The 115,343-nt window shown below is 58.9% G+C and carries 105 protein-coding genes and 1 riboswitch (2 of these 106 cut by a window edge); of the genes, 37 read left to right on the forward strand and 68 right to left on the reverse strand.

Annotated elements, in window-relative coordinates:
* From C3Z11_RS03015 to C3Z11_RS03035, 5 genes are all read right to left on the reverse strand, one after another.
* Positions 1-472, reverse strand: partial view of a formate dehydrogenase accessory sulfurtransferase FdhD gene (locus C3Z11_RS03015; protein ID WP_106476930.1) — the 5' portion only. The gene continues 314 nt to the left of window position 1, outside the view; the window shows 472 of its 786 coding nt (coding positions 1-472); it begins with the start codon at positions 470-472; its stop codon lies beyond the left edge, outside the window.
* Between the two features lie 107 nt (positions 473-579).
* Positions 580-2,862, reverse strand: coding sequence for an FdhF/YdeP family oxidoreductase (locus tag C3Z11_RS03020; RefSeq protein WP_106476152.1), 2,283 nt, complete (start codon positions 2,860-2,862; stop codon positions 580-582).
* A 349-nt stretch (positions 2,863-3,211) separates the two neighbouring features.
* Positions 3,212-4,084 (reverse strand): LysR family transcriptional regulator, encoded by an 873-nt coding sequence (locus C3Z11_RS03025; RefSeq protein ID WP_106476154.1) that lies wholly within the window; start codon positions 4,082-4,084, stop codon positions 3,212-3,214.
* A gap of 20 nt (positions 4,085-4,104) precedes the next feature.
* Complete coding sequence (locus C3Z11_RS03030) at positions 4,105-4,779, reverse strand: HAD family hydrolase (RefSeq protein ID WP_106476156.1); 675 nt, start codon at positions 4,777-4,779, stop codon at positions 4,105-4,107.
* Between the two features lie 74 nt (positions 4,780-4,853).
* Positions 4,854-6,074: an MFS transporter gene (locus C3Z11_RS03035; protein WP_106476158.1), complete on the reverse strand. Its 1,221-nt coding sequence runs from the start codon at positions 6,072-6,074 to the stop codon at positions 4,854-4,856.
* 249 nt (positions 6,075-6,323) lie between these two features.
* Between C3Z11_RS03035 and dhbC the strand changes: the two genes are divergently transcribed.
* From dhbC to C3Z11_RS03060, 5 genes are all read left to right on the forward strand, one after another.
* The gene (gene dhbC, locus C3Z11_RS03040; protein ID WP_106476160.1) at positions 6,324-7,604 is read left to right on the forward strand and encodes an isochorismate synthase DhbC; all 1,281 of its coding nucleotides are present in this window, start codon (positions 6,324-6,326) and stop codon (positions 7,602-7,604) included.
* Positions 7,601-9,307 (forward strand): (2,3-dihydroxybenzoyl)adenylate synthase, encoded by a 1,707-nt coding sequence (locus tag C3Z11_RS03045; RefSeq protein ID WP_106476162.1) that lies wholly within the window; start codon positions 7,601-7,603, stop codon positions 9,305-9,307. Before dhbC ends, C3Z11_RS03045 begins: the two co-directional genes overlap by 4 nt.
* Before the next feature lie 31 nt (positions 9,308-9,338).
* Positions 9,339-10,265 carry an isochorismatase family protein gene (locus C3Z11_RS03050; protein ID WP_106476164.1) on the forward strand — a complete coding sequence of 309 codons (927 nt, stop codon included), beginning with the start codon at positions 9,339-9,341 and terminating at the stop codon, positions 10,263-10,265.
* 129 nt (positions 10,266-10,394) lie between these two features.
* On the forward strand, positions 10,395-11,246 hold the full coding sequence (locus C3Z11_RS03055; protein WP_106476166.1) for a siderophore-interacting protein: 852 nt from the start codon (positions 10,395-10,397) through the stop codon (positions 11,244-11,246).
* A gap of 2 nt (positions 11,247-11,248) precedes the next feature.
* Positions 11,249-12,079 (forward strand): 2,3-dihydro-2,3-dihydroxybenzoate dehydrogenase, encoded by an 831-nt coding sequence (locus C3Z11_RS03060; RefSeq protein WP_262927200.1) that lies wholly within the window; start codon positions 11,249-11,251, stop codon positions 12,077-12,079.
* Between the two features lie 104 nt (positions 12,080-12,183).
* Here C3Z11_RS03060 and C3Z11_RS03065 read toward each other — a convergent pair whose 3' ends face one another.
* From C3Z11_RS03065 to C3Z11_RS03090, 5 genes are all read right to left on the reverse strand, one after another.
* Positions 12,184-12,777, reverse strand: coding sequence for a YqaA family protein (locus C3Z11_RS03065; RefSeq protein WP_106476168.1), 594 nt, complete (start codon positions 12,775-12,777; stop codon positions 12,184-12,186).
* Between the two features lie 27 nt (positions 12,778-12,804).
* Positions 12,805-13,416 carry a YqaA family protein gene (locus C3Z11_RS03070; protein ID WP_158700908.1) on the reverse strand — a complete coding sequence of 204 codons (612 nt, stop codon included), beginning with the start codon at positions 13,414-13,416 and terminating at the stop codon, positions 12,805-12,807.
* A 55-nt stretch (positions 13,417-13,471) separates the two neighbouring features.
* Positions 13,472-14,077, reverse strand: a complete 606-nt coding sequence (locus C3Z11_RS03075) for a YqaA family protein (RefSeq protein ID WP_262927201.1) — start codon at positions 14,075-14,077, stop codon at positions 13,472-13,474.
* 140 nt (positions 14,078-14,217) lie between these two features.
* A complete protein-coding gene (locus tag C3Z11_RS03080) occupies positions 14,218-16,386 on the reverse strand; it encodes a TonB-dependent siderophore receptor (RefSeq protein ID WP_262927202.1) in 2,169 nt (722 codons plus the stop codon).
* Between the two features lie 282 nt (positions 16,387-16,668).
* Positions 16,669-16,800, reverse strand: coding sequence for an entericidin A/B family lipoprotein (locus C3Z11_RS03090; protein WP_106476176.1), 132 nt, complete (start codon positions 16,798-16,800; stop codon positions 16,669-16,671).
* A gap of 179 nt (positions 16,801-16,979) precedes the next feature.
* On the opposite strand from C3Z11_RS03090, the gene C3Z11_RS03095 reads away from it, so the two are divergent.
* Positions 16,980-17,399 carry an HIT domain-containing protein gene (locus C3Z11_RS03095; RefSeq protein WP_106476178.1) on the forward strand — a complete coding sequence of 140 codons (420 nt, stop codon included), beginning with the start codon at positions 16,980-16,982 and terminating at the stop codon, positions 17,397-17,399.
* Positions 17,400-17,410: 11 nt separating this feature from the next.
* On the opposite strand, the gene C3Z11_RS03100 is transcribed toward C3Z11_RS03095, so the two are convergent.
* Genes C3Z11_RS03100 through C3Z11_RS03115 form a run of 4 tightly spaced genes read right to left on the reverse strand, consistent with a single transcriptional unit; the run spans position 17,411 to position 20,154 of the window.
* Positions 17,411-18,451, reverse strand: a complete 1,041-nt coding sequence (locus C3Z11_RS03100; RefSeq protein WP_106476180.1) for a nickel/cobalt transporter — start codon at positions 18,449-18,451, stop codon at positions 17,411-17,413.
* Entirely contained in the window at positions 18,436-19,113 is a 678-nt protein-coding gene (locus C3Z11_RS03105; RefSeq protein WP_106476182.1) for a DUF1007 family protein, read from the reverse strand. The genes C3Z11_RS03100 and C3Z11_RS03105 overlap by 16 nt, the downstream gene beginning before the upstream one ends.
* Before the next feature lie 49 nt (positions 19,114-19,162).
* Complete coding sequence (locus C3Z11_RS03110) at positions 19,163-19,582, reverse strand: hypothetical protein (protein WP_106476184.1); 420 nt, start codon at positions 19,580-19,582, stop codon at positions 19,163-19,165.
* On the reverse strand, positions 19,582-20,154 hold the full coding sequence (locus C3Z11_RS03115) for a hypothetical protein (RefSeq protein WP_158700909.1): 573 nt from the start codon (positions 20,152-20,154) through the stop codon (positions 19,582-19,584). Before C3Z11_RS03115 ends, C3Z11_RS03110 begins: the two co-directional genes overlap by 1 nt.
* A gap of 271 nt (positions 20,155-20,425) precedes the next feature.
* Here C3Z11_RS03115 and C3Z11_RS03120 point away from each other — a divergent pair, with 271 nt between their 5' ends.
* The 3 genes from C3Z11_RS03120 (at position 20,426) to C3Z11_RS03130 (ending at position 23,131) form a co-directional block, all read left to right on the forward strand.
* Positions 20,426-21,565 (forward strand): glycerate kinase, encoded by a 1,140-nt coding sequence (locus tag C3Z11_RS03120; protein ID WP_106476187.1) that lies wholly within the window; start codon positions 20,426-20,428, stop codon positions 21,563-21,565.
* A gap of 133 nt (positions 21,566-21,698) precedes the next feature.
* Positions 21,699-22,175, forward strand: a complete 477-nt coding sequence (locus tag C3Z11_RS03125; RefSeq protein WP_106476189.1) for a Dps family protein — start codon at positions 21,699-21,701, stop codon at positions 22,173-22,175.
* Positions 22,176-22,327: 152 nt separating this feature from the next.
* On the forward strand, positions 22,328-23,131 hold the full coding sequence (locus C3Z11_RS03130; RefSeq protein ID WP_262927203.1) for a DUF1206 domain-containing protein: 804 nt from the start codon (positions 22,328-22,330) through the stop codon (positions 23,129-23,131).
* Positions 23,132-23,163: 32 nt separating this feature from the next.
* Here the strand turns inward: C3Z11_RS03130 and rmuC are convergent, their stop codons facing one another.
* Positions 23,164-24,561 (reverse strand): DNA recombination protein RmuC, encoded by a 1,398-nt coding sequence (rmuC, locus tag C3Z11_RS03135; protein ID WP_106476191.1) that lies wholly within the window; start codon positions 24,559-24,561, stop codon positions 23,164-23,166.
* A gap of 232 nt (positions 24,562-24,793) precedes the next feature.
* Between rmuC and C3Z11_RS03140 the strand changes: the two genes are divergently transcribed.
* From C3Z11_RS03140 to C3Z11_RS03165, 6 genes are all read left to right on the forward strand, one after another.
* On the forward strand, positions 24,794-25,789 hold the full coding sequence (locus C3Z11_RS03140) for an aldo/keto reductase (protein WP_106476193.1): 996 nt from the start codon (positions 24,794-24,796) through the stop codon (positions 25,787-25,789).
* Between the two features lie 297 nt (positions 25,790-26,086).
* Positions 26,087-26,650, forward strand: coding sequence for a type 1 glutamine amidotransferase domain-containing protein (locus tag C3Z11_RS03145; protein ID WP_106476195.1), 564 nt, complete (start codon positions 26,087-26,089; stop codon positions 26,648-26,650).
* 109 nt (positions 26,651-26,759) lie between these two features.
* Entirely contained in the window at positions 26,760-27,764 is a 1,005-nt protein-coding gene (locus C3Z11_RS03150; RefSeq protein ID WP_106476197.1) for an aldo/keto reductase, read from the forward strand.
* 126 nt (positions 27,765-27,890) lie between these two features.
* Entirely contained in the window at positions 27,891-28,448 is a 558-nt protein-coding gene (locus C3Z11_RS03155; protein WP_262927204.1) for a type 1 glutamine amidotransferase domain-containing protein, read from the forward strand.
* A gap of 346 nt (positions 28,449-28,794) precedes the next feature.
* Positions 28,795-30,471: a catalase gene (locus C3Z11_RS03160; protein ID WP_106476201.1), complete on the forward strand. Its 1,677-nt coding sequence runs from the start codon at positions 28,795-28,797 to the stop codon at positions 30,469-30,471.
* Positions 30,472-30,841: 370 nt separating this feature from the next.
* Positions 30,842-31,162, forward strand: a complete 321-nt coding sequence (locus C3Z11_RS03165) for a DUF1090 family protein (protein ID WP_106476203.1) — start codon at positions 30,842-30,844, stop codon at positions 31,160-31,162.
* A 19-nt stretch (positions 31,163-31,181) separates the two neighbouring features.
* Here C3Z11_RS03165 and C3Z11_RS03170 read toward each other — a convergent pair whose 3' ends face one another.
* The 8 genes from C3Z11_RS03170 to C3Z11_RS03205 form a co-directional block, all read right to left on the reverse strand.
* Positions 31,182-31,661 carry a DUF4186 domain-containing protein gene (locus tag C3Z11_RS03170; protein WP_262927205.1) on the reverse strand — a complete coding sequence of 160 codons (480 nt, stop codon included), beginning with the start codon at positions 31,659-31,661 and terminating at the stop codon, positions 31,182-31,184.
* 14 nt (positions 31,662-31,675) lie between these two features.
* Positions 31,676-33,136, reverse strand: a complete 1,461-nt coding sequence (locus tag C3Z11_RS03175; RefSeq protein WP_106476205.1) for a sodium:solute symporter family protein — start codon at positions 33,134-33,136, stop codon at positions 31,676-31,678.
* Positions 33,129-33,368, reverse strand: coding sequence for a hypothetical protein (locus tag C3Z11_RS03180; protein ID WP_106476207.1), 240 nt, complete (start codon positions 33,366-33,368; stop codon positions 33,129-33,131). The genes C3Z11_RS03175 and C3Z11_RS03180 overlap by 8 nt, the downstream gene beginning before the upstream one ends.
* A 438-nt stretch (positions 33,369-33,806) precedes the next feature.
* On the reverse strand, positions 33,807-35,504 hold the full coding sequence (locus C3Z11_RS03185; protein ID WP_106476209.1) for a bifunctional metallophosphatase/5'-nucleotidase: 1,698 nt from the start codon (positions 35,502-35,504) through the stop codon (positions 33,807-33,809).
* 14 nt (positions 35,505-35,518) lie between these two features.
* Complete coding sequence (locus tag C3Z11_RS03190) at positions 35,519-36,160, reverse strand: MotA/TolQ/ExbB proton channel family protein (protein ID WP_106476211.1); 642 nt, start codon at positions 36,158-36,160, stop codon at positions 35,519-35,521.
* Between the two features lie 66 nt (positions 36,161-36,226).
* The gene (locus tag C3Z11_RS03195; protein ID WP_262927206.1) at positions 36,227-38,521 is read right to left on the reverse strand and encodes a TonB-dependent receptor; all 2,295 of its coding nucleotides are present in this window, start codon (positions 38,519-38,521) and stop codon (positions 36,227-36,229) included.
* Between the two features lie 36 nt (positions 38,522-38,557).
* On the reverse strand, positions 38,558-39,391 hold the full coding sequence (locus C3Z11_RS03200) for an energy transducer TonB family protein (protein WP_106476213.1): 834 nt from the start codon (positions 39,389-39,391) through the stop codon (positions 38,558-38,560).
* A 5-nt stretch (positions 39,392-39,396) separates the two neighbouring features.
* Entirely contained in the window at positions 39,397-39,804 is a 408-nt protein-coding gene (locus tag C3Z11_RS03205; protein ID WP_106476215.1) for an ExbD/TolR family protein, read from the reverse strand.
* 146 nt (positions 39,805-39,950) lie between these two features.
* Here C3Z11_RS03205 and C3Z11_RS03210 point away from each other — a divergent pair, with 146 nt between their 5' ends.
* Positions 39,951-40,451: a YchJ family protein gene (locus tag C3Z11_RS03210; RefSeq protein WP_106476217.1), complete on the forward strand. Its 501-nt coding sequence runs from the start codon at positions 39,951-39,953 to the stop codon at positions 40,449-40,451.
* Between the two features lie 195 nt (positions 40,452-40,646).
* Here the strand turns inward: C3Z11_RS03210 and C3Z11_RS03215 are convergent, their stop codons facing one another.
* From C3Z11_RS03215 to C3Z11_RS03225, 3 genes are all read right to left on the reverse strand, one after another.
* The gene (locus tag C3Z11_RS03215) at positions 40,647-41,543 is read right to left on the reverse strand and encodes an amidohydrolase family protein (RefSeq protein WP_106476219.1); all 897 of its coding nucleotides are present in this window, start codon (positions 41,541-41,543) and stop codon (positions 40,647-40,649) included.
* Between the two features lie 141 nt (positions 41,544-41,684).
* The gene (gene ribB, locus C3Z11_RS03220) at positions 41,685-42,350 is read right to left on the reverse strand and encodes a 3,4-dihydroxy-2-butanone-4-phosphate synthase (protein ID WP_106476221.1); all 666 of its coding nucleotides are present in this window, start codon (positions 42,348-42,350) and stop codon (positions 41,685-41,687) included.
* 116 nt (positions 42,351-42,466) lie between these two features.
* A riboswitch (FMN riboswitch) is annotated at positions 42,467-42,612 on the reverse strand.
* 164 nt (positions 42,613-42,776) lie between these two features.
* Positions 42,777-44,210, reverse strand: a complete 1,434-nt coding sequence (locus C3Z11_RS03225; RefSeq protein ID WP_106476223.1) for an NAD-dependent succinate-semialdehyde dehydrogenase — start codon at positions 44,208-44,210, stop codon at positions 42,777-42,779.
* A 301-nt stretch (positions 44,211-44,511) separates the two neighbouring features.
* Here C3Z11_RS03225 and C3Z11_RS03230 point away from each other — a divergent pair, with 301 nt between their 5' ends.
* From C3Z11_RS03230 to C3Z11_RS03240, 3 genes are all read left to right on the forward strand, one after another.
* Positions 44,512-45,270: an amino acid ABC transporter substrate-binding protein gene (locus C3Z11_RS03230; protein ID WP_394810188.1), complete on the forward strand. Its 759-nt coding sequence runs from the start codon at positions 44,512-44,514 to the stop codon at positions 45,268-45,270.
* Between the two features lie 64 nt (positions 45,271-45,334).
* Positions 45,335-45,985 carry an amino acid ABC transporter permease gene (locus C3Z11_RS03235; protein WP_394810195.1) on the forward strand — a complete coding sequence of 217 codons (651 nt, stop codon included), beginning with the start codon at positions 45,335-45,337 and terminating at the stop codon, positions 45,983-45,985.
* On the forward strand, positions 45,982-46,737 hold the full coding sequence (locus C3Z11_RS03240; RefSeq protein ID WP_106476228.1) for an amino acid ABC transporter ATP-binding protein: 756 nt from the start codon (positions 45,982-45,984) through the stop codon (positions 46,735-46,737). Before C3Z11_RS03235 ends, C3Z11_RS03240 begins: the two co-directional genes overlap by 4 nt.
* Positions 46,738-46,835: 98 nt before the next feature.
* On the opposite strand, the gene C3Z11_RS03245 is transcribed toward C3Z11_RS03240, so the two are convergent.
* The 14 genes from C3Z11_RS03245 to urtA all read right to left on the reverse strand — a co-directional run bounded on the left by C3Z11_RS03245 (position 46,836) and on the right by urtA (position 59,629).
* A complete protein-coding gene (locus tag C3Z11_RS03245) occupies positions 46,836-47,663 on the reverse strand; it encodes an HDOD domain-containing protein (RefSeq protein ID WP_106476229.1) in 828 nt (275 codons plus the stop codon).
* Between the two features lie 51 nt (positions 47,664-47,714).
* Positions 47,715-48,464, reverse strand: a complete 750-nt coding sequence (locus tag C3Z11_RS03250) for a Mut7-C RNAse domain-containing protein (RefSeq protein WP_106476231.1) — start codon at positions 48,462-48,464, stop codon at positions 47,715-47,717.
* A gap of 78 nt (positions 48,465-48,542) precedes the next feature.
* Complete coding sequence (gene ureG / locus C3Z11_RS03255) at positions 48,543-49,199, reverse strand: urease accessory protein UreG (RefSeq protein ID WP_106476233.1); 657 nt, start codon at positions 49,197-49,199, stop codon at positions 48,543-48,545.
* Positions 49,200-49,234: 35 nt separating this feature from the next.
* Positions 49,235-49,903, reverse strand: coding sequence for an urease accessory protein UreF (locus tag C3Z11_RS03260; RefSeq protein ID WP_262927207.1), 669 nt, complete (start codon positions 49,901-49,903; stop codon positions 49,235-49,237).
* Entirely contained in the window at positions 49,893-50,408 is a 516-nt protein-coding gene (gene ureE / locus C3Z11_RS03265) for an urease accessory protein UreE (protein ID WP_106476237.1), read from the reverse strand. The genes C3Z11_RS03260 and ureE overlap by 11 nt, the downstream gene beginning before the upstream one ends.
* 19 nt (positions 50,409-50,427) lie before the next feature.
* Complete coding sequence (gene ureC / locus C3Z11_RS03270) at positions 50,428-52,134, reverse strand: urease subunit alpha (protein WP_106476239.1); 1,707 nt, start codon at positions 52,132-52,134, stop codon at positions 50,428-50,430.
* A gap of 2 nt (positions 52,135-52,136) precedes the next feature.
* Positions 52,137-52,457, reverse strand: a complete 321-nt coding sequence (locus C3Z11_RS03275; protein ID WP_106476241.1) for an urease subunit beta — start codon at positions 52,455-52,457, stop codon at positions 52,137-52,139.
* 189 nt (positions 52,458-52,646) lie between these two features.
* Positions 52,647-52,949 (reverse strand): urease subunit gamma, encoded by a 303-nt coding sequence (gene ureA / locus C3Z11_RS03280; RefSeq protein ID WP_106476243.1) that lies wholly within the window; start codon positions 52,947-52,949, stop codon positions 52,647-52,649.
* A gap of 24 nt (positions 52,950-52,973) precedes the next feature.
* Positions 52,974-53,852 (reverse strand): urease accessory protein UreD, encoded by an 879-nt coding sequence (locus C3Z11_RS03285; RefSeq protein ID WP_106476245.1) that lies wholly within the window; start codon positions 53,850-53,852, stop codon positions 52,974-52,976.
* A 22-nt stretch (positions 53,853-53,874) separates the two neighbouring features.
* Positions 53,875-54,570, reverse strand: a complete 696-nt coding sequence (gene urtE / locus C3Z11_RS03290) for an urea ABC transporter ATP-binding subunit UrtE (RefSeq protein ID WP_106476247.1) — start codon at positions 54,568-54,570, stop codon at positions 53,875-53,877.
* Positions 54,570-55,427 carry an urea ABC transporter ATP-binding protein UrtD gene (gene urtD / locus C3Z11_RS03295; RefSeq protein WP_394810189.1) on the reverse strand — a complete coding sequence of 286 codons (858 nt, stop codon included), beginning with the start codon at positions 55,425-55,427 and terminating at the stop codon, positions 54,570-54,572. Before urtD ends, urtE begins: the two co-directional genes overlap by 1 nt.
* Positions 55,424-56,551 carry an urea ABC transporter permease subunit UrtC gene (urtC, locus tag C3Z11_RS03300; RefSeq protein WP_106476249.1) on the reverse strand — a complete coding sequence of 376 codons (1,128 nt, stop codon included), beginning with the start codon at positions 56,549-56,551 and terminating at the stop codon, positions 55,424-55,426. The genes urtD and urtC overlap by 4 nt, the downstream gene beginning before the upstream one ends.
* Positions 56,548-58,158, reverse strand: coding sequence for an urea ABC transporter permease subunit UrtB (urtB, locus tag C3Z11_RS03305; RefSeq protein WP_106476251.1), 1,611 nt, complete (start codon positions 58,156-58,158; stop codon positions 56,548-56,550). Before urtB ends, urtC begins: the two co-directional genes overlap by 4 nt.
* A 205-nt stretch (positions 58,159-58,363) precedes the next feature.
* On the reverse strand, positions 58,364-59,629 hold the full coding sequence (urtA, locus tag C3Z11_RS03310; protein WP_262927258.1) for an urea ABC transporter substrate-binding protein: 1,266 nt from the start codon (positions 59,627-59,629) through the stop codon (positions 58,364-58,366).
* Positions 59,630-59,978: 349 nt separating this feature from the next.
* Here urtA and C3Z11_RS03315 point away from each other — a divergent pair, with 349 nt between their 5' ends.
* The 3 genes from C3Z11_RS03315 (at position 59,979) to C3Z11_RS03325 (ending at position 61,724) form a co-directional block, all read left to right on the forward strand.
* A complete protein-coding gene (locus tag C3Z11_RS03315; RefSeq protein WP_106476255.1) occupies positions 59,979-60,653 on the forward strand; it encodes a phosphoribosyltransferase in 675 nt (224 codons plus the stop codon).
* Positions 60,646-61,269 carry a DNA-3-methyladenine glycosylase gene (locus C3Z11_RS03320; protein ID WP_106476257.1) on the forward strand — a complete coding sequence of 208 codons (624 nt, stop codon included), beginning with the start codon at positions 60,646-60,648 and terminating at the stop codon, positions 61,267-61,269. The genes C3Z11_RS03315 and C3Z11_RS03320 overlap by 8 nt, the downstream gene beginning before the upstream one ends.
* Positions 61,270-61,403: 134 nt before the next feature.
* Positions 61,404-61,724, forward strand: a complete 321-nt coding sequence (locus C3Z11_RS03325; protein WP_106476259.1) for a hypothetical protein — start codon at positions 61,404-61,406, stop codon at positions 61,722-61,724.
* Between the two features lie 89 nt (positions 61,725-61,813).
* Here the strand turns inward: C3Z11_RS03325 and pepD are convergent, their stop codons facing one another.
* The 5 genes from pepD to C3Z11_RS03350 form a co-directional block, all read right to left on the reverse strand.
* Positions 61,814-63,271, reverse strand: a complete 1,458-nt coding sequence (gene pepD, locus C3Z11_RS03330; RefSeq protein ID WP_106476261.1) for a beta-Ala-His dipeptidase — start codon at positions 63,269-63,271, stop codon at positions 61,814-61,816.
* Positions 63,272-63,369: 98 nt separating this feature from the next.
* Positions 63,370-65,466: a tRNA(Met) cytidine acetyltransferase TmcA gene (locus C3Z11_RS03335; protein ID WP_158700910.1), complete on the reverse strand. Its 2,097-nt coding sequence runs from the start codon at positions 65,464-65,466 to the stop codon at positions 63,370-63,372.
* A gap of 217 nt (positions 65,467-65,683) precedes the next feature.
* Complete coding sequence (locus C3Z11_RS03340; protein WP_106476265.1) at positions 65,684-67,453, reverse strand: methyl-accepting chemotaxis protein; 1,770 nt, start codon at positions 67,451-67,453, stop codon at positions 65,684-65,686.
* A gap of 272 nt (positions 67,454-67,725) precedes the next feature.
* Positions 67,726-69,522 carry a methyl-accepting chemotaxis protein gene (locus tag C3Z11_RS03345; protein ID WP_262927208.1) on the reverse strand — a complete coding sequence of 599 codons (1,797 nt, stop codon included), beginning with the start codon at positions 69,520-69,522 and terminating at the stop codon, positions 67,726-67,728.
* Between the two features lie 333 nt (positions 69,523-69,855).
* Positions 69,856-70,446, reverse strand: a complete 591-nt coding sequence (locus tag C3Z11_RS03350; protein ID WP_106476267.1) for an SIS domain-containing protein — start codon at positions 70,444-70,446, stop codon at positions 69,856-69,858.
* Positions 70,447-70,654: 208 nt separating this feature from the next.
* Between C3Z11_RS03350 and C3Z11_RS03355 the strand changes: the two genes are divergently transcribed.
* Complete coding sequence (locus tag C3Z11_RS03355) at positions 70,655-71,158, forward strand: hypothetical protein (protein ID WP_106476269.1); 504 nt, start codon at positions 70,655-70,657, stop codon at positions 71,156-71,158.
* Between the two features lie 226 nt (positions 71,159-71,384).
* The gene (locus tag C3Z11_RS03360; RefSeq protein ID WP_106476271.1) at positions 71,385-72,662 is read left to right on the forward strand and encodes an L-dopachrome tautomerase-related protein; all 1,278 of its coding nucleotides are present in this window, start codon (positions 71,385-71,387) and stop codon (positions 72,660-72,662) included.
* Between the two features lie 40 nt (positions 72,663-72,702).
* Here the strand turns inward: C3Z11_RS03360 and C3Z11_RS03365 are convergent, their stop codons facing one another.
* From C3Z11_RS03365 to C3Z11_RS03410, 10 genes are all read right to left on the reverse strand, one after another.
* Positions 72,703-73,629, reverse strand: a complete 927-nt coding sequence (locus C3Z11_RS03365; protein ID WP_106476273.1) for a DUF389 domain-containing protein — start codon at positions 73,627-73,629, stop codon at positions 72,703-72,705.
* A gap of 133 nt (positions 73,630-73,762) precedes the next feature.
* Positions 73,763-74,635 carry an MBL fold metallo-hydrolase gene (locus C3Z11_RS03370; RefSeq protein ID WP_106476938.1) on the reverse strand — a complete coding sequence of 291 codons (873 nt, stop codon included), beginning with the start codon at positions 74,633-74,635 and terminating at the stop codon, positions 73,763-73,765.
* Positions 74,636-74,714: 79 nt separating this feature from the next.
* Entirely contained in the window at positions 74,715-76,949 is a 2,235-nt protein-coding gene (locus C3Z11_RS03375) for a xanthine dehydrogenase family protein molybdopterin-binding subunit (RefSeq protein WP_106476275.1), read from the reverse strand.
* Between the two features lie 25 nt (positions 76,950-76,974).
* Positions 76,975-77,958 carry an FAD binding domain-containing protein gene (locus tag C3Z11_RS03380; RefSeq protein ID WP_106476276.1) on the reverse strand — a complete coding sequence of 328 codons (984 nt, stop codon included), beginning with the start codon at positions 77,956-77,958 and terminating at the stop codon, positions 76,975-76,977.
* Between the two features lie 11 nt (positions 77,959-77,969).
* A complete protein-coding gene (locus C3Z11_RS03385; protein ID WP_106476278.1) occupies positions 77,970-78,671 on the reverse strand; it encodes a (2Fe-2S)-binding protein in 702 nt (233 codons plus the stop codon).
* 218 nt (positions 78,672-78,889) lie between these two features.
* Positions 78,890-81,124 (reverse strand): xanthine dehydrogenase family protein molybdopterin-binding subunit, encoded by a 2,235-nt coding sequence (locus C3Z11_RS03390; protein WP_106476280.1) that lies wholly within the window; start codon positions 81,122-81,124, stop codon positions 78,890-78,892.
* A gap of 143 nt (positions 81,125-81,267) precedes the next feature.
* Positions 81,268-82,248: an FAD binding domain-containing protein gene (locus C3Z11_RS03395; protein WP_106476282.1), complete on the reverse strand. Its 981-nt coding sequence runs from the start codon at positions 82,246-82,248 to the stop codon at positions 81,268-81,270.
* Positions 82,249-82,261: 13 nt separating this feature from the next.
* The gene (locus C3Z11_RS03400) at positions 82,262-82,834 is read right to left on the reverse strand and encodes a (2Fe-2S)-binding protein (protein ID WP_106476284.1); all 573 of its coding nucleotides are present in this window, start codon (positions 82,832-82,834) and stop codon (positions 82,262-82,264) included.
* Between the two features lie 286 nt (positions 82,835-83,120).
* A complete protein-coding gene (locus C3Z11_RS03405) occupies positions 83,121-84,647 on the reverse strand; it encodes a DHA2 family efflux MFS transporter permease subunit (protein WP_262927209.1) in 1,527 nt (508 codons plus the stop codon).
* A gap of 10 nt (positions 84,648-84,657) precedes the next feature.
* Positions 84,658-85,785, reverse strand: a complete 1,128-nt coding sequence (locus tag C3Z11_RS03410) for an HlyD family secretion protein (RefSeq protein WP_106476286.1) — start codon at positions 85,783-85,785, stop codon at positions 84,658-84,660.
* A gap of 429 nt (positions 85,786-86,214) precedes the next feature.
* Between C3Z11_RS03410 and C3Z11_RS03415 the strand changes: the two genes are divergently transcribed.
* The 3 genes from C3Z11_RS03415 to C3Z11_RS03425 all read left to right on the forward strand — a co-directional run bounded on the left by C3Z11_RS03415 (position 86,215) and on the right by C3Z11_RS03425 (position 88,542).
* Entirely contained in the window at positions 86,215-86,712 is a 498-nt protein-coding gene (locus C3Z11_RS03415; protein ID WP_106476288.1) for an ATP synthase subunit B family protein, read from the forward strand.
* Between the two features lie 109 nt (positions 86,713-86,821).
* A complete protein-coding gene (locus C3Z11_RS03420; protein WP_262927210.1) occupies positions 86,822-87,313 on the forward strand; it encodes a phage holin family protein in 492 nt (163 codons plus the stop codon).
* Positions 87,310-88,542, forward strand: coding sequence for a DUF3618 domain-containing protein (locus tag C3Z11_RS03425; RefSeq protein WP_106476290.1), 1,233 nt, complete (start codon positions 87,310-87,312; stop codon positions 88,540-88,542). Before C3Z11_RS03420 ends, C3Z11_RS03425 begins: the two co-directional genes overlap by 4 nt.
* A gap of 117 nt (positions 88,543-88,659) precedes the next feature.
* On the opposite strand, the gene C3Z11_RS03430 is transcribed toward C3Z11_RS03425, so the two are convergent.
* On the reverse strand, positions 88,660-89,646 hold the full coding sequence (locus C3Z11_RS03430; protein ID WP_106476292.1) for an aldo/keto reductase: 987 nt from the start codon (positions 89,644-89,646) through the stop codon (positions 88,660-88,662).
* A 196-nt stretch (positions 89,647-89,842) separates the two neighbouring features.
* On the opposite strand from C3Z11_RS03430, the gene C3Z11_RS03435 reads away from it, so the two are divergent.
* The gene (locus tag C3Z11_RS03435; protein WP_106476294.1) at positions 89,843-90,721 is read left to right on the forward strand and encodes a formate/nitrite transporter family protein; all 879 of its coding nucleotides are present in this window, start codon (positions 89,843-89,845) and stop codon (positions 90,719-90,721) included.
* Between the two features lie 83 nt (positions 90,722-90,804).
* On the opposite strand, the gene C3Z11_RS03440 is transcribed toward C3Z11_RS03435, so the two are convergent.
* The 7 genes from C3Z11_RS03440 to C3Z11_RS03470 all read right to left on the reverse strand — a co-directional run bounded on the left by C3Z11_RS03440 (position 90,805) and on the right by C3Z11_RS03470 (position 98,308).
* Complete coding sequence (locus C3Z11_RS03440) at positions 90,805-91,629, reverse strand: HpcH/HpaI aldolase/citrate lyase family protein (protein WP_106476297.1); 825 nt, start codon at positions 91,627-91,629, stop codon at positions 90,805-90,807.
* 98 nt (positions 91,630-91,727) lie between these two features.
* Complete coding sequence (locus C3Z11_RS03445; protein WP_106476299.1) at positions 91,728-92,849, reverse strand: hypothetical protein; 1,122 nt, start codon at positions 92,847-92,849, stop codon at positions 91,728-91,730.
* A 162-nt stretch (positions 92,850-93,011) separates the two neighbouring features.
* Positions 93,012-94,016 carry a TRAP transporter substrate-binding protein gene (locus tag C3Z11_RS03450; protein WP_106476301.1) on the reverse strand — a complete coding sequence of 335 codons (1,005 nt, stop codon included), beginning with the start codon at positions 94,014-94,016 and terminating at the stop codon, positions 93,012-93,014.
* A gap of 148 nt (positions 94,017-94,164) precedes the next feature.
* Positions 94,165-94,986, reverse strand: a complete 822-nt coding sequence (locus C3Z11_RS03455; protein WP_106476303.1) for an HpcH/HpaI aldolase/citrate lyase family protein — start codon at positions 94,984-94,986, stop codon at positions 94,165-94,167.
* A 22-nt stretch (positions 94,987-95,008) separates the two neighbouring features.
* Positions 95,009-96,217 (reverse strand): CaiB/BaiF CoA transferase family protein, encoded by a 1,209-nt coding sequence (locus tag C3Z11_RS03460; RefSeq protein WP_262927211.1) that lies wholly within the window; start codon positions 96,215-96,217, stop codon positions 95,009-95,011.
* Complete coding sequence (locus C3Z11_RS03465) at positions 96,214-97,371, reverse strand: acyl-CoA dehydrogenase family protein (RefSeq protein ID WP_106476307.1); 1,158 nt, start codon at positions 97,369-97,371, stop codon at positions 96,214-96,216. Before C3Z11_RS03465 ends, C3Z11_RS03460 begins: the two co-directional genes overlap by 4 nt.
* A gap of 37 nt (positions 97,372-97,408) precedes the next feature.
* Positions 97,409-98,308, reverse strand: coding sequence for an itaconyl-CoA hydratase (locus C3Z11_RS03470; RefSeq protein ID WP_262927212.1), 900 nt, complete (start codon positions 98,306-98,308; stop codon positions 97,409-97,411).
* Between the two features lie 171 nt (positions 98,309-98,479).
* Here C3Z11_RS03470 and C3Z11_RS03475 point away from each other — a divergent pair, with 171 nt between their 5' ends.
* Together C3Z11_RS03475 and C3Z11_RS03480 are read left to right on the forward strand one after the other, a co-directional pair.
* Complete coding sequence (locus tag C3Z11_RS03475; protein ID WP_262927213.1) at positions 98,480-99,478, forward strand: LysR family transcriptional regulator; 999 nt, start codon at positions 98,480-98,482, stop codon at positions 99,476-99,478.
* Positions 99,479-99,684: 206 nt separating this feature from the next.
* A complete protein-coding gene (locus C3Z11_RS03480; protein WP_106476312.1) occupies positions 99,685-101,034 on the forward strand; it encodes an MFS transporter in 1,350 nt (449 codons plus the stop codon).
* Between the two features lie 81 nt (positions 101,035-101,115).
* On the opposite strand, the gene oxlT is transcribed toward C3Z11_RS03480, so the two are convergent.
* The 5 genes from oxlT to polA form a co-directional block, all read right to left on the reverse strand.
* Complete coding sequence (gene oxlT / locus C3Z11_RS03485) at positions 101,116-102,435, reverse strand: oxalate/formate MFS antiporter (protein WP_106476314.1); 1,320 nt, start codon at positions 102,433-102,435, stop codon at positions 101,116-101,118.
* 147 nt (positions 102,436-102,582) lie between these two features.
* On the reverse strand, positions 102,583-103,023 hold the full coding sequence (gene cynS, locus C3Z11_RS03490; protein WP_106476316.1) for a cyanase: 441 nt from the start codon (positions 103,021-103,023) through the stop codon (positions 102,583-102,585).
* A gap of 43 nt (positions 103,024-103,066) precedes the next feature.
* The gene (locus tag C3Z11_RS03495) at positions 103,067-103,879 is read right to left on the reverse strand and encodes a formate/nitrite transporter family protein (protein ID WP_106476318.1); all 813 of its coding nucleotides are present in this window, start codon (positions 103,877-103,879) and stop codon (positions 103,067-103,069) included.
* A gap of 559 nt (positions 103,880-104,438) precedes the next feature.
* A complete protein-coding gene (gndA, locus tag C3Z11_RS03500) occupies positions 104,439-105,851 on the reverse strand; it encodes an NADP-dependent phosphogluconate dehydrogenase (RefSeq protein ID WP_106476320.1) in 1,413 nt (470 codons plus the stop codon).
* A 131-nt stretch (positions 105,852-105,982) separates the two neighbouring features.
* Positions 105,983-108,796: a DNA polymerase I gene (polA, locus tag C3Z11_RS03505; protein WP_106476322.1), complete on the reverse strand. Its 2,814-nt coding sequence runs from the start codon at positions 108,794-108,796 to the stop codon at positions 105,983-105,985.
* A gap of 392 nt (positions 108,797-109,188) precedes the next feature.
* Between polA and C3Z11_RS03510 the strand changes: the two genes are divergently transcribed.
* The 7 genes from C3Z11_RS03510 to C3Z11_RS03540 all read left to right on the forward strand — a co-directional run.
* Entirely contained in the window at positions 109,189-109,482 is a 294-nt protein-coding gene (locus C3Z11_RS03510; RefSeq protein WP_106476324.1) for a DUF2782 domain-containing protein, read from the forward strand.
* Positions 109,483-109,617: 135 nt separating this feature from the next.
* On the forward strand, positions 109,618-110,568 hold the full coding sequence (locus C3Z11_RS03515) for a homoserine kinase (protein WP_106476326.1): 951 nt from the start codon (positions 109,618-109,620) through the stop codon (positions 110,566-110,568).
* 189 nt (positions 110,569-110,757) lie between these two features.
* The gene (locus C3Z11_RS03520) at positions 110,758-111,555 is read left to right on the forward strand and encodes a glycosyltransferase family 2 protein (RefSeq protein WP_106476327.1); all 798 of its coding nucleotides are present in this window, start codon (positions 110,758-110,760) and stop codon (positions 111,553-111,555) included.
* Positions 111,552-111,824 (forward strand): lipid-A-disaccharide synthase N-terminal domain-containing protein, encoded by a 273-nt coding sequence (locus C3Z11_RS03525; RefSeq protein ID WP_106476329.1) that lies wholly within the window; start codon positions 111,552-111,554, stop codon positions 111,822-111,824. The genes C3Z11_RS03520 and C3Z11_RS03525 overlap by 4 nt, the downstream gene beginning before the upstream one ends.
* A 46-nt stretch (positions 111,825-111,870) precedes the next feature.
* A complete protein-coding gene (locus C3Z11_RS03530; protein ID WP_106476331.1) occupies positions 111,871-113,628 on the forward strand; it encodes an ArnT family glycosyltransferase in 1,758 nt (585 codons plus the stop codon).
* Positions 113,625-114,626: an SDR family NAD(P)-dependent oxidoreductase gene (locus C3Z11_RS03535; protein WP_106476333.1), complete on the forward strand. Its 1,002-nt coding sequence runs from the start codon at positions 113,625-113,627 to the stop codon at positions 114,624-114,626. Before C3Z11_RS03530 ends, C3Z11_RS03535 begins: the two co-directional genes overlap by 4 nt.
* A gap of 143 nt (positions 114,627-114,769) precedes the next feature.
* Positions 114,770-115,343: the 5' portion of a hypothetical protein gene (locus C3Z11_RS03540; RefSeq protein ID WP_106476335.1), read on the forward strand. 44 nt of this gene lie beyond the right edge of the window; only the first 574 of its 618 coding nucleotides appear in the window; the start codon lies at positions 114,770-114,772; its stop codon lies off the right edge, out of view.

Consider the following 115,343-nt stretch of genomic DNA (forward strand, 5'->3'; position numbering starts at 1 on the left):
GCAGCCCGGCACGGCCTTCCTCTTCAAGCCAGGCCAGTGCTTCCCGGACATGCTGAGCCGTCGGTGGCGTACGTTTGGGCAAACGCTTCAGGCCTTCGAGCATCTGAGCTTCTTCAGCGCTGCCGCAGCGCCCACAGCTACTTGATGCTGAGGTTACCCGACGATTTTCTTCAGCCAGCCGTTCGACATGCGCCGGTACGGCAAGACGTACACGCACGCCGTGACGCAAGCGATGGATAGTGATTTCCCCCACCTGCGCTGCGCGAGTGATCATGCCTTCGCTATAGGCGAATCCTACCGCCCAGGCCTCAAGATCATCAGGCGTGGCCAACACCGAAGCATAAGCAGTGTCATTGAACGACAGCGTCACCGGCAGTTCGGTCGGCCCCTTGAGCTGCTCGCTTGGCGTATCGACCGCGAATTCGTAGTCGTCGAGCTCTGGCCTGAAATCGTTGTGCTGAGACGTCCGCATAGGGTCACCTGTGCTGCTTGTCGGAATACAGGAATAATCGGGGCGCATGATGATCACTTTCCATCATGCGCCCCTTTCCTGCCTGTGGCTAACGGCCGTCTGCCCGCTTAGGCAATCCGCGTACTCGGTACGATACGAATCGCCACCGACTTGGAGTTCGGCGTATTGCTCTTGAAGCCGACGCTGTCGAGCGGAATCAGCGGATTGGTCTCAGGATAGTAGGCCGCCGCGCAGCCTTCCGGCGTATCGTATTCGACCACGCGGAACGACTCGGCGCGGCGCTGCACGCCATCGTCCTCGATACCGATCAAATCGACCCACTGGCCTTTGGTCACGCCGAGGCGTGCCATGTCGGCCTTGTTGAGGAAAACCACTCTCCGCTGGCCTTCAACGCCGCGGTAACGGTCGTTATAGCCGTAGATCGTCGTATTGTACTGATCGTGGCTGCGCATCGTCTGCAGTGTCACCCAGCCCTGCTTTTTGGCGAGCTTCTGATGCAACACGGCGACCGGGAGCTGTGCGGCGAGGAAATTGGCCTTGCCGGTCGCGGTCGGAAATTCGCGACGTGCCCCAGGATTACCGAGCCAGAAGCCTCGATGCTCTCGCACTCGTGCATTGAAGTCATGAAAGCCGGGAATGATCTGGGCGATGTGATCACGGATGCGGTCGTAGTCCTCAGCCAGCCATGTCCATTTGACCACGTCGCTGCCCAGCGTTTGCTCGGCGATGCCGGCAATGATCGAAGCTTCGGACAAGAGCTCCTTGGAAGCCGGTTTATGGATACCGGCGGAGCCGTGGACCATGCTCATCGAATCTTCGACGGTAATCAGCTGTGGCGAGCCGTCGGGCTTGGCGTCGATCTCGACGCGGCCGATACACGGCAGAATCAGCGCATCCTTACCTGTCACCAGATGGCTACGGTTGAGCTTGGTGCTGATATGTACAGTCAGGTTGCAGCTTTCCAGCGCCTGCTCACAGACGTTGGAATCGGACGTCGCGCGAGCGAAATTGCCTGCCAAGCCGATAAACACCTTGCACTTGCCGTCACGCATCGCGCCGATTGCTGACACGGTGTCATGGCCGTGGTCACGCTTGAGCGTGACGCCGTAGAATTTTTCCAGCGCGGCCATGAACCACTCCGGCGCCTTCTCGTTGACGCCCACGGTGCGGTCGCCCTGCACGTTGGAGTGCCCACGCACCGGGCAGGTGCCGGCGCCGGGCTTGCCAATGTTACCGCGCAGCAGCAGGAAGTTGACGATCTCACGCACCGTCGCCACCGAATGCTCGTGCTGAGTAATGCCCATCGCCCAGCAGATGATGGTCGCCTTGGAGCGAATGTAGATCTCGGCGGCCTGGGTGATCTCATCACGTGTCAATCCAGATTGTGATTCGATCACCTCCCAGCCAGTCGCTTCGACCAGGGCACGATACTCGTCAAACTGAGTGGTGTACTTAGCCAGAAACTCACGGTCAAGCACATCACCATCACGTGCGTCACGCTCGAACACGACCTTGGCCATGCCGCGAATTGCCGCCATGTCGCCGCCCAGCTTGGGGCACAGATACATCGAACTGATGCGGTGACTGCCACGGCGTGCCATTTCGAACTTCTTCTGCGGGTCGGCAAAGCGTTCGAGACCGCGCTCCTTGAGCGTGTTGAACGCGACGATTTCACAGCCGCGTTCAGCCGCTTCACGCAGCGTCCCCATCATGCGTGGGTGGTTAGTACCAGGGTTCTGGCCAAAGGTGAAGATCGCCTCGGCTTTTTCAAAGTCATCAAGCAGCACGCTACCTTTGCCGATGCCCAGCGCTTCGATCAGGCCGGTGCCGCTGGCCTCGTGACACATGTTGGAGCAGTCAGGCAGGTTGTTGGTGCCGTACAGCCGGGCGAACAGCTGGAAAAGATAGGCCGACTCATTGCCTGCCTTGCCCGAGGTATAAAACAGCGCCTGGTCAGGATCGTCGAGCGCCTTGAGATGCTGGCCAACCAGCGCGAAGGCGTCGCTCCAGCTCACCGGTTCGTAGTGGTCGGTAGCCCGGTTGTAACGCATCGGCGAGGTCAGACGGCCCTGGTCTTCAAGTCGGTAATCATCCCACTGTTTCATCTCGGTGACCGAATAACTCTTGAAGAACTTGGGCGTGACACGCTTGGCGGTAGTCTCCCAAGTGACTGCCTTGACGCCGTTTTCACAGAATTCAAATGACGAGCCGTGCTCAGGGTCGCCCCAGGCGCAGCCCGGGCAGTCGAAGCCGTCGGGCTGGTTCATTTTCAACAGCGAACGCACGTTGGAAAGCGGCGCGCCGCTGTGCTTGAGATGAATACCGACCGCTTTCAGCGCGCCCCAGCCAGCAGCGGGATGATGATAGTCATAGATACGTTCTTTCGACATGGGAACTCCAGAATAAGACGTGCATGCGACACGCCTCGATACCGCGTAGCGGCTGTCTGAGCGCAATGCGCATGACGATACTCAGACGGAACCCTGGCGCGATAAATGCACTGACACGCGCGGTGTTGATTGAAGCATGTGATATCGGCAGCGACAGCGAACGACACACCTACCGACAGAAATCCAGCGCGTGATCAATACGTCGCGCAGCGCGATAAACACAGGCAATCGGATTGGGGATCATGATAGTGCGACGTAAGGTCGCATGGATAATGAAGGGTACCGATAACGTCATAGAACGCGTCTATAAAAACGCAGGCTAATACTCGGGTATAATTTAAGAATCATTTCAGCGATGCTCGTCGAGCCAGTCAAGCGTGGCGCGCAACCGGCGTGAAACCGGTCCGCCTGCACGCCACAAAAGGCCTACCGGAGCGCCTGCATCGTGCGCAGGAAGGCAGCGCACCATCAGATCATCGAGCAACATCGTCTGTTCAAACGTGGAAGGGACTATGCCTACGCCACATCCTTGCGCAATCAAGGCTGCCAATACCGCCATCGAATCTGCCTCGATCACGGCATCAGCACTCACCCCCGCACGTTCGAGCAATACATCGATGCGATGACGCTGCTGCATTTCAGGTGTCAGCAAACATAGCGGATAGCCCTTGAGCATGGCCCAGTCGAGGCCAGCAGGCAGTTCAAAATGCAGGGCTGAGCTCAGGGCTGAATAGCGCTCGCGATAGAGCGGGCGCGCTGCGAATGGCTCGGCGGCGGGCACATCGAGATAGCCCACGGCAAGATCGAGTTCACCGTCCATCAGCGCCTGCATCAAGGCAAGTGTCGAGTACTCGCGCAGTTGAATGTGCAGTGATGGAAAGCGCTCACGCAAGCGTGGCACCCAGCCGGTAACCTCGCCCAGTGCCGCAGGGATAATGCCAATACGCAGCCATCCGCTGGGGCCGAGTGCTGGGTCGAGTTCACTTTTCAGCTCGTCGAACTCCGCCAGGATGCGCCTGGCATGGGTGAGCACCCGCTCACCCTCCGGCGTGAAGCCCTCAAAACGCCGCCCGCGGACAATCAACGACGTGCCGAGCTCTTCCTCAAGCTGCTTGAGACGCGCCGATAGCGTGGGCTGGGTCACGTGACACGCCTTGGCGGCATGGCCGAAATGACGCTCACGGGCAAGCGCGGTCAAAAAGCGCAGCTGACGATGATCCATGCGCGCTCAATATGTCCTAATCATTGCGACGAGTCATTGAGACGGTGACGCTCGATCCACTCGATCGCCTGCTTGAGATCGGTGGCCGTGTACACGGTGTCGCTGAAATCATGCTCGACAGAGTATTCATTGGGTACTGCAATAACCTCGATGCCCGCATTGCGACCGGCCTTGACGCCATGTTCGGTATCCTCCATGACCAGACACTCCTCGGCACTCAGGCCAAGCTGCTCCATCATCTTGAGATAGCACTCCGGGTCGGGTTTGCTGTTCTCGACATCATTACGGGTAATGATGAACTCGAAATACTTCTCCAACTCATGATGCTTGACCGTCGGCATCAGTTCGTCACGTCCACTGCCGGTCACTAGCGCCGTACGCAACCCACGGTCCTTGGCCCACTCAAGTATCTCACGCGCATGGGCCATCAGCTCGACCGGTTGTTCACTGAAGTGTTTGACCGTGCGCTCGACCTTACGCTTGACCAGTTCATCACTCTCAATCGGCAAGTCATAATCCTCGACCATGCGCTTGGCCCCGGCGGGCGCCGGAATGCCGGAATAATTGCTTTTATAGGTCTCTTTATCGAGCTCGACGGAAAACTCAGCGAGGATATCGTTCCAGACATCACGGTGACCGTTTTCGGAATCGGCCAGCGTGCCATCAAAATCAAACAAAATGCCTTTGAGGCTCATAACAACATCCTTGTCAGTAAAATAAATGGCGTGTTCCTACTATACATGACCTATCAACAGGCCATGCTCCATCATCAGGCAACATTAGCTTTTTCAGCGTGACGCTTGCCGCTGGCCCAGACGAGCAATGCACAGAGGACAAACCCGGCGCCTAAGGCACAGGTCGCACGCCAACCCGCCAGCTGATAAAGCCACGCCGAACTGGCCGAGCCGAGTGCCCCGCCGAGGAAATAGCAGCTCATGTAAGCGGTAGTGATGCGGCTACGGGCATCGGGGCGCAACATGTAGATGCGGCTTTGATTGAGAATCTGAGTACCTTGTACGCCGACATCGAGAATGATGATGCCCACACAGATCGCCAACAGTATTGCCGGCCACGCGCCCATCAGCACAAAGGCGACAACGACACAGGCCATGCTGATACCCGTGGCCAGGTGCGAATGGCCGCGATCATGCAATTTGCCCACTTGGGAAGCACACAATGCCCCCGCCGCGCCCAGCAGCCCGAAGGCACCGATGAGGCTCTCACTGTAGTGATAGGGCTCGGTCGTGAGCAGAAACGGCAGCGTCGTCCACAGCACCCCAAAAGCGGCAAAGATCATCGCCCCAAAGAAGCTGCGCCGGCGTAATATCGGCTCATCGACGAGTAACCTGAGACTTGAGATCACCAGATTGGGATACCCCATACGCATCTGCCCAGGAAGATGCGGCAGGCGTTTACCTAGTAGCAACGCCTGCAGGACCATCAATCCTGCCGAGCACCAGAACACTGACCGCCAACCGGCGATATCGCTCAATACACCGGAGAGCGTACGCGCCAGCAAAATCCCCAGCAGCAACCCTGTCATCACTTGGCCCACCACACGGCCGCGACTCTCCGGTGCGGCCAGATGCGCCGCAAATGCCACCAGAATTTGCGCCACTACCGCACAAACGCCCAGTGCCAGCGACGCCAGCATGAACACGGTGAAGTTCGGTGCCAGCGCAGCCGCTCCTGAAGAAAGCGCTGCAGCGGCACTGATCAGTGTGACCAGTGGCCGGCGGTCAAACAGATCACCCAGTGGCACCAGCAGTAAAATCCCCAGCGCATAGCCAAGCTGGGTCATGGTAATGATCAGCCCGGCGCTGCCATGATCGACACCAAACGCCGAGGCCAGCCCATCAAGCAGCGGCTGCGCGTAATAGATATTGGCCACCGAAAGCCCGCAGGCCATGGCCATCAACCAGACTAACCCATCGTTGGGCGCGAGCACGACGTCAGTACTCGATGCAGCGGCATGAGCCTGTCGAGACATAGGATTTCCTGAATGTGATTAATCGAAAAAATGCGGTACCCATATGAAAGGTTGCAGGTACGCCGCGCCTCATCATAGCTGTGTCATGAAAAAGCGGCCATGACCACGCCTGTGCCGGGTACCGGAATGCACCCGACAAAATAAAACTAAATGTTTTTGATAATGTTTCTCAATATCGTTAAGATTATCTCGCTTCCGCTAGCGTTTCAGCGTGCGGTGCCGCGTCATCCCGACATAAGGAAAGGTCTGATGAACCCCATCCTGCCGCCCATGCCTGGGGCGTCCACCGATGCAGCTGCCCTGCATCTGGTAGATATCTATGCCCATAGCGACATTCTCTTTGCGTCGCCTCATATTACCCTGCTCGGACGTGGCGTATTCAAGGCCATCACACCGACGGCGAATACGCTGAGCCGTGACGTCAATGCGCTACTGATATCTGCACGCCAGGCGGGCCATGAATATCCTATCGTTGCTGGCGCAATTCCCTTCGATAGTACTCAGCCGGCATGCTTGATAGCTCCGGCACAACTCGATGTCGCCCCCGCCCTAGGGGCCCAGGCTGGCACGCTAAGCGAGCGCGCACTGGGCATGGGTGAATGCATGCCAAAGCCCGTTCCCGTGCCGCAGCGCTACTGTCAGGGTGTGGACGACGCCCTGGCACGCTTTGCCCGCAAGGAGCTCGATAAGGTCGTGCTTTCCCGTGCACTCGATATTGAGGCTAATGCCGATATCGATATGAGCGCACTGCTCAACAACCTGCTGCGCCAGAATCCGCACGGCTATACCTTTGCCATCCCGCTTGGCAATAAAACGGACTATCCGCATGTGTTTACAGGCGCCAGCCCCGAACTTCTGGTACGGCGCGAAGGTAACCGAGTCATTGCCAATCCACTGGCGGGTTCGGCGGCACGCAGCACTGACATTGCCGAAGATGAACGGCGCGCGGCGGCACTATTGAGTTCCACCAAGGATCATCATGAGCACGCTATCGTCATTGATGCGGTAAGTGCGGCGCTGCGTCCGTTCTGCACTACGCTTAACGTGCCGGAAGGCCCCGAACTGACCAGTACCGAAACGCTCTGGCACCTGTCGACCACGCTGGTAGGCGAGCTCAAGGACCCTGAAACCACCTCGCTCGACCTGGCATTGGCCATGCACCCTACTCCGGCAGTGTGTGGTCACCCCACCCGGCAGGCCTTCGATGCGATCGGTGAAATCGAACCCTTTGAGCGAGGCTTCTTCACCGGCATGGTGGGCTGGTGTGATAGCGAGGGTAACGGCGAATGGGCAGTTGCCATCCGCTGCGCCGAGATCAAGCAACGTCGGATGCGCCTATACGCTGGTGCAGGCGTCGTTTCCGGCTCGACGCCCGAGAAGGAGCTCGCCGAAACCGGTACCAAGCTGCGCACCATGCTCAATGCCATGGGTATCAAGGATGCTGACGTCAATAGCGCTATCGAGGTGTCTCAGCACACTAACGCCTACAAGGATGACGCTCGTAAGGACAATGCACCGGAGAAAGCATGACCGATCACACCATCACGGCCACTGAAGACCTTAGCCGCTACTGCCCCGATTGGCCTGCGGCATTCGAACAACGTTACCGTGCCGCCGGCTACTGGCGGGGCGAAACCTTCGGCGCCATGCTCCGTGAGCGTGCCGAGCGCCTCGGTGAGCATATCGCCATCGTCGATGGTGACACGCGCCTGAGCTATGCCGATCTCGACCACCGCGCTGACCGTCTCGCCGCTGGCCTGCATCGCCTGGGTATCAGCAAGGGCGAGCGTGTCGTAGTGCAGCTACCCAACCGCCATGAGTTCATTGTCACCTGTTTTGCGCTGTTCAGACTCGGCGCACTGCCGATCTTCGCCCTGCCCGCCCACCGCCAGTTCGAGATCGGCCACTTCTGTAACTTCGCCGGGGCCAAGGCACTGATCACTGCCGACCGCGTCGACGGCTTCGATTATCGCGCCCTGGCGCGCAGCGTCCTGGCTGAAGCAACGACACTTGAGCATGTGATTGTGCTGGGTGATGCCGAGGAATTTGTCTCGTTTGCCTCGCTTGATCAGGAACCGCTCGACACGCTGCCGGAGATCAATTCCCGCGAACTGGCCTTTTTCCAGCTTTCCGGCGGCACCACCGGTGTGCCCAAGCTGATCCCGCGTCGCCACGATGATTACATCTACAGCCTGCGGGGCAGCGTCGAAATCTGCCGGAACGACACGGATACCGTCTATCTCGGCGTGCTGCCGCTGGCGCACAACTTTCCGATGAGCTCACCGGGCTTTCTCGGCGTGCTCTATGCCGGCGGGCGCATCGTTATCGCGCCGCGGCCGAGCCCCGATGTCTGCTTTGAGCTGATCGAGCGCGAGCACGTCACCATGGCCGCCCTGGTGCCGCCGCTGGCGCTGGTATGGCTCGACGCCGCACAAACCACGACGCGTGATCTATCGAGCCTTGAAGTACTGCAGGTCGGCGGTGCCAAGTTATCGGCAGAAGCAGCACGTCGCGTACGTCCGATTCTCGGCTGCACGCTGCAGCAGGTGTTCGGCATGGCCGAGGGACTGGTCAACTACACCCGTCTCGACGACCCCGAAGACGTCATCGTCCGCACCCAGGGCCGGCCGATCTCGCCGGATGATGAAGTGCGTGTGGTCGATGATGATGACAATGATCTGCCGCCCGGCCAGCCCGGCCATCTGCTGACGCGCGGCCCCTATACCATTCGCGGATATTTCAATGCCACCGAGCACAACGCCAAAAACTTTACCGAGGACGGTTTCTACCGCACTGGCGATGTGGTGATGCTGACCGAGAACGGTGACCTGATCGTCGAGGGGCGCGACAAGGACCAGATCAACCGTGGCGGTGAAAAGATCGCCGCCGAAGAGGTCGAGAACGCCCTGCTTGCGCATGAAAGCGTTCACGATGTCGCTGTAGTGGCCATGCCCGACAAGTATCTGGGTGAACGTAGCTGCGCGTTTGTCATCGCTCGCGGTACGCCGCCCAAGCCGCATGAGCTCGCCCAGTTCGTGCGTGCCCGGCTGGCCAGTTACAAAGTGCCCGACCGTATCGAGTTCATAGACGCCTTCCCGCAGACCGGCGTCGGCAAGGTTAGCAAGAAGGTGCTTCGCGAGGTGATTCGCGACACCTATTTTGGTGCGGGCAAGAAGCAGAGCACCACCGCAAAAGAAACCGATACGCCGTCGAACCCTGAAGCTGCCTCCTGACACGCCGCACTGAACACGCAAGGATTTTGTAATGGCTATACCCGCAATCACCTCCTATCCAATGCCGAGCGCCGAGGCACAGCCCGAGAATCGCGTTGATTGGGCCCCTGAGCCCCATCGGGCCGTGCTGCTGATTCACGACATGCAGCAGTATTTCCTTAACAAGTACGATACCGGGCAGGCACCGATCCCTGAGCTGGTTGAGCACATCGTGCGCCTGCGTGAGGCAGCTAATGCTACGGGTGTGCCGGTCATTTATACCGCGCAGCCCACCGATCAGCCTGATGAAGATCGCGCCCTGCTCAACGACTTCTGGGGGCCGGGCCTACCCGGCGCACCTGAGCAGTATCCGATTATCGATGCGCTCGCCCCAGAAGACGGTGATACCGTGCTGACCAAATGGCGCTACAGCGCGTTTCAGCGCTCACCGCTGCGCGACATGATGCGTGATCAGGGCCGTGACCAGTTAATCATCTGCGGCGTCTACGCTCACATCGGTTGTATGGCGACCGCGCTGGAAGCCTTCATGCAAGATGTTCAAGCGTTCTTCGTGTTCGATGCAGTGGCCGATTTTTCGTCCGAGGAACACCTGATGGCCGGCAACTATGTTGCGCAGCGCTGCGGTGTGACCACCACGACGGCGCAGGTTTGTGATGCTCTAGCCACCGGATCATCTTTCACCACATCGGCTGATAGCGCTTTCGGAGCGGCTAACGCCGGTGCAGCCGGCTTCGGTATCAACGAGTTGCACGATGAGATCGCAGAGTTGATGGACATGCCCATCGCTGACGTACCCCGTGATGAGAATCTGCTGTTCTTCGGCCTCGACTCGATTCGCCTGATGAGTCTGGTCGAAAAAATGCGCCGTAGCGGCATCGATGTCACCTTCGTCGATCTGGTCGAAGCACCGACGCTTGCCCAGTGGGAAGCGTTCATCAATGAGCATACGTCGATGTAACAGGCACTCAAGGTAGACGAAAAACGTCAGCAAAAAAGAAAATGTACAAGAAAGCCATTTGACAATACGTCTCATTAGCCAAATTGTTGTATGGTGGATGTACGTTAAATCAATGCTTGGATGGTTACCATGAATGCGCCTGCTGCGATGATTGCCGCTCCCAAGAAAACCAAGAAGCAGACCCCTCGGATGCTTGAGGTGGTACGTTCCGAACGCATCACGCCGCATATGCAGCGCATCACGCTCAGCGGCGAGCAGCTCGTCAATTTCCCCGACGACGCTCACGGTGCGCATATCAAGGTATTTCTGCCACGTGCGCATCAGCGCGAACCGCAGCTGCCCACGGTTGGCCCTGATGGTCCCATCTGGCCCGATGCCAATGACAAGCCGATCACGCGCACCTACACCGTTCGTCGCTTCGATCCGGTCAGCCGCGAGCTGGAAGTCGACTTCGTTGTTCACGGTGATGAAGGCCCTGCCTCGCGTTGGGCCACCCACGCGGCTCCCGGTGACAAGATCGGTCTCGCCGGCCCCGGTGGCCCCAAGCCTATGCTTGGCGAGGCACAGTGGTATCTGCTGGCCGGTGACATGACCGCTCTGCCTGCCATCAGTGCGCTACTTGAAAAGATGCCGGCCGACGCGCATGGCCAGGTATTCATCGAAGTTTCCGATGAACAGGAATGCCAGCCGCTTGCCCACCCTTCAGGTATCACAGTGACTTGGCTTTATCGCCGGGTCACCGCGCCGTGCGAGTCGACCCTGCTATTGGATGCGGTATCACACCTTAGCTGGCCTGCCGACCTTGCCACCTTTGCCTGGATTGGCGGCGAAAATAGTGCGGTATTGGCATTGCGCGACTATGTCAGGCGCGCCCATGGCCTCAGCAAGGCCAACCTCTACGCGGTGCCCTACTGGAAGGACACCTATAATGAAGAGCGCTACCACCAAGAGCGCCATCGCATCATGGACGAATTGGAATAAAGATGACGGAACCACGCCAGGATCAGCGCGCAAATGTCGAGCAGACGCCAGTGATGAGTGAGTTCGAGGATCGCGTCGTTGTGGTTACCGGCGCTGCCCAAGGTATCGGCGAAGCGCTGACGCGCAAGCTGCTCGCGGCCGGTGCGCGCGTGGCGGCGCTGGATGCGCAGCGCGACAAACTCGCCCTGCTCAATAAAACCCATAATGCGGGTGAGCGTCTGAGCGTGCACGGTGTCGATGTCAGCGACGCCGAGGCGGTCAATAACGCCATTGCCGCCGCAGAAGAGATGCATGGCCCGATCGATTACCTCGCCTCGGTGGCAGGTATCTTGCAGATGGGCCGGGTTACCGAACTCAGCGATGAGCAATGGGCACGCGCCATGGCGGTTAACGCTACCGGGCCTTTCAATGTCGCCCGTGCGGTAGGCAAACGAATGATCGAACGCCGCCGTGGTGCGATTGTCGTGGTCAGCTCCAACGCTGCCAGCACGCCGCGCATGGCAATGGGCGCTTACGCGGCCTCCAAGGCTGCTGTCTCGCAGATGACCCGTTGCCTCGGGCTGGAACTGGCGGAATACGGCATCCGCTGTAATATCGTGTCGCCGGGTTCAACCGATACCGACATGCAGCGCGGCATGTGGAGTGACGCCTCATCAAAGGATCGGGTCATTGCCGGCTCGCTTGAGACGTACAAGGCCGGTATCCCGCTCGGCAAGATCGCTACGGCCGATGAGGTCAGCGAAGCGATCCTGTTTTTGCTATCCGAGCGCGCCAGCCATATCACCATGCATGACCTACGCATCGACGGCGGCGCCACACTCGGTACCGGCTAAGCGCCTGAAGTCGCCGCACGGGCACTTACTTAGCCTTCCTGTATGGCACAGCGGCGACGCTTACCTTCGCTGTGCCGTTTCAGTATCGGCTTCGAAGCGTACCGCTATTGCCCTACCTGCCAACCGACCCAAGCAATAACCATCACTACCGCTACCGCCCCAAGCACGTGCTCATTACCGCGCCATAATCGCTTGGCCCGCTCACCGAAAGAATGTACCAGCAGGGCTAGCCCAAAATAGCGCGCCCCACGGGCCAACAGCGCTGCCAGCATGAACATCAAAAACGAGTAGCCGGTACTGCCAGCGACCAGCATGGCAATCTGAAAGGGAATCGGCACGATGCCAATGGAGACGATGGCCCAGAAGCCGTGCTCAGCAAAGCGCTGGTCAAAAGCCTGATACGCCTGCTGCCCACCGAATAGACCAATGAGTTGATCGCTGAAATGGCCCATCGCCCACGCACCGAGGCCATAACCGATAGCAGCAGCCAACAGGTTGCCCGTCAGCGCGATTGCCGCCAAGCGCCATAACCGGGCGGGGCGAGCCAACATCCACGGGATCAGAATCGTTTCGATAGGGATCGGCAAAATCAGCGTTTCAAGCATCGACGCGATGAACAGCAACCAGGGCGCACGCCGGGAATCCATGAGTTGCTTTAGATGCTCAATAATATGGGCTTTTGTCTGGTTGATACTCATCCTGGTCCCTTGTGTGGAGTGATGTTCTTAATGGCTCAGCCACGACCACAGTAGCCAGCCCCCTAGAGCCACAAGCGCCAGTGCAACGATGATTCTAGCGTGACGATGCCAGACGTTGAGCGCTTTCTCGCCACCCCACCAGATCAACAGCGCCAGACCGAAATAACGCAACCCTCGCCCGACAAAGCACGCCAGGAGATAGAGCACAAATGAGTAGCCGGTCGCGCCCGCGCCGATCATGGCGAACTGAAACGGTATAGGTGAGAAGCCGACGATAGCGATAGCGAGAAAACCATGCTGCTCGAAACGCTGCTGAAAATCAGCGTATCCCTGCTGTGCACCGCTTATGGTACTGAACAACCAGGGCCTGATGTCATCAACAGCCCAGACGCTCAAAAGGTAACCGATACTGGCACCGACCAGGTTACCCGCAACAGTCACCGCCGCCAGCTTGAGCCCCGTCTTAGGCCTCGCCAGCATCCATGGAATTAAAATCGCCTCCAGCGGCACGGGCAAAATCAATGATTCAAGAATCGAGATAACAAAAAGCAGCCAATAGGCATGGGGCCAATCAAGCAGGTGCTGGAAACGCTCGATAAGCGTCATGCGGGCCTGGTGAAGGGGAACTTTCGGGTTCAAGACGCTCTTCCAAATTCAATAAATGAACGATGACCAGCCAAACAATGCAGCGTGTTCATGAAAGCCAATACCAGCCGGCCCATATCCCCAACGCCACACACATCAGTATCAGTATGGGCCGGGTATGACGTCGCCAAAGCGCCAGCGCGGCGTCTCCCCCTAACAGAATCAAGAGAGCTACGGAATAATAGCGCAGGCCGCGGCCAAGCAGAGTAGCCAGCAGGAAAAGCAAAAAGGAATAGCCCGTTGCCCCGGCCCCCAACATGGCCAGTTGGATCGGCAGCGGTGTGATCGCAAACACCAAGATGGCAACGAAGCCGTTTTCATTGAAATACTGCTCGAATTCAGCGTAGCCGTGTTCGCTGCCGAAAACGGTAATCAACAAGGTGCCCAGATGCTCCATCGCCAGCGCACCCACCAGATAGCCCAGCGCCGCGGCGACAACGTTGCCAGCGACAACAACCGAGGCGAGACGAAAGCTGCGCTTGGGCTCAGCCAGCATCCACGGCAGCAACACCATGCTAACCGGCAGTGGCACGACCAGCACATCCAATGCAGCAAAAATGAACAGTGCAGTCAGCGCCCCGGGGCGCTCGGAGAGCCGGCTCAGCCAGACGGCGAGACGCTGCCAGCGTTGCTGTACCGATGCGGTGAAACTCACGTTGCGATTATCCTTCGACCAAATGAACAAAGCGCCGCAGCAGCGACGCCCTTCCAGCATAGCGATACTTTGTCATCATGAAAAAACACCCCCGGTTTGAGCCGGGGGTGCTTGATCGGATGATGCGCTCTACGAACAGATTAGAAGTCGTAGCGCAATGAAGCCACCACGTTGGACGGCGCGCCGTACATGTTGAAGGTACTGACAGAACCGACACGCTCAAAGTAGGTCTTGTCGAAGATATTATTGAAGTTGAGCTGGCCCTTGAGGCTATCGGTGAAGTCGTAGCCGACCATGGCATCGACCACGGCATAGCCCGGGGCATTGACACGAGGGGAGCTTGAAGTATGGAAATCACTTAGCGCGGTTACACCACCGCCGATATGGAAGCCATCGAGCATGCCACCCTCGAAGCCGTACTGGGTCCAGAGGTTGAACTGATTCTTCGGCATCAGCACGAACGCTGTATCGTCCGTTCCCTCACTTCTGATGTCGATATCAAGATAAGTGTAACCAACGATAACGTCCCAGTTTGGCAAGAAAGTGCCTGTCAGCTCGAACTCAGCGCCCTGCATACGTGTTTTACCTACAGAGGCGTAAACACCGCTCACCGCTGTACCGTTTTCTACTACTTGAGCGGCCCGGTTTTCATCATACAAGCGGAAGGCGGATATACGCGCGTTCAGATCGCCATTGAAGTAGCTGCCTTTTACACCGACTTCATACTGCGTGCCTTCACGCGGCTTGAGCAGCCCACCGTTGGCGTCAGTATAAGTCTGTGGATCAAATACCTCGGAGTAACTGGCATACAGAGAATGGTGATCATCAAGATCTAGCACCGCACCGGCATAGGGCGTAAAGCGGGAATCGTCGCTACGTGAGCCCGACGTATCGTTGAGGTAGTTGGTAGTACGTACATCATACGAACTAACGCGGCCGCCAGCGATCAGTGCCAAAGGCTGAAACGGGCGGAAAGTCAGTTTGGAATACAGTCCATACTCTTCCAAGGTATTGCGGTTATTAGTTCTTGTATAGGCAATATCAGGCTCGTCAAACTGGTCTGAACTGTAGGTGTTGACATTGATAGTTCCCAGCCTGGACACCCCCTGACGTGTCTCAGTTTCATAGCGCTTGTAGTCGCTTCCTACCACAAACTCACTGACATTACCGAAGGTTTGGAACGGCTGACTATAGCTGGCATCGACAGAAGTCGACTCCTGATCAACCTTACCTCCCAGAGCAACCATGCTGGCTTCGTTATTGGCGTCCACCCCGCTGAAGGTATAGGCATACTTGTAGTCTGCATTGCGCTTGGAGTAACGCGTAGCGATACGTCCATAACCACCGTTGTCGAACTGGTGGGTCAGTTCAGCAATCCAGTCGTTGCTCTGGCTCTCGAAATTGTTCCAGTCGGCGCCAAAGTACTTGGAGCGGCGGAAGTCGAGTAGATTGCCGTCCGTATCGGTCGGCACGCCGTTACTCGGAGTGATGTCCCGATGCTGGCGCAGATAGGCGAGCGACAGCATGGTGTTTTCGTCGAGGTCGATGTCGAGCGCACCGTAGAAGGTCTGATTGGTGTTCTCGTTATGGTCGACGTAGCCGTTGGTGTCGTCGTCGCTGATCACCATACGTCCACGGATGCGGCCAGCGGCATCGATCGGCCCGGAGATATCGGTTTCGAGGTAGTTCTGATCCCAACTGCCGTAGCGGCCGGTGACGTGGCCCTGGAAGTCGTAGGTCGGGCGCTTGCGCACCAGGTTGATGATACCGCCCATTTCGCTGGTGCTGTTGAACAAGCCCGACGGCCCGCGCATGATTTCGACGCGGTCGAATGCGGCCAGGTTGGGCACCGAACCATTGATACTGGTCATGGGTGCCGGCAGGCCGTCGATGTTGTACTCGTCGTATTCATAGCCGCGCGAGTAGATCGAGGAACGGCCGCTATCGTTGGGCAGCACGCGCATACCAGGAGTGCGCTTGGCCATCTCGTCGAGGGTATCGAGATTCTGATCTTCAATGGTGTCACGGGTCACTACGCTGATCGACTGCGGAATGTCACGCAGCGCTGCTGGCGTCTTGGTGCCGACGGTGGCGGCGTCGACGGTATAGCCGCCGCTCTGCTCGGAAGCCACCATCTCATATAGACGGTTGCCTTCAATGGTCAGGGTATCAAGACGCGCATTCGAGTCCTCCGACGCAGAGGAAGCAGTAACGTTAGTGGCATCTGACGTGCTCTGCGCCAGTACATAGGGTGAAGCGTGCAGCAGCGCCGCGCCGATCATCAGCGATGACAGCGGTTTCAAACTCATAGTTGCTGACCGCTTCGAAGCCATTTTTCGCATCAACGTTATCCTTCGGTGACCCTGATATATTCTTTATTTCTTAGCGCTCGAGCGAAACTGCACGCAGTCCACGCCGGCAAGCCAAACGCAGACAAGATAAAAAGAATGATAAACATTATCAAGTAAAACCGGAACTCATTACGCGTTGCGCAATCAAAGTCGACGTTTTTACTAGGGCTCTCATCGGCGGGGCATAAAAAAGCCGGGCTTTCGCCCGGCTTCACACTGACATGCATAATGGCATTAAGATCAGCTGGCAGCGTCCTGTACGGCCTCACCGCCCTTCTCGATATCTTCACCAGCACCGCCGATGGTATTGCAGGCGCTCAGCGCCGACATGGAAAACAGAGCCAGAAATGTAACGGCGAAAAATCTTTTCATGAATAGCCTCCTTGGCATTTATCATCGTGTCAGATGCGTAGCATTCTGAACGTTATCGCATCGTAACCACTTTCAGCGTAGCAACGTTGCAACAAAACGACACCCTCAATTGGCAATCTCATCCTTTCGTCTGGCATCGTGGGCTATCATCACCCCTCGTTTTCGCTCTGGAGATGGATATGGCCCCTTTCGAACTTCACTCCCGCCTTGCCGCTGATACCGCCCCGATCGCTTCGTTGCCACTGTGCCACGTGCTGTTGATGAATGATGCCCGCTACCCGTGGGTGATTCTGGTACCGGCTGTCGCTAACATTCGCGAAATCTATGACCTGACACACAGCGATCAGACAAAACTGTGGCAGGAAATTACCGCCGTCGGCGAAACCCTGATGACGCACTTCAACGGTGACAAACTGAACATCGGCGCACTCGGTAATCAAGTGCCTCAATTACACGTTCACGTCATTGTGCGTTTTGGCGATGACGCCGCATGGCCCGGACCGGTCTGGGGCCAGGGACAGGCAGTTCCGTATGATGAGCCACTGCTTTCGCAGCGTGTCAGCGAATTACGCCAGCGTTTCGAAGCGTTAACGCTTTAATACGTGCACAGCTAGCCGAGAAAGCTCGGCGGTGGCGCTGAGCCACCGGCAAAGAGCAGACCAATGCCAAGAGCAACGATGACCAGACCGCCGATCAGTGCTATCGCTTGCGTGGCATATCCCATCCAGCGCCGCTCATGCGACGCCAGCCGACGCATCCAGCCACGCGCCACGACGGACAGCGTCGCCAGTGTAGCAATGGTGATCGCCGTACCGGCGGACATCGCCATTACCGCCAGTACTCCCGCGCCCCAATGGCCAAGTAGCGAGGCGGCGCCCAGCATGAGAATAGCGCCGCTGCAAGGCCGCAGCCCGATCGCCAGCACAGCGACCGCCGCGTCGCGCCAGCTATGGCCGACGCTGGCCGGATCGATATGATGGGCATGACCGCAGCCGCACATGGCATCATGAGTATGATCGTTAGTGACACCAAAGGCAGGACGTGGCGAGGTAGCCACCGAGAAAGTCAGCGCCTCGCTGCCGGACGCCGGCAATACCTGAGCGGCCGGCGAGTCACCTCGGCTATGGCTGTCGCGACGCTGAAGCTGCCATAACTGGCGAAGCGCACGTACGCAGAGCCACACGCCAAGCACCACGACCATGACGAAGCTCGCCTGCTCCACCGGGCGCACACTACCCATTGCCTGGCGTGTCAGCCAGCCCAGCCCGAAGACCAGCACGCTCATGATGATCACCGCCATGAAGCCCTGCAGCAGTGCGGCAGCAATCGACATGGCGATACCGCGCCGTAGCGCCGCCCGCTGGGTAAGCATGTACGTGGTCATTACCGCCTTGCCATGACCCGGCCCGAGGGCGTGAAAGATACCGTAGCCGAAGCTGAGTCCGATCAGGCTCAACCAAGTAGAGGAGGTGGCCCGCTCGGACAATGCCATCATCGCCATGGTCAAGCCACGCTGGAAATGGCGCTGCCATTCCAAGAGTTGACCAATCAGCGCGCTCCACAGCGCATGGACTGATGCCGTTTCAAGCGTGACAAGTATCAGGCTTCCCAACAACAGCGCCGCGCCCAGCGAAATCAGGTAGCGGGACATGTGACGACTCCGGTATCGGCGAAGTAACTGCCCAGACCGTCCGGTGCCTGAGCGTCAATATCGATGGCCGAGGCCTTGGCGACCAGCGCGGGATCAGGGTCGGCCTTGTTGATATGCCCCTCACAGCCTTCAGGCGCATTGATCAGCCGCAGCGGCGTCTTGGCCTGATCATCATGGAGAAATTCAATGAAGTAGGTCGCATCATAGATGCGATAGCGCAACGGTTTGCCATCGAGCGCCAGCGGCTCGGCCAGTGGCAATACATAGTCGAATTCAATGCGCTTGCCGTTTTGCATCACGTTGTACTCATCTACTTGGCCAAACGCGAGATCGTGACCGTCGTGCTTAACGTGCGAGAGGTAATGTTCCTGCTTGAGGTTGGCGAGAATTTCCGCACCGAGCGCATCAAGGCGCTGGTTCATGTTGGTGCCATCCTTGACCTGCGACAGCTCTTCAATCAGCGTCAGGCTATAAAAAGGGTCCATCATCCACGCCTGTTCCAGCGCGATGACCCGGCCCTGGTCGTCAAAGCGCACGCCAACGCGCAGGTCAACCCAGCCGTGAGGATGAGCATTAACCGGTGAGGCCGTGAATAACCCCACCAGCAGTGCAATCCCCAGCCATTGACTCCTACGTCCAGTCGCCGCTCTATCGTCTCGCATATCCGCATCCTTTTTTGCTACCGATGCGCATACGCAGGTCATCGGCGCATCAGGGTATCGCGGGCGACGCTAACCGATTTTGCAAGCTCATCACAAGTGAATCGAAATCACCCGGCGCCAATACGCTGCTGCCGCGCCGTCCATTCAGCACAAGCTGCGTGCCGGCGGGCACAGCGCTGGCCTGAGCGCTGATGCGCCACGGTGGTCTGGCTGCATATTCAGCATCGAGCCGGCCCAAGGCCTGATCACCATGAACGATCACGAACCCCTGTTCGGCAAGTGTGACCATCATAACCTGCAGAACGCGATCAGGTGATGCCGAGAAGGTTTCGGTGCGTGGCTTAGAGGCGACCGGCGCTCCCGCGCATCCTGCCAGCAGCACAACTAGAAGTACCGTGACGCCTTTTTGCATGATGCCTTTGGCATGGCGGGTCACATCAAGAAACGAAGTAGTGGTGAAAATACGCATCAGGGTCTCTCCCGGCGGGAAACCGATGAATCCAGACGCGAGCGCAGTGCAGTAAATACCGCCTGGCAGAAAGGCACGGTTGCCGCAGCGCGGGCCTGAATATCAAAACCATCACTCTCGGTCACTGTCTCGCCTCGCGTGACAATGAGCCGATGACCATCAGCCACAATCGATACACGCTCAGTGCGCACCGGATCGCTGCGAAAGACCCACCATGGATCGGCCAGCCCCTCGGCAAAATGGCGCCGATTGTAATTCCCGTACCAGCTGCCTCGCCACGCACTGTTGATGGCTCCCAAGCCCGGCATCGAGCTGACGCGCTCAGCACTTATCAGTCCCAAGCGCGTTTCAGTATCTCTAAGGGTAAAGCCCTGCTGCTCAAACGTGGCCGCAGCCGCACGCATCCAGACGACTCTATCGACATTACCGATCGACTGCACGCAGACCTCGGGCAGCGTGGAGACTTCCGGCTGCTGCAACGGGTTCGTCGCCTGAAGGACGCTACAGCCAGAGAGAAACGCAGCAATAGTCACTACTATTGCAGAAGAATACCCGTGTCGTTGTCGATTCATTATTACCTACCCTCCTGCAGGTGACTGGCCTGCTTACTTACAGCATAGGCGGTCACCTTGATTGCGTAGCGATCCAAACGTAGGGCACCGTAAGCGACTCATAATGTCAGCTTGGCGACACACTATCTCATCGCTCAACGTTAGTCCTGTTTCCGATACGGCGGGCTACGTTACATTGATAAGAGCTTATCGGTACACCTCGCTGGACCACGTACCGAAGGCCACCATTAACAATCACAACGCGCTATCACCGCTTCGAGGACGCTTAGACATGCATATCCTGATTGCTCCGGACAGCTTCAAGGATTCACTTTCCGCGCGCGATGCCGCAAGCGCCATCGCGCGCGGTGTACGCCGTGCCCTACCGGATGCCGAGATTACCGAGCGTCCCCTTGGCGATGGTGGCGAAGGTACGCTTGATGCCGTGCTTGCCGCCACGGGCGCTGAAGCGCGGCAGGCAATGGTCCAGGACCCGCTCGGCCGTGAGGTAAGCGCCACTTGGGGATGGATTGCCCCGCGACGTACCGCCATTGTAGAACTCGCCGAAGCGAGCGGGTTGCAGCGTTTGAACCGCGCAGAGCGCAACGCCTGCACCACCACCACTTATGGTGTTGGCCAATTGATCAAGCAAGCGCTCGACGCCGGTGCCGAACACCTGATTCTGACCCTGGGCGGCAGTGCCATCAACGATGGCGGTAGCGGCATGATGATGGCGCTGGGGGCGCGCTTTCTCGATGCGGATGATGTACCGCTTCCTCCCGGTGGTGCCGCGCTGGCTCAGCTTGCGCGCATCGATACCTCCGGCCTTGATGGGCGCCTTGCGCAGCTCACTGTTGAAGCTGCCGTCGACGTCGACAATCCGCTGTGTGGACCGCGCGGCGCGAGCGCAGTATTCGGTCCGCAGAAGGGAGCAACGCCGGATCAGGTGGCACAACTTGACCAGGCGCTATCGCGTCTGGCCGATGTTGCGGTCAAGACCTTTGGTAGCGACCATCGTGACATCCCCGGCGCCGGTGCTGCCGGTGGCATGGGCTATGCGGCGCTGGCATTTTTTGATGCCACGCTACGCCCCGGCATTGCGCTGGTCATGGAACAGGTCGGCTGCCTTGAGGTAATGAGCCGTGCAGATTTGGTGATCACCGGGGAAGGCCAGCTCGACGGACAAAGCCTGTCCGGCAAGACACCGGTCGGCGTGGCACGTGCCGCACGCGAGCATGGCGTTCCCGTCGTCGCCTTGGTAGGACGACTAGGTGAGGGCTGGCAAGCGGTGTTCAATGAAGGCATCAACGCTGCCTTTGCCCTTGCCGATGGTCCGATGACGCTTGACGAAGCACTGCCGCGTACGGCTGAGCTGCTGGCCGATCGCACCGAGTCGGTTATTCGCCTGTGGCAGGCCGGGCATGCCAAGTGACAACACCAGGCCACAAGGGGCATCTCTTGAACCTGTACGTCTCATCCCCATATATAGTTAAGCAGCGCCTGTATATTTCGCCTACGCTAACAATCACGTTTAACGTACGTATATGCTCTCAAGGAGGAAGATCATGTCCGAGATGAATGCCATCGGAATGCAGACATCCAGCGCTAGCACACTGGCTGACAAACTCAACGAACTGCTGGCCAACTACCAAATCTTTTATATGAATGCGCGTGGCTTTCACTGGAACGTTCGGGGGCCGCAATTCTTTGAACTGCACAATCAGTTCGAGGAGATTTATACCTCCTTGCTGACCAAGATCGATGAAGTCGCCGAACGTATCCTGACGCTGGGCTTCACTCCGCTACATGCCTACAGTGATTACGCCAAGACCAGCACCGTCAAGGAAATCACCAACGTTCATAACGGTGATGAATGTGTACGCGGCATGATTGAGGGTTACTCCACGCTTATCAAGATCCAGCGTGAAGTGCTGGTCGCCGCCAACGAGGCCAATGACGAAGGTACTTCCTCGCAGATCAGTGACTATGTTGGCGAGCAGGAAAAGACCGTGTGGATGCTGTCGGCCTATCTGGGTAAATAGTACGGCCTCAGTCAGAGACGTTATGAAAAGCCGCTGCCTTGTGCAGCGGCTTTTTTTCATTCGAATCAGGCATCACGGCATCATATGCGGCATGTTCCTGAAATTTTTCCTAGGCTTGAACATAACGAAACGCCGTAAATCAAGGAGCACCATTGGATCATCCCAGCGGTAATGCCCAGCGCCTGGTAACGTTGGCAGCACGGCTCGGCTATGTTGCCAAGGGTATCGTTTACGTCATGGTGGGATGGCTTGCGGTGATGGCGGCAGCCGGCCTCGGCGGGCAGCGCGGCGGCACGTCTGCCGCCATCAATGAGCTTGCCGGGCAGCCCTTCGGCAGCGTCATGATCGGTCTGCTCGCCGCTGGCCTGTTTTCCTACATGGCTTGGCGCATTATTCAGGCTGTCTTCGATGCCGAGCATAAGGGCCGAGGTCTGCGCGGCATTGTTGTACGGCTCGGCTTTCTGATCAGTGGCTTGATCTACGGTGCGCTGGCACTGCATTGTATCCAACTTCTGATGGCCGATGCGTCAGGAAACAGCTCCACCCGTGGGCGCACCGCAGAGCTCATGAGCCACCCTGGCGGCATCGCTGCAGTATTAATCATTGGTGTAGTGTTCGGCTTCGTCGGTATCCGCCAGATATGGAGGGTCTGGCATTGTAGCTGGCGTGCCAATTGGCATACCCATGAGATGCCCGCTCATCACCTGCGTATTGCCGATGCCATTTCACGCTGTGGGCTAACGGCACGGGGAATTGTCTTTCTGATTATTGCCGGCTTTCTCTGTCTCGCTGCTATCAATACCGACCCGAACCAGGCCAAAGGTTTGGGAGGAGCACTTGTCACCCTCGCAGCTCAACCGTTCGGCCCGTGGCTGCTCGGCGCAGTAGCGTTAGGGCTTATCGCCTATGGCGGCTACTGTTTTGTCAACGCTCGCTACCGTAACGTCGATGCTTGATGACACCGGCTTCGGCGCATCCGGTCACCAGCTCAATGGTTTGAATAGGGGTCAACGTCACCGACTTCCGGTAGCTGTTTCTTCATTCTTATTCCCAGTTCATTGAGCGTCCTCGCCTGGCTCACCAGACTCCCCTGCCCCGTGCATAACCGGTTCATCGCCTGACGATGGCTGCCGGTGGCACGTTCTAAGTGCGTACCTACTTCTTCCATACTGGTGACGAAGCCGTGAAACTTGTCGAGCAGCTTTTCGGCACGCTCGGTGATCGCCCGCGCGTTGTCATTCTGCTGCTCAATCCGCCACAGGCTGGCGACGGTACGCAGGCTGGCAAGCAGCGTAGTGGGCGTAACGATCACGATGTGGCGGGCAAACGCATGGTGAAACAGGTGATCGTCATGCTCGAAGGCCACGGCGAAGGCCGGCTCGATCGGCATGAACATGAAGACCAGATCGGGCGCGGAAAGGCCATTGAGGCGCGGATAGTCCTTGGCTGATAGTGTGTCGACATGGTTGCGCACCGAGCGCAAGTGCGCCTTTAGCGCCCGCTCGCGCACATCGTCCTCGCTGGCATTGACGAATTCGCTGTAGGCCACCAGCGACACCTTGGCATCGACGATCAAATGGCGTCCTTCGGGCAAATAGATAATCGCATCCGGACGGCCACGGCCCTGCTCGCCCTCAAGCGCCACCTCACGCCGGTATTCGATGTTCTTGCGCAGCCCCGAGCGTTCAAGCACCTTCTCGAGGATCAGCTCGCCCCAGTTGCCCTGCATCTTGGTGTCGCCTTTCAGCGCGCGGGTCAGATTGGCAGCGTCCTCGCTCATCTGGCGGTTGAGCCCGGCAAGCTGCTCCAGCTGGGCGGAAAGTCGTGTACGTTCACGCATCTCCTCGCCATGCAGCGCTTCGACACGCTCACGAAACTGCCCAACCTGTTCACGAAACGGCTGCAACAGCGCTTCAAGATTATGCTGACTCTGCTGCGTGAAGGTGCGATTGCGCTCGTCAAAGATACGCCCGGCAAGATGCTCAAACTCGGTCTTGAGCTGTCCGCGTGCTGCTTCGAGCAGCGCCAGCCGCTCGGCGTGATGCGCGCTGTCCTTGTCACGGATCGTCTCAAGCTCAACACAACGTGCCTGCCAGTGCTGCAACTCATCGCTCAGACGTTGAAATTGACGATCGCGCTCACTGAGCTGACGCGCCTGTTCACCGCTGTGCTGGCGTTCGCGCTCCAGCAGGACATCACGCTCGGCCAGCATGCGCTCAACCTCCACCCGTGCGCTCTGCTGCTGCTCATAGCGTTGTTCGAGCTGCTGGCAGTCATGCTGGTAGGCGTCACGCAGGCGCGCCAGCCGCATGCGCATGATTAACGCAGCGCCAAGCGCTCCAAACAGAAAGGCAATCAGCACCGCAGCAATGAGCGATGACTCCATGGGGCGCTCCGTTAAGCGTTGACAAGAAATTGATGTCGCTAGCTTATCCGATCAACGCGCCGTTTGATGCTTCAAAAAGACGGCTTGATTGCACCAAAGATTGGCCGAAGCGCCTTTAAAAACACCCATCATTGGCTAGTCTGGAGACACGAGACATCACTAGACGGCTAATTATTTGCTCAATTGCGTGATGCAAAGCCGAAACGTTCAGACCAACAGGGACGACAACCGTATGGAAACCATTGCACTACCTAATAGTGATTTGAACCCCAGCCGTATCGCCTTGGGCACCTGGGCGATAGGCGGCTGGATGTGGGGGGGCACCGATGAACAGCAGTCGATCCGCACTGTACAAAGCGCCGTCGAGCGCGGCATTACATGCATCGATACGGCGGCCGTTTACGGCTTTGGCCGGTCGGAGGAACTGGTTGGACGCGCGCTCAAAGAAGGTGGGCTGCGCAATCAAGCGGTGGTGGCCACAAAATGCGCCTTGAACTGGAACGATAACGGCCCCTATCGCGACGCCAGCCGCGCGCGGATCGAACAGGAGATCGACGACAGCCTGCGTCGGCTGCAGACCGACTACATCGATCTCTACCAGATTCACTGGCCCGACCCGACCCGCGAGATCAGCGAAGCCGCCGAAACGATGCGCGAGCTCAAGCAGAAGGGCAAGATTCGCGCCGTGGGCGTCAGCAACTTCTCGGTCGAGCAGATCCGTGAATTCGAGAAGGTCTGCCCGCTCTCCGCCGTACAGCCGCCCTACAACCTGTTTGAGCGTGGCATTGAGGACGAACTGCTGCCAGCGCTGCGCGAGGACGGTATCGGCACGCTGACCTACGGCGCGCTGTGTCGTGGTCTGCTGTCCGGCAAGATGAAGCGCGATACCCAGTTCGAAGGCGACGACCTGCGCCAGAGCGACCCCAAGTTCCAATCGCCGCGCTATGAACAGTATCTCGACGCTGTCGAGCAGCTCGACCGCTATGCGCAGGAACATTACGGCAAACGTATCTTGCACCTGGCACTACGCTGGCTGCTCGATCAGCCCGGCGTATCCGTGGCGCTATGGGGCGCACGTCGCCCTGATCAACTCGACCCCGCTAATGAAGTAATGGGCTGGTCACTCGATGAGAAAGCCAAGCAGGACATCGACCGCATCCTCAAGGACACTGTCAAGGACCCGGTTGGGCCCGAGTTCATGGCTCCGCCGACGCGTAGCGAAGTGTAAGGAGCCATGAAGGTGTTATGGAAAGCCATGGCTCCGCCGACGCGCAGCGAGGTGTAAAGAGCCACAAAGGTGTTGCGAAAAGCCATGGTGCTATCAGCACGTAATGATGTGTAAGGAGCTGTGCGACACCACAAAAGAGTGTCTACGCTTTTAGAACGTTTCGATAAACATGGTCTGGATTAGGCCATCAAGGATCGTGGCAGCAGTGATTTCTGCGGGATGGCCTTATCGGCCGCCGCGATCCTTTACGAAGCAGTCAATTTTGCACGTACTCGATAAGACAAGGAGTCCATCGATATGAGCCAGCAACTTAACGGAACTCGCGTCGCTATTCTCGCCACTGATGGTTTTGAAGAAGCCGAACTCGCCTCGCCGCGCAAGGCGCTTCAGGATGCCGGTGCACAGATAGATATTGTAGCGCCCAAGAGTGGCACCATTCGTGCCTGGGCCAAGACCGAGTGGGGCGGTGATTATCCGGTTGACCGTACCCTCGACGAGGTCAAGTCAAGCGATTATCACGCGCTGATGCTGCCAGGCGGGGTGCTCAACCCGGATCAGCTGCGTCAGAACGATCAGGCACTCAGTTTTACACGTCAGTTCTTCAAGGATCACAAGCCGGTAGGCGCCATCTGTCACGGCCCGTGGATTCTGATCAATGCTGACGTCGTTGAAGGTCGCACCATGACCTCCTATCCGTCCATCGCTCAGGATCTGAAAAATGCTGGCGCCAACTGGGTCGATGAGGAAGTAGTCGTCGACAGCGGCTTTGTCACCAGCCGCAAGCCGGACGATCTCGATGCCTTCAATGCCAAGCTGATTGAAGAGATCGACGAAGGTAAGCACAGCAAGCAACACGCTTAAATCTGTCTTCGCGCAGGGCATCTTGCTTGGCAGGCCCATTTAGCAAGATGCCTTGCTTGAAGCGATACACCTGTTGCCTTTTATGACATGCGACCACGGGAGAAACATCATGGATTCGATCGATCTTCCCGGTACAGACATGCGTTCTAGTCGCTTTGCGCTAGGCACTTGGCCGATTGGCGGTGCCATGTGGGGGGGTAGTGACGAAAAGGAATCGATTTGCACTATCCACAAGGCGCTTGAATGCGGCTTTACCTGTATTGATACCGCTGACGACTACGGCTTTGGCAAGGCCGAGGAGACCGTCGGCAAGGCCGTCAAACAGGCCGGTCTCCGCGACAAGATTTTGCTTTCCGACAAATGCGCCCTCAACTGGACCAGCGACCAGCAACTTTATCGTGACGGTAGTCGCAAGCGCATTCTTGAAGAAGCTGAAAACGCATTACGCCATCTGCAGACCGATTACATCGATCTTTACCATGTGCATTGGCCCGACCCGAGTACACCGATGCAGGAAACGGCCCAGGCGATGCAAGAGCTACGTGACAGTGGCAAAATCCGTGCAGTAGGTGTCAGCAATTTCACGCCGGATCAGATCAATGAATTCGAGCAGATCTGCCGAGCTGATGTCATCCAGCCGCCTTACAACCTGTTCGAGCGCGGTATTGAAGAGGAATTGATTCCCTTTCTGGAAGATCGGGATGTCACGGTCATGACGTTCAGCGCGTTGTGTCGCGGCATGTTGTCCACGTCATCTCTGGATGACAAGCAGCAAGACATCTTTGTGCGCTCCGCCGATCCTAAATGGCAGGAGCCGCGCCTTACCCAGTACCGCAGCGCCCTGCATATGCTTGAGGATTTTGCCCGCGACAATTATGGCAAGCACGTTGTCCATCTTGCGCTGCGCTGGTTGATCGACCGCGAAGAAACTCACCTGCCCATCTGGGCTGCGCGTCATCCCGAGCAGCTGGATGTGGTTACCGAGCTGTGGAATTTCTCGCTTGATGACGCCGCCATGAAAGAGATCGATCGTATCCTGCTTGACACCATTAAAGATCCGATCGGCCCTGAAAGCTTCATGGCGCCGCCTTTACGCAATGAATTAGAGCAGTAAGTTGGCAGAGTTACCGTAAGAATTTAAGGCTATCAGAAAGGCCAATAGCAGAACTCAGGGCCGAGTTAATGGTCCAGTAATAGGTAGAGTGTTTAAGTTTAAATCGACGACATGGAGGACGTTGAAATGAGTTTACAAGGTACACGCGTTGCAATCGTGGCAACACATGGCTTTGAAGAAGCCGAGCTGAGTTCACCGCGCGAAGCGATGCAGGCGCAAGGGATTGAAGTGGATATCGTTGCGCCAGAAGGCGGCGAGATTCGTGCTTGGGCGGAAACCGACTGGGGCGATAATTACACTGTCGACAAGACTATTGACGAAGTCAGCGAAGCCGATTACGACGCACTGATGCTGCCAGGCGGTCATTTCAATCCGGATGTACTGCGTACCAACGAGAAAGTTTTAACTTTCGTTCGCAGCTTCTTCGCAGCGCATAAGCCTGTCGGTGCTATCTGTCACGCACCCTGGATTTTAATCAATGCTGGCGTAGTTGAAGGACGTAACATGACGTCCGTGCCATCCATCTCGCAGGATCTCAAGAATGCCGGCGCCAAGTGGGAAGACAAGGAAGTAATCGTCGATAGCGGCTTTGTTACCAGCCGTACCCCGAAGGATCTTGAGGCATTCAATGCCAAGTTGGTCGAGGAGATCAGCGAAGGCAAACATCGCAAACAGCATGCCTGAACTGTCTTCTAACGTTGCCGCAACGCCAGTTCAAGCGTAATCGGCAGTAATCGATCACTTGCTATATAGCACATTATAAAGCTCGGCTACCTGACCGGTAGCCGAGCTTTATGCGTTGCCAACACTACCCTCTATGCGGCCACCAATATCTGCCTTTCAGTTTGCCAAGCAAAATTCAGAAGATGTAAAGACAAAGAGCGATTGAATATAGTAATAATAGTCATAAAAAAAGTAAGGCAAAAACTGTCATGTGCCCATGCTACGCTCTAGTAGCCAGAATTGTTTTGTGACTAGTCATGGATGCCCAGCCCAGCATGTTCGCTGAGCGTCCGCACAGGAGTGAGATATGGATAATAAAGATCGGGTCCTGACTAACCGTCAAGGTCACCCTGTCAGTAACAATCAGTCCCAGCGTACGGTCGGCAGCCGTGGCCCAGCAACGTTGGAAAACTATCAATTCCTCGAAAAGATCAGTCATTTCGACCGCGAGCGTATTCCTGAGCGTATCGTTCACGCGCGCGGCTTCGTCGCCTACGGCGAATTCGAAGCGACCGGCATGATTGGTGACGAGCCGGCGTCTAAGTACACCCGCGCCAAGCTGTTCCAGGAAGCAGGCAAGAAGACCGATCTGGCGATTCGTTTCTCAACCGTTATCGGTGGCCGTGATTCTTCCGAAGCCGCCCGTGACCCACGCGGTTTCGCGGTCAAGTTTTACACGGAAGAAGGCAACTGGGATCTGGTCGGTAACAACCTGGCAGTCTTCTTCATCCGTGATGCCATCAAGTTCCCTGATGTCATCCACTCCCTGAAGCCCGATCCGGTCACCTTCCGCCAGGAACCGAACCGCATACTGGACTTCATGAGCCAGACGCCGGAATCGATGCACATGCTGACGCACCTGTTCAGCCCGCGCGGCATTCCGGCGTCCTATCGCCATCAGGAAGGTTTCGGCGTCAACACCTACAAGATGGTCAATGAGCACGGCGAGACGGTCTTGGTGAAATACCACTTCCACCCGCGCTGTGGCGTTGCCAGCCTGACAGAGGCTGAAGCCGCTAAGGTGCAGGGGCAGGATCTCGGCTCCGCTTCCAAGGATATGTATGACGCGATCGAACGCGGTGACTATCCGCAGTGGGACGTGTTCGTACAGATCATGGAAGACCATGATCACCCCGAACTCGATTGGGATCCGCTCGACGACACCAAGATCTGGCCGGAGAATGATTTCCCGCTGCGCAAGATTGGCGTGATGACGCTGAACCGTAACGTTCAGGATCATTTCAACGAGAACGAGCAGATCGCCATGGGTACGGGTGTACTCGTCGACGGTCTCGACTTCTCCGATGACAAGATGCTGGTTGGCCGGACCTTCTCCTACTCCGACACCCAGCGCTATCGCATCGGTGCTAACTACCTGCAGCTGCCGGTCAACCAGGCGAAGAATGCCCGGGTGGCGACCAACCAGCGCGGTGGGTCGATGGAGTACTACGTCGACAAGGCGCCGGGCCAGAATCCGCACATCAACTTCGAGCCGTCCATTCATAATGGCCTGCAGGAAGCCGAGCGTCGTCCTGAGAACCCGCCCGAGATCAGAGGCCAGCTGACACGCAGCGTGATCGAACGCCGCAATGATTACGTTCAGCCGCGCGCCCGTTACAACACTATGATGGACTGGGAGCGCGACGAGCTTATCAACGTGCTGGGCGGAATGCTGCAGCAGTGTGAGCGCGATGTGCAGGAACGCATGCTGTGGCACCTGTTCCTGATTCACGATGACTACGGCAACCGTATCGGCCAGATGATCGGCATGAGCGCCGACGACGTGCGTCATCTCGAGCCGTTGCACAGTCAGGTACTGACGGAAGAAGACAAGCAGCGCCTCGCCAAGCTCGGCAACAACGGCGACAAGATCGATCCAACCGTCTGGGGCAAGTGGACCAGCTCGGTCGAGAACCGCCCGGCGACTGCCGAAGAAGTTCTGAGCGGGATGATGGAATCGAAGCAGACCTATCCCGGTCAGTAAAAAAGCACGCCACCGGTGAAGTAATGCCGACGTAGAGAGTGGCTTGTTGCTACATCGACAATGTCACTCACTACGAGGGGTCCGGATGCCATCAGGCATCCGGATTTTTATTGCTGCACCTTTTCTATCGCCGATGCCACGCTTGGACGTTTCATCACTTCATCGACCTGTTCAAAACTGCGCTAACCGGTGGCGGTACATCCGGCATCCACCATTAACCTTTCCTCATAAGATAAAACAACGTGCCCCGTACCCTGGGGACGCTTTCATCAACCTCATCACACCGAACAGCACCCCGAGCGCAAGTCATCAGGCAACGATGGCACTTAGCGGCTAGACTGATCACTACGCAGCATGCCAGGAGGTATTCATGACCCCATACATTCGAACAGTGGCTCTCGGTGCAGTATTTGCCGTGTGGCACATCACCCCTGCCCTTGCCGATGACTGTAGCGCTCAGCGTCAGACAATGACCAACAGCGCTGCGCAGGCCCGCGCCCAAGGCGATGATAGCCATGCCGCACAGCTACGCAGCAGAGCAGAGAGCGCTCGTACACGCTGCCTGGGCAACAAACAGCAGGAACAACGTACCGAGACAATTCGCGAACGTGCCGATCAAGTAAGAGAACGCCAGCAAGAACGCGAAGAGGAACGACGCCTGCGGACGCAGCGTCAACAGAACGATCAATAACCACCTTTTGAGAAACGGACTAGAAGTGAAACGGGGTCTGCTCGGGAGATGGGGCTGAGCCATTTCCATGCTGGTTGTCATCAGCCGCACGCAGCCCCAGCCAGCGCGCAATCACGGCGACGACATACGCCTGCTCAGCCGCGCTCAATGCGCGCCCCTTGTCGAGGCCATGCCATTTAGCCAGGCAACTGCGACAGCACGTACCGGTGGCGTGCTGGGCAATGAACACTGGATGGCCCCGCCACGGCGTCTGCTTACCATCATTGGGTGGCATCGCCGGCGCCAAACGCCGGGCGATAAAGTCATAGGCATGCGCAGCAATCAGCGCATCGCCCTTGGCGTCGAGATAGACCCGCTCCTTCGCGCCAAGGCGGAACTTGCGCCGAAATGCAGAATCCTGCAGTCGGGTGAGCACCTCATCGATACGATCCATACGCTCGGTCATGCCTTCAGTATAGAAAAGACGCTGACCACGCTCCAAATGGTCAGTGCCTTTCATTTATCAATATCGTCTCAGAAGCGCCGCGCGATGGCAAAAAAGCGTGCGGTGACATCAGCCGAAGCCGGACGCGTCTTAAGCGACACCGCTACGAATACCGGCAGGTTAAGCATCAGTCCCCAGAAGCCGGCGTGGATACCGAGCGGGTTCTTGAACACTACGGTGAATAATACCGTCAGCGCGAAGCCCGCCACGATACCTGCCGTAACGCCCACCTTTGAAGCGCGCGGCCAGAAGAACATGCCAATAAATGCCGGCAGCACCTGAGCGGCAAAACCGAGCCCGATCAGCAAAATCATAATCAGATTGGCCGGCTCGGTGATCGCCACCGGTGCGACGATCAGCGCCATGATCGGAATCAGCAACATGCGAGCCAGCCGGCCAGTAGCGGCATTGGAGAGCTTGAATGCCGGCTGGAGGATATCCTTGGCATAGGTCAACGCCGCTGAATGGATGAACGGCTCGCACGATGACATCGCCGCCGCCAGCGTGCCGGCGCCGAGAAGCCCCGTCAGCACCACCGGCATCGAGGCCAGCGCCATCTCCAACGCGACAGTATCGGCACGGGCCAGATTAGGCAGGCTGAACACGCCAATGAAGCCGACCACCACCATCGGCAGAATCACCACGTAGTAGGTCGGCAGCCAGGTCGCACTGGTGCGAATGGTCTGCTTGGAACGCGCGCTCATCCACTGGGTCCATACCGGAGGCATGAACGATAGCATCGAGACGATGATCGAAGTGGTCCAGAATGCGAAGCTCATGTCGCCGCCAGCGCCGGGCAGCGTTAAGAACTCGGGCCGCTCAGCCTTGAACCGTGTGAAGATGTCGCCGAACCACCACTGCCCTGTAAACGCATGGGTTGCCCACAGCCCGATCGCCCAGGCCACCATCAGCATCAGCGCGCCCTGAAACGCGTTGGTCAGGCCGATGGCGCGCTGACCGCTGACGTAGAGATAGATCGCCATCACGCCAAGCACCAGCGTAACGCCGGCCCACACCGGAATCTTGCCCCCACTCATCACGTTGAGGATGTAGGCCGAGCCAATCGTCTGCAGTACCGCGTAGGCAAGCGTGCCGATCGACATCACGAAGGCAGCGAGTGCGCCGAGCGCGGCGCTTTCGTAGCGGTCAGCGATGGCACTGGCTTGGGTGACATGGCCGAAGCGTGCGCCGAACTCCCATACCTTGGGACCGAAGTACCACGCAACGATGGCGAGATAAGAAAGATAGATCACCACGTAGAACACCGGCACGCCCTTGCTGTAGGCCCACCCCGGCGCGCCCATGAAGGTATAGGCACTGATGCTGCCAGCGCCGATCAGCAGGTAAAGCACCACCGCGTTCATGCTGCGCCCGGCCACGCCCCATTCTTCCAGCGCCTGCATCGAGCGCCCGCCGCGCGCCCTGAGGCCAATCACCAATGCGATGACGACATAAGCCAGCGTGATCGCCAGCGGTATGGCGCTAGTCATGACTGTCCTCCCGCTCACCTGCGCCCAGCAGACGGTTGGCGATCACCATCAACACCACGCTGGCCAACACGATCGCGTAGGCCCACACGGTGATCAGTGGCAAGCCGAACACCACGCGGGCATGGTTGACCAGCGCAATCAGCGGCCAGCAGCCGGCGGCGATCAAGGCGATGAACAGCACAAACAATACCCAGCCACGCCGGGTGGTCGGCAGCACGATGCCCTGCTTCATGACAGTTCCCTATCCAAGATAAACGATAAACGGAGGCAATCATGGTCAGTTAATTGACCGAGAAGCGATTGTACATGGCAGGGCAGCGGAAACGGCAGGTTACGCCTCTGCGTTTTTGTCTTTCTCCTTCAGCGGCCGGCGCGTCGAATCGCGCACCATCAACTCGACCGGAAATACCTGCTGCTCGCACGGCCGCTCGGGGTGCTCCAGAAGATAATATGTACCTCGATATGGTCAAAGTACACCGGTGGTGAAATGCGTAACGGTGATAGAGATCAAGAAGTGCCGTGGCGGAGGGGTCTGCAACGTCGGCCTTAATGCCTGGTTGTTATTTGTGCTGCTACACGTCGGCTTATTTAGTTGTGGCAGCGACCCGATTCGTCGGATATCGATACCGGAGCCCCGGAATAACCGCTTGGGTTACTCCGGGGCTCGGTTTCACAGGGCTTTGTCGACTCTGACGATACGCTCGGACTGGGCCATGCCCGCTGGCGTCCCGGCTTCATCCAGAGCGGTGAGATGAGCAATCAACGCTTCGAGATCGGAAATACCCGTATCGCGATGCGTCTTGGCGTCCTTCAAGACAGAAAAGCCGTCGCCGCCTTCGGCTAGAAAATCGTTGACTACCACACCATAGAGCTGCTCCGCATCGACCGGCTTACCCTCGATGCGCATACTTCCGGGCACCACACGGTCATCTGTCGGTCGACCAGCATCCCAACGATAGCTGAAGCTACTCGACACCTGCAAAGGACTGAAGCCTCCATCCTTACGCCACTGCTGATTCAACAACTCTTGCAGCTGAGCACCCGTCAAGGTGAGTAGGATCAAGCTGTTATTGAAGGGTTGAATACTGGCCACCTGCGAATACGTCAGGTACGTCTGTCCAGGTTCGAGCATGAAATCACCACGAATTCCGCCGGGATTCATAAATGCCACTTGCGCCCCCATGGGTTTGACCGCAGCCAATTGAGCGTCGGCAATCAGGTCTCCCGCCTGTGCTTCACCCGCCTGATTCGTCTCGTGACCAATCCGTTTACCCTGGATACGGGCAATGGGCTTTTGCAGTATTTTTCGACTTTGCGACTCGATTTCGGCCTGCAATGCGGCAAGCTTGGGATCTGCCACGTAGCGCTTGGGATCTGCGATCAGGTTCTCGGCTTTGACAACCGTCACCTGATGCTCACCCGGCATTACGCTCAGAGTAAGGTGCGTTAATACATGCCCGTAAGAATCCCCTTGCGTTACCGTCAGGCGTCCGACACGGCAAAGATACCCTTGGTGCGTATGCGCGGAGACAAGCACGTCGACCTTTGGCGACAAACGCTGAGCGATGTCTACGATATCGCCTTGCAGATGCTGACAGTCGGGCTTGTCGAACGGCTCTGGCGTGCTGCCTCCTTGATGGATGACGGCAACAATGGCGTTGACGCCCTGCTTATCAAGTTCCGGGATCAACTTGTTGATCGCTTCGGCCTCATCAGTGACTTTTAATCCTTCCATGCCGCTGGGTCTGACGACTGACGCCACATCACGCAGTACCGCGCCCACAAAGGCCACCTTGACGCCGTGCACTTCCTCGATGCGATAAGCTGGCAGCAGGCTGTTGCCTGTCTGCGTATCAATGACGTTCGCGGCTAAATAGGGAAAACCGGCACCGCTGAAATTGGCCTTGAACGTACAAGCCTTGTCCTTGCGAACAGACTCGCAACCTCCTCTAATCTGGCGGAGCAGCTCCTCCTTCCCGGCATCCAGCTCATGGTTACCTAGCGCCGATAACTTCAGCCCCATCATGGTGAAGGCTTCAATTGTCGGCTCATCGGCCCACATCGCAGAGATCGGTGGACTCCCCCCGACCAGATCGCCTGCGCTGATAAACAGGAGTTGTGGATCCTGCTCACGAAAAGTGTCCAGCATGCCGCCGAGAGTAGCGATGCCGCCAGCATTGACCGTACGGACACCGTCCGGTGCCGTCGGATCAGGGTAACGAAAAGGATTCGCCTCGATGTAACCGTGAAAGTCATTGATGGCCAGGATGTTGACGTCGACGGGCGTACGCTGCGGGCTTGCACACCCGGGCAGTACCAGCAGCATGCAAACCGCCAGCCAGCGTCGCGATGACCTATTTTGAAACATGGGTAAGCTCATCATCACGTTAACCGGACTGAATGAGCGGGCGTTGCCTCCCTCTCTTGCTGAAAAGGCGTGTCCATGCCAGCACGCAGCAGCAGAATCTTCAGATGATCCGTAAGCTTCTCGATACGGTCCTGAAAATGGTTATGGAACACCATGCCCATCAAGGCGACGGCAATGCCCAGTGCCGTGGCATATAGCGCCGTGCCGATCCCTCTTGAGACTTCACCGGGATCGGACACACCCGCCTCCGCAAGCACCTTGAACGTGTCGATGATGCCAAGAATCGTACCCAGCAGTCCCAGCAGCGGAGCAGCAGTGACCACCGTCTCGAGGATCCAGAGCCCCGACGTCAATCTGCTGCGCGTCGCGATATAGATTGATTCACTCAAATCTTCCAGATCCTTGTGCGTCGTCAGGCCCCGCTTCTGCTCAAATAATTGGCGTAGCAATTCCAGCGGCAGGCTTTTACGGCGCACCAGCTGCTCAGGCAATTCCTCGATGCTCTGCGTCTGAGGATTTAACGCCGTTTCGAGCTTGACGGCCTGACGCAGATTAAAGCTGAAGAAAACGCCTCGCTCGACGATGACGAACGCCGCCAGGGCTGCCGCACCGTAAAGAATGTAGAAGGTTAAATCGTGGAGCAGGTCCATGTTCATGGTGAAACCTCAATAGCCGTACAAGGGCATCGGCTTCGGCAAGAATACCGAAGCCGACAGATTCATTTAGAAGGTTGCTTCGAGGGAGACCACCGCGGTGCGCTCTTCCCCCACGTTGTAATAGGATGTGTTGGAGCTCAGCCCGTTGTATGGCTCGGCATTGAAGCCGATACTACTTGCGGAACTGAGATACTCCTTGTCGAAGAGGTTGTTGATGGAGAAGCGTATGGCTGCGCTCTTGAGCATCGTATTGTCGACAGGTAACCTGACTCCGGTATTCAGATCGAAGACTGTCCTTCCAGAGATCTTTTCATCATTGGTAAGGTCGCCGTAGTAGGAGCCGACATACTTCCCGACGATATTGCCGTAGTAGCGACCATCGTCGTAACCAACACTCAGGTTGAACATGTTCTTGGGAACGTTAGCGACCTGCTTGCCCTCCGTCGGCAGCTCAACGCCACGGGTAGTGATGTTGTCCTGCTGCTCCGACTCCGTGTAGGTGTAGGAAGCGTAATAATTGAAGTTATGCGGCAGCAGTCCGCTCCACTCGAGCTCCAGACCCTTGTTCACCACCTCCCCCACGTTAATCATCACGTATTCGCCATCAGTATCGCGACTAGAGAGCTGGCGGTCCTTGAAGGTCAGATAGAATGCCGTGGCGCTGAGCGCCATGTCGTCCCGGCTGAAGCGCCAGCCAAGCTCATGGTTCCAGCTGAGCTCGGGGTCGAGGTTGATTGAGTCCCCGGTGTTATACAGCACGTAATTCTGCGGGGTACGCATGTTGCGCGTGACGTTGTAAAACGCCTGGTTGTCCGCGTTGATCTGGTATTTCGTACTGAAGTTCGGCAAGAACTCGTGGTAGGTCGCCTCGCGCTTCTCCGGCTCGTCATAAAGGCTTTCGCGCTTACTGCCCTTGCGCTCAACGTACTCATAGGAAAGCCCAGTAGTGAACGTCAGATCCGGCGAGAAGTACCAGGTATCCTGGGCCCAAAGCTTCTGGGCAGGCGTAACCGTGTAATAGTTCCGGCCCTGTACGGTTTGACCATTCGCATCGACGACCTGATTGGATGACTCGTAATCGGCCCAGATGTCCTCGGGCGTGCCGTCCTCATTAATTGCGATATACGGTTGGCTCTGGCGTTGGCGCGCGCGTTCATACCAATAGCCAAAATCCAGGCTATGCGCCTCGTTGAGGTCCCACCTCATCTTGGTCGTGATACCCGAACGCCAGGTTTCGGTCCAGGACGGCCGGTAGTAGGTATTTGAGGACAAATTGCTCAGATCGTAATTGCCAGCCTGATCCGAGCTGCTGGATAACGTGGAAGCCGAACCAGAACTGAAACTACCGCCATTGGCCCAGTAGTAATAAGGCTGCAGGGTCAGAGTAAGGTCATCACGCAGTTGGAGACGCTGGGTCAATGACGCCGTTAGATTCTCGAACGGGTTGCGATTCAGCTTGTAATAGTTGGTGATCTGCCCGCTGCTGTTGCGCTGTGGCGTTTCCGCATAGTCGTAATCACGCCCATAAGTCTCGAACTGCTCCTTGCTAATCGTCATGTAATTATAATTTTCCTGACGATGGTACTTCACGATTGCATTGGTGGAGTTGCCGTTGCCGTCTTCGAACAGCGCATTCCACTCGACCTTGTCGGCCTTGAGGCTACCTTCCCCTTTCCATTTGTCTGCCTCTTCATGGGAGGCAGAAAGGTAGCTGCGAAACCCGTTGTATTCACCCGTATTAAGGCGGGCGAATGTTTTCTTCAGGTTATTCGAACCCACCGTCTGTTTGACAAAGACATTGAAGTCATCTGTAGGCCGCATGGTCACCAGACCGATGTTACCGCCGCTGGAACCGATATGCGGGGCGTCGGCTTCCGAAGACCCCTGCGTGACGAAAATCTCGCTGAGGTTTTCAGGATCGCCCAAGAGGTTAGGGTATACGGCGTAGTTACCCGAATCGTTGATCGGAATACCGTCCATCGACAAGCCGACCTGGTCGGAGTTCATGCCGCGCATAGTGAAATTGGTACCGCTCAGCCCCGTGGAATCAGCGGTGGTCACGTTGATGCCAGGCGTGTACTTGAGTTTATCCAAGGCATTCGCGGTAGGCGTCATCTTGTCCAACGCCTCCTTAGTTACGGTGGAGCGTGCCTTGCCGCTGTCTTCCTGTACCATGAGGCCGTTGCCCAACGTCTGACCTTGGACGTTAACCTCGCCGACATCCATCGTTTCCTGACTGCTTTCGCTAACGGTTGATTCTTGATCGCTATCAGTAGCCGTTGCCTCTTGAGCTAACGCATAAGGTGTATATCCCGCCATGCTGGCCGCCAACAACATTGCATGAGGCTTACTTAGTTTCACTGTCCCGCTCCCTATGATTATTAATATGAAAAACGGCTATCGCCTTGCTGTGTAGTTAAACGTCACGGTGAATCTTTGTTTTTCTTTTCCCGAGAATGCCTCGGCTGGGAAAGGTGAGACTTTCTTCATCCGGCCCAAGCTTGTCATTGCGGCTCTGTTCAACAACATGTTTCTGGTTTTCGTCTCGATCCCTGAATCGATAACGTTTCCGCTTCGGTCTACAATCAGCCACAGTACAACGGCACCTTCAGGACGTTGCAGAGATGCCTCTCGCCCCCGAGGGTATTGCTTATAATTTTCAAGTTCCCGACGTAATTCCTCGGTATATTTATTTTCCAAAACTTCAGCATTATTGGCCGTTGAGGCTGAGGCAGCCTTGTGTAATGACGCTGATGGCGTCGAAGCATTTTTCGCCACATCTGTCACAGGTTGCGGTTTATTTGGCTTCACGTCGGCCGCAGGCTTCACCTCCTTTTTAACCACTTTTGGCTCGGGCTTTTCCTGCTTCTTCGGCTCAGGCTTGGGCTTTTCCTGCTTTTTTGGCTTTGGCTCGGGTTTGGGTTTGGGTTTGGGTTTGGGTTTGGGTTTGGGTTTCGGAGGTTCGACAATCTCCGCCTCTTCAGCCACAGGGAGCGGCGGCACCTCGGCTTTGACAAGATCTGGCTCTGGCTCTGGCGGCACAATATCCGGTACCGGTTCGGGCTGTGGCGCTAGCTCCGCTGAATCTATCAAGGCCAACTCAACCGTGCTTTCGTCATATTTCGGCTTTATTTTTAGATCTTCATGCGTGGCCGAATAAGCCATGGCTGCCAGAAGAAAAGCCGAGGGGACACACGCAATTAGCTTGCGAGCCTTATAAATAGCGAACATGTTTTTTATGATTTTCTAGTGGCAATTGAGACAGAAGAGAAGCCATTGCGCTTCAATTGATCCATAACAGAAACAAGCCGTTTGACTTGAACACCTTGATCACTATTTATGATAATGGTCAGTTTATTATTATCATCTTGAAGGTCCTTCAAACGAATCATCAATTCAGATTCGCCAACATCCTCTCCATCTAATTGCATTTTATCTTCAAGACCTAACGTGATAATGGCCTTGTTCTGCGGCTTAAGTTGTTGTGACTGGCTGGCTGAAGGGAGCTGAGTTTTAATACCCAAGGCAGGAATAACATTGAGACTTATCAGCACGAAGAAGACTAATAGAAACATCATTACATCAATCATGGGGATGATTTCTATATGTACTTTTTTCTTCTTATTCACTTCCCAGTTGCGCATAACTTCTCCATATAGCAGCCATAACCTAGGCAGGCTTTCCTGTCCATTACCTTTCGATGTCGAAAGGAACGAGGCCATATAATCGTTGGCATTTGTTACGAAATAATGAAGAATTTTTTTATTACTTACCGGGAGTGTCATGCCAAATGGAAAAACGTCTTCTCGCTAAAGAGCAACTGGACATCCCATGCCCTTGCGGCAGCGGACAACGCTACGCCGCCTGCTGCCATCCCTACCACAGTGGCGAGCACGCTGCGCCGACGCCAGAAGCCTTGATGCGCTCACGCTATAGCGCCTTTGCCCTTGGCGGGCTGGGTGACTATCTGCTTGCCACTTGGTACGAAGACAGCCCAAACAGACCCGACGTCACTCCGGCTGAGCTCGACCAACGCGATACCCAGTGGCAACGCCTGGAGATAATCAACAGCATGGCTAAGGGCAGTAAGGGAGAAGTGGAGTTCAAGGCGCATTTCGTGGAAAACGGCCTGCCCCAGGTGCTGCATGAACGATCACGCTTTACCAAGACGGGCGGGCGCTGGTACTACGTTGATGGTGTGGCAGATCCCCGCTCGGCACCTAGCGTCGGCCGAAACGATCCCTGCCCATGCGGCAGCGGTAGGAAATTTAAGAAGTGCTGCGGTGCTTGAAATGCGTCAGTAATTGACTTCAAGCCGGCTGTCTCAGCATTGACGATTTTGAGTTCGCCGATTAACGCAACGTGTGCGGCAACACGCTCGGCCAGATAGCGCAGCGCCTGCTCGGCATAGGCACGTGGCGTGTCGCTTATCGGGTTCGATCACGCACGTCAGCGTTGGCCTTTCCTCAATACTTTTTGGAATACATCAGAACCCATACAGCCGCGCCGGATTATCGAAGAAGATACGATGGCGCATTCGCTGGCTTGAAAACCACTCACCGATCAGATTACGCATTCTTCCGGTGTTGGGCATGCCGTTGATACCAAAATACGGCGGAGCGATATGAGGCCAGTCGCTGCCGTAAAGCAGCCGTTCCGGGCCGACCTTGGCCAGAGCCTGGGCGAAAGCTTCAGCATGCTTGTAGTGATCCTGACCCGCATCGATGCGATAGGCACCCGACAATTTGACCCATGCGCCATGCTCAACCACAAGCTCAAGCAGTGCCTGGAAACCGTCGGACTCAGTGCCCAGACCGGCGGGCATGTTGCCCATGTGATCGATGACCAGCGGCACGTGCAGGTGGGCCAGCAACGGTAGCATCTCCGGCAAATGGCGCGCATCGAGCAGCAACTCCATGTGCCAGCCAAGGCGCGATATCTTGAGTGCCAGCGTACGCAGGTCGGTAACCCCAATGTGATGGTTGAATAACATATCGACCCGGATGCCGCGTACGCCGAGTGCGTCCATACGCCTAAGCTCGGCGTCATCCACATCAGGATCGACAACGGCCACGCCGCGCAGCATGTCGGGATGTCTCGCCAGAATGCCTAGCATGTAGCGATTGTCACTACCGTAGGCACGGGGTTGCACCAGTACGCCGCGCATCATGTTCGTTGCTATCAACATGCCTAGATAATCCGCCTCGGGGGCAGCCGGCGGCGTACAGGGGCGCGCGGCCACCAGCGGGTAGGCATCGCGGTCATTACTGAAGGCATGCGCATGACAGTCACATGCACCACTCGGGATATTGAATGTCGGCAGATCGACGCGCGGATCAGGTGGCGGACACGGCTCGTGCGGGGAAAGGTTACTGAAGGCCATGGCCTGCTCCGTACAGTACTTGCTAAAGGAAAGTGCGTTCAGCCTAGCGCATGCCGCTGGGCTTATCTAAGCCCGCGGGCATTATTCACGAACAGGTGCCGCCCCGTCAGCAACGCTAACGGGGCGGAGACAACGCATCAGCTATGCGGTTAGCTCACGAGCCTTCGCAGAAATAGCCGCGCGACGATAAGCGACCAGATCCTCAATCGCCAGCAGCGGATAGGCGCGTTCACTCGCGAATACCTTAAGCGATTCAAGTTGCATCATCGTACCGTCATCATTCATCAGCTCGCACAGCACACCGCAGGGCGTCAGACCAGCCAGACGCATCAGGTCGACAGTCCCCTCGGTGTGGCCGCGCCGCTCCAGCACGCCGCCATCCTGAGCGCGTAGTGGAAAGACGTGACCGGGACGGGCCAGATCGTCGGCAGCAGCATCCTCAATCACGGCGGCACGTACCGTCACGGTACGATCATGAGCGCTCACCCCAGTCGTCACGCCATGCTTGGCTTCGATCGAAACGGTAAAACCCGTGCGATAACGGCTTTCATTAGCGGTTACCATCGGTGGCAGGGCCAGCCGATCAGCATGAGCATTGGTCAGGCACAGGCAGACGATGCCGCTGCCAAAACGAATCATCTGCGCCATTTGCTCGCTTTGCAGCGAGGCGGCAGGAAAAATCAAATCACCTTCATTCTCACGATCAGCATCATCGACCAGGACCACGCCGCGCCCTTGCTGCAACGCAGCCAAAGCACGCTCGACGCGCTCGGAAGAAGACCCGTACTCACTTAATAGATCGGACATGAAACACTGCTCCTGTGTCGTCATCGGCGCGAGACGAAATTCAAGAACAGGGCATAAATGACAGGAGGCCACAGGCAGTCGGGGATAAACCCAACACCTGAGGTTAGCCATACAGAAGCGATCCTCTCCCATCCGGACTATGACCGTCGGCACTGGAATCTCACCAGTTCCTGCGCAGCAGCGCTCGCGGGCTTGTTCCGGCGCCATTCGGCGCACGGACATCACCGCCGGTGGGGACTTTCACCCCGCCCTGAGGATATGCCTGCTGTGGTGCACCGCAGCAGGCTCCAAGAGGCTACCGTGTCGCGCCACAGCAGGCAAGCGGCCGTTACTGTCCGGCAAACTCGGCATAATTCAGGCCATAAAAAACGCCGGGGCCTGAGCCCCGGCGTTTATCAATCACTACCGTGATGCGTGGTGAGACGCTTAGCGACCGGCCTGGGTAACGAAGCGAGTATCAAGATAAGCGTCAATCGCTTCGCTGCCACCTTCCGTGCCGTAGCCGGAATCCTTCATACCACCAAATGGCGTCTCCGGCAGGCCGAAACCGATATGGTTGATGGTCAGCATGCCGCTTTCGATATCACGCCCCAATGCGGTGACCGTGGCGTTGGCACGCGTGTAGGCATAGGCAGCTAGCCCGTAAGGCAAGCGATTGGCTTCCGTGACCGCCTGTTCATAGCTTGAGAACGGTACGATCAGCGCCAGCGGTCCGAACGGCTCTTCGCTCATGGCCCGAGCCTCCATCGGCACGTCAGCCAGTATGGTCGGCTCGAAGAAGAACCCCTTGCCTTCACGACGCTTGCCACCCAGGCGCACCTTGGCCCCCTTCTCGACGGCATCGTTGACGAAACGTTCAAGCGATTCCAGGCCGCGTTGATGCGCCATGGGTCCCATCGTCGTGCCTTCTTCCAGGCCATCACCGACCTTGATATCGCGGGCAGCGGCAACGAACTTGTCAATGAAGGCATCATAAACGCTTTCATGGACCAGAAAACGCGTCGGTGCGATGCAGACCTGACCGGCGTTACGAAACTTGGCAGCGGCCAGATCCTTGGCGGCGACGTCGAGATCGGCGTCCTCGAACACGATCGCCGGCGCATGGCCGCCGAGTTCCATCGTCGCCTTCTTCATGTGCTGACCCGCCAGCGCGGCGAGATGCTTGCCGACAGCAGTCGAGCCAGTGAACGAGATCTTGCGAACGGTCGGATGCGGAATCAGATATTCGGAAATCTCCGCCGGCACGCCATAAACCAGATTGACGACGCCCGCCGGTACGCCGGCATCAGCGTAGGCGCGGATCAGTTCGGCCGGCGCGGCGGGGGTATCTTCCGGTGCCTTGACGATGATCGAGCAGCCCGCGGCCAGTGCGGCAGATAGCTTGCGCACCACCTGATTGATCGGAAAGTTCCACGGCGTGAACGCCGCTACCGGGCCCACCGGGGTCTTGATCGCCAACTGCTGGATGTCAGCCTGACGTGACGGAATCACCTGACCATAGGTGCGCCGCGCTTCCTCGGCAAACCAGTCGATAGTATCGGCAGCTCCCAGCGTTTCCATCCGCGCCTGAGCCAGCGGCTTGCCCTGCTCGCGGGTCATGATGTCGGCAATATAGTCAACGCGCTCACGTAAAAGGTCAGCGGCGCGGCGCATGATCTTGCTGCGCTCGAACGGCGCGGTTTCCTTCCAGGTCTTGAAGCCGCGCTCGGCCGCCTCCAGCGCCATGTCGAGATCGGCCTTTTCGGCATGAGCGATCTGACCGATGGTCTCTTCAGTGGCTGGATTGATGACGGGGATTGTCTTGCCGGCGAGAGCATCGCGCCACTCACCGTTGATATAAAGCTGGACGTCAGGATACATGGGTGTCCTCTCTTACATGGAGTAATGCACGAAGAAGCGAGCAAGGCATGCCTTGGAGCGGGCTTTACGCGGCAATGATCACTATAGTTAGGCTGTTAATTATTTTTTTCAAGGGAAAGTGATCATCATATGGCGCTGTTTGATGAATGTACCTCTATCAATAAGGCCCAACTGGAGGGGGTCTGTCAGCGACATTAACTAAAACAAAAATTCATATAAATTTAATTTCTTATGCTCAAATCTCAAGATCAAGATAAAATAGATCCATTACATCCTTCATGACAGTGGACTAGGAATCATGATGAATATCAGAACAATGCTGGCCGTCTTTACTCTCGGTGCTACCACGCTGCTAGGCGCCCCGCTCGCTCAGGCGGATACGTTGCGTGTCGGCATGTCGGGCAACTACTTCCCCTTTACCTTCGTGAAGCAGGACAAGCTGCAGGGCTTCGAAGTGGATGTCATGAACGCCATCGGCGAGCAGACGGGCGACGACGTCGAATTCGTTACCGCCCAGTTCTCGGGTCTGGCCGGCATGCTCGATACCGGGCGCATCGACACCATCGCCAACCAGATCACCATCACGCCGGAGCGGCAGGCCAAGTACGTCTTCACCCAGCCCTACGTCTATGACGGCGCCCAGGTGGTAGTGAAAAAAGGCAACGATACGATTCACGGTGTTGAAGATCTCAAGGGCAAGACGGTAGCGGTCAATCTTGGCAGCAACTACGAGCAACTGCTTGAAGCGTTGCCCTATGCCGATCAGATCAACATTAAAACCTACGAATCCAACGTCGAGCAGGACGTGGCGCTGGGCCGTGCCGACGCTTTCGTAATGGATCGCGTCAGCGCCACTCAGGTCATCAAGAAGACGCCGCTGCCGTTACAGCTCGCAGGTGCGCCCTTCTCGCATATTGAGAATGCGCTACCATTTCGTGACAACGATGCCGGCCACGCCCAGCGTGATCGGGTCGATCAGGCACTGACCACGCTCAGAGAAAATGGCACGCTAGCCAAAATTTCCGAGAAATGGTTTGGCAGTGACATCACCCAACCCTGAGCTATAGCTTGTCATCCCTCACAGACGAGGACCGTAAGCCGTGAACGGACTCGATTACGATTACATGATGGGCCTGGCGCCCATCCTGCTTAAGTATCTGCCGCTGACGTTGGAAATGGCCGCAGCGGGCATGCTCTGCGCGTTAGTGCTGGCATCGCTATTGGCGATCATACGCGTGCTGCGCATTCCTGTTCTTAACGGCGCGACGCTGCTTTTCATCTCGTTTTTTCGTGGCACGCCGCTGCTGGTGCAACTGTTTCTCTTTTACTATGGCCTGCCGCAAGTACTTGCCATCCTGACCCAGGTCAACGGTATCACGGCGACCATTCTTGGCCTGACCCTGCACTTCTCGGCTTACATGGCAGAGTCGATCCGCGCGGCCATTGTCGGCATTGATCGCAGCCAGACCGAGGCAGCCTTGTCGATCGGCATGACCAATGCCCAGCTGATGCGAAGAATCATACTGCCTCAGGCTACCCGCGTTGCCGTGCCGACGCTGATGAACTATTTCATCGACATGATCAAGTCAACCTCGTTGGCCTTCACGCTGGGTGTTACCGAACTGATGGGCGCGACACAGAAGGAGGCGTCAGGCAGCTTTCTCTACTTCGAGGCCTTCCTGGTAGTGGCGATCATCTACTGGGTGGTAGTCGAAACGTTGTCATTACTGCAGCGCTGGTTGGAAAAGCGGCTTAACAAGGCGTTTGTACGATGATCAAGGTTGAAAAGCTTATCAAGCGTTACGGCGCCAATACGGTGCTCAACGGTATCGATCTCAGTATCGAAAAGGGTGAAATCATCGTCGTGATCGGCCCGTCCGGTACCGGTAAATCGACCCTGCTGCGCTGCATCAATTTTCTGGAATGCGCTGACAGCGGTCGCATTACCCTTGGCGGTCTGAGCGTCGATGCGGCCCGCGCCAGTAAACGGGACATCCTGACGTTGCGCCGCCAGACCGCATTCGTGTTTCAGAACTATGCGCTTTTCGCCAACAAGAATGCGCTCGCCAATGTCGCCGAGCGGCTGATTATCGTCGATGGCTGGCCAAAGGCGCGCGCCCATGCCCGAGCACGCGAGATTCTTGAACGCATCGGGCTTGCCGACAAGGCCGATGCGTATCCCGCCGCGCTTTCCGGCGGGCAGCAACAGCGCGTTGGTATCGGCCGTGCGATGGCGGCTAATGCCGAATTGATTCTATTCGACGAACCTACCTCGGCCCTTGACCCCGAGTGGGTCGATGAAGTGCTCGGCCTGATGAAGGCGCTCGCCGCCGAGCGCCAAACCATGCTGGTGGTCACCCATGAGATGCAGTTCGCCCGCGATGTCGCCGACCGAGTCATCTTCATGGACGGTGGCCGCATTGTCGAGCAGGGCCCACCTGACAAGCTATTCACCGATCCGCAGGACGAACGCACCCGCGCTTTTCTACGCAAGGTGCTGGCCCAGCAACCCTCGCTCGCCCCCTAAGGCTCATGGCAGCACCTGTGGCCTCTGGAAAAATAAATGTCCCGCTATTTAGCGGGGCATTTACATCTTCAACCGTGCTGGAGGCGTCACGGCAATCGTTACGACAGCAGAAAATCAATGTCGTCCTTCTCGTCCATCAACGCCAGTATATCGTCGTAAAGCGTCAACAGATCCAACGCCAGCGGCTGACGCACTTCGGACGGAAAATGCGCCATGGCCTCCTCTTCGCGCCGGCCATCCTTGATGCAGCCATGTAGATAGGACGCCAGATGGAGCACGGCGGCGTAAGGAGAAAAAGGAGTACGCGCTAGCGGATCGTTCTGGTAGGCGATAGCGATGCATAGCTCTTCGGGAAAACGCCAGCGCCGCAGCAGCTCGGCCCCGGCCTGGGTGTAGTCGTAGCCGAACTCATCGTGCTCGAGCGGCTCGCGCTCGGCGCCCTTCTCGACCTGTCGGTCGATGTGCTTCATCGGCTCGGGATGGGCAATATGCATCAGGGTCGCGCCAATGTTATGTAGCACGCCGCAGGTGAAAGCCGTCTCGGTCCTGGCATACGGGCTGTTACGTGCAATCAGACGCGCGATGCTGGCGACCATGAAGGAATCACGCCAGAACTGGCGGGGGTCAAGCCCTTCAACTACTTTGAGCGCACCGACCACACCGGAGGCGATCACCAGCGTCCTGACGCTGTCGAAGCCGAGGATTACCACCGCATCATCGATTGAAGCGACGTTGCGGCCGGCGCCATAGCGAGTCGAATTGGCCAGGCGCAGCACCTTGAGCGTCAGGTTGGGGTCTTTCTTGATGTTGTTGGCGACGTCACTGACGTGCAGATGCTCGTCGTCGAAGCGCTCGATCAGCGCCATGACCACCGCCGGCACGTTGGGCAGATGCTTGATCTGGTCGAAAAGCTGCTCTATGGACATGGCCCTGAATCCTTCGGCACTACGGCCTTTTAGCTACACAAAAATATTATTCTACCCGCTGCGGCGTGCCTTGAGGTCATTGATCCAGCGCTGCATGCGCTCAAAATGGCTGCCCTGCCAATACACTTGAGCGCAGCGGTCGCATTGCCGGAAGTGTTCGAAGTACCGCCTGGTCTTGGGCTCGAGCAGGTCAATCACGCTCTCCTTCGCCACCTCATGCAGTATCCCGTTGCAGCGCGTACAACGTTGGAACGCCGCTATCTCATCAAAGAGTTCCCAACGCACGCAGACTTCTTCAAGCTGCCGCATCGGTGCGTCAGCCCGTACGAAATAAGCATGCTCAATGATACGTCGCTTGAGCAGACTGCGATCTCGCGACAGCAGGATACGCCCTTCACGGGCGGAAATCTCGGCCAGCTCGGCGTCACCGAAGTCGTTGCGATAGTCGCTATCGAAACCCAGCAGGCGCAGATAGCGCGCCAGCCGTCCGAGGTGAGCATCAAGCACAAAGCGCGGCGGCCACGGCGGTGGCAAACGCAGCATGTACGGCGCGATACCCTGCGGCAGCGCCTCATGCGGGTAGACGTCGATGTTGCCGTCATCGTTTAGCAAAGCGTCGAAGCCAACCGCGTAGCCATCCACGACGAGCGCCGCCACCTCGGTATGAGGCACGCCAAGCGCCTCGACGGCGTCCTTGATCGAAGCACGCCGCTCGAAGGTATAGATAATAGGTGCGCCCCGCTGCGCGCGGGGCAGGAAATCATTGAGCGAATGATGAAAGTGAAAACATGCGGTAGCCATGCACGACACGCTTGGGCCGGTGAGTGAACTACCGCCGGATATCGTTGCTCGCTCCGGCGGCAGGGGACTCCCGTAAGACTAGCCTAGCGATCCGGCTTGGGTAAGCGCTGCTCCCCTGTCACGCTCAGGCAGCATGCCACGTTCGATGATGAAATCGATGATCACCTCAAGCCCGACGCCTTCATGCAGGTTGGAAAATACGAACGGCCGCTCGCCACGCATCTTTTTGGCATCGCGCTCCATCACGGCGAGGTCAGCGCCGACATAGGGGGCGAGGTCGATCTTGTTGATGATCAGAAGATCCGACTTGGTAATCCCCGGCCCGCCCTTGCGCGGGATCTTGTCGCCGGCGGAGACGTCAATGACGTAGAGGGTCAGGTCGGACAGCTCGGGGCTGAAGGTCGCCGAGAGGTTGTCGCCGCCGGACTCGACCAGCACCAGCTCAATGCTCGGATGACGCGCTTGCAGCTCATCGATGGCGGCGAGATTCATCGAGGCGTCCTCGCGAATCGCAGTGTGCGGGCAGCCGCCGGTCTCGACGCCAATGATGCGATCGGCGGCAAGCGCCTCGTGACGCAGCAGGAACTCGGCGTCTTCGCGGGTGTAGATGTCGTTGGTGACCACGGCGAGGTCGTAGTGCCCGCGCAATGCCAGGCACAGCCGCCTGAGCAGTGCGGTCTTGCCTGAACCGACCGGGCCGCCGACGCCGACGCGCAGACAGTGTTGTGATGTCATGTCGTTTGCCTCAATTGTTGTAGCGTCTAATCCGCTCAGCTTCTGAATAGGCGTGAATATTGCGTTTCATGCCAGGCACTCGCCAGCGCCAGTCCCGGCAGCGCCGGGCCCAAGTCATTATCTTCCCATCGTTCAGCGTCATCGATAGCAGCCACCAGCCGGGGCCGCAACTGCTCGATCAGCCGCTGTGCCGCACTCTGCCCGAGTGGCAGCGCCTTGCACGCCACGGCAAGCTGATTTTCCAGCCACGCCCAGCCAAAGCCGAGCATGGCTTGTCGCGCCGCCACGCCCCGCGCCTGCGCCGTGTAGGCAAACATTGTCACGTAGGCGGGCTGCGCCATCAGGCCGTGCGCGGGTAGCATGTCGAGCCCCTTGAGCAGACGCACCAGTGCCGTGCCGAGCTGGACATCCTCCTCGACCAGCTCGCGGGTCTCGCGATTGGCGAGCAGCCAGGCATTCCATTGATAGAGCAGCGCGCCGTCCTGGGCCTGCCAAGCGGCATGCTGACGCGCAAGCACCGGCAGCTCAAGCCTCGCCAGTCCGTCATCGAGCACGCCGGCGAGCCACGCGCCGAGGCTCGCCTCGTCATGCACCCAGCCGAGTTCGAAGGCACTCTCAAGGCCTTGCGACCAGGCGAAGGCGCCAATCGGCAGCGCCGGGCTGACCAGCTGCAACAGTCCCAGCAAGCCAAGATCAGTGTTCATGGGTGTGCTTATGCTCGTTATGGTCGTGTGTATGATGACCGTGAGAGTGACCTTCGCCAGCGGCGTAGGCGCCCGGCTCAGGGTCGAACGGGCCATCGTGACGTTCGAGCCTCGCACCAAGGCGTTCGGCCAACGCTTCAAGCACATGATCGGGCTGCAAGCGCACATAGCCCTGACCGTCCTCTGTTTCGCCGATCGCCAGCGGCACGTGCCGGTTACCCAAGTGATAGCACAGTCGCGCCAGCGGCAGCCCAGAGGCGACGTAAGCGGTTACTACCGGCTCGGCGGCGGCACGGATCACCACGATCTGGCTATCCTCGGTGGCAAGGCAGTCGCCGTCGCGCAGCACCGGCCCGCGGTCGAGAAACAGCCCGATCTCGCTACCACTGTCGCCTACTGCCCTGAGACGGCCGCGCTGGCGCTGCTCGAAGGTCAGCGTCAGGGTATCGGCCAGCGCGCCGGCGCTGTCGCAGCCGGCGCCGAGGCGTTGAATCGCTCTAAGCATGAATACATTCTCGCAGGCGTTAAAAGAGATGATAGCGCTGCGCCAATGGCAGCTCCCGCGCCGGCTCGCACACCAGCAGTTCGCCGTCGGCGCGCACTTCGTAGGTCTGGGCATCGACCTCGATCTTTGGCAGCGCGGCGTTGAGCTTCATGTCACCCTTGCGCACGCCGCGCACGTTCTTGACCGCGCTCAAGGTGCTGGCCAGCCCGAGCCGCCCGGCCAGGCCGGCGTCGATCGCTGCCTGACTGACAAACGACAGCCGCGTGGCGCTGGCGGCGCGGCCGAAGGCGCCGAACATCGGCCGGTAGTGGACCGGCTGCGGGGTTGGGATCGAGGCGTTGGGATCACCCATCGGCGCCATCGCGATCATGCCGCCCTTGAGAATCAGCGCCGGCTTGACGCCGAAGAAAGCCGGCGACCACAGCACCAGATCGGCGAGCTTGCCGACCTCGACCGAGCCGACCTCGTGGCTGATGCCGTGGGTGATCGCCGGATTGACGGTGTACTTAGCTACGTAGCGCTTGGCGCGGAAGTTGTCGGCGCCGAGCGCGACGTCGCTGTCGAGCAGGCCACGCTGGGTCTTCATCTTGTGCGCGGTCTGCCAGGTGCGGCAGATTACCTCACCAACCCGGCCCATCGCCTGAGAGTCGGAGGCAATCATCGACAGCGCGCCGAGGTCGTGGAGGATATCCTCGGCGGCGATCGTCTCGCGGCGGATGCGCGAGTCGGCAAACGCCACGTCCTCGGGAATGTTGGGGTCAAGGTGGTGACACACCATCAGCATGTCGAGGTGCTCATCGATGGTGTTGATGGTGTAGGGCCGCGTCGGGTTGGTCGACGACGGCAGCACGTAATCGTAGCCGCAAGCGGTAATGATGTCCGGCGCATGGCCGCCACCTGCCCCTTCAGTGTGATAGGTGTGGATGCCGCGCGCCTTGAATGCGGCGATGGTGTCCTCGACGAAGCCTGACTCATTGAGGGTATCGGTATGGATCGCAACCTGGATATCGAAGCGCTCAGCCACGTTCAGGCAGTTATCGATCGATGCTGGCGTGGTGCCCCAATCCTCGTGCAGCTTGAGCCCCATCGCACCGGCGCGGACCTGCGCTTCCAGCGCCTCGGGCAGGCTGGCGTTGCCCTTGCCGAGAAAGCCGATATTCATCGGCAGGCCATCGACGGCCTGCAGCATACGTGCCATGTGCCAGGCACCCGGCGTACAGGTAGTGGCATTGGTGCCGGTAGCCGGTCCGGTGCCGCCGCCGAGCATAGTGGTAACGCCGGAGGCCAGCGCTTCCTCGACCTGCTGCGGGCAGATGAAATGAATGTGGGCGTCGATACCGCCAGCGGTGAGGATCTTACCCTCGCCAGCGATCACCTCGGTGATCGGCCCAAGCGGGATGGTCACGCCCGGCTGCACGTCGGGATTGCCGGCCTTGCCGATCGCCATGATCCGCCCGCCCTTGATCGCCACGTCGGCCTTGACGATGCCCCACCAGTCGAGGATCAACGCATTGGTGATTACCGTGTCAGGCACACCCTCATCGCAGCGCTGGCTTTGGCCCATGCCGTCGCGGATTACCTTGCCGCCCCCGAACTTGACCTCCTCACCGTAGATAGTGAAGTCCTGCTCGACCTCGATGAACAGCTCGGTATCGCCCAGGCGTACACGGTCGCCGACGGTCGGGCCGTACATATCGGCGTAGGCGCGGCGTGAAATCGTCGCCATGGTTATTCTCCTTGTCCGTCGAGGCTATTCATCACCTCGCCGCGAAAGCCGTAGACCTTACGCTCGCCGGCATAAGGGATCAGCGCCACCTCGCGAGACTGGCCAGGCTCGAAGCGGATCGCCGAGCCGGCCGGCACATCGAGGCGAAAGCCGCGTGCTTTCGCGCGGTCGAAGAGCAACGCCGGGTTGGTCTCGGCAAAATGGTAGTGGGAGCCGACCTGCACCGGCCGGTCGCCCGAGTTGGCGACTTCAAGCGTGACTCGCTCGCGCCCCTCGTTTAATTCAATATCGCCGCTGCGCAGCTGGTACTCACCGGGAATCATGATTGTTCTGCTCCGCAAATTGATAAACGCTTGACCTTTTCTGAGCAGGCGGAAATGAGCGAGCGAAGGCCAGGCCGGGCCGCGTAGGCAAGGCGGCGAGCAATAAAAAAGCGGAGTTGACTGTAGTCAATGAGCGTTTTTTATTGCGAAGCCAACACGGCATGGCCGAGCGCAGCCATTTCATACCCCCTAAACGATTGGGTTGTGGACGGTGACTAATTTGGTCCCATCCGGGAAGGTCGCCTCGACCTGCACCTCATCGACCATCTCGGCGATGCCCTCCATCACTTCATCGCGGCTCAGCACCTCGCGTCCCAGGCTCATCAGCTCAGCGACACTCTTGCCGTCGCGGGCACCCTCAAGAATCTCGGCGCTGATCAAGGCCACCGCCTCGGGGTAGTTGAGCTTGAGACCACGCGCCTTACGGCGCTCGGCAAGTAACGCGGCGGTGAACAGCAAAAGCTTGTCCTTGTCGCGGGGTGTTAGTTCCATGGCATGTCCCTTATCGATTCATTATCAGGTAAACCAGATCCGCGGCGGGCAGGCCTCGCGCCCGGCCAGTAGCGGCCTTAGCAGTGCCCACGCCTCATGGCACAGCGCGCGCGCCTCGTTGAGTTCATCGCCGAGATAGCGCAGCAGCAGCACATCAAGGCGCACCGTCACCGCCCAACGCGTGGAGGGGGCGATATGTTCGCGCAGCGTCTCGACGGCCAATTTCATGTCGGGCAGGCCGACCGCCCACAGCGTCGCCTGTACGGCGTGGCCGCCCTGGCCCCAGCGACCATGAAAGCGTGGATGGTGGGGGTCAAGCGGCTGACGCTCGATCCACAGCGGTCGACCGTCGCGGACGAGGCGGAAATGTTGCTCGATGCGCCCGCTTTCAAACGGCAGGCGGCTGGCCGGCCGGCCCAGCGCCATCGCCTCCCACCCCAGGCAGCGTGCGTTGCCGCTCAGCGCGATTTCGACCGACTGCCGCCCCTTGGAGCCATCGAAGGCGATCGTCTCCTGCGGCAGCCATTCGAGCAGGCCACCGTCCTCGACGTCGAGCCGGGTATGCTGCTGCCAGGCGACGCCGTGGCTGTCGGCACGGTAAAGCTTGGCCGCCGCCGGCGTGGTCAACAGCGCCTGGGCACCCTCTGCCACGTGGGCAGAAATCGCCAGCCGGTCGCCGCTGACCAGCCCGCCGGGCGGATGAAGCAGATAAACGTGGCAGACCTCGCCTTCGGGGTAGAACGGGCGCTGGACGCGCAGCGGACCGTGATGATGACAGCGCTTGAGCCGTGTCGCGCCGCCGCTATGGATGAAGCCGAGCTCGAGGCTAGCGTCCCAGCGGCGCGATGCGTCGAAGCGATGGCCATGGTCGGTGTTCAGACGTTCTGGCAGCGGTGCCGTCATGCGTAATTACATCCTCAAGCGTTCAAACGGTGAGATGCGTCTTGACCAGCGCGTCCGAGAGCTCACCAATCGCCCCGCCGGCCACCTGGCGGCCGCGGTCGAGCAGCGCGAAGCGGTCGGCGAACTTGCGCGCGAAGGGCAGCTTCTGCTCGACCAGCAGCACCGTCAAGCCATCCTCCTGGTTGAGCCGCCGGAGCACCGCGCCGATCTCGGCGACGATGTTGGGCTGGATGCCCTCGCCCGGCTCGTCGAGGATCAGAAGCCTGGGATCGATCACCAGCGCGCGGCCGATGGCGAGCTGCTGCTGCTGGCCGCCGGAGAGATCACCGCCGCGCCGGCCGCGCATCTCCCTGAGCACCGGAAACAATTCATAGATGCGCTCGGGCACGCTGCGCTTTTTGTCCCGGCGCGCCGGCAGGCCGATACGCAGGTTTTCCTCGACGGTAAGCAGCGGAAATATCTGCCGGCCCTGAGGCACATAGCCGATGCCGAGCGTCGCACGCGCCTCGGGGCGGCGACGGACGATATCCGTGCCATCGAAGCGAATCGCCCCGCTCGCCACCGCGACCTCGCCCATGATCGCTTTCAATAGCGTGGTCTTGCCGACGCCGTTGCGCCCCATCACGCAGGTGCACTGCCCGGTCGGCACTTCAAGATCGAGATCCCATAGGGTGTGGCTCTCGCCGTAGAACTGATTGACCTTTTCGACGTTCAGCATCACGCCATCTCCTCCTGCGGCGCGCCCAGATAAACCTCGACTACCTTGGGGTCGTTGGATACCTCGTCCATCGAGCCTTCGGCGAGCACGCTGCCCTGATGAAGCACGGTGACGGTGCGAGCGATGGAACGCACGAAGCCCATATCGTGCTCAACCACCACCACGGATTGCTGGCCCGCCAGCCGGGTCAGGAGCTCGGCGGTGCGCTGCATCTCCTGCTCGGTCATACCAGCGACCGGTTCGTCGACCAGCAAAAGGCGCGGGCGCTGCATCAGCAGCATGCCGATCTCGAGCCATTGTTTCTGACCGTGGGAGAGCACCCCGGCCGGACGTCGGTACTCTTGAGCCAGACCGATAGTGTCGAGCACCTCGTCGATGCGTCCGCGTGATTCAGAGTTGAGCCGGGCGGTAAACGTCGCCCACACCCGCTTGTCGCCGGCCATGGCGAGTTCGAGGTTCTCGAATACGGAAAGCGCCTCGAACACGGTAGGCTTCTGGAACTTGCGGCCGATGCCGAGGCGGGCAATCTCGGGTTCGCTCAGTGAGAGTAAATTATGGCGCGAGCCGAACCACGCCTGACCGCTGTCAGGGCGGGTCTTGCCGGTGATGATATCCATCATCGTGGTCTTGCCGGCCCCGTTGGGGCCGATGATGCACCTGAGCTCGCCATCATCGATGGTCAGGTTGAGGTTGTTGATCGCCTTGAAACCGTCGAAGCTGACCGAGACGTCCTCGAGATAGAGGATCGGCCCATGACGGGTATCGACCGGTGACTCCTGCGGCACCATGAAGTCAAAGACCCGGTCGGGACGGGCAAGCTCGCGCACCCGTTTCAGCGTCGCGTTCACCTTGTTCATGCCTTGGCCTCCTGGCGTGAAGCAGCGGTGCGCGCCTGCCCTTGTCTGAATCGGAGCAGCCCAGCGATGCCCTTGGGTAGCGCAACGGTAACCAGCACAAACAGGCCGCCCAGTGCGAACAGCCACGCCTCCGGCATCACCCCGGTGAACACCGTCTTGAGGTAGTTGACCACCAGCGCGCCGATGATTGCGCCGTACAGGGTCGCGCGCCCGCCCAGCGCCACCCATACCACCAGCTCGATCGAGAACAGCGGCGAGAACTGATCGGGATTGATGATGCCGACCTGCGGCACGTAGAGCGCGCCGGCCACCCCGGCGAGCATCGCCGAGACGACGAACACGGCAAGCTTGACGTGCTCGACGCGATAGCCGATGAAGCGCGTCCGCGCCTCACTGTCACGCACCGCCACACACAGCCGCCCGAGCCGCGAGCGGGTAATCGCCCGGCAGATCAAGTAGCCTGCCGCCAGCGCTACGCTGGAGGCGATGAACATCGTGCGGCGCGTATCTTCGGCCCAAACGTCGGCGCCGAGGATTTCCTTAAAATCGGTCAAGCCGTTGTTGCCGCCAAAGCCCATCTCGTTGCGGTAGAACGCCAGCATCAGCGCATAGGTCAGCGCCTGGGTAATGATCGAGAAGTAGACCCCGGAGACCCGTGAGCGAAACGCCAGCCAGCCGAACACGAAGGCCAGCGCACCCGGCACCAGCAGCACCATTGCCATTGCGAAGGGGAAGCTTGAAAAGCCATGCCAGTACCACGGCAGCTCATGCCAGTTGAGAAATACCATGAAGTCGGGCAGCTCGGGGTTGCCGTAGACGCCGCGCGCGCCGATCTGGCGCATCAGGTACATGCCCATCGCGTAGCCGCCGAGAGCAAAGAAGGCGCCATGGCCGAGACTGAGAATGCCGAGATAGCCCCATACCAGATCAAGCGCCACGGCGAGCAGCGCGTAGCACAGGTACTTGCCGAGCAGGCTGACGGTGAAAGTCGAGACGTAGAGCGGATGGCCCTGCGGCAGCAGGTTAGCCAGCGTCACCGCAACGGTGACGACCAGCAGCGCGCCGAGCACCAGCAGTGTCGAGCGCTCCTTGAACAGCGAGGTGGTTTGAACGTCCTGCATCATTCTGCGGCCCTGCCCTTTTGCGGAAACAGCCCGCGCGGGCGCTTCTGGATGAAGAGGATGATGAACGCCAGCACCAGGATCTTGGCCAGTACCGCGCCGGCCCACGGCTCGATCACCTGATTGACGATGCCCAGCGACATACCGGCCACCAGGGTGCCCCATAGATTGCCGACGCCACCGAACACCACCACCATGAACGAGTCGATGATGTAGCTCTGACCCATGTTGGGGCCGACGTTGGTGAGCTGCGACAGCGCTACCCCGGCCAGCCCGGCGATGCCGGAGCCAAGCCCGAAGGTAAGAATATCAACGCGCGCCGCCTTCACGCCCATCGCGCGCGCCATGGTACGGTTCTGGGTCACGGCACGGACCTCGAGCCCGAGCCGAGTGCGGCGCATGATTATCATCAGGGCGGTGAACACGATCAGGCAGAAGACGATCACCGCCAGCCGATTCAGCGTCAGTGCCAGAGCGTCGTTGATTACCAGCGAGCCCTGCAGCCAGTCGGGGGTGACCACGGAGCGGTTGAGCGGCGAAAACACGCTACGCACCAGCTGCTGCAGGATCAGGCTGATGCCGAAGGTAGCGAGCAGCGTTTCCAGCGGCCGACCCTTGAGAAAGCGGATCACGCCGCGCTCAATGGCGATGCCGAATGCCGCGGCGACCAGAAAGCCGGCCGGAATCGAAAGTCCCAGCGCCAGCCCCGGCTGGCCGGGCAGAAGCTGCTGGATCACGAAGGTGGTGTAGGCGCCGAGCATGATCAGCTCGCCGTGGGCCATGTTGATCACCCCCATCACGCCGAAGGTGATCGCCAGGCCGATCGCGGCGAGCACCAGCACCGAGCCCATGCTGATGCCGAAGTAGAGGGTCTGCAGCCAGCGGTTGAACTTGAGTTTCTGCTCGATGCCGTTAAGCGCCGTGCGCGCCTCGTCGGCGAGCGGGCCGTCGCCGGCCGCTATCGGGCGCAGCGCGTTGCGCACCGCCGGGTCGAGGCTGCCACGGAGCGTGTCGATGGCGTCAGCCTCGCCCTGTTCCAGACGATAGAGGCCCAGCGCGGTGCGCAGACGCGCTTTGACGTCGCCGTCGGTTTCCTGCTCGAGCCGCACGGCGACGGAATCTGCCGTCGTCTCATCGACCTCGCCGATCAGGCGTTTGGCCGCCGCTTCGCGCCGCCCGGTATCAGGGGAATCGAGGTCGGCAGTAGCGGCCAAGCCCTGAAGCTGGCTGCGCAGCTGATTGTTGATACGCACCTTGTCGAGATCGCGACGGGTGGCGGTGCCCAGCTCCTCGCCGCTGATCGCATCCTTGATCGGCCATTCGCGGCCCTGGTCACTTTCGACGATGACAAAGCGGCCGCCGTCCTTCTGACGTTGCAGGCGGCCGTCGCGCAACGCTTCCAGCCATTCGCCCTTCTGGGGCAGATCACTCTGGGCGAGCTGCTTGATTGCCTCGCCCTTGGCGTCATAGCTGCGCACATCAAGCGCTTCGAGCAACTGCTTGGCCTGGGAAGCGTCCGCACTGTCCTCGGCATGGGCAGCAAGCGATAGCGCCATGCCCAACAGCAACAGCACGCTGAAAAATGTATGGATGAGTTGGCGTGAAATCATGATGGGCTTTTGCCTCTAGGTGGCGCGGGCCACTGCAGACCCGCGCCTTTACTGCCTGGGTAGCGCAACGAGGTAGAGCAAATAGACGAGCGAAGGCCAGACAAGGCAAAAATTGATGAGAAAGCGCAGTTTACTTGAGGGTAAATGAGCATTCTGACCGGGCTCGCGCACGAGTCAATTTTTAACGCCGTCTGGCCGAGTGCAGTCATTTGCCTACGTCAGCACCGCCGCACTTCATTGTTTCTACATTCAAGTTTCCGCAGGAAAGCGGCTTGCGCCAGTCACTGATCAGATCCTTCGAGCCGGGCAGATAGTCAGACCAGGCATCCCCGGCCACGGTGGAAGGCGTCTGCCATACCACGTCGAACTGACCATCGTCCTGGATCTCGCCGATCATCACCGGCTTGGTGATGTGGTGGTTGGGCATCATCGTTGCCGCGCCGCCGGACAGGTTGGGCACGCTGACGCCAATGATCGCGTCCTTGACCGCATCGACGTCGGTGGTGCCGGCCTTTTTGACCGCCTCGACCCACATGTTGAAGCCGATGTAGTGCGCTTCCATCGGGTCGTTGGTGACAACGTTGTCGTCCTTCTTGTAAGCGCGCCAGGCATCGATGAAGTCGTAGTTGGCATCATTATCAACGCTCTGGAAGTAGTTCCACGCCGCGAGGTGACCGACCAGCGGCCCGGTGTCGATACCAGAGAGTTCCTGTTCGCCGACCGAGAAGGCCATCACGGGAATGTCGGCGGCGTCGACGTTCTGATTGGCGAGTTCCTTGTAAAAGGGCACGTTGGCATCGCCGTTGATGGTCGAGACCACCGCCGTCTTCTTGCCCTGGCTGCCGAAACGCTTGATCTGGGCGACGATGCTCTGCCAGTCGGAATGGCCGAACGGCGTGTAATTGATCATGATGTCGGCATCGGCAACGCCGTGCTGCTTGAGGTAGGCCTCGAGGATCTTGTTGGTGGTACGCGGATAAACGTAGTCGGTGCCGGCCAACACCCAGCGCTTCACGCCGACCTCGTTCATCAGGTAGTCAACTGCCGGAATCGCCTGCTGGTTGGGCGCCGCACCGGTGTAAAAGACGTTCTGCGATGACTCTTCGCCCTCGTACTGGACCGGGTAGAACAACAGGCCGTTGAGTTCCTCGACCACCGGCAGCACCGCCTTGCGCGACGCCGAAGTCCAGTTGCCGAAGATTGCCGCGACGTGATCCTGGCTCAACAGCTGACGCGCCTTCTCGGCGAACAGTGGCCAGTTCGAGGCCGGGTCGACCACTACCGGTTCGAGTTTCTTGCCGAGCAGTCCGCCCTTCTCGTTCTGCTCGTCGATCAGCATCAGCATCTCATCTTTCAGCGTCGATTCGCTAATCGCCATGGTGCCGGACAGCGAATGAAGAATGCCGACTTTGATGGTGTCATCCGCGGCGTTCGCGGCAAACGGAAATACGATGGATAAACTGAGGCCCAAGAGTGCCTTGCGTAGCGTTCTATGTTGGCTCACGGCACGAATTCCCTTGTCATGATTTGTCGTTGTAGGACAAGGCGCACCGTCATAAAGCAGGCAAGGCGCCTCGCCTGCTTTTGTATACAAAAGTCATGCCAGCCAGGCCGCTTTCCACCTTCTATGCCTATTTTTACCCGCTCGTTGCCGCACAACGCCGTGTCTCGAATGGGGTAAATCCTGCAAATCGCACCATGATGGCGCACCAATGCAGCACCATGGGCAGTTCGCACCAAAAAGATACGCTGCGTCTCGTTTGGCTGTTATCACCTTCTGTTCCATCTTAAATGGGGACACAACCTTTCAGGAGGCCGTCATGGCAGAGCTACCTTTTACCGACCGTGTCGAGGCGGGGAAGGCGCTGGGCGAGGAGGTACTACGCTTCATTGGCGCTAATGCTGGCGATATTGTCGTGCTGGGTCTGCCGCGTGGCGGCGTGCCGGTAGCGGCACAGATCGCTCGGGCACTCGACGCCCCGCTGGACGTGATGATCGTGCGCAAGCTCGGTGTGCCTGGTCAGGAGGAATTTGCCATGGGCGCACTGGCGAGCGGTGGCGTAACGGTGTTGAATCAGCCGTTGATCACGCAACTCGGCATCAGCGATGATGATGTGCAGCGCGTCACTCTGTCCGAGAACTATGAACTGCAGCGCCGCGAAGCGGCCTACCGAGGCGAACGACCCTATCCTGATCTGCATGACCGGCGCGTGATTCTCGTTGACGACGGCATCGCCACCGGTGCGAGCATGAGCGCCGCGGTGCAAGCGCTGCAAAAACTGGGCGCACGCGAGATCATCATTGCCGTGCCGCTGGCCCCCGCTGAGACGGTCGCTGAGCTTGAGCCGCAGGTCGATGCGCTGATCTGCCTCGCCACGCCGGTGCCGTTCTCAGGCGTAGGACGCTGGTACGCCGATTTCGCGCAAACCAGTGATGAAGAAGTAATCGGCTGCCTCACCCATTCATCTACCGTCATTGATAATCGTAATGAGTGATTCCCAATCTGAAATGCCATCGATGGCGCTCCCTTGTCTCGAACGTGATTTTTATGCTCGCCCGACCTTGGATGTCGCCCGCGATCTGCTCGGCCGCCATTTGGTCCATGAAATCAATGGAGAGCGTCTGGTCGGACGCATCGTTGAGACTGAAGCCTACGGCGGCATCTTTGATACCGCCTGCCACGTTGCCAAGGGACGCACGCCGCGTAATGACGTCATGTTCGGCCCGCCAGGCCATGCCTATATCTATCTGATCTATGGCATCTACAACATGCTCAATATCATCACCGAACGTGACGGCGAGCCCGGCGGCGTGCTGATCCGCGCCATCACACCGGTGGAAGGAGAAACGACAATGATCGCCCATCGTGGCGGCAAGCGCGGCCGCGAACTGGCCAACGGTCCCGGCAAGCTGACCCGGGCGATGAACATTACCCTAGCTACGTTCAACCGCCACGACGTCTGCACGGGCGAGAAGCTGTGGGTGGAGCCCGGCATAGCGGTCGATGATGCACACATTATTGCCGGCCCGCGCATTGGCATCGACTATGCCGAGCCTAAGGACCGTGACGCACCGTGGCGGCTGCGCGTCGATCCCAATTTTTTGAAGTAAGCACACTGTTCGGTCCGAGAAGAAATGTGCAATAAGTGCGAAGTTTTCGAACATTGTTTGATAAACAATTGGCCAGCTCGCTAGACTGCAAGCGGAACTGCAGGGGTAGATACTTGATTAGAGGAGATCACTCCATGCGTAAAATGATTGCGGGACTCATTGCGGTAAGCGGGCTAGCCCTCAGCAGTGCGGCGTTGGCTGACCCTCCCGGCAAAGATGATCGTCACGGCGGGCCGCACGGCCATTGGCGAGATAACCCACCCCACGCCCAAGGACACGGCCCGCGCTTTGACCACGGCCATGACCGCCGGCGTGATGGCCCACGTAATGTCATAGTGGTGCGTCAACCGGCCCATGGCTACTACGCGCCACCACCACCGCCGCCTCCCGTGTACTACGCCCCACGCGTGCCAGTAGTCAGCATACTCGGCGTACCGGTCGTCACCTTCCCCTGAGGTGAGATCATCGTTTTTTCGGCACCTGACGCACCAACAGAAAGGACGGCCCCAAGGCCGTCCTTTTTTCATGTCTTCCGTCGTTCAGATCAATCTTGAGCGAGATGCTCGACCGTCGCCTTGAGCACGGTGTAGAACTCACTCACCGAATCGATCTCGACACGCTCGGTCGGCGAATGGGCACCAAGGATGGTCGGCCCAAACGAGACCATATCGAGCTCGGGATATTTGGCGCCGATAATGCCGCATTCAAGACCCGCGTGAATAACCTTGACCTCGGGCGCAACGCCGACGGTCTGCTCATGCACGGCGATGAAGCGCTTGAGCAGCGGTGACTGCGGCGCCGGCACCCAGCCGGGATAGACCCCATCAACGCTCGCCTCGATACCCAGCAGCGAGAACAGCGCGACGATACGATCGCACAGCGCGAGCGCGGCGCTGTCACGCAGCGAGCGCACCATCGCGCCAAGATGAAAGCGCCCCTCTTCAAGCCCGACCACGCCAAGGTTGTTGGACGTCTCGACCACACCCGGCAGCGCCACGCTCATGCGCTCGATGCCGTAAGGCGCAGCGAGCATCGTCGCGACCAGACCACGGCTTGCTGCCAGCGTCAGCGCCTCTTCTGCTGTAGCCGGTGCAATGCTGAGCGTTACCCCTTCATCAACGCCGGCCAGCTCATCGCGCAGCACGCGCTGCAGCTGTTCGACGCGTGACTTGAACGCCTCTTCACCGTCGAAAGGAACAACCACCGTGGCGTACGCCTCACGGGTAATCGCGTTGCGCATTGTCCCGCCATGATAATCCGACAGGCGCACATCGAGATCATCAAGCAGGTGCAGCAGGCGGAACATGATGCGATTGGCATTGCCCCGTCCCGTAGCGATATCGAGCCCGGAATGACCGCCAACCAGCCCGGTCACGCTGATGCGATAGCCGCGCTCAAGCGAGGTCAACTTCTCGGTAGGAAAGAGCGTATCGACCTGCACATCGGCACCGCCGGCACAGCCGATATAGACCTGACCGCGCTCCTCGGAGTCAAGATTGAGCAGGTAGCGCCCCTGCAGCCAGTTCGGCGCCAGGTGAGTTGCGCCAACCAGTGATGCCTCTTCCTCAACGGTAAAGAGCGCCTCAAGCGGGCCGTGGGTGAGCGAGTCATCTTCTAAAATTGCCAGCGCCGCCGCCGCGCCGAGGCCATTGTCGGCGCCCAGTGTAGTGCCACGGGCGCGCAGCCAACCGTCATCATCGACCCAGGTCTCGATCGGATCGCGCGTGAAATCATGAGGCGTGTCGGCATTGGCCTGAGTCACCATGTCGAGATGCGACTGCAGGATCACTCCGGGTGCCTGCTCAAAGCCCGGGCTTGCGGCCTTGCGCACCAGCAAATTACCCGCCTCGTCGCGCTCGCAGGTAAGCCCGCGCGCTTCGGCCCAGGCCGTAATCTTGCCAATCAAGGGCTCTTCACCGCCGGAAGGCCGCGGCGTTTCGCACAACGTTTGGAAATGGCGCCAGACAATGGTCGGTTCTAAGGTTTGCAGGTGTTCGTTCATACCTTTTCTTCAGCTCTGTGGGCGATGGCTTTTGCTATAAGGTCGACGAATTGCCGCCAAAAGCCAAGCGCTACCGGCCATTTTGATCATGAATTGGCTTATTCAGCCAAGCTAGCCAACCGCGTCCGCAACGCCTGTTCCGTCTGGGCGCGCCCGTTCAAGCCCAGCCGAGTCGCAGCCCAACTCAGGCTTCGCCCTTGAAACAGGACGCCCACAAGCACCGCGGTACTTTCTTCCGTTAGCGCTTTTGTGTGCACCACAAGATAACGCTGCAGCAGCGCTCGATACGGCGTAAGCGGCGCGCTTCCATGCAGGTAGCGTTCAAGCGAGCCATATTCATCTGCCGTGAGCGGCTGTGAAGAAATAAACGTCAGCAGACGCGCCGCCAGCGTCGCCTCGACAGTGCACAGTTCAAAGGCCAGCAGCAGCGGCAGGAGGCTTGCAAATGACTGACCCAGACGCGCCCGCAAACGCTGCCCGGACGTCGATACACCGCGCACCATCATCAACGTATGCTCGCCGCTCGACGCCTCGACGCCAAGCCCTAGCCGTGCGGGAACAAAACCGGCTTGCGCCCAGAAGTCGATCAAGCCGCGTTCAGCGCCAAAACTTGCCCCGAGCAGCTCGATACCATCACGACGTGCTGCCTCGGCTACTGCCTCAGTCAGGCGGAGGCCAAACCCATGGCGGCGGCAGGCGGAATGCACGGCAATGCGCATCACTCGGCGCAACCGTGCCTGGGCGGCCTCGATGACACCGCCGTGCAGTGCCAATGACTGCGCTATCAGATGACCGCGTGGCCGCCGCTCGCCACAGGTGATGGCCTCAGCAAGCGCATCATCGAAGCCGCCCTCGTCGATAGTCACCGCTACGCCAAGCAATATCTCTCCGGCCTCCAGTACTTCAATGTTCACCCCCGGCCCGTCCAGCAGCAGACGTAAATCGGCCGGTGCGGTGCGGTAATGCGCCTGAACCAACAGTCCAAACAGCGCATTGAGCTGGGGCTCGTCCTCGGCTAGTGCATCACGTGACCAGCGCCGCAGGTGAATCGGCCCCCTCGCTAGCGCCTCGATAGCATGTTCGTCACTGGCCGGCTCGGCATCGAGACACAGCAGTTCACGCGTGGTCGCTTCCAAGGGGTCATGTGCTGCCCAGCGAATGGGGGCCTCCAGCTTGATGCCACGCCAATCGGGAGCGATCGCGTCGAGACGTTCACGAAAACGGACCGCAAAGCCGCGGCCGGTTCCTTCATAGCCGTGCACCGTGGTGGCAAAGGCGATGCGCGGAAAAGCCTCCAGCCAGCGCGTCAGCAGCGGCGCGGGCAACGCTGCCGCTTCATCGACGAACAAGGTGGTACCGGGCCCACCCTCTCCCGGCCCCTCCTCAGGCAAGAGCGCATCGGGCGCAACGAAGCGCACCTGGCGAGACGTCCCGTCAGGCTGAGGCCAGCGAAACAGATTGCCATCACGTCTACCATTTGGACACAGCGCTGCCAGGCGCTCGAACAGCGGCTCGACAGCGCCGGGGCGAGGTGCGGTTACCAATAATTCTTGCTCACCGGCCGCCATACGGCGGGCAGCAGCAATGCCCAGTGCAGCACTTTTACCCCGCCCGCGGTCGGCGATAATCACCAGCGGCCGGCGGCGCTTGAGCTTGACCAGTCGCTCAACGGCCTGAGCCTGATCGGGGCTCAAGCAGGCATCATCACCCAAGTCATCATCTGGCGGGGCAACAGCTAATACAGGAAATCGAGGCCATGAGTCGCCTTGCCGCCATAGCGCAATCGATGAAGACGCCTTTAGAAGACGTGCCAGACGTGCCAAGTAGCGAGCACTGAGCGCCGCGGCCTCATGCGGCCAGTCGGCAAGACGGTAGTAATCGCCATCAGGGCCGCTACCGAAGCTCTCATCGCTGAGCAGGATCAGCAGGCCACCGGCCCGTACCGTGCCTGCCAGAGCGCCGAAGGCATCGGGGTCGAAGCCATCATGGGCATCGAATACAACTACGTCGTGCTCGTGCCCCAGACGCGTGACAGCCTTGCGCATCGCCAGCGCTGTAATATCAGCAGGTACAGCCCCACCGACCCACAGCACCTCATCGGCTCCGCCAAACGCCTGCTGAGCATGCTCCCGCGTCCAGGCGGACTCACCACGCAGCCACAGCAACCCCCTATGGCGCGCAGAGGCGAGTTTCATTCGGAAATTCGCTATCACGTTGACCGGCGCAGACGAATGGGTTGCGGGTAAAAGAGAATCAGGCATGGCACCCATCGAAGCGGTGAAAACTATCATCTTAACGTGTAGCACTTCGTTCGGCTGCCGTGCGGCGCAGCTTCTGACCATAATCTTTATCATGAAAACGAAAAGACCGCCCTAAGGCGGTCTTAACGTCACTATGACATAAAGTCGGTAGTTAGAACTCGGTCCAATCATCGTCACTGGTCACCGCCACCGTAGACGATGCTCGTGCCGTGCTCCTTGACGAGGAAGAGGCGTTCGACGCATCTTTCTTATCATTTGCCAAGCCGCCGCTGACACTCATTACCCTTTGCTTGACCGGTGCCGGTATCTGTTTGTCCGATAGTTGATGGGATGGCGACCAAGCCATCGCCTCGCTGGCATTAGTGCCATTGGCGTCAGCGCTCTTGAAAAACGAGACGTCCTTGAGCAACGCTGCGGCCTGCTCCTGCAGCGAACGACTGGCGGCGCTCGACTGCTCGACCAGGCTGGCGTTCTGCTGGGTTACGGCATCCATCTGCGACACGGCGATGTTGACCTGATCGATGCCCAGCGCCTGTTCCTTGCTAGCCACGGCGATTTCACTGACCAGATCGGTGACCCGCTTGACGCTGTCGACGATCTCCATCAGCGTCTGGCCGGAGCGGTTGACCAATGCGGTACCGGATTCGACCTTGACCACGCTGTCCTCGACCAGCCCCTTGATCTCCTTGGCAGCGTCAGCACTGCGGCTGGCCAGATTGCGCACTTCACTAGCGACTACTGCAAAGCCACGGCCCTGCTCACCGGCCCGCGCTGCCTCCACCGCGGCGTTGAGCGCCAGCAAGTTGGTCTGAAAGGCAATCTCGTCGATCAGGCTGATGATGTTGGCTATCTTGCGACTGGACGTGCTGATTTCAGCCATCGCGCTTACGGCCTGCTGGACAACTTCACCGCCCTGCTGCGCCTGACGGCTCACGCCCTGGACAAGATGATCGGCCTGTACCGCGTTATCAGCATTCTGCCGCACCGTGGTCGTGATCTCTTCCATCGACGCGGCAGTTTCTTCCAGACTGGCGGCCTGCCCTTGTGTACGTCGATTGAGATCTTCATTGCTCTGGGCGATCTCGTTTGAGGCGAAATCGACCATTTCCGCGTTACGTCGCACCGAGCGCACCACGCCGGAAAGCTTACCCTCCATCGCTTTCAGGGCACGCAGCATGTCGCCAAATTCATCCTTGCAGGTGATATTGATCGGCGTGTCAAGCTGGCCATCGGCCAGCGCCGTGGCGAGGGCACGCGCCTTGCCCAGCGGAGTCATGATACCGCGGGTCAGCCAAGTGGCCAGGCCCAGCGCCAGCAGCACGGCGAAGACGATCACACCGATAACAACGTTGCGCATCACGATGTATTCATAACTCGCGGCGGTATAGTGTTGGTCAGCCTGGGCGACGCTAGCCTCGATGACCTGATCGAGATCATCCAGCAGGACCGTGTAGCCGTCTCGCACGACAGAGCCCATCACTGCCGAGGCCTGATCAAAATCGCCCATCGCCGCCAGGTCCTGAATCTTCTGCATCTCGCTGCGCAGCGGCGCAAGATGCTGCTCGAATGCTGTGGCACCGGCCTTTTCGGCGGCGTCGGGAACGCTGATCTGCTTGTAATTCGCCCAGTGCTCATCAATCAACTGATTGTTGACTGATACTTTCTGGGTGATCTGCTCAATCTGGGACAAGTCACGGTCGATCAGCATGCCGTTCAGCGCGATCCGGCTCATCAGCAGGGTTGAGCGCACCTCAGCCAACACCTTGATAGATAGCAGATTGTGTTCATAGGTACGCTCGAGCTCGCTCTTGGTCAAACTGGAGCTGAAAATGCCGATCGTACCGACAATGATCAGCAGAGCGATACACGCGCCAAGACTTACCGCCAAACGTCGTTTGACGCTTTTCTTCAGAAACATCATAACAATGATCCTTTCCAATCCTGCCTGTACACCCGTGTTCGGAACGAGTGACCGTTTTTAACTTTCGAAAAGAGGCCCGCCATTCTTGGTCTACACTACCCACCGCTCCCTTTTGCCGAACGCAATACTTCTGTTATCGGCGCACCTCGTCCAAGAAGTGAGCAGCCGAAGCGCCAAAATGGTGAATAATTTTTTATTAACCTCATTAATTTAGCTACCACAGAAAGGCCGCCCGAAGGCGGCCTGACGGGAATAACCACTCGGTCAAGATTTTAGAACTCGGTCCAATCGTCATCACTGACAGCAGCAGCCTTGACTGGAGTACGCATGGTGGGCTTGGAAGGTGCCGATGCCGGACTTGATGCCGTTTCCCTGACAGCCGGCTGGGCAAGGGCAACGTTTGAAGACTTTGAAGCGACTTGTTTAGCCGCTAGAGGCTTGGCCTTTGCCGCAGCAGGCGTGGAGTCACGATGCGGCGGTGACCATACCGGTTCGTTAAACGCCTGTGCACCTTGCGTATCCGCGCTCTTGAAGAACGATATTTCCCGCAGCAGCGCATCGGCCTGTAACTGCAGTGAACGGCTGGCAGCGCTCGACTTCTCGACCAGGCTAGCGTTCTGCTGGGTCACCGCATCCATCTGCGATACGGCAATGTTGACCTGGTCTATGCCCAGCGCCTGTTCCTTGCTGGCAACTGAGATTTCACCTACCAGATCGGTAACCCGCTTCACACTATCAACGATTTCCAGCAAGGTCTGCCCGGCGCGGTCGACCAGGACGGTACCCGACTGAACCTTGGTGACACTTTCATTGACCAGCCCCTTGATGTCCTTGGCTGCATTGGCACTGCGGCTGGCCAGATTACGCACTTCGCTGGCGACCACCGCGAAGCCGCGGCCCTGCTCACCGGCCCGCGCCGCTTCTACCGCTGCGTTAAGTGCCAGCAGGTTGGTCTGGAAGGCGATCTCATCGATCAAGCTGACAATACTGGCAATCTTGCGACTGGACGTACTGATTTCAGTCATCGCGCTTACGGCCTGCTGGACGACTTCACCACCCTGCTGCGCCTGACGGCTGACGCCCTGAACCAGATGATCGGCCTGCACAGCATTGTCGGCATTCTGACGCACCGTGGTCGTGATTTCTTCCATCGACGCGGCAGTCTCTTCCAGACTAGCGGCCTGCTCCTGGGTACGGCGATTGAGATCATCATTACCCAGAGCGATTTCACCTGAGGCCAGGTTGACCGACTCTGCGTTGCGGCGCACCGAGCGCACCACGTCGGAGAGCTTACCCTCCATGATTTTAAGGGCATTCAGCATGTCGCCGAATTCGTCCTTGGAAGTGATGTCGATAGTATTATCAAGATTCCCATTAGCCAGCGATTCGGCCAGCGCACGCGCCTTCGACAACGGCGTGACGATGCCGCGAATCAGCCAAACAGCCAGCGCCAGCGCCAGCATCACTGAAAATGCCATAGCCCCGAAAGACAGGTTGCGCATCGTGGCGTACGATTTGTTCCCATGAATAAAGCTGGCATCAGCCTGGGCAACATTGGCTTCGATAACCTGACTGAGGTCAGCTATTAAAGCTCCGTAACTTTCTCGTACGGATGACCCCATCATGAGCGTCGCCTGATCAAAACTTCCTGCCGCCGCCAACGCCTGAACCTTACGTATCTCATCGCGCAGAGGGTCTATATGCTGTTCGAAACTTGCTACGCCCGCTTTCTCCGCATCGTTGGGCACACTGATCTGCTTGTACTTCGCCCAGCTCTCATTAATTTTCTGGCTGTTGGCAGCCATTTCCTGAGTGACCCGCTCGACTTTGGAGACGTCACGATCGATCAGCATGCCGTTCAGCACGATGCGATTCATCAGCAGGGTAGTTCTCACTTCACCCAACGTCTTAATTGGCAGCAGGTTATGGGTATAAGTCTTTCGAAGATCGTCTTGCACTCTGCTGGCACTGAAATTCCCCAACGCGGCGACGATCACCAGCAACGCGATGCATACCCCCAGACTTACCGCCAAGCGCAGCTTGACACTCTTGTTCAAAAACATAGCCATGGCCCTTCCTCATCCTGCATGTATGCCCGCCTGTACGGACGCCGCTTTGTCGCTTTTCTCATGCCATTGAGAAAAAGGCGCCCAGACTCGTCGGCATTTGTTATCGGCCGCTCTTTTTAGTTGTCAGACGCATTGCCGGCTATATCGGCACGCTATATAAAAAATGTTAAGAATAACTGGCTATAATAATGGCGACTTTAAGCATGGCCTCAGACTGGATGGGCTACCGCTAGACAGAAACCGCGCCTGATGGAGGCATAGCCATAGAAAGGAACTGGCCGATAACAGTACCGGCCAGCACGTTTGGAAGGAGTTGCTCAGGAAGGACGGCGCTCAGGGAAGATAATTTTCTGGAAAAAAATGGCGCTCGATCAGCTCAATCAGAATATGCAGTACCTTGATATGCAACTCCTGCACACGATCGGCATATTGCCCGCCCGGGGCGCAGATCTCGATATCTGCCAGGGGTGCCAGCGGTGAAGCGGGACGGCCCGTCAGGGCGATAACATTGACGCCGAGTTCACGCGCCTTGGTCGCAGCATTGAGGATGGTCGGGCTTTTGCCACTGGTACTGATCGCGATCAGGGTGTCGCCAGCGCGGCCGTGGCTCTCAAGATAACGGGCAAAGATCTGCTCGTAGCCGAAATCATTGGCGACACAACTGATATGGCTGGGGTCACTGATCGCGATGGCGGCCATGCCGGGACGGTTGCCACGGTAACGCCCGGTCAGTTCTTCGGCGAAATGCATCGCGTCGCACATCGAGCCGCCATTACCACAGGAATAGATTCTGCCGCCGTTTTCCAGCGTGGCGATCAGCTGGCCAGCGGCTCGCTCAACGGCGGCGAGCGCTGGCTCATTGGCAATAAAGGCATCCAGCGCCGATTGCGCTTCTACAAGACTATGTTTGATGGATTCGATCACTACGGCTCTCCAAGCGATGGCATGCGCTATCGTAGCAGTGTTCTCTACTGCACTTCTTCATGAAATAGACGCATCTCAGTAAGCTCGGCAGATGGGCTATTACCGGGCACGTCCTGCTGGTTAAGCACGATGATTCAGGGCATGCTGGCGATTACCGGTTATGCTTAAGCCTAACGATTGCAGACGGCGCCCGCCGATGGAGTACGCCATGACTTACTCTTCGAGTCATTTATCATTACTGCGACACCTCAATGTAAGCGCAGTGCTCAGCGTCATACTCGTATGGTCGTTGACTGCATCCGCCGAGACAACCATCGCCACTCCCGTACAGCCGGCTCCGCCCACGCCGCCGGTGATCGCGCAGCCTCAGCCTGTCCAGCCGCGTCCGGTGCAACCGCGTCCCGTTCAGCCGAATCCAGTTCAACCCCACCCCGTACAGCCGCGCCCGATTCAGCCCGGCCTCGATGTGGATGTCATCGTCGCACCACAGGTCGCGCCGCAGACCGAACACTGGCCCTCGAACTACGTACCCGATAACTATCAACTGCGTGGTTATGGCGGCAATGGTGCGGCAAGCGACAGCGAACAACAGAGAAATGGCAAACAAGTCTGCCATCACGCTGATGGCAGCACGACCTGGTCGACCAGTGGCGTGCCCTGTCCTGACGATCGCGGCGACCCGCCCGGTACCAAGACCTGGTCGACCAAGTAAGCGCTATTTTCGGTCTATCGTGCACCATGAGGAGGAGATCCGCGCGCTCCTCCTTACGGCTTTCACTCTTTTAAACACGGGTGACCGCGAAAACCCGATCAACCGGCGCACCAATCGTTTCCGAGCAGTCTATGCGGCAGCGAACCTGGCCAGCACGTACCTACGGTAATGCCCCTTTCTGCTAGGCTCGAACATGTCATGGTAGCCCTCGACCCAGGAGAAATGCATGCTCAGTAAAGTAAAGACCGACGTCGCTCACCGTAAGAGTGGCGGTCGTCACGCCGACCACCGCTCTCGCCTGCGCCGAGCCGTTGCTGGCGCCGCGTTCTGTACCCTACCCCTCACCCTGCCTGCCATGGCGCTTGGCGCGCCAGCGGCTCAGCATGACACAGCGATGGCCGACCTCGCCCATGAGCACATCCTCGGTGAGCTCTCGCCTGTTTTCCTGTTCAACGACCAGATGCCAACCGGTGTCACCGTCAGCGCCGAAGGACGCATCTTCGTCAGCTATCCGCGCTGGGAGAATGGCGTCGAATTCACCGTGGCTGAACTGAAAAATGGCAAGGAAATTCCCTACCCCAACGCCAAGATCAACGCGCCGGACGTCAAGCATCCCGAAGCATCACTGATCAGCGTACAGAGCGTGGTTGCGCCGGGTGACGGCCACGTCTGGCTGCTGGATACCGGCCGACTGCCCGACTCGGGCTATCAAGCCAAGGGCGCCCAACAAAACGGCGCCAAGCTGGTCGCGGTCGATCTCGCCTCCAACCAGATCGACAGAACCATCGTCCTGCCTGACGATGCCGCGCTCGACTCGACCTACCTCAACGACGTGCGTTTCGACTTCAGCCAAGGCCAGGGCGGTGTTGCCTATATCACCGACTCGTCATTCGCCGGCCCCGGCGCGATTATTGTGGTCGATCTCGCCTCAGGCGAGGCGTGGCGCAAGTTGAGCGGGCATGCGTCGACCCAGGCCGACCCCGAGTTCGTGCCGATCGTCGAGGGCCAGCGTCTGACCCTGGCGGGCACGAAGAAGGAGCAGATTAATCGCGTGCCCGCCGATGGCATTGCCCTTTCATCCGATGGCGCCACGCTCTACTACTCTGCGCTTTCCGGACGCCATTTCTACAGCGTACCGACGCGTCTGCTGCTTGACAGGAATGCCAGCGACGACGACACCGCCGCCGCAGTCAAGGATTTAGGGGAAAAGGGGGGCGCCTCGGACGGCATGCTAATGGACGCGAGCGGACGGCTCTATACCACCGACTATGAGCACAACGCCATTCACCGCTACGATACCGGCAGCGGCACATGGGAAACACTGGTCCATGATCCGCATCTTCTATGGCCGGATACACTGTCGATCGGGCCGAACGGTGGGCTCTACGTGACCGCCAATCAGCTCGAGCGTCAGGCCAGCTACCAAGGTCAGGACAAGCGTCAAAAACCCTACGTGCTGTTCAGACTCAATGTTGATGCCCAGCCGATCGGCACGCGCCGCTAACGGCAGACGGCGCCCATAACGGGCGCCGTTCACTGTGCTATCAGCTCAGAGCATGAACGCGGCGGTGAAGAATCAGCTTCTTGCCGCCGAACACGACGATGCTCATCGCGACCACCAGAGCGACATCGACCAGCCAGCGGATGAAGCCGTTCCAGGCGAGCGAGAAGTCGCCCACGACGATACCGATGCCCACCACGGCCATGCTCGGAATCAGCGCCAGGGTAATCATTACTCCCACTGTCATTACCCCGCGCTGGGCGCAGATGATGACTGCGCCGGCGATCCCACCGAAAATGGAAAGCAGCACACCCGGAAAGCTCACCGATGACCAGTAGGTCATCCACTGCTGCTGGGCCAACCCCGGTGGTGCCCCGCCATTCCACAACTCGAGAATCGAGGTAGTCAATGCCGCGCCCGCAGCAAGGCAGAGATAGCCCGCCGCTACCGAGGCAAACCCACTGGGAATGAGTTCCTTGGCCCTGGTGATCATCCCGAAGGGGATACGCACCAGCGGCTCGAAGGCCGGTGCAATGATCATCGCACCGACAATCACGTGCAGCAGGTCGGTCCATAGTCCGCCAGCGGCAACCGCGCCGGCCAAGGTCATCGCGGCCAAATAGTTGAACGAAAGGTTGGTGTCGCGGCGCAGCAGAAACGCCATCTCATCCCAGACGGTCTCGTTGGACTCCTTGCTGATCTGCTGTTGTTGCCCAGCGGACATCAGACTCGAGGATTCGCTCGTATGGACTGAGCCCTCGGCCGCCACGTCAAAATCGGCCAGAATGGTGATGATCGGTCGTGTTGCTTCATTGGTCAACTGGATGGAGAGCACATCGCCCGGTGGGGTAAGTGATGCGCCCCTGTGGCGCGCCAGGCTCACAACGCCTTCGACACCGTCCTCTTCGATACGCCGCAGGATGGCATCGATTCTCTCCGAGGTGGTACTAACTTCTATGGAGCGTGGCATTAAAGCCTCCTTGATCTAACTTCCCTTGATTATTCTTGCTTGAGTATGGTCGATACATCGTGCTTGAGCAGGCCTGCACAGCGGCTGTTTCGGCCAGCGCCGAGGCAAGCGCTGATCATGCTTGCCTTCCGCATCAAGATTCCAGGTCGCTCCGCATGTCCATGTACGAGCTGTCGTTTAAGGTCCGATACACACCTGCAATGTTCAGCGGTAGCCACTCTTCGTAAATGGCCAGGTCACTATAGTCATCGAGATGAATCTCTTCCTGCAGCGTCTCCAAAGATTTGCCCTGCAGCATGCCGTCACGAACAGCGGCGTATAGCGCTTCCAGATAGCCCAGGTAGTGCTCGACATCCTCACGCGTTCCGGCGTTGGCATGGCCGCCCACCAGCAGATCGAAGTCCATGTTGAGCACCTCACGGGTGGAATCGATCATGCCGTGAATGTCATACCCCTTGAGATCCTTGTAAGGCATGCGTCCCAGCACGATCCAATCCACCACATAGAGCACCCCGGCGGGCTCGAATGTCATGCTGACCGAACCGCGGCCATTGTTGGTGCCGTGGTAGTGCATACGCACTTCGCTGTCGCCCAAGTACACCGACATCGTATCGTCGAATACGAGATCAGGAATTTGGGTCTCCGCTCGGGTGCGCACCAGGTCTTCCCGCGCCAGACGATGGGAGATGAAGGTCACCCCTTCAGCCGCAAACTCCTGTCCGCCATAGGTATGATCAAAATGGTTATGACTGTAGGCAACATAGCGTATTGGCGTATCGCTGAAGCGCTGGTCAAGTTCATCACGCAGCCAGGCGGCGGCATTGTCATTGATGGGGTCGGTCAGGAAGATGCCGGCATCGGTCACCATGAATACCGAACGATAGTGACCGGCAGTAAGGCGGTAGACGTTGTCCTTCATCTGCTCGATCTGGTATTGCGGTTCCGCTCGGGCCGGTGAAGTGACCAATACCGTTAGCAGTAGAAGTAATAGCCATGACCGTCGCATCATCATCTCCCCTATTCCCTAGCGGCAAAACCAACGGTCCTAGACCGTAGACCGTCGGCTTTGCGTTTTTCGCTACAGCTTATGCCTGCTGCGCCTGGGGTACGTCGTCCATCAGCTTATCCATGGTGATCGGCAGTTCGCGAATGCGTTTGCCGGTGGCGTGGTAGACGGCATTGGCCACCGCAGCGGCAAGCCCCGTGATGCCAATTTCGCCGATACCACGGGCGCCGAATTCGTTGAACTTGTAGTCGGGATAGTCGAGCAGAATGACATCGACTTCGGGCTGATCAGCATGCACCGGCACGAGGTATTCGGCGTAGTTGTTGTTGACCGGCCGGCCGTTGCGGTGGTCATACTCGGTCTGCTCGAACAGCGCCATACCAACGCCCATCACGATCGCGCCTTCGACCTGGTTGCGTGAGGTCAGTGTGTTGACAGCGCGGCCGACGTCGATGGCGCTGACTACCCGCGAGACACGCAGATTGGAAATGCCCTGATCCCAGCGCACCTCGACGAAATGCGCCCCGAACGAGCGGAAGGCATATTGATCGGTCGGCGCGCCGCCGGTGTGCGCCTCGCCATCGGCACTGGCCAACTTGCGCTGCTTGAGCACCTCGGCAAAGGCGACCGTCTTGCCGTCAGCGCTCTTGAGCTGGCCGTTCTCGATGCTGAGATCATCCGCCTTGGCACCGACAAACGCGCCGCGTTCTGACACGGCGTAGCTCTTGAGTTCTTCAAGCGCCTTGCGTGCCGCTGCCGCGACCGCCGGTAGCGCCGTGGCCGTCGCCCATGAGCCACCAGAAATCGGCCCCGAGGGATAGGAGGAATCGCCCAGTTCAACTTCAATTTTTTCCAGCGGCAGGCCGGTCACCTGGCTAACCGCCTGTGCAACGATGGTGTAGGTGCCGGTGCCGATGTCCTGGGTCGCACAGGAAGCGTAAGCCGTGCCGTCGGCGCGCAGCGACACGCGGGCATCGCAGGGGCGACGGATCGCCTCCCAATTGCAGGTCGCCATGCCCCAGCCGACAATCTCATTGCCGTCACGCATTGAGCCAATTTCAGAGTTGCGCTTCGACCAGCCGAATTTCTCGGCGGCCTGATCGTAGGCCTCGCGCAGCTTGTTGCTCGACCACGGCAGCCCCTTGCTCTCATCAGAATCGGCATAGTTGCGACGGCGGAATTCGAGCGGATCGAGGCCGGCCTCGATCGCCATCTCATCCATTGCCGATTCCAGCGCGAACAGCCCCGGCGCCGCACCGGGGGCACGCATCGAGGTCGGTGTGCCACGGTTGGTTCCGGTCGTTGAGTGGGTGACCAGCAGGTTTTCGCAGGAGTACAGTCCTTGGGTCATCTTGCCGCACGACTCGACATAGGGGTTGTTGCCCTGATCAATAGTCGAGGTGGTCGAGATCGACTCATGGCGCAGCGAGACCAGCCGGCCGTCATCGTCGGTAGCCAGACGCAGGCGCTGGCTCGTTTCCGGACGATGGCCGGTCGTGGTGAACATCTCCTGACGCGGCACGACCAGCTGCACCGGCCGCCCCACTTCCCGGGCGGCGGCGGCAGCGGCAATCGCATGGGGCCACGGCCACAGCTTGCTGCCGAAGCCTGAGCCGAGAAACGGCGTGATGACCTCGACGCGATCCGGCGACAGGCCAAACACCTTGGCATAAACGTTGCGCGCGTTGACCACGCCCTGGGTGGTGTCATACATGGTGAGCTTGTCACCGCTCCAGGCCGCGACCGTGGCGTGCATCTCCATCGGGTTGTGGGTCTCGACCGGCGTCACGTAGGTGAAGTCGATCTTGTGCTGAGCGCTCTGGAAAGCCGGTTCGGGATCACCACGCGAATTTCTGCTGTCCTGATGCAGCTGGGTGCCGTTGACCTTGACCGCCTGGGCCAGGTTAGCGAGTACCGGCGACGTCTTGTAATCAACCTTGACCTTGTAGGCCGCGGCGCGGGCATTCTCGAAGCTGTCGGCGACCACCAGCGCGACGAACTGGCCGGCGTAGTGGACTTGATTGTCCTCGAACGGCAGGCGTTCCTCGTCGACCTTGTTTTCCTGCTCCATGCTGCTGGGCGTACGGAACAGCTGGGGAAAGTGGTCGTGGTGGAAAATATCGATCACGCCCGGCGACTGCTGGGCCACGCTGAGGTCGATGTTGGTCACTTCGCCACTGGCGATCGAGCTGAATACGCCATAGGCGTAAACCATGTCATCGAGAAGATTATCGGAGGAGTATTTTGCCAGGCCGGTCAGCTTGAGCGGGCCGTCAATACGCGGCTTGGCGGCGCCGATGATGTTGTCACTCATTGCAGTGTCCTCGTTCGGGATGCTCTCAAGCGGTCAGGGTGGTCAGGTTGCGGATAATCGCCTGCTGACCGAGCGGAATCTTGAAGGCGTTATGCTTGTAGCCCTTGGCATCCTGCATAGCAATTTGCGCCGCACGGGCAAAGGTTTGCTCGGTGGCGGGCTGGCCCTTGAGAGCATCCTCGGCCTGCTTGGCGCGCCATGGCTTGGTTGCCACGCCGCCCATCGCGATTCGAGCATCTCGAATGGTATTGCCGTCCAGCGACACGATCACCGCGCTGGAGGCGAGCGCGAACTGATAGGACGAGCGGTCGCGCAGCTTGAGGTAGGCCGACTTGGCGCCCTGAATCGGTGCATCAAGCGTCACGTGGGTGATCAGCTCGTTGTCCTTGAGGGCGAACTCCTCCCACGGCTTGTCGCCGGGCAGCAGATGAAAATCGAGGAAGTCGATTTCACGTGAACCGTCGGGGCCGGTGACGCTGACGGTGGCACCGATGGCCGCCATCGCCACGCTCATATCGGAAGGATAGGTGGCAATGCATTGGTCGCTGGTGCCCAGTACGGCATGGACCGAGCGGTTGTAGCCGCCAATCGCTGAGCAACCGGAGCCCGGATCACGCTTGTTGCAGTCCGACACGCCGTCACGGAAATAGGGGCAGCGTACCCGCTGCATCATATTGCCGCCGGTGGTCGCCTTGTTGCGCAACTGGGTCGAGGCACCGGACAGCAGCGCCTCGGACAGCACGGTGTAATCCGCTTTGACCGTAGCATCACGCGCCAGCGCGGTGTTGGTAACCAACGCGCCTACCCGCAGACGCCCATCATCGAGCGTCTCGATGTTGTTAAGCCCCAGCCGGTGGATGTCGACCATCAGCTCAGGGCGCATGATGTCGATCTTGACCATATCGAGCAGGTTGGTGCCACCGGCCAGAAACGACGCCGCATCAGACTGTGCATAAGTTGCCACTGCCTGATCGACGCTGTCGGCGCGGCTGTAATCGAAATGACGCATGTCATCGTCTCCTATACGTTCTTCCGCGCCGTCTGGATCGCGCTGAGGATGTTCTTGTAAGCGCCGCAGCGGCAGATGTTGCCACTCATCGCCTCACGTACTGCGGCGTCATCGCTGGCAACCTCGGCGTCGTTGAGAATCGCCACTGCCGACATCATCTGCCCCGGTGTGCAGTAGCCGCACTGGTAGGCGTCATGATCGAGAAAGGCCTGCTGTATGGGATGGAGCTTACCGTTCTGCCCCAAGCCTTCGACGGTGGTGACCTCGTCGCCATCGTGCATCACCGCCAAGCTCAGGCAGGAATTGATTGATACGCCATTGACGTGCACGGTGCAGGCGCCGCACTGGCCGATATCGCAGCCCTTCTTGGTGCCGGTCAGCGCGAGTTGATGACGCAACACGTCGAGCAGCACCATGTTGGGGGTAACATCGAGCGTATGCGCCTGGCCGTTGACGTTCAGCGTGATGCGCTGCGTGCCCTTGGCCGGGGCTTCGCCTTCGTCGGCGCGCTTGTCCTGCGGTTCTTGCTCGTCGTGGTTGACGTAGCCGACCCGCGCCCAGGCCGGCGCAGTCGCTGCCGCCAGGCTGGTCGCACCGACCGATTTGAGGAAATTGCGTCGCGAGGGCGCGCGGGCGTCGTGAATTTCGACGCCGCGCGCACGCCCCTTACCCTGATCATCGTGGTCAGGGCGCTTATCATCCTTGTCTGCCATTGCCAAAACCTCATCGTCTTACCGCCGCCGCTCAGGCGTCGATAGCACTGTTGGGTAGCAGCGCGCTGCGCTGCGTAAGTCACGATAGTGATGGGATAATCATGAAACGGAACCGAGCGTACGCTTTCACTGTAGAAAACACAGCCAGTTCCATCAAAGCTTTCTAATGAAAAGGGGATGCGACAGTGCGCATCCCCATGGTCCGACTCATCACATTCTCAGTCGATCAGATCGGCGATCTTGATCGGCATGTCGCGAATGCGCTTGCCGGTGGCGTGGTAGACGGCGTTGGAGATCGCTGCGGCCATACCGGTGATGCCGATCTCGCCGACGCCGCGGGCACCGAACTCGTTGAAGTTGTAGTCGGGGTTATCGAGCAGCTCGACCTCTATGTCGGGAATGTCGGCATGAACCGGGACGACGTAGTCGGCATAGTTATTGTTGTAGATGTTGCCCGCCGGATCGTATTCGGTCTCCTCGAACATACCCATGCCCATGCCCATCACGATCGCCCCTTCGACCTGGTTCTTCGCGGTCAGCGGGTTGATTGCTCGGCCGATGTCGATGGTGCTGACCACGCGAGACACCCGCAGGCGCGAGATGCCCGGATCCCAGCGGATCTCGACGAAATGGGCACCGAACGAACGAAACGAGAATTTGTCCTGCTCATCGCCAGGTGCGGCGCTGGCCTCGCCCTCGACCATGCCGCGCGGCACGGCGTTAAGGATATCGACGAACGACACTGAACGGCTGCCATCGGATAATTCACCGTTCTTGAACTCAAGCGAATCAGCCTCCTTGCCAGCGAAAGGCGCGCCGTCGGCGATGGCGATCTGCTTCAACTGCTCGATAACGTCGCGCGTGGCGCCAGCCACCGCTGGCAGTACGGTGGCAGTCGCCATTGAACCACCCGACAGCGGCCCGGCCGGCAGCATCGAGTCGCCCAGCTTGACCTCGATGCGTGACAGCGGCACGCCGGTCAGCTCGGCGGCGGTCTGGGCGACAATGGTGTAAGTGCCAGTGCCGATGTCCTGAGTGCCGCAGGCGACCTGCACCTTGCCGTCGGCACGCAGTTCGACACGGGCCTTGCAGTGGCTGCGCATCGCTTCCCAGGTCGCGTCCGCCATGCCCCAGCCGATGATCTCGTGACCGTCGCGCATCGAGCCGATTTCAGGATTACGTTTCTCCCAGCCGAAGCGCCGCGAAGCATCATCCCAGCATTCACGTAGATGATTGCCCGACCACGGCAGGTCGGCAGTAGGATCACGCTCGGCAAAGTTCTTGCGGCGCAGTTCGAGCGGGTCCATGCCGAGCTCGATCGCCAGCTCATCCATGGCGATCTCCAGCGCGACGCTGCCCGACACTTCACCCGGGGCACGCATCGAGGTCGGCGTGCCGTGGTTGACCTGGACGCGGCGCTGCGACACCGAGACGTTATCGCAAGCGTAGGCACGCGGCGTGCCGCTGCCGATCGACTCGGTGTAGCTGTCGATAAACGAGGTCTCGTTCTGGCTGTCGTGCCGAATCGACAATAGCTTACCGTCGCGGTCGGCAGCCATGCGGACATGCTGACGCGAGGCCGGGCGATTGCCGGCGTTGCAGAAGTTCTGCTGGCGCGACAGCACCGTCTTGACCGGACGACCGACCATCCTTGATGCCACCGCGGTCATTACCGCATGAGGCCACATGAACAGCTTGCTGCCGAAGCCCGAGCCGATGTAGTGCGCGATGACGGTGACCTTCTCGGGCGGTATACCGAATATCTGCGCCAGCGCGTTACGCTGGAACACTACCCCTTGGGTGGACTCATAAATGGTCAGACGATCATCTTCCCAGGTGGCGATCGAGGCGTGCATCTCCATCGCCATATGAGTTTCCATCGCGATGGTGTAAGTCTGATCAAGCTTGACCGGCGCCGTTTCATAGGCACCAGCGGGATCACCGCGTGACACCGCCTCGTCGCCCGCTTCTTCCCCCTCATCATCGGTGGAAAACAGGCCCGGTACCGCCTCATGCACCTCGTAGCGCGCTTTGACCAGACGCGCCGCGGCGCGAGCGTGCTCAAACGTATCAGCGACGACCAGGGCAATGTATTGCCCCTCGTAGTGGATACCGTCGTCCTCGAACGGCAGGCGCACCTCGCCTACCTTGTTCTGCTCCGCCATGGTGCTCGGCGAGCGATAGAGCCGTGCCGCCGTGCCGCAGGCCGGGTTGTTATCCGAGGGCTGCAGCTGCGGGAAGTTGCCACGGTGGACAATCTCGATCACGCCGGGCGCCTGGCGGGCCTCGTCGATATCGAGTTCGAGCAGCTTGCCACAGGCAATCGTGCTCGGCACCGGGTAGCCGTAGGCCTGATTGGGCAGGTTGTGATCGGAAGTGTAATCTGCCTTACCGGTCAGCTTGAGCTCGCCGTCGACGCGGGTCGTACGGTGGCCGATAATTGTTTCTGTCATGCTAGAGCCTCCTGCTTGAAGTGCCTGTGCTTGGCCATATGGCGTTAAAACCTTCCTCAAGATGCTCATTTACAGGCGTAAACTCCGCTCTTTCGTCAGTTTTTGCCTTGTCTGGCCTGCGCTCGTCGACTTCAAATCCTTGTTTAGCGAGTCACCGTAGAAAGGGCGCGGACGATGGCCTGCTTGGCCAGCGGTATCTTGAACGCCGCGTCGCGATGCGGTACGGCGCCGGCCAAAGCCGCCTCGGCCGCCTGCTGAAAGGTCGCCTCAGTTGCTGGCTTGCCTTTCAGTGCCGCTTCCGCCTCATGAGAGCGCCACGGCTTGGTGGCAATGCCGCCCAGCGCAATGCGCGCCTCGCGGATGGTATCGCCGTCCAGTGCCACTACAGCAGCGCAGGAGGCCAGCGCGAATTCGAATGACATCCGATCGCGCAGCTTGAGGTAATGGCTCTTCGCACCTTCGATTGGTGCGTCGAGGGTGACGTGGGTGATCAGCTCACCATCACGGAGATCATGCTCGCGCTCGGGCGTATCGCCGGGCAGCAAGTGATACTCCTCGAAGGGGATTTCGCGCGGGCCGTCAGGCCCTTCCACCGTGATGGTCGCGCCCAGCGCCTGCATACCCACGCACATGTCGGAGGGATGCACGGCGATACACTTGTCGCTGCCGCCGAGCACGGCGTGGTTGCGGTTGATGCCATCGAGCGCACCGCAGCCCGAGCCGGGCTCACGCTTATTGCAGGGGCGTGATGGGTTGCGGAAATAGGGGCAGCGGGTGCGCTGCATGACGTTGCCAGCGGTAGTGGCAACATTGCGAAGCTGGGTTGAGGCACCGGCCAGCAGCGCCTCGGACAGTACCGGATAGCGTGTGGTGACACGCTCGTCATAGGCCAGGTCGGTATTGGTGACCAGTGCGCCGATCTTGAGACGGCCGTCGTCGAGCTCTTCAATTTCAGTCAATGGCAGCAGATTAACGTCGACCAGACGCTCAGGGCGCATGATGTCGAGCTTGACCATATCGATCAGGTTGGTGCCGCCGGCAATAAAATCGGCGCTGTTGTCGTTGCCGTGCAGGGTGTACGCCTGAGTGACGTTGCCGGCACGCTGATAGGCAAAATTACGCATGCTTAACGTCTCCTCAGACTTTCTCGCGCGCGGACTGCACCGCGCTCAGAATGTTCTTGTAAGCGCCGCAGCGGCAGATATTGCCGCTCATCGCCTCCTTGACTGACGCATCATCCGTGCCGATGCGCTTGTCATTGAGCATCGACACCGCCGCCATCATCTGCCCAGAGGTGCAATAGCCACACTGGTAAGCATCGTGCTCAAGAAACTCCTCCTGAACCGGATGGAGCTGACCATCCTTGGCGAGGCCTTCAACAGTAGTGATCTCGCTGCCTTCATGCATGACGGCCAAGGTCAGGCACGAGTTGGCGGAGTGACCGTTGATCAACACGGTACAGGCGCCACATTGACCGTGATCGCAGCCTTTCTTGCTGCCGGTCAGATCAAGGCGTTCACGCAGCGCATCGAGCAGCACCACGTTGGGCTCAACCTCGAGGGTGTGCTTTTCGCCGTTGATGGTCAGGGTAATCTGCTGCGTGGTTGCCGCCGCGTCGGCCCGGCCAGCAGGGCCGGTGCGTTTGGCGACAGTGGTCTCGGCCTCATTGAAGCCGGTCCGCTGCTCGTGGGTGGTAGGGGTGTCTGCCATGACAATACCTCATCAATAGGATGCCGCCTCGCCTGCTAAAGACGAAACAGCCTTGGTGAGCGCGGCGCTCAAGGCCGCTATCCATGTTGTTGCTGATTGGTACAACTGTTCGAGTCCGCGCCCTGCCAAAGGATAGGGAACTCGAACCGCTATTCAGGTCTGTTCGAAACTTATCGTTTTATAAGAGCTGCCAACACCAGGCGCGTCAGCATGCCGTTCGCATCTAAACGGCTTTTTCAGCGTAGACAACAATCGTGAAGGGCGCGATCACTCCTGATGGGGCATTTCAACTGCGCCGCAGAAGAAAGACGACCGGAAAGATCAGAAAATAGATGAGGCCAAGCCATAAGAAGATATCGTTATAGGCTAAAACGTCCGCCTGCAACTGGACACGCTGTACGATGAGCTGAATCGCCGCGGCATGCGGATCACTGACAGCCCCAAGATACTGCTGCTGATACTGGGTGAGTGTGGTCACCACCGTCTCGCGCCCTTCATTGATAGCGGGAATGAGTTGATTCCAGTGATAGTCCTCGCGCCAGTCACGTACCGTATCGAGCAGTGCCAGCCCCACCGCGCCACCAAGGTTACGCATCACCGAGAACATGCCGCTGCCATTGCCGATCTGCTCGCGCGGTAGCATCCCCAACGCAACGCGTGAACTCGGCACCAGGCACATGATCATACCCACACCGCGCACGATCTGCGGCCAGAAGAATTCCCAGAAGCCGGATTGGTCGGTGAGGTTGGCATTCATCATCGAGCCGATCCCGGTCAACAGCACACCGCAGCCGATTAAAAGACGTAGGTCGATTTTGTCACTCAGGATGCCCACTGCCGGCGCGGTCAGGAACATTGCCGCGCCGGTAACAAACATCACCTCACCGATCTGCAGGCTGCTAAATCCACGCACGGTGCCAAAAAACAGCGGCATCAAATAAACCAGACCGTACAGGGCGATGCCCAGCACAAATACCAGACCAATGCCGACCGCGAAGTTGCGCTCAGCGAACAGACGCAGGTTGATAATGGGATGCCTGGCGGTAAACATGCGAATGAAGAACAGCGCTGCCGAGATCACCGAAATCAGCGCCATGGATAGAATCAGGCGGCTATCGAACCAGTCATCGTCAGGCCCTTCTTCAAGCACGAACTCGAGCGTGCCGAGAAAAAGTGCCATCAGTATCAAGCCGAAGATATCCAGGGTGCGCACCACTTTTAGATCGGCTTTATCGATGTCGAGCAGCCGCCATACCGCCAATGACACCAGCACCCCCGGCACCGCATTGACCAGAAACAACCAGTGCCAGCTCATGTATTCGGTAATGTAGCCGCCAAGCGTTGGCCCGACCGAAGGCGCCACCGTCGCCACCAGACCGATCACCGCCTGTACCGCCCCCATCTTGCGACGCGGAAAGATGGTGAAGCTGACCGCCTGAGTGATCGGGATCATCGCCCCGCCCATGAAGCCCTGAATGGCGCGCAGCACAATCAGCTCATTGATCGTGGTCGCCATCGCGCAGCCCAGACTTGCCAGCGTAAAGCCGACACTTGAGATCACGAAGGCCACGCGGGTCGACAATATTCTCGTCATTACGCCGGACAGCGGGATCATGATGATCTCGGCGATCAGATACGCGGTCTGAATCCATGAGATCTCGTCCTGACTGGCGGCCACGCCGGCCTGAATCTCATTGAGCGAACTGGCGACGATCTGGATATCGAGAATCGCCATGAACATGCCAAATACAGCCGCAACGAAGCCTAGCCGCAGACGCCAAGAGGGCATCGCTTCAGGGGCATCAGCACTCACTGCTCAGACCTCAGCGCTGAGCGTGGGGAGTATCATTGTCTGTCCTGTCGTGGCCTGCCCCACCATCCGGCGCGACATACAGTGACTCGCCTTTACCGCGCGTGTCGATCCGTGGCTCGACGGAAAGCCCCGCACGTAGATAGTGCAACGCTTTCTCTGGCCCAGTCAGACGAATCCTGACCGGCACCCGCTGCACGATCTTGTTGAAATTGCCGGTGGCGTTGTCGTTGGGCAGTAGACTGAACTCGGTACCGGTGGCCGGGGCGAGGCTATCGATCACTCCCTCGAAGGTGATACCGGGATAGGCATCGACATGAATATCAGCATGCTGGCCGATGCGCATGCGCTCGACCTGGGTTTCCTTATAGTTGGCTACTACGTAGAGGGCATCAATCGGTACCAGGCTCATCAATGCCAATGATGGCTGGGCCAGGGTGCCGCGCTCGACATTGACGTTGCCAACCACGCCATCAAAGGGAGCGTAGAGATGGGTCTTGGCGAGTTGGTGTTCGGCCTGGGCAAGCTCAGCACGGGCTGTCTGCCGCTGCGCTCGCGCTTCATCGACCGCCGCCTCCTGTACGTCGAGCTGGCGCTGGGCAGAGACCAGTGCCGCACGGTCGGCAGCCAGGTTGGCCTTGGCGACATCAAAGTTGGCTTGATCCTCATCGAGCTGCTGGCGCGAGGCGAAGTCGCGCTGTGCTAGTTGACGAGAGCGCTCAAGCGTCTGTCGGGCCTGCTTGAGCTGGGCCTCTGAGGCGGCAATCTGTGCGCGATTCTGCTCGATGGTGGCTTGCTGCAGGCCGATGTTGCGCTCAGCCTGGATGACGCTGGCTTCGGCCTGGGCGAGTTGGCCATGCGCCTGTTCGAGCTGATCCCGATAGTCGGTTTCATCGAGATCGACCAAGAGATCTCCAGCGGTGACGCGCTGGTTGTGTGCCACTGCGACACGCGTGACCCGGGCACTGAGTTCGCTACGAACCGAAACGATGTCACCGCGTACATAGGCATTATCCGTTTCCTCGAAGAAGCGACCGGTGTAATACCAATGCATGCCCCAGAAGATAGCGGCCACTACCACGGCAATCAGGAGCGTCACGACCACTAGTCTCCTAAGCCATTTCTTCAACAGATTGCTCATGGCTGGCTCGTTTCACCTGCGATTTGAAAAATGAAAGGTAGCATACGCTACGCATCCTTCATGCCCAACCCGCAACCGTAAAGCAGCCTATGTCCCCTCCTTCAACTTGAGTACGCATCAGCCTGCCGTGTATCCGGGCGAGATGATGACCTGCTGTTCAAACCCTGGCTGGGCTAACCCACTGTTTGATGAAACAGCCTTCATCGCAAGACGAAAATAGCCACATCTGAAAAACTTAATTTAAATTAATTTAAATTACTCATTCTCATCTACTTTGACATGTTTCATTAACGCACTACCTTCAATATACGAGGTTTGAATATCGAATCGATGAAGGGAGAGCGCTTTCACTCGCAGACGATCAATAAAGTAATGTGAAAAAGCCCAGCTGATTTCTTCTAACGCACTCAACATAAAAGGATTTCTGTCATGAGTGAATCGGACAAACATACAACATCAGGCACATATACCAGCAACGCGTCCTCCTCTGGGTCCGGCGATACGAAGGAGCAAGGCAAGAAGGAGCAAGGCAAGCAGCAGGCGAATCAGGCCAAGGATCAAGCCAAGCAGGCAGCAGGACAGGCGAAAGGCCAGGCCCAGCAGATGGTAAGCGAGGCGCAGCAACAAGCGAAGCGCATGGCCGATGAGAAAAAGGGCATGGCGGCCGATCAGGTGAGCGGCGTCGCCAAGGCGATGCGCAGCATGGCCGATCAGTTCAAGGAGCAGGAGCAGCCATCCTTCGCCAACTATACGTACAAGATCGCCGATCAGACGGACTCCTTTGCCGGCTCAATCCGTGACAACGACCTCAATCAGCTATGGCAACAGGCGCAGGAATGCAGCCGTCATCGGCCGATGATGTATCTCGGCGGTGCCGTCGTGGCGGGTATCTTTCTGTCACGCTTTTTGAAGAGTGGTAGTTCTTAAAGCTTATCGAATTGGACATTGTAACGCCTACAGCTTCGTAGTGTCGGGTATGGTGGTAAATGTCGATGACTGCGTAGTATCTATGCAATTGACAGGGAGGTAATAACGCATGGAATCCAAGAACAGAAATGAACGATTGGATCCACTCGATCCTGAAGCCATAGAAGAAGAGCGTGGCAATACGGCGGCCAAGAAGGGTGATTCCTCGACGTCGTTCAGCTCGCTAGTTTCTATGCTGATGCAGGATGTTTCTACCTTGATTCGGCAGGAAGTGCAGCTGGGCAAGACAGAACTTTCTGAGAAGATGACTCAGATCATGGCCGCTGTCGGGTCGATTGTAACCGCCGGTGTCGTGGCCCTTGGAGGTTTCCTGACGCTTCTGGCCTGTGCCGTGTTGGCGCTGAGCAATGTATTAGAGCCTTGGCTTTCCGCGCTTATCGTGGGTGTGATCGCGCTAATTATTGGCATGATCATGGTGCAGGCCGGCCGCAAAAAACTTAAAGCTGCCAGCCTTATGCCGCAACGCACAATGAATAGCGTTCAACAGGACCAGGCGCTGGCTCGTCAGCACGCCAAGGAGTATAAGGAGCAGAAGCAATGAGCAACGATAACCAGGATACCCGCAGCCCCGAAGAGATCGAATCCGATATCGAGAAGACACGCTCGCATCTGGATACCACTCTGCATCAGCTCGAAGATCGCTTTGCGCCCGATCAGATGGTGAATACTGCGCTCAATTACGTGCGCAGCAGTGGCTCGAAGGACTTTTTCACCAATCTCGGTGAAACTGCCAAGCAGAATCCGGTTCCCGTTGCACTGATGGGGCTGGGCATTGGCTGGTTGATGTATTCCAATTCCAGCTCGAAGCGTAACAAGGGCAGCTCTAGCACAGATTCTGCGCCTATGGCGTCATCTGAAGCACCGGCGACGGTATCGGCTGAAACAGTACCTGCCACGCGGACCACAGTGCCATCAACTTCAGTGGCGACAGGGTCACCCAATGTAGCGACTTCCGGTAGCACCACAGCGACCACGTCGACTCCAGGCATAAGTGGTAGCAGCGATAGTCATTACACTGATACGTCCAATTATTCCAACGATTATCGCTCGCACCATTCTAACGGCGGGCTACAGCAGGATGGTTCGCAGTCGGGCAGCAAGCAGGGTCGTTTGGCCTCGCTGAAAGGAAGGGCCAGTGGTTTGCTGGGTGGTGGCAAGAAAAAAGCAAGCAGTACTGGAAGCAGTGGAGGTGGTATGCGAGATAAAGTGGGCAACATGAGAAGCAAGGCGCAACAGTCCATGCAGGGCATCTCACAAAAGAGCCAAGGCTCGGGTTCGCAGACCACCGACTTCATCAAGGAGCATCCTATCGTCGTAGGGGCTTTGGGCGTTGCCTTGGGTGCAGCCTTGGGGGGTATGCTGCCTTCCACGCGCGCCGAGCAAAAAGCAATGGGCAGCACACGCGATGACGTGATGAACAAAGCCAGTGAAGCTGGCCATGAACAGTTCGATAAGGCCAAGGCCAAGGCTAAAGAACAGGCTAATAACATGGCACACCAGGCAGTAGATCAAGCCATGGGTAATGATACTAGCGCTGATTCTGATGGCTCTGATTCTGGTAACAGTGATACTGGCAAGGCTAAAGGTGCGGATTCCTCCTCCTCCACCTCTTCGGATAGTCAGCGCGGTGGCAGCAGCTCGACAACTGCGGGTGGTGCCGGTACGAACCCAACTTCGCCGACGACAACGTCAGCTGGGATTCAGGGCACGCGCAGTGTTTCCGCTTCTCCCTCGAGCTATACCGATTCGAAGAAAGACGACAAGCGTTAATTTATTGATGTAGATATAAATTAACTGTCGTTAAAAGCCAGGTGCCTTGCACCTGGCTTTTTTTATGGGCTGAACCCATAAATCCCCGGCTAAACTGAGTTCAGCCGGGTAGGCATTTTACACGAAGCCGACCACTTCATGCGGGACGTAAGGCGCTTCGAGCCGCTCGATTTCGTCAGCGCTCAAGGAAACCTCCAGCGCACCGAGCGCCTGATCGAGATGATGCGCTTTGCTGGCACCGATAATGGGGGCCGTAATCCCCGGCTTGGCCAACAGCCACGCCAATGCCACTTGAGCAGGCGAAACGCCCTTCTCCTGTGCCACGGCCTGCAGTGCGTCAATGACTGGATTATCACGCTCAAGACCGAGTTTCCAGTTGCGCATCTGCTCATCGCTCTTGGCCCGCGTCGTCATGCCTTCACTACCCACCGGCTTGCTACCGGCGAGAATGCCTCGTGCCAGCGGGCTCCAGGGAATTACACCTACCCCCTGATCGATGCACTGCGGGATCATCTCGCGCTCTTCCTCGCGATAGATCAGGTTCACCATCGGCTGCATGGTAGAAAACTTGGTCCAGCCGTTTTTCTCGGCGACATGCTGCGCCTTGGCAAATTGCCAGGCATGCATGCTCGACGCACCGATATAAAGCGCCTTGCCCGCTTTCACTACCTCATGAAGCGCCTCCATCGTTTCCTCAATGGGCGTGTCGTAATCCCAGCGGTGCGTCTGATAGAGATCGACATAGTCAGTACCCAGCCGCGTCAGCGAGGCGTCAATGGCGTGGTGGATATGCTTGCGCGACAGGCCACGCTCATTGGGCCCTTTATTGCCGGTCGGATTGTAGAGCTTGGTGGCAATCACCACTTCTTCACGACGCGCGAAATCCTTGAGCGCACGCCCTACCACCTCTTCAGAAGCCCCGTCGGAATACATGTCGGCCGTATCAAAGAAGTTGATTCCCTTCTCGAGCGCAGCCTGAATGAATGGCCGGCTCTGCTGCTCATCGAGCACCCAATCCCGCCACTCAGGGGTGCCATACGTCATGGTGCCCAGACACAGCGGTGAGACCTTAAGGCCAGTACGTCCCAAACGTCGATAATCCATATCCCCTCCTGAGTCGATAAATCCAATAGCAGCCTAATAGATTGGCCGACACGATGCGAATGCAGGCATCAGCACAATACAACTTCACATTTCAGTCACATTAAGTTTCAATACAGATTCCCGCGACAATTAGCCACATTAACGTTAGTCGCTTAATTAACGTATCTGCCAATTCTTTTCGGACCATCGTAAGATCATGTCTCTCTATTCTCCCCAAGAAATTGCCGCGCTGACCGTCAGCGCTGGTGAAAAGAAAAGCCAGACCCCACTGCTACCGCTGCTAGTGCTTGGCTTCCTGGCCGGCGCCTTCATCGCCACTGGCTTTCTGCTCGATATCCACGTTATTGCCACGCTTCCCGCCGCATGGGGCTCGCTGGCTACTTTTCTCGGCGCTTCCGTGTTCCCGGTCGGCCTGATTCTGACGATTTTAGCCGGTGGAGAACTGCTGACCGGTAACATGATGGCGCTGCCGATGGCGCTGTTCGCCCGGCGTATCGGCGTCGGTGCAGTGATCAAGAACTGGGTATTGATTACGCTTGCCAACTTCGTCGGCAGTATCGCCGTGGCCTACTTCTTTGGCCATTTCCTCGGCATGACCGAGGGGGCCTTTCTGGCCAAAACCGTGGGCATTGCCCAGGCCAAGATCAGCGCCGACTTCTGGCATGCCTTTGTATCCGGCGTCGGCTGCAACTGGCTGGTATGTCTAGGCGTGTGGCTCGGCTTTGCCAGCAAGGACGTGGCCGGCAAGATTCTCGGCATCTGGTTCCCGGTGATGGCCTTCGTTGCCATCGGTTTTCAGCACGTTGTTGCCAACATGTTCGTCGTACCAGCAGCCATCTTCGCTGGCGCCGTGACTTGGGGGCAGTACCTGCCCAATTTCGTTGCCGTGTTCCTTGGCAATGCAGTAGGCGGCGCCCTCTTTGTCGGCCTGGCCTATCATATGGCCTACCGCCCGCAGGTCACCGCAGCCGCTACGGCAGCCGTCAGTGCCAACACGTCCGCTAACAAGCTGCACCAAAAAGTCGCTGCCACTACCGACACCAGCGACAAGCAAAACGTTGCTGCAAAGCGTTAATTCAACGCTGAAAGCTACGATATCCTACCGCCCCGGCCTAGCCGGGGCGGTGCCGTTCAAGCCAGGTAAAAACGGATACGCCTCTACTCATCGCTTGCCAGCATTCGCCTTGCCAGTTCGATAACCGGCGCATCGACCATCTTGCCGTCAATCTGAAATACCGCCTCGCTGCGTGCGGCGAGCTCAACCACCCTCCGCGCCCAATCAAGTTCGGCAACGGTAGGGGCAAACACCTCATGCACCGGCCCGAGTTGAGCCGGGTGAATGCACAGCATGCCGCCGAATCCCATGTCGCGCGAGCGTCGCGCCGTCGCGGCAATCGCTGTCTTGTCATCAATCGTCGGCAGGGTACCCGCCAACGGCGAATCGAGGCCGGCCAGACGCGACTGCATGATCAACGCATAGCGCGCCTGATCAAGTACCGCCTCGCCACCGGATGTGTCCAGCGTCACTCCCAGATCAAGCGCCAGATCAAGCGGGCCGAAGCTCAAGCGCTCGACTCCCTTGGAAGAGGCGATTTCTTCAATACGTGACAAGCCGCGAGCACTCTCGATCTGTGCCCAGATCGGCCGTTCACAGCGTGACAGCACGGCACGCAGCGCTCCGCCGCTCTCTGTCTTGGGTACGACAAGCGCAGCAATGCCTGGATGCCGGGCGCATAGCGCAAGATCAGCGTCACACTCCTCGCTTTCAGGCGCATTGATCCGCACGGCGATAGGCACGTTACCGTCAAGATAGTGAGTGAGCGCTTCATCCAGCGCCTGGCGAGCCTGGCCTTTGCCGTCCTTCGCCACCCCATCTTCCAGGTCGATGATGACGACATCGGCCCCGCTGGCAAGCGCCTTGGGAACGCGCTCGGGACGAGAGGCAGGGACGAACAGCGCAGAGCGAATGAATGATCGATACATGAAAACGGTCTCTTTTGTCGATAGGCGGTCAACCGGATATTGCCTACAGCATAGCCGCTCAACGACCAATCAGTAGGTGTGACGCGACACTGAGCGAATTAGTGCGAAGCGCGCGAGCTCAAGCGCAGGATGCGGTACAAAAGCCATAGCACCGGAACAAGAAAGAGCCGATATAGCCAGCACGCCACAGCCAACAGGGGCATTAAAATCATTGCCCAAAGCGCAAATTGCATCAGCTTGACCGGCAGCCCTGCCCATTGTGCGACGTTGGCACCTAATGCGCTGATCAGGCCGGGATGGCGCACGATGACGTACGTTGTGGCGCCCACAGCAGCTAATCTGGCACCTCGTGACAACTCAGAGAAGCGCACACCTGCGGATATTTCTCCTCCAGCAACCGTCTGTGTCCCGGTGCGGACGCTCTGCGCCTCGATACTACCCGCGCGCAAGGTACGTCCAGCTCGCAATAGCTTCACTGCACTTGCCATCACCAGTAGATCCATACCCGCCCAGGCGGCATCGGCTACACCAATGTCATCATTCTGGCGCCATTTACTTTCCAGATCGCGGATACCACGGGTAAAGAAATTACTCAGGCTGCTCACGACGCGCTCACTCTGTAACCACCGCACGTCACCTTGCCGATCGACCACGAACTGACCTAGAAAATCGTGGCCCTCGGCGTCGAGGTAGGCGATCGCGTAATCACCGCGCTGGTGCGGTGTCAGCGACGTGTTGGCAGGCGCCATCTCATCATTAAGCTCATCATTGGCTGGCGACGCGTCGTCCGTTCGCCACCACTGCGCCAATGAATCGCTGGCGCGTTCATATTGGCGGCTGGCCCAATGCCGGGCGCTGAGCGCGTCAATCTCGTGGCGATGGAAATAGGCAATCGGCAGCACGACATCAGCGCCGAAGCGTGCCAGCACACGCTGAAAGGCAGGATCGAATTCGTACTCGCTCAGCACGGTGCGGGCCGTGTCTCCGTAGCGCACCAGCGCCAACCGGGCGGCAAGCCACAGCGCCTCGTCATCGGCGTAGGCGAGAAACAGCGCGTTGAGCGCATCCGATTCGCTGGCCAGCTCATCGGCCAGCGCCGGCAGGGCGTGGGCCGCCTCGACACGTATCAGGCGCTGCTCGAAGGGGGCGCTCGAGGCCAGCGCGGAAAGAATGGCGGCACCGCCAAGCGCCGCGAGCAACAGCAGAAAGAAGCGTTTCATGACGTAACGGCTCGTCTCGACAGAACGTGCCCTCAGTGTCCCATAACTTGCGCCGCGATGACGGCATCTCTGCGTTGGATGCGTCCATGACCAGAAGGCGAACGCCGGGTGGCGAAAGGCCGCCAAGCCTTCCACCACACGGCTGGGCCTTGGCTCCGCCGGTTACTGGCCGCTGGCGTTGGCCTGCTCGGCCGCCTCGATCAGATCGGCACCAATCTCGTCTTCGAACTGCTGCCATACCGGGCGCATCGCCTCGCGCCAATCAGCGCGCTGCTCCGGAGTCAGCTCAATGATCTCGCTGGTACCGGCATCGGCGATGCGCTGCCTGTCGTGCGCGTTCATCGCCCGCGCCTGCTCGTTCACCTGGTCGGTGACCTCGGCGAGGATCGTCTCAAGCTGAGTGCGCACATCGTCGGGCAGGCCACGCCAGAACTTGGCGTTGGTAATCACCATATAGTCGATGATGCCGTGATCGGACGCGGTGATGTAATCCTGTACCTCGTGCATCTTCTGGCTGTAGATGTTAGACCAAGTATTTTCCTGGCCGTTGACCACGCCGGTCTGCAAGCCCTGATAGACCTCGGAGAAGCTCATCTTGCGCGGCACCGCATTGAGCTCCTTGAACTGCGCCTCGAGCACGTTGGAGGCTTGGACGCGAAACTTGAGACCGCGCGCGTCGCGCGGCTCGCGCAGCGGCTTGTTGGCGGAGAGCTGTTTCATACCGTTGTGCCAGTAGGCAAGGCCGAGGATGCCGTTGTCCTGCATCGACTCGAGCAGTCCCTGACCGGCAGCGCTGTGTTGAAAGCGGTCAACGGCAGCGATGTTATCGAACAGGAACGGCAGATCGAACAGCTGGATACCCTTGCTGTACTTGTCGAACTTAGCCAACGACGGCGCAAGCATCTGCACATCGCCAAGCAGCAACGCCTCCATCTCCTTGCCGTCACCGTAGAGCGACGAGCTGGGATAGACCTCGACCTTGACGCGATCGCCAAGGCGCTCCTCGACCAGCTTCTGGAACATGCGCGCGCCCTGCCCCTTGGGCGTGTTGTCGGCGACGACGTGGGAGAACTTGATGACGATGGGATCGGCGGCCAGCGCCGGCGCGGACAGGGCTACGGCGCAGCCCAGGGCGCAGACGAGCCTGATGACAAGACGATTGAACATGGCGAGCCTCACTTCGATTGTCTGAGTTATTGTGGCGTCGGCCCACGACTCAACCGCTATTCGCAGGCCTGGTGTGAGCGTGCAGTGTCGTTGTCAGTAAGTGGCATACCTCCTGGTCGGGATGGGAATGTGCTTCAGATACCCGGCGTCAGCCGCCGCGCGCCAGGATACGCCGCGCGCGGGCGATGATCGGTGCATCCACCATCTGGCCATCGACCGAGAAGGCACCCTGCGCACCGTTGTCCGCAGCGATAACGCGGTGCGCCCAGGAAAGTTCCTCCGGCGTGGCGCTGAAGGCACGATGCACCGGCTCAAGCTGAGCCGGGTGGATGCAGAGCATGCCGCCGAAGCCCATCGCCCGCGCGCGGCGTGCGGCGCGAGCAATGCTGTCAGTGTCGCTTATTTCGGCTTCGACGCCTGCCAGCGGCGCGGCCAGCCCGGCCACCTTCGATTGAATGATCAGTGCATAGCGCGCCTGATCGAGGATCGCTTCCGCGCCCTCGTGCCCGTCGAGCAGGTCGAGATCAAGCGCCAGATCGAAGGCGCCGAAGCTCAGCCGCTCGACGCCATCAACTGCGGCGATCTCCGCGACGTTCGCCAGCCCACGGGCGCTTTCGATCAGCGGGCAGAGCGGACGGCGTGGGCAGCACGACAGCGCACACTGCAGCGCGTCGGCGCGCTCCGCCTTGGCGACCACCAGCCCAGCAACCGCCTCGTGACGGGCGCAAAGAGCGAGATCGGCCTCGTACTCGACGCTATCGGGCGAGTTGACGCGCACGAACAAACGCGCCTCGGGATGGTGGGTCAGGAACGCTTCCAGCGCATCGCGCGCCTGCTGCTTGGCATCGGCCGCCACCGCATCTTCAAGATCGACAATCACCGCATCGGCGCCGCTGGCCAGCGCCTTGGGAATCCGCTCAGGGCGAGTGGCGGGCACGAACAGCGCCGAGCGGACGGGACGTGAACACATGGTGTTCTCCTGTGGTTGAGTGTCAGACGACGCCGTCGCGATGAAAAGCGGCGATGGCTGTCTCTGTATAGCCGAGTTCGGCAAGGATCGCGTCAGTGTGTTCACCCAGCGCCGGGATGGCGTCCATGCGCGGCGTGAAGGCGCTGCTGCGCCCCGGTGGCAGCAATGCCGGCAGGCGCCCGACGGGGCTGTCGATTTCACGCCAGCGCCCTCGCGCATCAAGCTGGGGATGGGCCCAGACGTCATGCATGGTATTGACCTTGGCATTGGCGATACCGGCAGCGTCGAGACGTGCGCCGACCTGTTCGGCACTGAGCGTGGCGAAGGCCTCATTGATGATCGCACCGAGCTCATCGCGCGCCGCGCTGCGCTTGGCGTTGGCATCGAAGCGCGGGTCGTCGGCCAGCGCCGGCTGCATCAGCACCCGCTCACAGAACGCTCGCCACTCGCGCTCATTCTGCAACCCCAGCATCACCGTGCCGTCCAAGGCAGGAAAAGGCCCATAAGGATAAATGGTGGAATGCGACGCCCCGGCGCGCGGCGGCGGTGGCGCACCGTCGAAGGCGTAGTAAAGCGGATAGCCCATCCACTCGACGGTGGCTTCGAGCATCGAGACATCGATGTGGCTACCCTCACCACTCTTGCCGCGCTGCAGCAGCGCGGCGAGGATATTGGAATAGGCATACATGCCGGCGGCGATGTCGGCGATCGAACAGCCCGCCTTGGCCGATGCTTCCGGCGTGCCGGTGACGGAGAGAAAGCCTGCCTCGCTCTGGATCAGCAGATCGTAGGCCTTTCTGTCGCGGTAGGGGCCATCGTCACCGTAGCCGGAGATATCGCAGACAATGAGGCGCGGATAGCACTCGTGCAGCACGGCGAACGACAGCCCCATGCGCTGGGCGGCGCCGGGCGCAAGGTTCTGGACCAGCACGTCGGCCTCGCTGAGCAGCGCGTGCAAAGCGCCCTGCGCCTCGTTGGCCTTGAGATTAAGTGTCAGGCTCTGCTTGGAGCGGTTGGTCCAGACGAAATGCGAGGCGAGCCCGTGCACCCGCTCGTCGTAGGCGCGGGCGAAATCACCGACGCCGGGACGCTCGACCTTGATCACCCGTGCGCCGAGATCAGCAAGCTGGCGGGTGCAGAACGGCGCGGCGATGGCGTGCTCGAGGCTCACCACGGTGATGCCATCGAGCGGGCGGGATGAAGTAGCGTTATCCATAAAGATTCTCGTCAAAAGGAGCGCGGCAGGCCAAGCACACGCTCGGCGACGTAGGAAAGGATCAGGTTGGTCGAGATCGGCGCGACCTGATAGAGCCGCGTTTCGCGGAACTTGCGCTCGATGTCGTATTCATTGGCGAAACCGAAGCCGCCGTAGGTCTGCAGGCAGGCATTGGCCGCTTCCCATGACGCCTTGGCAGCGAGGTACTTGGCCATGTTGGCGCTCGCGCCGGCATCCTCGCCGCGATCGTATTGTTCGCAGGCGCGCCAGCGCATCAGATCGGCAGCCTCGAGTTCGATATGCGCCTCGGCAAGCGGAAACTGCACGCCCTGATTCTGACCGATCGGCCGGTCGAAGACGACACGCTCGCAGGCATAGCGGCTGGCATGCTCGATAAACCAGCGACCGTCGCCGATGCACTCGGCAGCGATCAGGGTGCGCTCGGCGTTGAGTCCGGCGAGGATGTACTTGAAGCCCATGCCCTCCTCACCGATCAGGCTGTCGAGTGGCAATTCAAGGTTATCGAAGAACAACTCGTTGGTCTCATGATTGACCATGTTGGCGATCGGTTGCACGCTCAGCCCGTGGCCGATCGCCTGATGCAGATCGACCAGAAAGATCGACATGCCCTCCGACTTCTTCGTCACTTGATTGCGCGGCGTGGTGCGCGCCAGCAGGATCATCAGATCAGAGTGCTGGACACGCGAGATCCACACCTTCTGGCCATTGATCACGTACTTGTCGCCGCGCTTGACAGCAGTGGTCTTGAGTTGGGTGGTATCGGTGCCGGTGGTCGGCTCGGTCACCCCCATCGACTGCAGGCGCAGCTCGCCGCTAGCCAGCCGCGGCAAAAAGTGCGCTTTCTGCGCCTCGCTGCCGTGTCTGAGCAGGGTGAACATGTTGTACATCTGGCCGTGTATGGTGCCGGAATTGCCACCGCAGCGGTTGACCTCCTCGAGAATCAGCGACGCCTCGGCCAAGCCAAGCCCAGAACCGCCGTACTCTTCGGGAATCATCGCCGCCAGCCAGCCGGCCTCGGTCATGGCGGCAACGAACGCCTCGGGAAAGGCCTTTTCCGCGTCGAGTTCGCGCCAGTAGGCATCGGGATATTGACTGCACAGGTCGCGTACGCCTTCACGTATCGCTTGCATATCTTCAGGGTCGAGCATCACGGTTTCTCACGTTCAAGGCCATGGGCATGCCGATTCAGGGTTCGAACTCGAGCGTGGCCTGATGGGCAACGCCGCGATCGTTGGCTGCCCACAGCGAGGCCTGCCCGTCCGCCTCAATGCGACCGGCAACCGTAAACGGCTCGGGAACGGTCAGCGGCATCTGGCCGCGATAGGTGAACCGTCGAAGGCGTGCCTCGGGATGTGCCGTCTGGAAGGCATCGAGCATTAGCGTGGCGATCATCGGGCCGTGGACGACGAGGCCGGAATAGCCTTCGCGCCCGGTGGCGTAGGGCTGGTCGTAGTGGATGCGATGGCCATTGAAGGTCACCGCGCTGTAGCGAAACAGCAGCACCGGCGTCGGCGTGACGCGCCTCTGCCACTGAGCCTCGGGCGGGCTGTCGCCGCCACTCGTCTTGGGTGGTGCCGGAGCGCGGTAGACGATGTCCTGGCGTTCGCTGATGGCTGGATCGTCGCGCTGCGTATCGCCTTGATGGTGCTCTTGATAATAATCATGACGCACGGTGAGGAAGGTCAGCGCGCCGCTGCGGCCCTGCTTCTGCTCAATGTTTTCGAGCGTCGAGACACGCCTGGCCGGCAGCCCAAGCATTAGTGGGCGGCGGAATTCAAATTCGCCGCCCGCCCACATGCGCTGGCGGCCGTTACGCGGCGGCAGGAAGTCATCATCTTCGGGATGGCCGTCCTCGCCCAACTCGGACTCGAAGCTTGGCGTCTGGAAAAAGGCCCAGTGCCATAGCGGCGGCAGCGCCGCCCCGGGTGGCGGTGGCGCGTGGCCGAACAGCGCGGCGAGGCGCTGGATCAGCGCTTGATCGAGGTTGTCATCGGCGGTCTGTTGACGACCGCGCCACGCATTATCGTCTTGCTGTCCGGCTTGTTGCGTCATAAAGGCTGACATCCGCTGAATGTGATCGGTCATCAGCATGGAAAGGAAAGCATACGAAGGGAATTCTTATTTTTAAAAACCGGCATTCGGCTGGCGTGAACGCCGCCTGACGAAATACTCTACGGAAAATGAACGTACGTGCGTGGCCGACAGGCTTCGAGAGATCACTGACGCGGCGAAAGTCGAAGCGACGAATCGGCCCGAGTGTGGTTGATTGACGGCTGCGCGATGTCCAGTTTCAAGCTGCGGCCATTCAGCCGCTTTCACCCCGAGGAGCGCCGCATGCACTTCGACCTGGCCGATTTACGCCTGTTCGTCCATGTCGCCGAGGCGCCGAGCCTGACACAGGCAGCACGTCATGCCTGCCTGTCGCCCGCCGCCGCCAGCACGCGTATCAAGGCGTTGGAAGGTCAGCTCGGCTGTCGCCTGCTCTACCGTGACAGCCGCGGTGTCGAACTCACGCCTGCCGGTCAGCGCCTGCTCCATCAGGCGCGCCTCGTACTGCGCCAGGTCGATCATCTCAAGAGCGAATTCGCCGCGCAGGGCGCCGCCAACGCCGGCCACATCCGCATCTTCGCCAATACCACTGCGGTGACCGAATTCATGCCCGAGGTGCTGGCCCGCTTTCTCGCGCAGCGCCCCGAGGTAACCGTCGATCTCAAGGAGCGCCTGACGCATGACATCGTTCGCGGCGTACTCGACGGCAGCACTGATCTGGGCATTGTCGCCGGTCCGGTAAACACGCCCGGTCTCAAGGCGCGGCACTTCAGCACCGACCGCTTGGTGCTCGTGACGGCGCCCCGCCATGAGCTGGCACGGCGGCGTCATATCGTGTTCGAGGATCTGCTGAGCTTTCCTCATATCGGCCTGCATGAAGGCAGTACGCTGCTCGCGTTTCTGCGCGAACGCTTCGCGGCGTACGGAATCAAGCTTACGCTGCGCATCCAGGTCTCCAGCTTCGAGTCGGTGTGCCGCATGGCCGAGGCCAACGTGGGCATCGGTGTGATACCCGAGTCCGCCGCGCGCCGCCATCAGCGCACCATGCGCCTGCGCATCGTCGAGATCGACGAGCCTTGGGCGATCCGCGAACGTCAGCTGCTGGTCCGTGATCAAAACGCCCTGCCCGGCTGCGCCCAAGCACTGATCGATGAGCTGCTCGCCTACCATACCCAACGCCAGGCACCGCGCTTGCTGCCGGCCTGACGGTTTCTGCCACGGCTACCGTCCCGCATCAGGCTTGGACGACCAAAGTGCAATCAATATAAGTAGTTGATTTTAAAGTAAAATAATAAAATATCATGATGATTGGATTTTTGATGGATGGCTAAAGCCACACATTGGTGCAGTCTATCATTGCCGTTCTGTAGCGCCCTTTCCGCATGCTGTACATCAATTAAAAGGACTGCCCCATGGTGAGGAAAGACCCACGCGACCTGATCAAGTCGGGCTCGATGACACCGTTTCAACTCTGGATTGTTGCCTTCTGCACCCTCATCGCGGGCCTGGATGGGTTCGATGTGCTGGTGATGGCGTTTGTCGCACCCTCAGTCGCTGCCCACTGGGGTCTGTCGGGCTCGGCGCTCGGTGCTCTGTTCAGCGCCGGATTGCTTGGCATGGGCATCGGCGCCTTCCTGGTCGCGCCGCTCGGTGACCGCTACGGCCGCCGTCCGACAGTGCTGTTGTGTCTATCGCTATTGCTGGTATCGATGCTGTGGTCGGCAATGACCGGCAGTGTCTATGAGTTGTTTGCAGCGCGTTTGCTCACCGGCATCGGCGTTGGCGCCGTGCTGGCGACCATCAATATCGTCGTGACCGAGTATGCCAACCAGCGGCGGCGCAGCCTGTGCAATGCGATCATCTCGCTCGGCTATCCTATCGGCGCTACCCTTGGCGGGCTGATTTCGGTCTTTCTGATCGACGCTTACGGCTGGCGCGCACCATTCGTCTTCGGCGGTACGGTCGCACTGGTCATGCTGCCGCTGGCATGGATGAGCTTTCCCGAGTCGCTCGATTTTTTACTCGAGCGGCGCACCGACAATGCCTTGAACCGCGTCAATCGTATCCTGCCCCGGCTCAGACAAGCTCCGCTGGTCGAGCTTCCTCCTCGACGCGAAGTGATAACGGTGACCAAGACGCGGCCGCTGGAACTGCTTACAGGTGAACAGCGCGTGCCGTTCCTGGCCGCCTGTGCGATCTACTTCTGCGTGATGATGACCTTTTACTTCATGGTCAGCTGGACGCCGAAGATACTGACCGACGCAGGGCTGAGTCTGAGTGGCGGCATTTCCGGCTCGATGCTGCTCAGCATCGGCGGCGCAGTGGGCTGCTTGCTCTACGGCCTGCTTGCTAACCGCTACGGTGCACGCCGCCTGGCGGCAGGTGCCATGATTGGCCTGTTCGTGATGATGATGCTCTTTAGCGTAATGTCCTATGAACCACTTTTACTGATCGTCGTGGCACTGACGCTAGGCTTCTTTCTCTACACCACGATCGCTGTGCTTTATGTTGCGATTCCTGTCGTCTTCCCAGTCACGTTGCGCAGCACCGGTACAGGATTGGCAATGGGCATGGGGCGTATCGGCGCGGTAGTTGGCCCTTACGTGGCTGGAGTGCTGATCGAACTCGGCTGGGAGCGCTCATCCTATTTTCTGGTGCTGGCATTACCGGTGCTCGTTGCTGCACTGCTGTTGAGCGCGTTGCGCAACGGTACGCCAGCGACCATGACGACGATCAAGCCCACTGCGGAAGCGGGCGGCTGAGTTGCGCGGCAGGAAAAAGCTGCAATAACATCGCCCGCCGAAAGGCGGGCGCTTTGCATCGTCAAGTCGCGCCGCGGGAGCTTACTGCACCATTTGCAAGCGCGGCATGACACCGCGCTCCACCCCAGTTTCCTGCCGCTGCAGCCAACGCTGACGCATGCGCTTGAGTACGCACAGCGCCAGCACGGCGGTGAGAATGTCGCAGCCGATCGCAATCGAGAAGATTGGCGTCCAACTGCCGGTGTACTGGTGCAGCAAGGCCGCTGCCGGACCGCCGATGATCGCGCCGATCCCCTGCGCCATGTACAAAAAGCCGTAGTTGGTGGTGGCGTGGCGCGTGCCGAAGGTATCGGTCAGCGTTGACGGGAACAGCGAGAATATCTCGCCCCAGCCGAGGAAGACGATGCCGGACAGCAGCACGAACAGCACCGGGCTGTCGCTGGTATTCAGCCACACCATCATCGCGATGCCTTCGAGCAGAAACGCCAGGCCCATAGTGTTCTCGCGGCCGAAGCGGTCGGAGATCCAGCCGAACAGCGGCCGGGTCAGACCGTTGCAGATCCGGTCGATACTCAGCGCCAGCGGCACCGCTGCCATGCCGAAGATCGCCACGTTGGTCATGCCGAAATCCTCGGCGAAGCTGGCCATCTGCGAGATCACCATCAGGCCGGACGTCGACATCATGGTGAACATGGCGAACATCAGCCAGAACACCGGCGTCTTGAGCATCTGCCGCGGCGCGGTATCCGGCACCGAGCTGGCCTTGGCGGTCACGGCGGGCTGCTTTTCCTGCAGCGTCCTGGGCGGCATGCGCAGGCACTGCGAGGCGACCAGCCCCACGATGCCGATGATCAGGCCGAAGGTGATCAGGGTCGACTCCAGTCCGGCGGCGCTCAGGCTGTGGCTGATCGGGAAGGTGGTGAGCATCGCGCCGAAGCCGTAGCCCGCAGCAACGGCGCCGACGGCAAAACCGCGCCGATCCGGAAACCAGCGCACCATCAGGCCGACGGTGCCGATGTAAACGATCCCGGTGCCCAGCCCGCCCAGCAGGCCGTAAGTCAGATAGAACGCCGACAGTGAGGTGGCCTGACTGGCTAGCATCCAGCTCAGCCCGGTCAGCGCACAGCCGATGGCGATCAGGCGGCGCAGGCCGAAGCGGTCGGCCAGGTAGCCCTGCAGCGGCGAGAAGAAGGTCTGCAGGACGATGAGGATGGAAAAGGTGACCTGAATCTCGGCCAGCGAGACGCCGAGCTTTTGGGTCATGGGCCCGGTAAATAGCGTCCACACGTACTGCGGGCTGGAAATGGCCATCATGCAGATGACCCCAGCGGCCAGTTGGGTCCAGCGCGTTCTGTTCAATCGGGTCGCGGCGACACGGTGGGCAATAAGATCACTGCTCATGCAGTTGGCTCCAAAGGATGGCTACTATCATTTATTTTCCTCAAGCAATCCCCGTGCCAATCCAGCCCTACCTTCGTACACGTTATGCGGGTACAAAAAAGCCCCGCCGTGGCGGGGCCTCTATGAGACATGATGGGGCAGGGCCGGTTACCAGCTTCTATAAGGCAGGAACTTGCCGTTCATGGTGATCACTACCCGGTCGCCCTTCGGGTCCGGCTGGCGCTCAACCTCCATGGCGAAATCGATGGCGCTCATGATGCCATCGCCGAACTTCTCCTGAATCACATCCTTGAGCGTGGGACCGTAGACGCCAACAATTTCGTAGAGCCGATAGATCAGAGGGTCCTGCGGAATCGCCTGGTCCCAGGTCTTGGTCGGAAAGGCTTCCAGCGCGGCGACCACATTGTCGTCGAGTTCGAGCGCCGCGGCGATCCCGCGCGCCGCCTCGGGTGGTGCGCTGTTCATGCCGTAGCAGACCGAGGCTACCCATACCGGCGAATGGCCAACAGCTTCGCCCAATGCGTCCCAGCTCAGCTTCTTGCGGGCCTTGGCAGCCAGCAGGGTGTGATGCATTTCAAGTTTATCCACGCTTCGACTCCTGGGTATGAGAGAGAACTGAACGGAAAGGGCATCAAGCCAGATTGCGCCTGGGACCGGTTTTGACATGGGTGGCATAGATGGTCAGGCCGGTAAAGGCGAGACCGCCGACCAGATTGCCCAACGCCGTGGGGATCTCATTCCAGACCAGGTAATCCATGACCGAGAAGCCGCCTCCCATGATCATCGCCGAGGGGAACAGGAACATGTTGACCACGGAGTGCTCGAAGCCCATGAAGAAGAACAGCATGATCGGCATCCACATCGCGAGTACTTTGCCACTCACCGAGGTGGAGATCATCGCGCCCACCACACCCATCGACACCATCCAGTTGCACAGCATGCCGCGAATGAAGATGGTTACCCAGCCGGCGAGGCCATACTGCGCATAGCCCAGCGTACGCGATTCGCCTATACCGGCGATTTTCTCGCCGACAATGCCCGGATCGGTAGAGAAACCGAAGGTGAAGACGAACGCCATCATGAAGGCGACGGTGAGCGCACCGGCGAAGTTGCCAACGAAGACCAGCCCCCAGTTGCGCAGCACCCGTTTGACGGTCACCCCGGCGCGGCCGTCCAGCAGCGCCAGCGGCGTCAGCATGAACACGCCAGTGAGCAGATCGAACCCCATCAGATAGAGCATCACGAAGCCGACCGGGAACAGCACGGCCCCGAGCAGCGGCACGCCGGTCTGTACCGTGACGGTGACAGCGAATACCGCCGCCAGCGCCAGGATGGCGCCGGCCATGTAGGCGCGGATCAGCGTGTCGCGGGTCGACATGAAGATTTTTGATTCGCCGGAATCCACCATCTTGGTGGCGAACTCTGCTGGGACGAGATAGGACATGGCCAATTTCCTGTTGTGCTTATGATGGCTGAAGCTCAAGACCTGCAACCTCTGCAGGTCAACCGTTGCGTGTCGATGACTGAGCGACTCGGCGCCGTACGCAGTTCATATTAGGCATACAAGCTAAAAAGGCGCCTGATGATACGAAGCACGCTTCGCAGCATCAGGCGCCTTTGCCTGCATTCACACGACGGCTGTCATTCGTGAAAGCGCTTGGTGCACCACCATCGCCACGGGACATAACATCATCCTGTGCCAGGCTACGCCGGCGTCGTTGCAAGCGTTGCACTTCGATGAACGGGAGCACTCACCGCTGACCGTCGTTTCAGCTTTAGCGAGCGCCGTGCCAACGGCAAAAATTTCCAGACATTTCAGCGCCCTGATAACTCATCCTGTCTATCGAAGTACCCCGATAGCCTCCGGGAAGCGCCACCTCGGTGCAAAGCGGATACGTATCGCACCAGCGCGTATCATTAATGGTGGTCAGAAATCAAAAAGCCCCGCCGAATGGCGAGGCCTTTGCATTGCGACAATCTTGCTCAATCAGACAATAACAAGATCAGCCTTCCAGCCACTCAGTGTGGAAGATGCCTTCTTCATCGATACGCTTATAGGTGTGCGCACCGAAGAAATCTCGCTGGGCCTGGATCAGGTTAGCCGGCAGCTGCTCGGCGCGGTAGCTGTCGTAGTAAGCCATCGCTGAGGAGAAGGTCGGCACCGCAATACCGTTTTGTACCGCATGACTAATCACGTCACGTACCGCCTGCTGGTAACGCGCCGCGATGTCGGTGAAGTACGGCGCCATCAGCAGGTTGTCGAGTTCCGGATTATCCTGATAGGCATCGGTAATCTTCTGCAAAAAGCGCGCACGAATGATGCAGCCGGCGCGGAACAGTTTGGCGATTTCGCCGTAGTTGAGGTTCCAGTCGTAGGCAGCGGACGCGGCACGCATCTGCGCGAACCCCTGGGCGTAGGAGGTGATCTTGCTGAAGTAAAGCGCCTTGCGCACGTTCTCGATAAACGTCTTCTCGTCGATGGTCAGCGCCTTTTTTTCCGGCCCCTTGAGTACCTTTGATGCTGCGACGCGTTCATCCTTGAGCGACGAGATGAAACGCGCAAACACCGACTCGGTAATCAACGGCAACGGCACACCGAGATCGAGCGCGCTCTTGCTGGTCCACTTGCCGGTACCCTTCTGCCCGGCAGAGTCAAGGATCACATCCACTACATCCTTGCCGCTCTTGTCGTCACGCTTTCTGAAAATCTTCGAAGTGATCTCGATCAGGTAGCTGTCGAGTTCGCCCTCGTTCCATTCGGTGAAAATATCGGCGAGCTGAGCATTGGAGAGCCCGAGAGTGCCCTTGAGGATCGCATAGGCTTCGGCGATGAGCTGCATGTCGCCATATTCGATGCCGTTATGCACCATCTTGACATAGTGGCCGGCACCGTCCGGACCTACATAGCTTACGCACGGCTCACCTTCGGCCGTGGCCGCGATTTTCTCAAGGATCGGTGCGACCAGCTCATAGGCTTCCTTCTGACCACCCGGCATGATCGACGGGCCCTTGAGCGCGCCTTCTTCACCGCCTGAAACGCCAGTACCGATGAAGTTGAAGCCTTCCTTCGACAGTTCCTGGTTGCGACGAATAGTGTCCTCGAAGGCTGTGTTGCCGCCATCAATCAGGATATCGCCTTTGTCGAGATAGGGCTTGAGTGAGGCGATGGTCCGGTCGGTGGGCTCACCGGCCTGCACCATCAGCAGGATACGGCGTGGAGACTCAAGCGAGTTGACGAACGACTCGAGATCGTACATCGGCACCAGCTTCTTGTCGGGGTTTTGCGCTATGACTTCGTCGGTCTTTTCACGCGAGCGGTTGAAGATCGACACCGTATAGCCACGGCTTTCAATGTTGAGCGCCAGGTTGCGCCCCATCACCGCCATGCCAATCACGCCGATTTGCTGTTTGCTCATCTGAATCTGCTCCATATTCGAAAATCGACCGCCTCAAGGGGCGGTCGTTTACATGCGTCCGGTAAATGTAACTCACTCTGGGCGCGCAAGCTTGTCCGATGCGTTATTCGATCAATAATCGCCTGGCATCATCAATGCGCTTCGTCCCAATTATCTCCGACATTGGCTTCAACGATGAGCGGCACATCGAGATTGCCCGCCGCCTGCATACGCTGCTTAACCTCTTGGATAAAGGAGTCCACCTGCTCGGTCTTGACCTCGAATACCAGCTCGTCATGAACCTGCATCACCATCAGTGCATCCAGTTCGCCGCTGCGGCGCTTGGCCTGCAACCAGGCATCGACCTGGATCATTGCACGCTTGATGATATCCGCCGCAGTGCCCTGCATCGGCGCGTTGATTGCAGTGCGCTCAGCGGCCTGGCGGCGGGCGTGGTTGCGTGAATTGATCTCCGGCACGTAGAGGCGGCGGCCAAATACGGTTTCAACGTAGCCATCCTCAGCGGCCTGGGCGCGAATGGCGTCCATGAAGCGCGCTACCCCGGGATAACGCTCGAAGTAACGCTCAATGTAGATCTTGGCCTGCTTGGCCTCGACGCGCAGCTGCTTTGCCAGCCCCCAGGCGCTCATACCGTAGATCAACCCGAAGTTGATCGCCTTGGCACTGCGACGCTGATCGTTACTGACCTTCTCAGGCGCGGTGCCGAATACTTCGGCCGCGGTGGCGGTGTGGATGTCGCGATCATGGGCGAAGGCATCGAGCAGTCCCTTGTCACCGGACAGATGCGCCATGATGCGCAACTCAATCTGCGAATAGTCGGCCGCGACGATGCGGTAGCCCGGCGCTGCGGTGAAAGCACGCCGGATCTTGCGGCCCTGCTCGGTGCGCACCGGAATATTCTGCAGGTTAGGGTCTGAGGAAGACAGCCGCCCGGTCGCGGTCACCGCCTGATGATAGCTGGTGTGGATGCGGCCACTGATCGGATCGAGCAGCTGGGGCAGCTTGTCGGTGTAGGTCGATTTGAGCTTGGTCAGACCGCGGTGCTCCATGATCACCTTGGGCAGCGGATAGTCGAGCGCAAGCTCCTCAAGCACGGCTTCAGCAGTACTCGGTGCGCCCTTGGGCGTTTTCTTGAGCACCGGAATTTTCTGTTCTTCGAACAGAATTTCGCCGAGCTGCTTGGGCGAGCCAAGATTGAATTCACGACCGGCCAGCTCGAAGGCATCACGCTCGAGTACGCGGATACGCTCGTCGAGCTCGCGGCTCAATTCACCGAGCTGTTGGGTGTCGATGCGCACGCCGGTACGCTCCATCCGCGTCAGTACCGGAATCAAAGGCAGCTCAAGCGTATCGAGCACCTCGCCCAGCCGGCCTTCATTGTCGATGCGTGGACGCAGATGGGCATGAAGACGCAGAGTGACGTCAACATCTTCACAGGCGTAGGGCATAGCCTGTTCCAGTGCGACCTGATTGAAGGTGAGCTGCTTGGCGCCCTTACCGGCGATGTCCGTGAAGCTGGTGGTCTTGTGCCCGAGATACGCCAGCGCCAGCGAATCCATGTCATGGCGCGTTGCGGTCGAATTGAGCACATAGGACTCGAGCATGGTATCGGTCAGTGCCCCATTAACGGCAATATCGTAGCGCGCCAGCACCTCGATATCGTACTTGAGATTCTGGCCGATCTTGCCGATCGAGGCGTCTTCGAGCAGCGGCTTGAGCGCGGTGAGCACCTCGTGGCGATCGAGCTGTGCAGGTGCATCGAGATAATCGTGGGCGACGGGAATATAGATCGCCTCGCCCGGCACGATCGCCAGGCCGATACCGACAATCTCGGCCTCCATGTAATTGAGGCTGGTGGTCTCGAGATCAAAGCAGAATTCACTTGTCGCCTTGAGACGCTCGAGCCAGGCATCAAACACCTCGCGTTCAAGTACCGCCGTATACTCGTGATGCTCGGAGGCCAGCGCTGACGCTTCGCTGTCTACCGTATCGCCCGCACCGTCATCGGCACTGCCTTCGCCGACGGGCACATCGGGCGTGCCCTGCTCGCCTTCACCGGCGTCAAGCAGCTCAGCTAGCCAGCCCTTGAACTCGAGGCGGCGATAAAGCTCAAGCAGCGCCTCGCGATCAGGCGCGGCGAGCCCGAGCTCGTCGAGCCCGACCGGCAGTTCGCAGTCAACCTTGATGGTAGCGAGCTTGTAGGAGAGAAACGCCTGTTCGCGATGCTCTTCGAGCTTCTTGGGCATCGATTTGGCACCGCGAAAGCCGAGAGTGGCCACGCGATCAAGATCGGCGTAGATGGCGTCGAGCCCACCGCCAATGCCGTTCAACAAGGCCAGCGCCGTTTTCTGACCAACGCCGGGTACGCCGGGAATGTTATCGACGCTGTCACCCATCAAGGCCAAGTAATCGATAATCAGATGAGGCGGAATGCCGAACTTCTGCTCAACGCCGGCCACATCCAGCGTCTCGTTCTTCATTGTGTTGACCATGGTGATGTGCTGGTTGACCAGCTGCGCCATGTCCTTGTCGCCGGTCGAGATGATCGCGTCACGTCCCGCCTCGGTGGCTTGCCGCGCCAGCGTGCCGATCACGTCGTCGGCCTCGACCCCTTCGATGGCGAGCAGCGGCAATCCCAGTGCACGTACGCAGTCGTGCAGCGGCTGGATCTGTTCACGCAGATCATCCGGCATCGGCGGACGGTGGGCCTTGTACTGCTCATAAAGCTCGTCGCGAAACGTCTTGCCCTTGGCATCGAACACTACTGCCATCGGGCTATCGGGATATTGCTTGATCAGGCTCTTGAGCATCGCGACCACGCCACGCACCGCGCCGGTCGGCTGACCGGATGAGGTGGAAAGAGGTGGCAGCGCATGAAAAGCGCGATAAAGATAGGCAGAACCGTCGACGAGGACGATCGGGGCAGCGGCGGCCTTAGACGGCATGAACAGAACACTCCGGCGATATTTCATGAATAAACGGGGAATAGCGCCATGATACGCAAGCCCGCACCGGGCTGTCAGGCCTCATCATCAATAGTAGCCTGTGGGTAGTGACAGCAAGCCTGGCTTTGCACCCTGTACTGCATCTCAACGCTATTAAAGCGTCTCTGCGGTTCGGCCGTTATCACAGCCACATATCTGGCCACAGGTCTGCCACGCGGGCATCTGTTACGCTTATCAATGGCCCCATGAATCATAGGCCTTACACGTGCGTATGGTGGTTTACTCTGGTGCCATTCGCCCGCGCAAACATCATATTGCAAAGCAGATGCATGACGTTACGGTTCGACATAAACTGAGATCACGCCCGCTACTGCTGAAAGGAGGAAGTCGCTATGAAACGTGCGCTTTTTATCTTATCGCTTGTACTGCTTGCACCGCTTGGCAGTCACCATGCCATGGCCGAGAGCGATCAACAGGCTGCCGAACCGGATATCACCGTACGTCAGGAAGATGACCGGATGATCCGTGAATATCGTGTCAACGGTGAGCTTTATGCCATTGAAGTCGTGCCCAAGGTAGGCAAGCCCTATTACCTGGTCGATAGCGATGGGGACGGCAACTTCGAGCGCTCCAATATCGAAGGGCAACGTATCAAGGTGCCTCAATGGGTGCTGTTTAAATGGTGATGCCGGTTAAACGGTGATATTTGGTTTTTGCCTCCAAACATTCAGTTTGAGTGCAAGCAGGCGACTATCAGATGATAAACTCTCGCCGGCGTGCGCCGTGAGTACGGCGGCTTAAATTTATGCGGCGGGAGTGTTATGGCGGTTTTTACCCCTTTAAGCGACGAACAAGTCGCGTCCTTTTTACAACGTTTCGATGCCGGACAACTCGTTGAGCTTGCAGAGGTATCCAGCGGTACCGAGAATTCAACGTTTTTTGTCACGACCGATCGGCACGCGCTGGTCCTGACCCTGTTTGAGCAGGGCGAGCAGGAGGAGCTGCCGTTTTTCGTCGAACTGCTCGACTATCTGAGCGCTCGCGACCTGCCGGTGCCGGGACCGCTTCATGATCATGGCGGCGTCGCGTTGCAACGTCTGGCCGACCGCCCCGCCCTGCTTTTCCCACGCCTACCCGGCAGTCACCCCGACCAGCCGAGCCTGGCGCAGTGCAGTGCGATTGGCGCCGCCCTCGGCCGACTGCACCATGCCTCGCAGACATTTCCCGGCCATCGTCCCAATCCGCGTGATCTGCGCTGGATAAAAGCGCGTCATGCCCAGGTAATGGCTTACCTGTGCGATAAAGATCAAACGCTGATGCTCGATGAAGTCGATGCTTATCATGCTGAGCTCGGCCAGGATACCGGTCTGCCTCAGGGTGCCCTGCATGGCGATCTATTCCGCGACAACACCCTGTTTGACGGCGATGAACTCGGCGGACTGATCGATTTCTACAACGGTTGCACGGGCGATCTGATCTTCGATCTGGCGATCGTGATCAATGACTGGTGCAGCCATGCCGACGGCAGCCTCGACCAGCCGCGCTATGATGCGATCATCACCCACTACGCCGCTGAGCGCCCATTCAATGCCCGTGAGCGCGAGCTATGGCCGATGATGGTACGCATGACGGCGCTGCGTTACTGGCTGTCACGCCTGCTGGTGGTCTATGTCGACCCGCCCGCCCATGCGCTGACACCGAAGGATCCCCATCAGTATCGCGACATCCTGCGTGCGCGTATTGCCAATGGTGTACCGGCACTTCCCGCATGAGAAAGAAAAAGACGCACGCGAAAGGAGCACACAGGATCAAGGAGAGCTAGCGCTATTATGAAGAGCTAAAGTGGCTTTATTATTTTCTTCCCCGGCTAGCGGATGGTCCAAGTTATCTACTTGCTTAATTATCCCTTAAGTATTTAGTTACTACACTAAGCAATCTCTTAAATTTCACGGTAGCTAGTGATGTCCTATCGCCCTGAATTTTCCGTCCTGATTCCCGCCAAGGACGAGGCCGGCAACCTGCCACGCCTGCTCCACGAAATCGAGCAGGCCTGCCGCGACATCGACTACGAAGTCATCGTTATCGACGATGGGTCCAGTGATGCAACCTGGAGAGTATTAAGTGAGTGTGCAGCACGTGATGCCCGCTTGCGCCCGTTTCGTCATGAGCGCAGTGCAGGGCAGAGCACCTCAGTATGGCAAGCTGCATATCAGGCGCATGGAGAATGGCTGGGCACGCTCGACGGTGACGGTCAGAATGACCCCGCCGATCTACCGGCCATGCTGGAGCGCGCCCGCCAGGGTGACGTCGCCATGGTGGCGGGCCAGCGCGTGCAGCGCAATGACGACTGGATCAAGCGAGTCTCGTCGCGCGTTGCCAACGGCGTACGCGCCTGGATGCTCAAGGACGCCACTCCCGATACCGGCTGCGGGATCAAAGTCATGCGTCGTGACGTCTTCCTCAGGCTGCCTTACTTCAACCATATGCACCGCTTTCTGCCCGCGCTGGTCCGCGCCCAAGGTGAAGGCTGTATCTCCTGGCCGGTCGGTCACCGCGCGCGTCAGGCTGGCGTATCGAAATATGCCACTTGGGACCGTCTCAAGGTTGGCGTTGTCGACCTGTTCGGCGTTGCCTGGCTGCAGCGCCGCAGCCGTCTACCCGCACCGTTGCTCACCCCGCAGAACAGTACGCCCAGTCAAGAGATGGAGTCCTCGCCGCAGCACACTACCACCCCGCATGTCATGGAGCACAAGGCATGACGGCAGAAACGCTGTGGGTAATGATCGGTTTTTTGGGTCAGGCGTTATTTTCAGCACGCTTCATTATCCAATGGCTGGCCAGCGAACGCGCCAAGCGCAGCATCATGCCCACTTTGTTCTGGTACTTCAGCCTGGGCGGCGGACTCACCCTGCTGGCCTATGCGATCTACCGTCGAGATCCTGTCTTTATCGTTGGTCAGGCTTCGGGCCTGTTCATCTATCTGCGCAATCTCGCGCTGATTCGGCGTGAGCAGCGCACCAGCGCCTGACCCGAACGCCTCCCGCTGCTCTTATCGTCACAGGATATTACTCGCCATGCCCCGTGCCGGATCCCCTACCTTGCCCTTTACACACTGGTTCGCTCGCCACCCGTTGCCCTGGGTGCTACTGCTGGGACTGATTATATTCAGCATCGGCATTGGCTGGCGTGCGCCGTGGCCCGCCGATGAGCCTCGCTTCGCGCTGATCGCTCAGGAGATGCTCGATACCGGCCAATGGCTGATTCCGCACCGCGCGGGTGAACTCTACCCTGACAAACCGCCCATCTTCATGTGGGCAATCGCGCTGGGGCTATGGCTGACCGGTAGCCTCAAGGTCGCTTTTTTGTTGCCGTCGCTACTTGGCGGACTGGGCGCGCTGGCAATGGTTACGGATCTTGCCAAGCGCATGTATGGGCCGCGCATCGCCGGCCTGACCGGTCTGGGGCTGCTGTTGACGGTGCAGTTCACGCTGCAGGCCAAGACCGCTCAAATCGACATGCTGGTAACCTTCTTCATCACCCTCGGCCTCTATGGCGCCCTCCGGCACGCCCTGTTAGGACCGGCACGCGGCTGGTGGTACGTGGCGTGCGTGGCGATGGGGCTTGGCATTATCACCAAAGGCGTCGGCTTCCTGCCGCTGCTGCTGCTGCCTGCCTGGTTTCTGCCCCGCCTTGTCAAGCGCATCGCCCGTCCAGGGCACTGGCAGGTCTGCCCGCTGGCCTGGCGTGACCTTGGCGGCGGGCTAGCCACATTGGTCGCCACCATCGCGCTATGGGGGCTGCCGATGATTGTGTATACCGCGCTGAGCCATGACCCAAGCTTCGATGCCTATCGCAACAATATCCTGTTCAAGCAGACCGGCCAGCGCTACACCGACTCCTGGCATCACCTCGAGCCGTTCTACTATTACATCCTTGAAGTGCTTCCCTGGGCCTGGCTGCCGCTGAGCCTTGCGCTACCGTGGGCGGTGCCTAACTGGTGGCGGCGCATCAAACGCAGCGACCCGCGCCTGGTGATGCCGCTGTCATTTGTGGTGTTGATGGTGGTGTTCTTCTCGTTCAGCCCGGGCAAACGCGGCGTTTATATGCTGCCGGGTACGGCGATGTTTGTGCTTGCCATGGCGCCCCTGCTGCCGGGGCTACTCAAGCGGGTATGGTTCAACCGGCTCGCCTGGGGATTGGCCGTCCTGCTCGGCGCCCTGCTCGCTATTGCCGGCGTGCTTGGCGCTTTCGGTCTGCCGGCACTGGCGCGGCTGGCCGAAGAACACGGTTTTGCGCCTTGGGCATGGTGGCTGACGATAGGCGTGCTGACCGCAGCCATGGCGTATTGGCTGCCGCCGCGCCGAGGCCTGTGGATGCTAGGCACCTGGCTTACGATGTTCTGGCTACTGTGGTCAAGCTGGGGCTATGCATTGATGGATGACTCGCGCTCGATGCGGGCATTGATGACCGATATCCATGCTCAAACCGGCGACGCACCACTGGCGCTGCCCAACTTCAGCGAAGCAATGGTGCTGCAGGCCCGCCAGCCAGTGGTGCACTTTGGTGATGACACGCCGGCTGAGGCGCAGATGAGGCGCATGTTTGCCTGGCTCATCAAGGCGCCCACTCAGCGCTGGGCGCTGCTGAGCGAAGGGCAACTCAAAAAATATCCCTGCATCACTACCGATCAGACCCATGCGTTGAGCTTCAAAGATCGCGTCAACTGGTATCTGCTACCCGGCACGGCGGCCACTCAATGTGCCGGCGATCCTGCCGCCGCGCCACTTTATCGCGCCCCGACTACTTGGCAGAACGACAGGAATTTGCCATGAAAATATTAGTGACCGGTGCTGCCGGCTTTATCGGCTTTCATCTTGTCCGTCGTCTGTTAGATGACGGCATCGAGGTGGTCGGCGTGGATAATCTCAATAGCTACTACTCCGTGGCGCTCAAGCAGGCACGTTTGGCCATGTTGCCCGAGGCGGCCTTCCGACGTATCGACGTTGCCGATCGCGACACGCTCGAGGCGCTGTTTGTCACCGAGGGCTTCAGTCACGTCATTCATCTGGCCGCTCAGGCCGGCGTACGTCATTCCATTACACACCCTTATGGCTATGGCACGAGCAACCTAGTGGGCTTTTTGAATATTCTGGAAGCCTGCCGCCATCATGATGTCCGGCATCTGCTCTACGCCTCATCAAGTTCAGTATATGGCCGCAACGACACTCTGCCATTCAAGGAAAGCGATCGGGTCGACCAGCCCGCCTCACTGTATGCCGCAACCAAGCGCGCCAATGAGCTGATGGCTCAGAGCTACGCCGATCTTTACGGGCTCAAGAGTACAGGGCTGCGCTTTTTTACTGTTTATGGTCCATGGGGCCGGCCCGACATGGCACCTTGGCTATTTGCTGAGCGCATCCTGCGCGGCGAACCGATCGACATCTTCAACAACGGTGAGATGGCGCGCGATTTCACTTATATCGACGATGTGATCGAAGCCATGGTCAGACTGGTAATGCAATGTCCTGAACAGCAGCCGCCTCATCGGATACTCAACATCGGCCGCGGCAAGCCGATGGCACTGCTCGACTTCATCACCACGCTTGAGCAAGCGCTGGGACGTGAGGCGTACAAAAACTGGTTGCCCATGCAACAGGGCGACGTCGAGCGCACCTGGGCAGACACTTCAGCACTTGAAGCAGTGACAGGATTTGTGCCCAAGGTGTCGTTAGCTGAAGGTGTCACGCAATTTGCCAATTGGTTCAAGGCAAAAGGATACGCGGATACACCCCGCCCCACCTGGCAACATTCAGCGCAGCTGACACGCTGAGATGCCCGCAAGGCTAAAAAAAAGCATGCGATGAAAAAATACGGTGTTCTCTTATAAAAAGAGACGGAATTTGTGGGAAATTAATCAAACTTTAATTTTGTGCTTGCATAGTAAGCTGATCCACTGGCGATGAGGATCACGTTATGTCACTCAGCCTTACCCGTTTTCTCCCTGCTTCCCGTATCCTGGCTCGCCACCGGGACACTCTGTCTCTGCTGTTGGCCTGGTGCCTTGCCCTGGCGTTCTGGCAGCCCTTCGAGGCACTTGAAGACGTACTGTCATTGACCGCGCTGCAGCACTGGGCCGTGTTTGAGCCGCTTGAGCATCAAAGCACCTTCGTCGCTATCGGCTTCCCGCTCTCGATAGCTGTCGGCGCAGCTCACTTCTATCGCATCGCGCGCCGCATGGGCTACATGAGTCGCTATGCTCAGCGTGCGGCACGGATATGGACACTGCTGCTGGCATTGACGCTGACCGGCAATATCGATGTTTTTGATACGCTGCTGATCGCCTGTGTATTAGGTGCCATCGCCCCGCTGGTGCGTGGCGCCGTCACGCCACGCAAGGCCATCAAGAGTGGACTGTGGCTGACGCCCGCACTCTGGCTGTTCGGTCCGGGAGCCCTGATGATGATGCTTACGGTGGTACTCGCCGCACCGCTGTGGCGGGCCACTCACTTTGGCGCTACCGGCCGGCGGCGTATCTTCACCGCCTGCA

The organism is Phytohalomonas tamaricis, assembly GCF_003012345.1.
GTDB classification, from domain to species: Bacteria; Pseudomonadota; Gammaproteobacteria; order Pseudomonadales; family Halomonadaceae; genus Phytohalomonas; species Phytohalomonas tamaricis.

What these genes read in the sequence shown, in the direction of transcription:
- C3Z11_RS03215 (WP_106476219.1), bottom strand. Translation starts at nt 41,543, where the DNA reads ATGGCCTTCAGTAACCTTTCCCCGCACGAGCCGTGTCCGCCACCTGAT.
- C3Z11_RS03440 (WP_106476297.1), bottom strand. Translation starts at nt 91,629, where the DNA reads ATGTATCGATCATTCATTCGCTCTGCGCTGTTCGTCCCTGCCTCTCGT.
- C3Z11_RS03235 (WP_394810195.1), top strand. Translation starts at nt 45,335, where the DNA reads ATGATGGGCCTGGCGCCCATCCTGCTTAAGTATCTGCCGCTGACGTTG.
- C3Z11_RS03465 (WP_106476307.1), bottom strand. Translation starts at nt 97,371, where the DNA reads ATGCTCGACCCTGAAGATATGCAAGCGATACGTGAAGGCGTACGCGAC.
- C3Z11_RS03205 (WP_106476215.1), bottom strand. Translation starts at nt 39,804, where the DNA reads ATGCGCAACTGGGAAGTGAATAAGAAGAAAAAAGTACATATAGAAATC.
- C3Z11_RS03110 (WP_106476184.1), bottom strand. Translation starts at nt 19,582, where the DNA reads ATGCGTATTTTCACCACTACTTCGTTTCTTGATGTGACCCGCCATGCC.
- C3Z11_RS03470 (WP_262927212.1), bottom strand. Translation starts at nt 98,308, where the DNA reads ATGACCGATCACATTCAGCGGATGTCAGCCTTTATGACGCAACAAGCC.
- C3Z11_RS03430 (WP_106476292.1), bottom strand. Translation starts at nt 89,646, where the DNA reads ATGGATTATCGACGTTTGGGACGTACTGGCCTTAAGGTCTCACCGCTG.
- C3Z11_RS03515 (WP_106476326.1), top strand. Translation starts at nt 109,618, where the DNA reads ATGGCGGTTTTTACCCCTTTAAGCGACGAACAAGTCGCGTCCTTTTTA.
- C3Z11_RS03160 (WP_106476201.1), top strand. Translation starts at nt 28,795, where the DNA reads ATGGATAATAAAGATCGGGTCCTGACTAACCGTCAAGGTCACCCTGTC.
- C3Z11_RS03190 (WP_106476211.1), bottom strand. Translation starts at nt 36,160, where the DNA reads ATGAACATGGACCTGCTCCACGATTTAACCTTCTACATTCTTTACGGT.
- C3Z11_RS03450 (WP_106476301.1), bottom strand. Translation starts at nt 94,016, where the DNA reads ATGTTCAATCGTCTTGTCATCAGGCTCGTCTGCGCCCTGGGCTGCGCC.
- C3Z11_RS03340 (WP_106476265.1), bottom strand. Translation starts at nt 67,453, where the DNA reads ATGATGTTTCTGAAGAAAAGCGTCAAACGACGTTTGGCGGTAAGTCTT.
- C3Z11_RS03355 (WP_106476269.1), top strand. Translation starts at nt 70,655, where the DNA reads ATGACTTACTCTTCGAGTCATTTATCATTACTGCGACACCTCAATGTA.
- C3Z11_RS03360 (WP_106476271.1), top strand. Translation starts at nt 71,385, where the DNA reads ATGCTCAGTAAAGTAAAGACCGACGTCGCTCACCGTAAGAGTGGCGGT.
- C3Z11_RS03250 (WP_106476231.1), bottom strand. Translation starts at nt 48,464, where the DNA reads ATGGCTACCGCATGTTTTCACTTTCATCATTCGCTCAATGATTTCCTG.
- C3Z11_RS03245 (WP_106476229.1), bottom strand. Translation starts at nt 47,663, where the DNA reads ATGTCCATAGAGCAGCTTTTCGACCAGATCAAGCATCTGCCCAACGTG.
- C3Z11_RS03400 (WP_106476284.1), bottom strand. Translation starts at nt 82,834, where the DNA reads ATGGCAGACACCCCTACCACCCACGAGCAGCGGACCGGCTTCAATGAG.
- C3Z11_RS03390 (WP_106476280.1), bottom strand. Translation starts at nt 81,124, where the DNA reads ATGACAGAAACAATTATCGGCCACCGTACGACCCGCGTCGACGGCGAG.
- oxlT (WP_106476314.1), bottom strand. Translation starts at nt 102,435, where the DNA reads ATGAGCAGTGATCTTATTGCCCACCGTGTCGCCGCGACCCGATTGAAC.
- C3Z11_RS03125 (WP_106476189.1), top strand. Translation starts at nt 21,699, where the DNA reads ATGTCCGAGATGAATGCCATCGGAATGCAGACATCCAGCGCTAGCACA.
- C3Z11_RS03480 (WP_106476312.1), top strand. Translation starts at nt 99,685, where the DNA reads ATGGTGAGGAAAGACCCACGCGACCTGATCAAGTCGGGCTCGATGACA.
- C3Z11_RS03315 (WP_106476255.1), top strand. Translation starts at nt 59,979, where the DNA reads ATGGCAGAGCTACCTTTTACCGACCGTGTCGAGGCGGGGAAGGCGCTG.
- C3Z11_RS03395 (WP_106476282.1), bottom strand. Translation starts at nt 82,248, where the DNA reads ATGCGTAATTTTGCCTATCAGCGTGCCGGCAACGTCACTCAGGCGTAC.
- C3Z11_RS03410 (WP_106476286.1), bottom strand. Translation starts at nt 85,785, where the DNA reads ATGAGCAATCTGTTGAAGAAATGGCTTAGGAGACTAGTGGTCGTGACG.
- C3Z11_RS03065 (WP_106476168.1), bottom strand. Translation starts at nt 12,777, where the DNA reads ATGAGTATCAACCAGACAAAAGCCCATATTATTGAGCATCTAAAGCAA.
- C3Z11_RS03510 (WP_106476324.1), top strand. Translation starts at nt 109,189, where the DNA reads ATGAAACGTGCGCTTTTTATCTTATCGCTTGTACTGCTTGCACCGCTT.
- C3Z11_RS03080 (WP_262927202.1), bottom strand. Translation starts at nt 16,386, where the DNA reads ATGAGTTTGAAACCGCTGTCATCGCTGATGATCGGCGCGGCGCTGCTG.
- ureG (WP_106476233.1), bottom strand. Translation starts at nt 49,199, where the DNA reads ATGACATCACAACACTGTCTGCGCGTCGGCGTCGGCGGCCCGGTCGGT.
- C3Z11_RS03100 (WP_106476180.1), bottom strand. Translation starts at nt 18,451, where the DNA reads ATGTCCCGCTACCTGATTTCGCTGGGCGCGGCGCTGTTGTTGGGAAGC.
- C3Z11_RS03090 (WP_106476176.1), bottom strand. Translation starts at nt 16,800, where the DNA reads ATGAAAAGATTTTTCGCCGTTACATTTCTGGCTCTGTTTTCCATGTCG.
- C3Z11_RS03105 (WP_106476182.1), bottom strand. Translation starts at nt 19,113, where the DNA reads ATGCGAGACGATAGAGCGGCGACTGGACGTAGGAGTCAATGGCTGGGG.
- C3Z11_RS03060 (WP_262927200.1), top strand. Translation starts at nt 11,249, where the DNA reads ATGACGGAACCACGCCAGGATCAGCGCGCAAATGTCGAGCAGACGCCA.
- C3Z11_RS03025 (WP_106476154.1), bottom strand. Translation starts at nt 4,084, where the DNA reads ATGGATCATCGTCAGCTGCGCTTTTTGACCGCGCTTGCCCGTGAGCGT.
- C3Z11_RS03240 (WP_106476228.1), top strand. Translation starts at nt 45,982, where the DNA reads ATGATCAAGGTTGAAAAGCTTATCAAGCGTTACGGCGCCAATACGGTG.
- C3Z11_RS03495 (WP_106476318.1), bottom strand. Translation starts at nt 103,879, where the DNA reads ATGTCCTATCTCGTCCCAGCAGAGTTCGCCACCAAGATGGTGGATTCC.
- C3Z11_RS03530 (WP_106476331.1), top strand. Translation starts at nt 111,871, where the DNA reads ATGCCCCGTGCCGGATCCCCTACCTTGCCCTTTACACACTGGTTCGCT.
- C3Z11_RS03095 (WP_106476178.1), top strand. Translation starts at nt 16,980, where the DNA reads ATGGCCCCTTTCGAACTTCACTCCCGCCTTGCCGCTGATACCGCCCCG.
- ureC (WP_106476239.1), bottom strand. Translation starts at nt 52,134, where the DNA reads ATGGCGACGATTTCACGCCGCGCCTACGCCGATATGTACGGCCCGACC.
- C3Z11_RS03210 (WP_106476217.1), top strand. Translation starts at nt 39,951, where the DNA reads ATGGAAAAACGTCTTCTCGCTAAAGAGCAACTGGACATCCCATGCCCT.
- C3Z11_RS03175 (WP_106476205.1), bottom strand. Translation starts at nt 33,136, where the DNA reads ATGACTAGCGCCATACCGCTGGCGATCACGCTGGCTTATGTCGTCATC.
- ureE (WP_106476237.1), bottom strand. Translation starts at nt 50,408, where the DNA reads ATGCTTAGAGCGATTCAACGCCTCGGCGCCGGCTGCGACAGCGCCGGC.
- urtD (WP_394810189.1), bottom strand. Translation starts at nt 55,427, where the DNA reads ATGAACAAGGTGAACGCGACGCTGAAACGGGTGCGCGAGCTTGCCCGT.
- C3Z11_RS03145 (WP_106476195.1), top strand. Translation starts at nt 26,087, where the DNA reads ATGAGCCAGCAACTTAACGGAACTCGCGTCGCTATTCTCGCCACTGAT.
- ribB (WP_106476221.1), bottom strand. Translation starts at nt 42,350, where the DNA reads ATGTCCGATCTATTAAGTGAGTACGGGTCTTCTTCCGAGCGCGTCGAG.
- C3Z11_RS03385 (WP_106476278.1), bottom strand. Translation starts at nt 78,671, where the DNA reads ATGGCAGACAAGGATGATAAGCGCCCTGACCACGATGATCAGGGTAAG.
- C3Z11_RS03380 (WP_106476276.1), bottom strand. Translation starts at nt 77,958, where the DNA reads ATGCGTCATTTCGATTACAGCCGCGCCGACAGCGTCGATCAGGCAGTG.
- C3Z11_RS03260 (WP_262927207.1), bottom strand. Translation starts at nt 49,903, where the DNA reads ATGAACACTGATCTTGGCTTGCTGGGACTGTTGCAGCTGGTCAGCCCG.
- C3Z11_RS03345 (WP_262927208.1), bottom strand. Translation starts at nt 69,522, where the DNA reads ATGGCTATGTTTTTGAACAAGAGTGTCAAGCTGCGCTTGGCGGTAAGT.
- C3Z11_RS03020 (WP_106476152.1), bottom strand. Translation starts at nt 2,862, where the DNA reads ATGTCGAAAGAACGTATCTATGACTATCATCATCCCGCTGCTGGCTGG.
- C3Z11_RS03030 (WP_106476156.1), bottom strand. Translation starts at nt 4,779, where the DNA reads ATGAGCCTCAAAGGCATTTTGTTTGATTTTGATGGCACGCTGGCCGAT.
- C3Z11_RS03185 (WP_106476209.1), bottom strand. Translation starts at nt 35,504, where the DNA reads ATGTTTCAAAATAGGTCATCGCGACGCTGGCTGGCGGTTTGCATGCTG.
- C3Z11_RS03275 (WP_106476241.1), bottom strand. Translation starts at nt 52,457, where the DNA reads ATGATTCCCGGTGAGTACCAGCTGCGCAGCGGCGATATTGAATTAAAC.
- C3Z11_RS03425 (WP_106476290.1), top strand. Translation starts at nt 87,310, where the DNA reads ATGAGCAACGATAACCAGGATACCCGCAGCCCCGAAGAGATCGAATCC.
- C3Z11_RS03225 (WP_106476223.1), bottom strand. Translation starts at nt 44,210, where the DNA reads ATGTATCCTGACGTCCAGCTTTATATCAACGGTGAGTGGCGCGATGCT.
- C3Z11_RS03445 (WP_106476299.1), bottom strand. Translation starts at nt 92,849, where the DNA reads ATGAAACGCTTCTTTCTGCTGTTGCTCGCGGCGCTTGGCGGTGCCGCC.
- C3Z11_RS03155 (WP_262927204.1), top strand. Translation starts at nt 27,891, where the DNA reads ATGAGTTTACAAGGTACACGCGTTGCAATCGTGGCAACACATGGCTTT.
- gndA (WP_106476320.1), bottom strand. Translation starts at nt 105,851, where the DNA reads ATGAGCAAACAGCAAATCGGCGTGATTGGCATGGCGGTGATGGGGCGC.
- C3Z11_RS03165 (WP_106476203.1), top strand. Translation starts at nt 30,842, where the DNA reads ATGACCCCATACATTCGAACAGTGGCTCTCGGTGCAGTATTTGCCGTG.
- C3Z11_RS03115 (WP_158700909.1), bottom strand. Translation starts at nt 20,154, where the DNA reads ATGAATCGACAACGACACGGGTATTCTTCTGCAATAGTAGTGACTATT.
- C3Z11_RS03285 (WP_106476245.1), bottom strand. Translation starts at nt 53,852, where the DNA reads ATGACGGCACCGCTGCCAGAACGTCTGAACACCGACCATGGCCATCGC.
- C3Z11_RS03055 (WP_106476166.1), top strand. Translation starts at nt 10,395, where the DNA reads ATGAATGCGCCTGCTGCGATGATTGCCGCTCCCAAGAAAACCAAGAAG.
- C3Z11_RS03045 (WP_106476162.1), top strand. Translation starts at nt 7,601, where the DNA reads ATGACCGATCACACCATCACGGCCACTGAAGACCTTAGCCGCTACTGC.
- C3Z11_RS03335 (WP_158700910.1), bottom strand. Translation starts at nt 65,466, where the DNA reads ATGAAACTCGCCTCTGCGCGCCATAGGGGGTTGCTGTGGCTGCGTGGT.
- ureA (WP_106476243.1), bottom strand. Translation starts at nt 52,949, where the DNA reads ATGGAACTAACACCCCGCGACAAGGACAAGCTTTTGCTGTTCACCGCC.
- C3Z11_RS03525 (WP_106476329.1), top strand. Translation starts at nt 111,552, where the DNA reads ATGACGGCAGAAACGCTGTGGGTAATGATCGGTTTTTTGGGTCAGGCG.
- rmuC (WP_106476191.1), bottom strand. Translation starts at nt 24,561, where the DNA reads ATGGAGTCATCGCTCATTGCTGCGGTGCTGATTGCCTTTCTGTTTGGA.
- C3Z11_RS03415 (WP_106476288.1), top strand. Translation starts at nt 86,215, where the DNA reads ATGAGTGAATCGGACAAACATACAACATCAGGCACATATACCAGCAAC.
- C3Z11_RS03200 (WP_106476213.1), bottom strand. Translation starts at nt 39,391, where the DNA reads ATGTTCGCTATTTATAAGGCTCGCAAGCTAATTGCGTGTGTCCCCTCG.
- C3Z11_RS03365 (WP_106476273.1), bottom strand. Translation starts at nt 73,629, where the DNA reads ATGCCACGCTCCATAGAAGTTAGTACCACCTCGGAGAGAATCGATGCC.
- C3Z11_RS03325 (WP_106476259.1), top strand. Translation starts at nt 61,404, where the DNA reads ATGCGTAAAATGATTGCGGGACTCATTGCGGTAAGCGGGCTAGCCCTC.
- C3Z11_RS03370 (WP_106476938.1), bottom strand. Translation starts at nt 74,635, where the DNA reads ATGCGACGGTCATGGCTATTACTTCTACTGCTAACGGTATTGGTCACT.
- polA (WP_106476322.1), bottom strand. Translation starts at nt 108,796, where the DNA reads ATGCCGTCTAAGGCCGCCGCTGCCCCGATCGTCCTCGTCGACGGTTCT.
- C3Z11_RS03455 (WP_106476303.1), bottom strand. Translation starts at nt 94,986, where the DNA reads ATGTGTTCACGTCCCGTCCGCTCGGCGCTGTTCGTGCCCGCCACTCGC.
- C3Z11_RS03320 (WP_106476257.1), top strand. Translation starts at nt 60,646, where the DNA reads ATGAGTGATTCCCAATCTGAAATGCCATCGATGGCGCTCCCTTGTCTC.
- C3Z11_RS03535 (WP_106476333.1), top strand. Translation starts at nt 113,625, where the DNA reads ATGAAAATATTAGTGACCGGTGCTGCCGGCTTTATCGGCTTTCATCTT.
- C3Z11_RS03230 (WP_394810188.1), top strand. Translation starts at nt 44,512, where the DNA reads ATGAATATCAGAACAATGCTGGCCGTCTTTACTCTCGGTGCTACCACG.
- C3Z11_RS03375 (WP_106476275.1), bottom strand. Translation starts at nt 76,949, where the DNA reads ATGAGTGACAACATCATCGGCGCCGCCAAGCCGCGTATTGACGGCCCG.
- C3Z11_RS03420 (WP_262927210.1), top strand. Translation starts at nt 86,822, where the DNA reads ATGGAATCCAAGAACAGAAATGAACGATTGGATCCACTCGATCCTGAA.
- C3Z11_RS03035 (WP_106476158.1), bottom strand. Translation starts at nt 6,074, where the DNA reads ATGTCTCGACAGGCTCATGCCGCTGCATCGAGTACTGACGTCGTGCTC.
- pepD (WP_106476261.1), bottom strand. Translation starts at nt 63,271, where the DNA reads ATGAACGAACACCTGCAAACCTTAGAACCGACCATTGTCTGGCGCCAT.
- C3Z11_RS03140 (WP_106476193.1), top strand. Translation starts at nt 24,794, where the DNA reads ATGGAAACCATTGCACTACCTAATAGTGATTTGAACCCCAGCCGTATC.
- urtC (WP_106476249.1), bottom strand. Translation starts at nt 56,551, where the DNA reads ATGATGCAGGACGTTCAAACCACCTCGCTGTTCAAGGAGCGCTCGACA.
- C3Z11_RS03150 (WP_106476197.1), top strand. Translation starts at nt 26,760, where the DNA reads ATGGATTCGATCGATCTTCCCGGTACAGACATGCGTTCTAGTCGCTTT.
- urtB (WP_106476251.1), bottom strand. Translation starts at nt 58,158, where the DNA reads ATGATTTCACGCCAACTCATCCATACATTTTTCAGCGTGCTGTTGCTG.
- urtE (WP_106476247.1), bottom strand. Translation starts at nt 54,570, where the DNA reads ATGCTGAACGTCGAAAAGGTCAATCAGTTCTACGGCGAGAGCCACACC.
- C3Z11_RS03120 (WP_106476187.1), top strand. Translation starts at nt 20,426, where the DNA reads ATGCATATCCTGATTGCTCCGGACAGCTTCAAGGATTCACTTTCCGCG.
- dhbC (WP_106476160.1), top strand. Translation starts at nt 6,324, where the DNA reads ATGAACCCCATCCTGCCGCCCATGCCTGGGGCGTCCACCGATGCAGCT.
- C3Z11_RS03435 (WP_106476294.1), top strand. Translation starts at nt 89,843, where the DNA reads ATGTCTCTCTATTCTCCCCAAGAAATTGCCGCGCTGACCGTCAGCGCT.
- C3Z11_RS03520 (WP_106476327.1), top strand. Translation starts at nt 110,758, where the DNA reads ATGTCCTATCGCCCTGAATTTTCCGTCCTGATTCCCGCCAAGGACGAG.
- C3Z11_RS03180 (WP_106476207.1), bottom strand. Translation starts at nt 33,368, where the DNA reads ATGAAGCAGGGCATCGTGCTGCCGACCACCCGGCGTGGCTGGGTATTG.
- C3Z11_RS03170 (WP_262927205.1), bottom strand. Translation starts at nt 31,661, where the DNA reads ATGAAAGGCACTGACCATTTGGAGCGTGGTCAGCGTCTTTTCTATACT.
- C3Z11_RS03050 (WP_106476164.1), top strand. Translation starts at nt 9,339, where the DNA reads ATGGCTATACCCGCAATCACCTCCTATCCAATGCCGAGCGCCGAGGCA.